This is a genomic window from Pseudomonas sp. LS2P72 (assembly GCF_054897865.1).
In genome coordinates this window covers 3029519-3141431 of the sequence record NZ_CM142708.1, presented here as the reverse complement: position 1 = coordinate 3141431, position 111913 = coordinate 3029519, and the positions used below count along the sequence as shown (strand labels likewise).

116 protein-coding genes and 2 pseudogenes (2 of these 118 cut by a window edge) are annotated in these 111913 nt (G+C 59.1%); 43 read left to right on the top strand and 75 right to left on the bottom strand.

Going from position 1 to position 111913, the window contains the following annotated elements; all coding sequences use genetic code 11:
• The 11 genes from ACYZUA_RS14515 to ACYZUA_RS14465 form a co-directional block, all read left to right on the top strand.
• A protein-coding gene (locus ACYZUA_RS14515; RefSeq protein ID WP_095129817.1) for an NAD/NADP-dependent octopine/nopaline dehydrogenase family protein crosses the window boundary here: on the top strand, nt 1-986 show its 3' portion. It extends 175 nt beyond the left edge of the window; 986 of the gene's 1161 nt are visible here — the last part of the coding sequence; the start codon falls outside the window, past its left edge; it ends in the stop codon at nt 984-986.
• A 36-nt stretch (nt 987-1022) separates the two neighbouring features.
• On the top strand, nt 1023-2873 hold the full coding sequence (locus ACYZUA_RS14510; protein ID WP_461963779.1) for an IucA/IucC family protein: 1851 nt from the start codon (nt 1023-1025) through the stop codon (nt 2871-2873).
• A 13-nt stretch (nt 2874-2886) separates the two neighbouring features.
• Entirely contained in the window at nt 2887-4131 is a 1245-nt protein-coding gene (locus ACYZUA_RS14505) for an MFS transporter (RefSeq protein ID WP_461963776.1), read from the top strand.
• 15 nt (nt 4132-4146) lie between these two features.
• Entirely contained in the window at nt 4147-5331 is a 1185-nt protein-coding gene (locus tag ACYZUA_RS14500; RefSeq protein ID WP_461963774.1) for an aminotransferase class V-fold PLP-dependent enzyme, read from the top strand.
• A gap of 85 nt (nt 5332-5416) precedes the next feature.
• Complete coding sequence (locus tag ACYZUA_RS14495) at nt 5417-5932, top strand: sigma-70 family RNA polymerase sigma factor (RefSeq protein ID WP_127926867.1); 516 nt, start codon at nt 5417-5419, stop codon at nt 5930-5932.
• The gene (locus ACYZUA_RS14490; RefSeq protein ID WP_461963772.1) at nt 5933-6910 is read left to right on the top strand and encodes a FecR domain-containing protein; all 978 of its coding nucleotides are present in this window, start codon (nt 5933-5935) and stop codon (nt 6908-6910) included.
• A gap of 97 nt (nt 6911-7007) precedes the next feature.
• On the top strand, nt 7008-9422 hold the full coding sequence (locus ACYZUA_RS14485; protein WP_461963770.1) for a TonB-dependent siderophore receptor: 2415 nt from the start codon (nt 7008-7010) through the stop codon (nt 9420-9422).
• A gap of 62 nt (nt 9423-9484) precedes the next feature.
• Nucleotides 9485-10666 carry an ABC transporter substrate-binding protein gene (locus ACYZUA_RS14480; protein WP_461963979.1) on the top strand — a complete coding sequence of 394 codons (1182 nt, stop codon included), beginning with the start codon at nt 9485-9487 and terminating at the stop codon, nt 10664-10666.
• Nucleotides 10663-11724 carry a FecCD family ABC transporter permease gene (locus ACYZUA_RS14475; RefSeq protein WP_095129830.1) on the top strand — a complete coding sequence of 354 codons (1062 nt, stop codon included), beginning with the start codon at nt 10663-10665 and terminating at the stop codon, nt 11722-11724. Before ACYZUA_RS14480 ends, ACYZUA_RS14475 begins: the two co-directional genes overlap by 4 nt.
• Complete coding sequence (locus tag ACYZUA_RS14470; protein WP_309677054.1) at nt 11718-12473, top strand: ABC transporter ATP-binding protein; 756 nt, start codon at nt 11718-11720, stop codon at nt 12471-12473. Before ACYZUA_RS14475 ends, ACYZUA_RS14470 begins: the two co-directional genes overlap by 7 nt.
• Nucleotides 12474-13095: 622 nt before the next feature.
• The gene (locus ACYZUA_RS14465) at nt 13096-13335 is read left to right on the top strand and encodes a hypothetical protein (RefSeq protein WP_461963767.1); all 240 of its coding nucleotides are present in this window, start codon (nt 13096-13098) and stop codon (nt 13333-13335) included.
• Between the two features lie 199 nt (nt 13336-13534).
• Here the strand turns inward: ACYZUA_RS14465 and ACYZUA_RS14460 are convergent, their stop codons facing one another.
• A complete protein-coding gene (locus ACYZUA_RS14460; protein WP_461963764.1) occupies nt 13535-13732 on the bottom strand; it encodes a hypothetical protein in 198 nt (65 codons plus the stop codon).
• Nucleotides 13733-13885: 153 nt separating this feature from the next.
• Complete coding sequence (locus ACYZUA_RS14455; RefSeq protein WP_461963762.1) at nt 13886-14797, bottom strand: LysR family transcriptional regulator; 912 nt, start codon at nt 14795-14797, stop codon at nt 13886-13888.
• A 116-nt stretch (nt 14798-14913) separates the two neighbouring features.
• Here ACYZUA_RS14455 and ACYZUA_RS14450 point away from each other — a divergent pair, with 116 nt between their 5' ends.
• The 3 genes from ACYZUA_RS14450 (at nt 14914) to ACYZUA_RS14440 (ending at nt 17018) form a co-directional block, all read left to right on the top strand.
• Complete coding sequence (locus tag ACYZUA_RS14450; protein ID WP_461963760.1) at nt 14914-15333, top strand: ester cyclase; 420 nt, start codon at nt 14914-14916, stop codon at nt 15331-15333.
• A gap of 3 nt (nt 15334-15336) precedes the next feature.
• Complete coding sequence (locus ACYZUA_RS14445) at nt 15337-16404, top strand: SDR family oxidoreductase (protein ID WP_461963758.1); 1068 nt, start codon at nt 15337-15339, stop codon at nt 16402-16404.
• A 71-nt stretch (nt 16405-16475) separates the two neighbouring features.
• The gene (locus tag ACYZUA_RS14440) at nt 16476-17018 is read left to right on the top strand and encodes a histidine phosphatase family protein (protein ID WP_461963755.1); all 543 of its coding nucleotides are present in this window, start codon (nt 16476-16478) and stop codon (nt 17016-17018) included.
• A gap of 130 nt (nt 17019-17148) precedes the next feature.
• On the opposite strand, the gene ACYZUA_RS14435 is transcribed toward ACYZUA_RS14440, so the two are convergent.
• From ACYZUA_RS14435 to ACYZUA_RS14400, 8 genes and pseudogenes are all read right to left on the bottom strand, one after another.
• Nucleotides 17149-18561: an aldehyde dehydrogenase family protein gene (locus ACYZUA_RS14435; RefSeq protein ID WP_461963753.1), complete on the bottom strand. Its 1413-nt coding sequence runs from the start codon at nt 18559-18561 to the stop codon at nt 17149-17151.
• Between the two features lie 4 nt (nt 18562-18565).
• Nucleotides 18566-19615, bottom strand: a complete 1050-nt coding sequence (locus ACYZUA_RS14430; RefSeq protein WP_461963751.1) for a homoserine dehydrogenase — start codon at nt 19613-19615, stop codon at nt 18566-18568.
• Nucleotides 19616-19790: 175 nt separating this feature from the next.
• Entirely contained in the window at nt 19791-20228 is a 438-nt protein-coding gene (locus tag ACYZUA_RS14425) for an Lrp/AsnC family transcriptional regulator (RefSeq protein WP_461963749.1), read from the bottom strand.
• 22 nt (nt 20229-20250) lie between these two features.
• Nucleotides 20251-21630: a threonine synthase gene (gene thrC, locus ACYZUA_RS14420; RefSeq protein ID WP_461963747.1), complete on the bottom strand. Its 1380-nt coding sequence runs from the start codon at nt 21628-21630 to the stop codon at nt 20251-20253.
• A gap of 16 nt (nt 21631-21646) precedes the next feature.
• Nucleotides 21647-22537 carry a LysR substrate-binding domain-containing protein gene (locus tag ACYZUA_RS14415; protein WP_461963745.1) on the bottom strand — a complete coding sequence of 297 codons (891 nt, stop codon included), beginning with the start codon at nt 22535-22537 and terminating at the stop codon, nt 21647-21649.
• Between the two features lie 60 nt (nt 22538-22597).
• Nucleotides 22598-24028, bottom strand: coding sequence for an amino acid permease (locus ACYZUA_RS14410; protein WP_461963743.1), 1431 nt, complete (start codon nt 24026-24028; stop codon nt 22598-22600).
• 149 nt (nt 24029-24177) lie between these two features.
• Nucleotides 24178-25455 (bottom strand): cystathionine gamma-synthase family protein, encoded by a 1278-nt coding sequence (locus ACYZUA_RS14405; RefSeq protein WP_461963741.1) that lies wholly within the window; start codon nt 25453-25455, stop codon nt 24178-24180.
• Nucleotides 25456-25888: 433 nt separating this feature from the next.
• A pseudogene (locus ACYZUA_RS14400) lies at nt 25889-26011 on the bottom strand (GlxA family transcriptional regulator); the annotation flags it as partial.
• Between the two features lie 2 nt (nt 26012-26013).
• On the opposite strand from ACYZUA_RS14400, the pseudogene ACYZUA_RS14395 reads away from it, so the two are divergent.
• Nucleotides 26014-26166 (top strand): annotated as a pseudogene (locus tag ACYZUA_RS14395) (GlxA family transcriptional regulator); the annotation flags it as partial.
• Between the two features lie 217 nt (nt 26167-26383).
• Here ACYZUA_RS14395 and ACYZUA_RS14390 read toward each other — a convergent pair.
• The 7 genes from ACYZUA_RS14390 to ACYZUA_RS14360 all read right to left on the bottom strand — a co-directional run bounded on the left by ACYZUA_RS14390 (nt 26384) and on the right by ACYZUA_RS14360 (nt 37685).
• A complete protein-coding gene (locus tag ACYZUA_RS14390) occupies nt 26384-28027 on the bottom strand; it encodes a fatty acid--CoA ligase (RefSeq protein ID WP_461963739.1) in 1644 nt (547 codons plus the stop codon).
• Between the two features lie 20 nt (nt 28028-28047).
• Nucleotides 28048-29826 carry an acyl-CoA dehydrogenase C-terminal domain-containing protein gene (locus ACYZUA_RS14385; RefSeq protein ID WP_461963737.1) on the bottom strand — a complete coding sequence of 593 codons (1779 nt, stop codon included), beginning with the start codon at nt 29824-29826 and terminating at the stop codon, nt 28048-28050.
• A 7-nt stretch (nt 29827-29833) separates the two neighbouring features.
• Nucleotides 29834-32350 (bottom strand): efflux RND transporter permease subunit, encoded by a 2517-nt coding sequence (locus tag ACYZUA_RS14380; RefSeq protein ID WP_461963735.1) that lies wholly within the window; start codon nt 32348-32350, stop codon nt 29834-29836.
• A 31-nt stretch (nt 32351-32381) separates the two neighbouring features.
• Nucleotides 32382-33455 (bottom strand): WD40/YVTN/BNR-like repeat-containing protein, encoded by a 1074-nt coding sequence (locus ACYZUA_RS14375; RefSeq protein ID WP_461963733.1) that lies wholly within the window; start codon nt 33453-33455, stop codon nt 32382-32384.
• A gap of 123 nt (nt 33456-33578) precedes the next feature.
• Nucleotides 33579-34937: a DUF1329 domain-containing protein gene (locus ACYZUA_RS14370; protein ID WP_461963730.1), complete on the bottom strand. Its 1359-nt coding sequence runs from the start codon at nt 34935-34937 to the stop codon at nt 33579-33581.
• Between the two features lie 41 nt (nt 34938-34978).
• Entirely contained in the window at nt 34979-36991 is a 2013-nt protein-coding gene (locus tag ACYZUA_RS14365; RefSeq protein ID WP_461963728.1) for a DUF1302 domain-containing protein, read from the bottom strand.
• 127 nt (nt 36992-37118) lie between these two features.
• Nucleotides 37119-37685 (bottom strand): RBBP9/YdeN family alpha/beta hydrolase, encoded by a 567-nt coding sequence (locus tag ACYZUA_RS14360; RefSeq protein ID WP_461963726.1) that lies wholly within the window; start codon nt 37683-37685, stop codon nt 37119-37121.
• A 354-nt stretch (nt 37686-38039) separates the two neighbouring features.
• Here ACYZUA_RS14360 and ACYZUA_RS14355 point away from each other — a divergent pair, with 354 nt between their 5' ends.
• Nucleotides 38040-39089: an AraC family transcriptional regulator gene (locus tag ACYZUA_RS14355; RefSeq protein WP_461963724.1), complete on the top strand. Its 1050-nt coding sequence runs from the start codon at nt 38040-38042 to the stop codon at nt 39087-39089.
• 284 nt (nt 39090-39373) lie between these two features.
• Here the strand turns inward: ACYZUA_RS14355 and ACYZUA_RS14350 are convergent, their stop codons facing one another.
• From ACYZUA_RS14350 to ACYZUA_RS14315, 8 genes are all read right to left on the bottom strand, one after another.
• Complete coding sequence (locus ACYZUA_RS14350; RefSeq protein WP_461963721.1) at nt 39374-40384, bottom strand: YeiH family protein; 1011 nt, start codon at nt 40382-40384, stop codon at nt 39374-39376.
• Nucleotides 40381-40707, bottom strand: a complete 327-nt coding sequence (locus ACYZUA_RS14345) for a Rieske (2Fe-2S) protein (protein ID WP_461963719.1) — start codon at nt 40705-40707, stop codon at nt 40381-40383. The genes ACYZUA_RS14350 and ACYZUA_RS14345 overlap by 4 nt, the downstream gene beginning before the upstream one ends.
• Nucleotides 40704-41366 carry a DsbA family oxidoreductase gene (locus ACYZUA_RS14340; RefSeq protein ID WP_461963717.1) on the bottom strand — a complete coding sequence of 221 codons (663 nt, stop codon included), beginning with the start codon at nt 41364-41366 and terminating at the stop codon, nt 40704-40706. Before ACYZUA_RS14340 ends, ACYZUA_RS14345 begins: the two co-directional genes overlap by 4 nt.
• On the bottom strand, nt 41363-42691 hold the full coding sequence (locus ACYZUA_RS14335) for an MFS transporter (protein ID WP_461963715.1): 1329 nt from the start codon (nt 42689-42691) through the stop codon (nt 41363-41365). The genes ACYZUA_RS14340 and ACYZUA_RS14335 overlap by 4 nt, the downstream gene beginning before the upstream one ends.
• A gap of 91 nt (nt 42692-42782) precedes the next feature.
• Nucleotides 42783-43835, bottom strand: a complete 1053-nt coding sequence (locus tag ACYZUA_RS14330) for a beta-keto acid cleavage family enzyme (RefSeq protein WP_461963713.1) — start codon at nt 43833-43835, stop codon at nt 42783-42785.
• Nucleotides 43836-43922: 87 nt separating this feature from the next.
• Nucleotides 43923-44771, bottom strand: coding sequence for a TauD/TfdA dioxygenase family protein (locus tag ACYZUA_RS14325; RefSeq protein ID WP_461963711.1), 849 nt, complete (start codon nt 44769-44771; stop codon nt 43923-43925).
• A gap of 14 nt (nt 44772-44785) precedes the next feature.
• Nucleotides 44786-45766 (bottom strand): quinone oxidoreductase family protein, encoded by a 981-nt coding sequence (locus ACYZUA_RS14320; RefSeq protein WP_046049434.1) that lies wholly within the window; start codon nt 45764-45766, stop codon nt 44786-44788.
• 877 nt (nt 45767-46643) lie between these two features.
• Entirely contained in the window at nt 46644-47045 is a 402-nt protein-coding gene (locus tag ACYZUA_RS14315; RefSeq protein WP_461963708.1) for a YfeK family protein, read from the bottom strand.
• Nucleotides 47046-47562: 517 nt separating this feature from the next.
• Between ACYZUA_RS14315 and ACYZUA_RS14310 the strand changes: the two genes are divergently transcribed.
• Entirely contained in the window at nt 47563-47766 is a 204-nt protein-coding gene (locus tag ACYZUA_RS14310; RefSeq protein ID WP_461963706.1) for a hypothetical protein, read from the top strand.
• Between the two features lie 129 nt (nt 47767-47895).
• Nucleotides 47896-48603 carry a metallophosphoesterase gene (locus ACYZUA_RS14305; RefSeq protein ID WP_461963704.1) on the top strand — a complete coding sequence of 236 codons (708 nt, stop codon included), beginning with the start codon at nt 47896-47898 and terminating at the stop codon, nt 48601-48603.
• Between the two features lie 96 nt (nt 48604-48699).
• On the opposite strand, the gene ACYZUA_RS14300 is transcribed toward ACYZUA_RS14305, so the two are convergent.
• The gene (locus tag ACYZUA_RS14300) at nt 48700-48897 is read right to left on the bottom strand and encodes a YbdD/YjiX family protein (RefSeq protein ID WP_007900300.1); all 198 of its coding nucleotides are present in this window, start codon (nt 48895-48897) and stop codon (nt 48700-48702) included.
• 14 nt (nt 48898-48911) lie between these two features.
• Nucleotides 48912-50969, bottom strand: coding sequence for a carbon starvation CstA family protein (locus tag ACYZUA_RS14295; protein WP_461963701.1), 2058 nt, complete (start codon nt 50967-50969; stop codon nt 48912-48914).
• 349 nt (nt 50970-51318) lie between these two features.
• On the opposite strand from ACYZUA_RS14295, the gene ACYZUA_RS14290 reads away from it, so the two are divergent.
• The 3 genes from ACYZUA_RS14290 to ACYZUA_RS14280 all read left to right on the top strand — a co-directional run bounded on the left by ACYZUA_RS14290 (nt 51319) and on the right by ACYZUA_RS14280 (nt 53770).
• Nucleotides 51319-52686, top strand: a complete 1368-nt coding sequence (locus ACYZUA_RS14290) for a cache domain-containing protein (RefSeq protein ID WP_461963699.1) — start codon at nt 51319-51321, stop codon at nt 52684-52686.
• 34 nt (nt 52687-52720) lie between these two features.
• Nucleotides 52721-53353 carry a response regulator gene (locus ACYZUA_RS14285; RefSeq protein WP_033057767.1) on the top strand — a complete coding sequence of 211 codons (633 nt, stop codon included), beginning with the start codon at nt 52721-52723 and terminating at the stop codon, nt 53351-53353.
• 153 nt (nt 53354-53506) lie between these two features.
• A complete protein-coding gene (locus ACYZUA_RS14280; RefSeq protein ID WP_461963977.1) occupies nt 53507-53770 on the top strand; it encodes a hypothetical protein in 264 nt (87 codons plus the stop codon).
• 217 nt (nt 53771-53987) lie between these two features.
• On the opposite strand, the gene ACYZUA_RS14275 is transcribed toward ACYZUA_RS14280, so the two are convergent.
• The 4 genes from ACYZUA_RS14275 to ACYZUA_RS14260 form a co-directional block, all read right to left on the bottom strand.
• Nucleotides 53988-55334, bottom strand: a complete 1347-nt coding sequence (locus ACYZUA_RS14275) for a glutamine synthetase family protein (protein ID WP_461963697.1) — start codon at nt 55332-55334, stop codon at nt 53988-53990.
• A 24-nt stretch (nt 55335-55358) separates the two neighbouring features.
• A complete protein-coding gene (locus tag ACYZUA_RS14270) occupies nt 55359-55913 on the bottom strand; it encodes a helix-turn-helix domain-containing protein (protein ID WP_008154577.1) in 555 nt (184 codons plus the stop codon).
• A gap of 25 nt (nt 55914-55938) precedes the next feature.
• A complete protein-coding gene (locus tag ACYZUA_RS14265; protein ID WP_461963694.1) occupies nt 55939-57228 on the bottom strand; it encodes an NAD(P)/FAD-dependent oxidoreductase in 1290 nt (429 codons plus the stop codon).
• Between the two features lie 158 nt (nt 57229-57386).
• Nucleotides 57387-58589: an NAD(P)/FAD-dependent oxidoreductase gene (locus ACYZUA_RS14260; protein WP_461963692.1), complete on the bottom strand. Its 1203-nt coding sequence runs from the start codon at nt 58587-58589 to the stop codon at nt 57387-57389.
• A 282-nt stretch (nt 58590-58871) separates the two neighbouring features.
• Here ACYZUA_RS14260 and ACYZUA_RS14255 point away from each other — a divergent pair, with 282 nt between their 5' ends.
• Entirely contained in the window at nt 58872-59441 is a 570-nt protein-coding gene (locus tag ACYZUA_RS14255; protein WP_461963690.1) for an RrF2 family transcriptional regulator, read from the top strand.
• Between the two features lie 3 nt (nt 59442-59444).
• Here the strand turns inward: ACYZUA_RS14255 and ACYZUA_RS14250 are convergent, their stop codons facing one another.
• Together ACYZUA_RS14250 and ACYZUA_RS14245 are read right to left on the bottom strand one after the other, a co-directional pair.
• Nucleotides 59445-59780, bottom strand: coding sequence for a hypothetical protein (locus ACYZUA_RS14250; protein WP_461963688.1), 336 nt, complete (start codon nt 59778-59780; stop codon nt 59445-59447).
• 70 nt (nt 59781-59850) lie between these two features.
• Nucleotides 59851-60069 (bottom strand): hypothetical protein, encoded by a 219-nt coding sequence (locus ACYZUA_RS14245; RefSeq protein ID WP_461963686.1) that lies wholly within the window; start codon nt 60067-60069, stop codon nt 59851-59853.
• A gap of 169 nt (nt 60070-60238) precedes the next feature.
• Here ACYZUA_RS14245 and ACYZUA_RS14240 point away from each other — a divergent pair, with 169 nt between their 5' ends.
• Nucleotides 60239-60478, top strand: a complete 240-nt coding sequence (locus ACYZUA_RS14240) for a hypothetical protein (protein WP_283184039.1) — start codon at nt 60239-60241, stop codon at nt 60476-60478.
• A 116-nt stretch (nt 60479-60594) separates the two neighbouring features.
• On the opposite strand, the gene ACYZUA_RS14235 is transcribed toward ACYZUA_RS14240, so the two are convergent.
• Nucleotides 60595-60798 (bottom strand): DUF2188 domain-containing protein, encoded by a 204-nt coding sequence (locus ACYZUA_RS14235; protein WP_461963684.1) that lies wholly within the window; start codon nt 60796-60798, stop codon nt 60595-60597.
• A gap of 211 nt (nt 60799-61009) precedes the next feature.
• Here ACYZUA_RS14235 and ACYZUA_RS14230 point away from each other — a divergent pair, with 211 nt between their 5' ends.
• Nucleotides 61010-61372: an NUDIX hydrolase gene (locus ACYZUA_RS14230; protein ID WP_461963682.1), complete on the top strand. Its 363-nt coding sequence runs from the start codon at nt 61010-61012 to the stop codon at nt 61370-61372.
• 5 nt (nt 61373-61377) lie between these two features.
• On the opposite strand, the gene ACYZUA_RS14225 is transcribed toward ACYZUA_RS14230, so the two are convergent.
• The 8 genes from ACYZUA_RS14225 to ACYZUA_RS14190 form a co-directional block, all read right to left on the bottom strand.
• Nucleotides 61378-62151, bottom strand: coding sequence for a 1,6-dihydroxycyclohexa-2,4-diene-1-carboxylate dehydrogenase (locus ACYZUA_RS14225; RefSeq protein ID WP_461963680.1), 774 nt, complete (start codon nt 62149-62151; stop codon nt 61378-61380).
• Nucleotides 62152-62334: 183 nt separating this feature from the next.
• Nucleotides 62335-63348, bottom strand: coding sequence for a benzoate 1,2-dioxygenase electron transfer component BenC (gene benC / locus ACYZUA_RS14220; protein ID WP_461963678.1), 1014 nt, complete (start codon nt 63346-63348; stop codon nt 62335-62337).
• A gap of 10 nt (nt 63349-63358) precedes the next feature.
• Nucleotides 63359-63847, bottom strand: a complete 489-nt coding sequence (gene benB, locus ACYZUA_RS14215; protein ID WP_461963676.1) for a benzoate 1,2-dioxygenase small subunit — start codon at nt 63845-63847, stop codon at nt 63359-63361.
• A complete protein-coding gene (gene benA / locus ACYZUA_RS14210) occupies nt 63844-65208 on the bottom strand; it encodes a benzoate 1,2-dioxygenase large subunit (protein WP_461963674.1) in 1365 nt (454 codons plus the stop codon). The genes benB and benA overlap by 4 nt, the downstream gene beginning before the upstream one ends.
• A gap of 272 nt (nt 65209-65480) precedes the next feature.
• Nucleotides 65481-66440, bottom strand: a complete 960-nt coding sequence (locus tag ACYZUA_RS14205; protein WP_461963672.1) for an AraC family transcriptional regulator — start codon at nt 66438-66440, stop codon at nt 65481-65483.
• Nucleotides 66441-66645: 205 nt separating this feature from the next.
• On the bottom strand, nt 66646-67575 hold the full coding sequence (gene catA, locus ACYZUA_RS14200) for a catechol 1,2-dioxygenase (protein WP_461963670.1): 930 nt from the start codon (nt 67573-67575) through the stop codon (nt 66646-66648).
• Nucleotides 67576-67630: 55 nt separating this feature from the next.
• Nucleotides 67631-67921, bottom strand: coding sequence for a muconolactone Delta-isomerase (catC, locus tag ACYZUA_RS14195; protein ID WP_046047438.1), 291 nt, complete (start codon nt 67919-67921; stop codon nt 67631-67633).
• A 10-nt stretch (nt 67922-67931) separates the two neighbouring features.
• Nucleotides 67932-69080: a muconate cycloisomerase family protein gene (locus tag ACYZUA_RS14190; protein WP_461963667.1), complete on the bottom strand. Its 1149-nt coding sequence runs from the start codon at nt 69078-69080 to the stop codon at nt 67932-67934.
• 127 nt (nt 69081-69207) lie between these two features.
• On the opposite strand from ACYZUA_RS14190, the gene ACYZUA_RS14185 reads away from it, so the two are divergent.
• Nucleotides 69208-70092 carry a LysR family transcriptional regulator gene (locus tag ACYZUA_RS14185; protein ID WP_461963665.1) on the top strand — a complete coding sequence of 295 codons (885 nt, stop codon included), beginning with the start codon at nt 69208-69210 and terminating at the stop codon, nt 70090-70092.
• A gap of 29 nt (nt 70093-70121) precedes the next feature.
• Here the strand turns inward: ACYZUA_RS14185 and ACYZUA_RS14180 are convergent, their stop codons facing one another.
• The 3 genes from ACYZUA_RS14180 to ACYZUA_RS14170 form a co-directional block, all read right to left on the bottom strand.
• Nucleotides 70122-70364: a DUF1652 domain-containing protein gene (locus tag ACYZUA_RS14180; protein ID WP_461963663.1), complete on the bottom strand. Its 243-nt coding sequence runs from the start codon at nt 70362-70364 to the stop codon at nt 70122-70124.
• A 102-nt stretch (nt 70365-70466) separates the two neighbouring features.
• Nucleotides 70467-71384: a polysaccharide deacetylase family protein gene (locus tag ACYZUA_RS14175; RefSeq protein ID WP_461963661.1), complete on the bottom strand. Its 918-nt coding sequence runs from the start codon at nt 71382-71384 to the stop codon at nt 70467-70469.
• Between the two features lie 99 nt (nt 71385-71483).
• On the bottom strand, nt 71484-72431 hold the full coding sequence (locus ACYZUA_RS14170) for an ABC transporter substrate-binding protein (protein ID WP_461963659.1): 948 nt from the start codon (nt 72429-72431) through the stop codon (nt 71484-71486).
• Between the two features lie 241 nt (nt 72432-72672).
• Here ACYZUA_RS14170 and ACYZUA_RS14165 point away from each other — a divergent pair, with 241 nt between their 5' ends.
• Nucleotides 72673-73353, top strand: a complete 681-nt coding sequence (locus ACYZUA_RS14165) for an SOS response-associated peptidase (protein ID WP_461963657.1) — start codon at nt 72673-72675, stop codon at nt 73351-73353.
• Between the two features lie 61 nt (nt 73354-73414).
• Here the strand turns inward: ACYZUA_RS14165 and ACYZUA_RS14160 are convergent, their stop codons facing one another.
• The 3 genes from ACYZUA_RS14160 to ACYZUA_RS14150 are packed head-to-tail and all read right to left on the bottom strand — an operon-like array spanning nt 73415 to nt 74645.
• Nucleotides 73415-73576: a hypothetical protein gene (locus tag ACYZUA_RS14160; RefSeq protein ID WP_461963655.1), complete on the bottom strand. Its 162-nt coding sequence runs from the start codon at nt 73574-73576 to the stop codon at nt 73415-73417.
• A 59-nt stretch (nt 73577-73635) separates the two neighbouring features.
• Entirely contained in the window at nt 73636-73947 is a 312-nt protein-coding gene (locus ACYZUA_RS14155) for an AzlD domain-containing protein (RefSeq protein ID WP_165353329.1), read from the bottom strand.
• The gene (locus tag ACYZUA_RS14150; protein ID WP_461963653.1) at nt 73947-74645 is read right to left on the bottom strand and encodes an AzlC family ABC transporter permease; all 699 of its coding nucleotides are present in this window, start codon (nt 74643-74645) and stop codon (nt 73947-73949) included. Before ACYZUA_RS14150 ends, ACYZUA_RS14155 begins: the two co-directional genes overlap by 1 nt.
• 183 nt (nt 74646-74828) lie before the next feature.
• Between ACYZUA_RS14150 and ACYZUA_RS14145 the strand changes: the two genes are divergently transcribed.
• Entirely contained in the window at nt 74829-75203 is a 375-nt protein-coding gene (locus tag ACYZUA_RS14145) for a DUF2784 domain-containing protein (RefSeq protein WP_461963651.1), read from the top strand.
• A gap of 116 nt (nt 75204-75319) precedes the next feature.
• Here ACYZUA_RS14145 and ACYZUA_RS14140 read toward each other — a convergent pair whose 3' ends face one another.
• Nucleotides 75320-76897, bottom strand: coding sequence for a sensor domain-containing diguanylate cyclase (locus ACYZUA_RS14140; RefSeq protein WP_461963649.1), 1578 nt, complete (start codon nt 76895-76897; stop codon nt 75320-75322).
• Nucleotides 76898-77126: 229 nt separating this feature from the next.
• Nucleotides 77127-77654 (bottom strand): DUF3087 domain-containing protein, encoded by a 528-nt coding sequence (locus ACYZUA_RS14135; RefSeq protein ID WP_461963647.1) that lies wholly within the window; start codon nt 77652-77654, stop codon nt 77127-77129.
• A 212-nt stretch (nt 77655-77866) separates the two neighbouring features.
• Between ACYZUA_RS14135 and ppnN the strand changes: the two genes are divergently transcribed.
• On the top strand, nt 77867-79240 hold the full coding sequence (gene ppnN / locus ACYZUA_RS14130; RefSeq protein WP_461963645.1) for a nucleotide 5'-monophosphate nucleosidase PpnN: 1374 nt from the start codon (nt 77867-77869) through the stop codon (nt 79238-79240).
• Between the two features lie 115 nt (nt 79241-79355).
• On the opposite strand, the gene ACYZUA_RS14125 is transcribed toward ppnN, so the two are convergent.
• The gene (locus tag ACYZUA_RS14125; RefSeq protein ID WP_461963643.1) at nt 79356-80417 is read right to left on the bottom strand and encodes an alpha/beta fold hydrolase; all 1062 of its coding nucleotides are present in this window, start codon (nt 80415-80417) and stop codon (nt 79356-79358) included.
• Between the two features lie 117 nt (nt 80418-80534).
• Nucleotides 80535-80798, bottom strand: coding sequence for a DUF2790 domain-containing protein (locus ACYZUA_RS14120; RefSeq protein ID WP_223432184.1), 264 nt, complete (start codon nt 80796-80798; stop codon nt 80535-80537).
• Nucleotides 80799-80982: 184 nt separating this feature from the next.
• On the opposite strand from ACYZUA_RS14120, the gene ACYZUA_RS14115 reads away from it, so the two are divergent.
• Complete coding sequence (locus ACYZUA_RS14115) at nt 80983-81723, top strand: response regulator (protein ID WP_461963640.1); 741 nt, start codon at nt 80983-80985, stop codon at nt 81721-81723.
• 197 nt (nt 81724-81920) lie between these two features.
• The gene (locus tag ACYZUA_RS14110; protein WP_461963638.1) at nt 81921-82223 is read left to right on the top strand and encodes a phage infection protein; all 303 of its coding nucleotides are present in this window, start codon (nt 81921-81923) and stop codon (nt 82221-82223) included.
• Between the two features lie 112 nt (nt 82224-82335).
• Here the strand turns inward: ACYZUA_RS14110 and ACYZUA_RS14105 are convergent, their stop codons facing one another.
• Nucleotides 82336-83592: an IS256 family transposase gene (locus ACYZUA_RS14105; protein ID WP_240890573.1), complete on the bottom strand. Its 1257-nt coding sequence runs from the start codon at nt 83590-83592 to the stop codon at nt 82336-82338.
• 268 nt (nt 83593-83860) lie between these two features.
• On the opposite strand from ACYZUA_RS14105, the gene ACYZUA_RS14100 reads away from it, so the two are divergent.
• Nucleotides 83861-84085: a hypothetical protein gene (locus tag ACYZUA_RS14100; protein ID WP_461963636.1), complete on the top strand. Its 225-nt coding sequence runs from the start codon at nt 83861-83863 to the stop codon at nt 84083-84085.
• Nucleotides 84086-84591: 506 nt separating this feature from the next.
• Here ACYZUA_RS14100 and ACYZUA_RS14095 read toward each other — a convergent pair.
• The 13 genes from ACYZUA_RS14095 to ACYZUA_RS14035 all read right to left on the bottom strand — a co-directional run bounded on the left by ACYZUA_RS14095 (nt 84592) and on the right by ACYZUA_RS14035 (nt 97535).
• Nucleotides 84592-85695 carry an IS110 family RNA-guided transposase gene (locus tag ACYZUA_RS14095; protein ID WP_461961983.1) on the bottom strand — a complete coding sequence of 368 codons (1104 nt, stop codon included), beginning with the start codon at nt 85693-85695 and terminating at the stop codon, nt 84592-84594.
• A gap of 79 nt (nt 85696-85774) precedes the next feature.
• Nucleotides 85775-87214 (bottom strand): FAD/NAD(P)-binding protein, encoded by a 1440-nt coding sequence (locus ACYZUA_RS14090; protein ID WP_461963634.1) that lies wholly within the window; start codon nt 87212-87214, stop codon nt 85775-85777.
• A 14-nt stretch (nt 87215-87228) separates the two neighbouring features.
• Entirely contained in the window at nt 87229-87996 is a 768-nt protein-coding gene (locus ACYZUA_RS14085; protein WP_461963632.1) for an ABC transporter ATP-binding protein, read from the bottom strand.
• Nucleotides 87997-87999: 3 nt separating this feature from the next.
• Nucleotides 88000-89340 carry an ABC transporter substrate-binding protein gene (locus tag ACYZUA_RS14080; protein WP_461963630.1) on the bottom strand — a complete coding sequence of 447 codons (1341 nt, stop codon included), beginning with the start codon at nt 89338-89340 and terminating at the stop codon, nt 88000-88002.
• Nucleotides 89341-89365: 25 nt separating this feature from the next.
• Nucleotides 89366-90415: a branched-chain amino acid ABC transporter permease gene (locus ACYZUA_RS14075; protein ID WP_076030611.1), complete on the bottom strand. Its 1050-nt coding sequence runs from the start codon at nt 90413-90415 to the stop codon at nt 89366-89368.
• 4 nt (nt 90416-90419) lie between these two features.
• Nucleotides 90420-91301 carry a branched-chain amino acid ABC transporter permease gene (locus tag ACYZUA_RS14070; RefSeq protein WP_111452137.1) on the bottom strand — a complete coding sequence of 294 codons (882 nt, stop codon included), beginning with the start codon at nt 91299-91301 and terminating at the stop codon, nt 90420-90422.
• Nucleotides 91301-92077 (bottom strand): ABC transporter ATP-binding protein, encoded by a 777-nt coding sequence (locus ACYZUA_RS14065; RefSeq protein ID WP_223526230.1) that lies wholly within the window; start codon nt 92075-92077, stop codon nt 91301-91303. The genes ACYZUA_RS14070 and ACYZUA_RS14065 overlap by 1 nt, the downstream gene beginning before the upstream one ends.
• On the bottom strand, nt 92074-92979 hold the full coding sequence (locus ACYZUA_RS14060; protein ID WP_461963626.1) for an AMP-binding protein: 906 nt from the start codon (nt 92977-92979) through the stop codon (nt 92074-92076). The genes ACYZUA_RS14065 and ACYZUA_RS14060 overlap by 4 nt, the downstream gene beginning before the upstream one ends.
• A 204-nt stretch (nt 92980-93183) precedes the next feature.
• Nucleotides 93184-94587 (bottom strand): LLM class flavin-dependent oxidoreductase, encoded by a 1404-nt coding sequence (locus tag ACYZUA_RS14055; protein WP_461963624.1) that lies wholly within the window; start codon nt 94585-94587, stop codon nt 93184-93186.
• Nucleotides 94587-95024, bottom strand: coding sequence for an acyl-CoA dehydrogenase (locus ACYZUA_RS14050; RefSeq protein WP_461963621.1), 438 nt, complete (start codon nt 95022-95024; stop codon nt 94587-94589). Before ACYZUA_RS14050 ends, ACYZUA_RS14055 begins: the two co-directional genes overlap by 1 nt.
• 10 nt (nt 95025-95034) lie before the next feature.
• On the bottom strand, nt 95035-96237 hold the full coding sequence (locus ACYZUA_RS14045; protein ID WP_461963619.1) for an SfnB family sulfur acquisition oxidoreductase: 1203 nt from the start codon (nt 96235-96237) through the stop codon (nt 95035-95037).
• 225 nt (nt 96238-96462) lie between these two features.
• Nucleotides 96463-96795, bottom strand: coding sequence for a hypothetical protein (locus ACYZUA_RS14040; RefSeq protein ID WP_461963617.1), 333 nt, complete (start codon nt 96793-96795; stop codon nt 96463-96465).
• A gap of 176 nt (nt 96796-96971) precedes the next feature.
• Nucleotides 96972-97535: a helix-turn-helix domain-containing protein gene (locus ACYZUA_RS14035; protein ID WP_461963615.1), complete on the bottom strand. Its 564-nt coding sequence runs from the start codon at nt 97533-97535 to the stop codon at nt 96972-96974.
• A 15-nt stretch (nt 97536-97550) separates the two neighbouring features.
• Between ACYZUA_RS14035 and ACYZUA_RS14030 the strand changes: the two genes are divergently transcribed.
• The gene (locus ACYZUA_RS14030) at nt 97551-98564 is read left to right on the top strand and encodes a DMT family transporter (protein ID WP_461963974.1); all 1014 of its coding nucleotides are present in this window, start codon (nt 97551-97553) and stop codon (nt 98562-98564) included.
• A gap of 59 nt (nt 98565-98623) precedes the next feature.
• Here the strand turns inward: ACYZUA_RS14030 and ACYZUA_RS14025 are convergent, their stop codons facing one another.
• From ACYZUA_RS14025 to ACYZUA_RS14015, 3 genes are all read right to left on the bottom strand, one after another.
• Nucleotides 98624-98983 carry a hypothetical protein gene (locus ACYZUA_RS14025; protein WP_461963613.1) on the bottom strand — a complete coding sequence of 120 codons (360 nt, stop codon included), beginning with the start codon at nt 98981-98983 and terminating at the stop codon, nt 98624-98626.
• Between the two features lie 91 nt (nt 98984-99074).
• Nucleotides 99075-99773: a hypothetical protein gene (locus ACYZUA_RS14020; RefSeq protein ID WP_461963611.1), complete on the bottom strand. Its 699-nt coding sequence runs from the start codon at nt 99771-99773 to the stop codon at nt 99075-99077.
• Nucleotides 99773-100279 carry a PAAR domain-containing protein gene (locus ACYZUA_RS14015; RefSeq protein WP_461963609.1) on the bottom strand — a complete coding sequence of 169 codons (507 nt, stop codon included), beginning with the start codon at nt 100277-100279 and terminating at the stop codon, nt 99773-99775. Before ACYZUA_RS14015 ends, ACYZUA_RS14020 begins: the two co-directional genes overlap by 1 nt.
• A gap of 58 nt (nt 100280-100337) precedes the next feature.
• On the opposite strand from ACYZUA_RS14015, the gene ACYZUA_RS14010 reads away from it, so the two are divergent.
• The 8 genes from ACYZUA_RS14010 (at nt 100338) to ACYZUA_RS13975 (ending at nt 107199) form a co-directional block, all read left to right on the top strand.
• On the top strand, nt 100338-100646 hold the full coding sequence (locus ACYZUA_RS14010) for a DUF3077 domain-containing protein (protein WP_461963607.1): 309 nt from the start codon (nt 100338-100340) through the stop codon (nt 100644-100646).
• The gene (locus ACYZUA_RS14005; RefSeq protein WP_461963605.1) at nt 100615-100842 is read left to right on the top strand and encodes a short-chain dehydrogenase; all 228 of its coding nucleotides are present in this window, start codon (nt 100615-100617) and stop codon (nt 100840-100842) included. Before ACYZUA_RS14010 ends, ACYZUA_RS14005 begins: the two co-directional genes overlap by 32 nt.
• A 296-nt stretch (nt 100843-101138) precedes the next feature.
• On the top strand, nt 101139-104057 hold the full coding sequence (locus ACYZUA_RS14000; protein ID WP_461963603.1) for a monovalent cation/H+ antiporter subunit A: 2919 nt from the start codon (nt 101139-101141) through the stop codon (nt 104055-104057).
• A complete protein-coding gene (locus ACYZUA_RS13995; RefSeq protein ID WP_007986256.1) occupies nt 104057-104401 on the top strand; it encodes a Na+/H+ antiporter subunit C in 345 nt (114 codons plus the stop codon). Before ACYZUA_RS14000 ends, ACYZUA_RS13995 begins: the two co-directional genes overlap by 1 nt.
• Nucleotides 104398-106080, top strand: coding sequence for a monovalent cation/H+ antiporter subunit D (locus ACYZUA_RS13990; protein ID WP_461963599.1), 1683 nt, complete (start codon nt 104398-104400; stop codon nt 106078-106080). The genes ACYZUA_RS13995 and ACYZUA_RS13990 overlap by 4 nt, the downstream gene beginning before the upstream one ends.
• On the top strand, nt 106077-106565 hold the full coding sequence (locus ACYZUA_RS13985; protein WP_461963597.1) for a Na+/H+ antiporter subunit E: 489 nt from the start codon (nt 106077-106079) through the stop codon (nt 106563-106565). The genes ACYZUA_RS13990 and ACYZUA_RS13985 overlap by 4 nt, the downstream gene beginning before the upstream one ends.
• Nucleotides 106562-106840 (top strand): K+/H+ antiporter subunit F, encoded by a 279-nt coding sequence (locus ACYZUA_RS13980; protein ID WP_095133435.1) that lies wholly within the window; start codon nt 106562-106564, stop codon nt 106838-106840. The genes ACYZUA_RS13985 and ACYZUA_RS13980 overlap by 4 nt, the downstream gene beginning before the upstream one ends.
• Nucleotides 106837-107199 (top strand): Na+/H+ antiporter subunit G, encoded by a 363-nt coding sequence (locus tag ACYZUA_RS13975; RefSeq protein WP_461963594.1) that lies wholly within the window; start codon nt 106837-106839, stop codon nt 107197-107199. The genes ACYZUA_RS13980 and ACYZUA_RS13975 overlap by 4 nt, the downstream gene beginning before the upstream one ends.
• 112 nt (nt 107200-107311) lie before the next feature.
• On the opposite strand, the gene ACYZUA_RS13970 is transcribed toward ACYZUA_RS13975, so the two are convergent.
• The 4 genes from ACYZUA_RS13970 to ACYZUA_RS13955 form a co-directional block, all read right to left on the bottom strand.
• Complete coding sequence (locus ACYZUA_RS13970) at nt 107312-107749, bottom strand: DUF3995 domain-containing protein (RefSeq protein WP_461963592.1); 438 nt, start codon at nt 107747-107749, stop codon at nt 107312-107314.
• 245 nt (nt 107750-107994) lie between these two features.
• On the bottom strand, nt 107995-109011 hold the full coding sequence (locus ACYZUA_RS13965) for an ABC transporter substrate-binding protein (protein ID WP_461963590.1): 1017 nt from the start codon (nt 109009-109011) through the stop codon (nt 107995-107997).
• A gap of 118 nt (nt 109012-109129) precedes the next feature.
• Nucleotides 109130-109333: a hypothetical protein gene (locus ACYZUA_RS13960; RefSeq protein ID WP_461963588.1), complete on the bottom strand. Its 204-nt coding sequence runs from the start codon at nt 109331-109333 to the stop codon at nt 109130-109132.
• On the bottom strand, nt 109333-109803 hold the full coding sequence (locus tag ACYZUA_RS13955; RefSeq protein ID WP_008151679.1) for a hypothetical protein: 471 nt from the start codon (nt 109801-109803) through the stop codon (nt 109333-109335). The genes ACYZUA_RS13960 and ACYZUA_RS13955 overlap by 1 nt, the downstream gene beginning before the upstream one ends.
• 413 nt (nt 109804-110216) lie before the next feature.
• On the opposite strand from ACYZUA_RS13955, the gene ACYZUA_RS13950 reads away from it, so the two are divergent.
• From ACYZUA_RS13950 to ACYZUA_RS13940, 3 genes are all read left to right on the top strand, one after another.
• Nucleotides 110217-110465 (top strand): hypothetical protein, encoded by a 249-nt coding sequence (locus ACYZUA_RS13950; protein WP_461963972.1) that lies wholly within the window; start codon nt 110217-110219, stop codon nt 110463-110465.
• Nucleotides 110466-110621: 156 nt separating this feature from the next.
• Nucleotides 110622-110852 (top strand): hypothetical protein, encoded by a 231-nt coding sequence (locus ACYZUA_RS13945; protein ID WP_461963585.1) that lies wholly within the window; start codon nt 110622-110624, stop codon nt 110850-110852.
• Nucleotides 110853-110983: 131 nt separating this feature from the next.
• Entirely contained in the window at nt 110984-111223 is a 240-nt protein-coding gene (locus tag ACYZUA_RS13940) for a DUF2789 domain-containing protein (protein WP_461963583.1), read from the top strand.
• Here ACYZUA_RS13940 and ACYZUA_RS13935 read toward each other — a convergent pair.
• A complete protein-coding gene (locus ACYZUA_RS13935; RefSeq protein WP_461963580.1) occupies nt 111220-111435 on the bottom strand; it encodes a hypothetical protein in 216 nt (71 codons plus the stop codon). The genes ACYZUA_RS13940 and ACYZUA_RS13935 overlap by 4 nt on opposite strands.
• Before the next feature lie 262 nt (nt 111436-111697).
• A protein-coding gene (locus ACYZUA_RS13930) for a methyl-accepting chemotaxis protein (RefSeq protein WP_461963577.1) crosses the window boundary here: on the bottom strand, nt 111698-111913 show its 3' end. The gene runs 1389 nt beyond the window's last position; the window shows 216 of its 1605 coding nt (coding positions 1390-1605); its start codon lies off the right edge, out of view — the gene reads right to left on this strand; the stop codon is at nt 111698-111700.

Genomic DNA, 111913 nt, shown 5'->3' with positions numbered 1-111913 from the left:
TGAGTGCCCGGCTGGATCGGGTAACCAGCGATGCAAAAGCGGCGGTGGAAGATGCCGACATCGTCATCATCACCGTGCCCGCCCATGCCCGACCGCAAACGCTGAAGGCCATTGCGCCGCATCTGAGCGCGAGCAAACCTGTTTACGTCGGCGCGATTCCGGGATTTTGTGGTTTCGACTGGCTGGCTGAAGCCACCCTGCCCGATCGGCCGAATGTAGTGATCTGGGGCATGAAGGATGTTCCGCATACTGCGTTCGAGCTGACACCGGGGCGCTCGATCAAAATGGGCGGCGGCAAAAGCCAGTTGTATGTGGCGACCCATGCCCGCGAGTCGCAGGCGTCCAGTCAGCAACTGGAGGAAATCCTGACGCGGTTGTACGGCCCGTGCGTGACGATGCTCGACCACTATCTGGAAATCACCCTGACGCCGGGGAACCCGATCATGCACAGCTCGGTGATCTACGGCCTCATCGGCCCGTACGGCCAGTGGCATCGCAAGATCTTCCCGCAACGCATGTGTTGGTGGACCGAGTGCCCGGAACTGGGCGCTTACTTCCTCGAACGCATGGATCAGGAAAGTCAGGACTTGTGCGCAGTGATCAGCCAGCGACTGGGCATCGACCTGTCCTCGGTGAAATCCCTGAAACAGGAAATCGTCGAGGCCTACGGCGAGCAGATCCGCGACCAGAGCAGCATGCTGTCGATCCTGCGCACCAATCAGGCCTACAACGACATCCTCGCGCCGATGGTGCCAGCCGCCGGCAACCGCGCCGGTTACGTGATCGAGCGCGAGAGCCGCGCCTTCAACGAAGACGTCGCCTACGGCCTGGTGCTGCTGGTGGAAATGGCCAAACGTTTCGACCTCAAGGTGCCGTATATCGAGGAAGTCCTTCAGTGGAGCGTGGCCTACATGCAAGGCCTGCGCGACTCGGCGCTCGATTACTTCCCGAGCCACTGGCCACACACGACAAACGCCGCCGCTTGATCTCTTTACTCAATTTACGACGAGCAGACCGCTGATATGAATGACTTCAAGACACTCATCGCCTACTCCCGCAAAAACGCCATGCGTCGCTTGGTTCGCTGCCTTTTTGCGGAAAACATCCTCGACCGTTCGGCCCTGAGCTTTTCCGTCGAGGGCAACCAGGCCACTTACCCGCTCAAGGGCGGCCGCGCCCACCTGGCTTTTTCCGACATCGCCAAAGGCCCGGCCGACACGGTGGTCAATGACGGTGACGTGGTGCTGGTGACCGACGAAGGTGTGCGCCAGGTCATCACCAGCCATCAGGACATGCTGGATGTGCTGCGCGACAGCTTCGACTTCGAACCTACTGACGAAGGCGTGGCCGGGCTCAAATCCGACATGGAAAACAGCCTGACCAACGACGCTCACGCCCGTCAGCATCGCCAGCAATGGAACGCCCGACTGCAACAGGCCGCCAAGGATCAAGGGCTCAACAGCTTCACTGACTACCTGCGCCAGCACGCCAAGACCAAGGACGCCGCGATTCTGCTCGACCAGTGGGGTTCACTGGAAGGCCATCCGTACTACCCGACGTGGAAAGCCCGGCCGGGCCTGACCGATGAGGAAGTCGAGCAACTGTCGCCCGAGTTCAACGCGCAGGTGCCGCTGCGCATCGCCGCGTTGCGCGCCGACAACGCAAAAAGTGAAAGCATGCCTCACGTGACCAGTTACCACGACTGGTTCGCTGGCAACTTTCCGGCGCAATGGGAACAATGGAAAGCCTCGCTCAACAGCAAGGGCCTGGACGAAACCGAGTGGCTGCCGCTGCCGATTCACGCCTGGCACTTGCAGGCCTATGTGCTGAAGACCTTCGCGGCGGAAATCGAAGAAGGCATCCTGATCACCGACGGCCCGGACATCCCAACCCTGCCGACCATGTCCTACCGCACGATGATGCCGGTGCTGGACGAATGTGCGCCGCTGATCAAATTGCCAATCGCCGTATGGATGACCAGCGAGCTGCGCAGCCTGCAAGCCAAATCGATTCACATGGGACCGCGCATCAGCACGCTGATCACCAAGATTCTGGAGGCCGAAAACGGCTTCGATCAGCGCCTGGAAATCTTCCCGGAAGAAATCGGTGTGCGTTACAAAAACGCGGTCACCCAGGACGATCATCCGGGCCGTCATTTGTCCGTGGTCTATCGCGCCAGTGCGCCAGCGTTCGAACGCAATGACGATTGCCTGCCGATTACCGTCGCCTCGCTGTTCACTCGTTTGCCCGGCAGCGGTCGGCCATTGTTCACCGATCTGATCGAGCGTGATGGCGTGCGGGCCAATGCAGCGCAGGTCGAGGGCTGGTTCCGCGAGTACGCCAAAGTGGTCACCCACCCGGTGGTAGCGATCTATTTGATGTACGGCATCGGCCTCGAAGCCCACCAGCAAAACACCATGGTGCTGTTCTCCCCCGACGGCAAAGCACGTAGTCTGCTGATCCGTGATTTCGGCGATGGCCGCACCTATGCGCCATTGCTGGAAGAACGTGGCTACAGCCTGCAACCGCATGTTCAGCCGGGTATTCTGCCGACGGTGTTCTGCGGTGATATCGAGCCGGTGCGCATGTTTGTGCTGGACGCGGCGTTCCTCACGCATCTGCACGAGATCGCCCTGTGGCTGACCAAGGAGTACGGTTTGAACAACACGCGGCTGTGGCAAGTCTTGCGCGAGGAAACCGACCTTGCCTTCGAGGCCGTGCGCGATCGTGTATCGTCGACAGTGTGGGAAACCGAGCATAAGGCATTCGTCGAAGATCCATGGCCGACCCGGTCGTTGTTGCGCATGCACTTGATGCAGTACAGCAACTATCGTTTGCAACACACCCTGACCAACCCGCTCGCTAGCGTTTAACCGAGGCTGACTCATGTCCCATGCAGGTGTCATCCAGGGTTCAAGAGTACGAATCCTGATTTATCTTCTATTTGCGATCCAGTTGGTGTCGATGGGGGCGATGGAAATGAGCGGGCCGTTCTGGCCTGTCCACCTGCGTGGGCTGACGACTTCGGAGTCGGTTTTCAGCTTCGCCAGCATCGCCGTGTACGTCGGGCCGATGCTGGGCATTATTCTGACCAGTGCATTCTGGGGCCGTATCGGTGATCGCTACGGCCACAAGTTGATGATGATCCGCGCCCTCGCCGGTTTGTCTTTGACCCAGCTTGGGCTGGCCCTCTTCACTGACATCTGGGTCATTCTGATCCTGCGTTTCCTGCAAGGCGCGTTCGCCGGATACATCGCTCCGGCGCAGGCGTATGGCGTCAGCATTGAAGCGCCTTCGCGACGGGCGCGGCTGTTCGCCATTCTGCAAATCTCGACCAACGTCGGCTCACTGCTGGGTGCGGTAGTTGGTGGTTTGATCCTCGATTACGCGACGTTCTTCTGGATCAACATCATCGCCTCGGCGTTGTGTGCGGTGTGCACCGTGATCGCCGCCGTGACCTTGCCGGATGTGCCGCCGGTGAAGAAAGCAGTGGTCGCGGACAAGCCCGCGCCGGCCAGCCGTTCCGACAGCCTCTGGCAAGGTTCGCCGTTGCTGTCGCTGCTCGGCGTGATGGGCATTCTGTTGCTGGCGCGGATGCTGCCGCAAACGTCGTTCTCGCTGTATGTCAGCTCGGTGTTCGAGGTCAGCAATTCAGTGGTCGGCCTGTGCTACGGCTTGCTGGCGCTGGGTTTCATTTTGTCGGCCACTGCGTGGTCGCGTTATTTCGAACACCGTGGCCAGCAAGACACTTTGCAGCGCATGACCTACGTCGTCATCGGCTGCATCGTCCTCACCGCCGTGGCGGGCGTCACCCGTAATCCGCTGGTGTTCGTCATCGCCTACTTTATCTGGGGCGTATTGCTGGGTGCGACCACGCCAGTGTTGATGGCGCTGATCTCGAAAACCGCCGACAGCTCGCAGCAGGGCCATGTGCTGGGAATCGCTCAGGGCACCGCGCAATTTGCCTCGATTGCAGGGATCTCAGCCGGTGGTCTGCTCAGTCAGGTCTACGGTTTGCAGTACACCTATCTGTTCGTTTGCCTGGCCTACGTCGTGGCGCTGATCCCGATTGTTGCGCTGCGTTACTGGCCTGCGGTGATGCAACCGAGTCCTGCCCCGCCCGGGGATTGATCAAGGAGTTAGCTTTTGAACATTGAACAACTGCGTGCCGACACACCCGCCGTCACGCAACTGATCCACTTCAACAACGCCGGCGCGGCGCTGATGCCCGCGCCGGTGATCGAAACCATGACCCGCCACATTCAGCTTGAAGCGAGTCTTGGCGGGTATGAAGCGGCCGGGCACCAATCGGCTGAAGTGGACAATGTCTATGGCGCCATCGCGCGCCTGATCAACGCGCAACCGGATGAAATCGCGGTGATCGAAAACGCGACGCGCGCCTGGGACATGGCGTTCTACTCATTGCCGCTGCAACCCGGCGATGTGGTACTGACGTCGACTACCGAGTACGCCGGCAACTACATTCCTTATCTGCAATTGAAGCAGCAGCGCGGCATCGAGATTCGCGTCATTCCCAACGATGAGCACGGCCAGGTCTCGTTATCGGCGCTCAAGGATATGCTCGACGATGATCGGGTTGCGCTGATCTCTCTGCCCGTGATCGCCACCAACGGCGGGCCGGTGCAACCCATCGAGCAGATCGGCGCCCTCGCCCGCGCGGCGGGTGTGCTGTTTTTGCTCGATGCTTGCCAGGGAGTTGGGCAGATGCCGATTGATGTGCAGAAAATCGGTTGCCACATGCTCGCTGCTACCAGCCGCAAATACTTGCGCGGACCGAGAGGGATGGGATTTTTGTATGTCGAAAGATCGCTGTGCCAGAACTTGGAGCCAGCGTTTCTCGACCTGCATGCAGCGTCTTTGCAAACCGCGGACGCGTTCAAAATCCGCCCCGATGCACGGCGTTTCGAAAACTGGGAGTGTAATGTCGCCGCCAAACTGGGCCTCGGGGCAGCGGTGGAATACGCACTGGCCCAAGGTATCGAACCGATGTGGCTGCGGATTCAACATCTGGCGGATTATCTGCGCCAGCGACTGGCAGATATCCCGGGCGTGACGCCGCGAGACCTGGGGGCGGTCAAATCCGGCATCGTTACCTTCACTCATTGCAATAGCAGCGCCGCGCAGGTTCAGCAGTGGCTGGCCAGTCAGGAAAAACGCATCAACGTCACCACCTCGACGTTCCGCTCAACCCTGCTCGACATGCAGCACAGGGACTTGCCGGAGGTCAGCCGCGCGTCACTGCATGCGTACAACACCGAGGCGGAAATCGACACGATGATTGCTGCGTTGCGCCGTCTGCCGCAAGTCTGAACAGGACAACAATCGGCGCTTGCGTCGCAGCGGGTTTGTAAACTAGCATTGGGAATACTTCTCAATTGCATGAAAATCTGCAGCCATGAGCGAAACCCTTCCCGCGAATAATGACAATCACCTGCGCGCGATCGAAGCCCTGTACAGCGGCCATCACGGCTGGCTGTACGCGACGCTGAGGAAAAAACTGGGTAACGCCATGGATGCGGCGGATCTGGCGCAGGACACTTTCACCCGCATCCTCGCGTCCCAGGTCACCGTCATCGAGCAACCTCGCGCGTACCTGAGCTGCGTGGCCAAAGGCATTCTGGTGAACTGGTATCAACGTAAGGCGCTGGAACGCGCCTACCTCGATGCCCTCGCTCATGTGCCTGCGCCGGAAGTGCCTTCGCCGGAACTGCGTTTCATGGTACTGGAGACCCTGCACGAAATCGACGCGATGCTCGACGCCCTGCCACCGCTGGTCAAACGCGCATTCCTGCTGTCGCAGATCAGCGGCCTGAAATACGACGACATCGCCGAGCAATTGGGCGTTTCGCTGATCACCGTCAAACGCTACATGAAGCAAGCCTTCGTGCAGTGCCTGTTGCTGGTGGAATGAATGCTCGCACGGCGCAGTGAACCGCACCTCGACCACCTGGCCCTTGAAGAAGCGGCCGACTGGTTGATCCGCATGAGTGAAAGCGAACTCAGTGACACCGAACGTGCCGAATGGGACTGCTGGAAAGTCAGCACGCCCGAACGCAGCAGAGCCTGGTCGCGCGCGCAGTTGTTGCAAACCAAACTCGGCGGCTTGCCACCGTCACTGGCCATGTCGGCACTCGATCGCCCAAGCAGCCCGGAACGGCGCGCGGCGCTGGGCAAACTGGCGATGATTCTGGCGATCCTGCCAGCCGGTTGGGGCAGCTGGAAACTGGCCGAATCGCAGCAGTGGTCCGCCGACTATCACACGGCCGTCGGTCAGCAGCGCGAACTGACTCTGGCCGATGGCTCGAAAATCACCCTGAACACCGACACCGCCATCGACGTGCTGTTCGACGCCAGTCAACGCCTCATCCACCTGCGCGAAGGCGAAATACTGGTGCAAACCGCACCGGACATTTCCCCGATGGCCCGCCCCTTTCTGGTCAGCACCCGTCAGGGCCGCATGCAGGCACTAGGGACACGGTTTACCGTTCGAGAACTGCAACCTCGCACTCACCTTGTCGTGCTGGAAGGCGCGGTGAAAGTCGAACTCGCGGAAAATCGCCAAAGCACACCGCTGATCGTCAATGCCGGTCAACGCACCGACTTTTCTTCCCATACGTTTGGCCAGCTCAGCGTCGCCGACCGCTACGTCGGCGCCTGGACCCAAGGCATGCTGATGGCGGACAAAATGCGCCTGGCCGATTTCGTCGCCGAACTGACGCGCTATCGCCGTGGCTTCGTGCGTCTCGATCCGGCACTTGCCGATCTGCGCATTTCCGGCGCCTACCCCATCAGCGACAGCCAGCGCACGTTGAACATGCTGGCGCAAACCTACCCGATTCTCGTCAGCGGCCATTTGAATGGCTACTGGGTCATGCTCTCCCCGGCCTGAGTCAAAAAATATTTACCGAACCGGTGATACTTTTTTTGATCTTGACTGGCTACAGGGGAGAAGCACTTTTTCGCCCTGTTCATAGGCTCATTCATCCATGCTTGCTGCACGCCTCCTGCGCCCGGATCGTCAGTTCAAACCAGTTGTTCGCAGTGCGTTGCTAAGCCTTGTCCTGATCGGTGCCGTTTGCCCGTTTGCCTTGGCCGTCGTGCCGGTGCAACTGGACGCTGTCGCGGTCCGCGCCTACAACATCCCCGCCGGGCCACTCGGTGCCACTCTGTCGAGCTTCGCGGTGGGCGCCGGCATTGCTCTGTCGTTCCAGCCATCGTTGACCGAAGGCCTGACCAGTCCTGCGCTGATCGGCAGTTTCTCTACCCAGGAGGCGGTCAATCGTTTGCTGGAAGGCAGTGGCCTGGACATGGTTTTACGCAGCGACGGCAGCTACACACTGGTCCCGCGCCGGGTGACACTGGATGAAACGGCCGTCATCGGCACTGAAAAGCGCGCCGATTCTTTGCCGCAGGTGTATGCCGGCGGCCAGGTGGCCAACGGCGGACGATTGGGCATTCTGGGCAATACCGATGTGATGGACGCGCCTTTCAGCGTCAGCACCTACACTTCGGCACTGATCAAGGATCAACAGGCAGTCACCGTCGGCGACGTGCTGGAGCGCGATTCATCGGTACGCTCCACTGGCCAGACCGGGGGGATTGTCGACTCGTTCTTCATCCGTGGCTTTCCCGTCGGCGAAGGCAATTTGGGGGAACTGGCATTCGACGGCGTGTACGGCGTGGCGCCCAACTACCGGGTGTTCACCGAATACGCCGAGCGTATCGAACTGATCAAAGGCCCCAGCGCCCTGCTCTATGGCATGTCACCGAACAACGCGGTCGGCGGCGTCATCAACGTGGTGCCCAAGCGCTCCCTCGATGAAGACCTGACCCGTTTCACCGCCAGTTACGCCATGGACTCGCAGCTCGGTGGTCACCTCGATGTCAGTCGGCGTTTCGGTGAAGAACGCCGCTTCGGTGTGCGCATCAACGGCAGCACACAGCTGGGAGATACGGTGATCGACGATCAATCGCGCCATGTCGATATCGGCGCCATTTCCCTCGATTATCAGGGCGAACGCCTGCGCACCACCTTTGATTGGCTCAACCAGAAAGAAAGCTTCGACGCTGCCTCACGACCGTTTCTGATCGCTTCGGGCGTGGACATTCCCTCGGCCGCCAACGGCCGAACCAATGTCAGTCAGGATTGGGGTTGGTCGACAACCCGTGACAAATCGGCGTTGCTCAGCGGCGAATACGACCTCAGCGACACCCTGACCGTGTTCGCCCACGCGGGCGGCGGCAAATCGGATGTTGCTCGGATGTCCGACCAGACCCCGACCATTATCAACGCCGCTGGCGACACCTCGTCGATCCCCGGTTACTACAAGTTCGAAGTCGAGCGTTACACCGTCGACGCCGGTGCGCGCCTGCGTTTCGACACCGGGCCGATCAGTCATCGCACGGCTTTGCAGGTCAGTCGTTACCGCGACGTGTTGTCTCGCGGGATCATTTCCGGCGCGCCGATCCTCTCCAATATTTACCACCCGGTGGATCGCCCGAAGCCTTCCATCCCTAAGCCGGACACGCCAAAAGTGTCCGAGAGCGAACTGACCGGCGTGGCGCTGGCTGACACGCTGTCGATTCTGGATGACCGTGCACAGATGACCCTCGGCATGCGCAAACAGAACATCAAATCCGACAACTACAATGCGTCCGGCGTCGTCACCACGTCCTACGATGACGGCCGAACCACACCGTTGTTCGGGACAGTGCTCAAGCCCTGGGATCACGTTTCGTTCTACTACAACTACATTGAAGGCCTGAGCAAAGGCGACATCGCGCCCTCCACCGCTTCCAATGCCGGCGAGATTTTCGCCCCTTACATTTCCCGTCAGCATGAACTCGGGGTCAAGGCCGACTACGGCACCTTCACCTCCACCCTCAGCCTGTTTCAGATCACCAAACCCAGCGGCGAACTGACCTCCGGGGTGTTTTCGGTCCAGGGCGAACAACGCAATCGCGGGCTGGAGCTGAATGTATTCGGCGAAGTCACTCCGGGCACTCGTGTGCTCGGTGGAGTGACCCTGCTCAATGCCGAACTGACCAAAACCGGCGTGGCCGCCAACCGTGGCAATAAACCGGTCGGCGTACCCGAAGTTCAGGCCAACCTCTGGGCCGAATGGGACACCTCGTGGGTCGAAGGTTTGACGCTGACCGGTGGCGCTATCCACACCGGCAGCCAGTACGTGAATCAGGCCAACACGCAAAAACTGGATGACTGGACCCGTTTCGATGTCGGCGCACGCTACACCACCCGCATCGATGAACGACCGACCACGTTCCGCGCCACCGTGCAGAACGTGTTCGACCACGAATACTGGTCGGGCGTCGCCTCTTATGGCGCGTTCTCCCAAGGTTCACCGCGCACCTTATTACTGTCGGCGACTGTCGACTTCTGAAACGTTCAGCCGGATGACGGTGTGAACCGTTGACCGAACTGACTTTTGCAAAGGCTTTGACCATGGTGATTTTTGATCGACGCAGCCTCGCTTTTGCTGCGCTGTTACTGGCAGGACTGCTGAGCCTGTATTCGCTGATGCCGCGCAATGCCCACGCCACCGAAGCAGACGCGGCGCGCACCGAAGTCACCGACCTCTTGGGGCGCAAGGTCAAGGTTCATTTGCCGGTCAGGCGGGTCATCCTCGGTGAAGGCCGGCAGTTGTATCTGGTCGCCGCCCTCGACACTCAAAACCCGATCGAGCGCATCGTCGGCTGGCGCAAGGATCTGATCCAGTCGGACCCGGACACGTACAACGCCTACCTGCGTAAATTCCCCGGCATCGCCAAGATCCCCACCTTCGGCGGGTTTGAGGAGGGCACTTTCGACATCGAGCAGGCCATCTCGCAGCGCCCGGACGTGATCATCCTCAACATCGAGGCGCAGCACGCCACCGAAGATGCGCGCTACATCGAAAAGCTCGACGCCCTGGGCATCCCGGTGGTGTACGTCGACTTTCGCAACAATCCGATCCAGAACACCGAACCGACCATGCGCCTGTTCGGCCAACTGTTCGGCAAGGAGCAACGAGCCGAAGCCTTCATCGATTTCCGTAACCAGCAGATTCATCGCGTCACCGACATCATCGAGAAACAACACCCGCCCCGCCCCAGCGTGTTCATTGAGCGCATCGGCGGCTACACCGATGATTGCTGCCTGAGTTTCGGCAACGAGAACTTTGGCCTGTTCGTCGATATGGCCGGTGGCGACAACATTGCCCGCCGCATCATTCCAACCACGTTCGGCCAGTTGAACCCCGAGCAAGTCGTCGTTGCCAATCCTGCGCACGTAGTGGTCACCACCGCCAACTGGGAAGCTTTTGCCCCCGGCGGCCACTGGGTCGGCGTCGGTCCGGGCGCGGACATGACAGAAGCCAGGAAAAAACTCGCGTGGTACACCCAGCGTCCGGCCTATGCCGGCATCAAGTCCCAGGACAATCAAGCCTTCCATGCCATCTGGCATCAGTTCTACAACAGTCCCTACCAATTCGTCGCCATTCAGCAAATGGCGAAATGGTTCCATCCGGAGCTGTTTGCCGATCTTGATCCGGACGCGTCATTCCGCGAACTGCATGAGCGCTTCCTGCCGGTACCGTATGAGTCAGGCTACTTTGTCAGCCTGCGCCAACCCGAGGTCAAGCCATGAGCTCATTGACCGACGCCGTGGTTGTGCAGCGCGAAACCTACCGTCGTCTGGTGCTGCGTAAACGCCTGATTCTTTCCGGGTTGGTAATTCTGTTGATGTGCAGCGTGCTGCTCGATCTGGCCCTGGGTCCGGCGAGCTACAGCCTCAGCGAAGTGCTCGGCGCACTGTTTTCGCCAGACAGCGCTTCACCGCAGGTGCGCGTGGTGATGTGGGATATCCGCTTGCCGGTGGCGTTAATGGCGGTTGCCGTTGGCGCGGCGTTGTCGCTGGCCGGCGCGCAGATGCAGACGATCCTCAACAACCCGTTGGCCAGCCCATTCACCCTGGGTATTTCCGCCGCCGCCAGCTTCGGCGCGGCGTTGGGTTTGGCATTCGGCGTCGCGCTGTTCCCGCTGGCGGCGCAATTCATGGTGCCGCTGAACGCGTTCATCATGGCCATGCTGTCGGCGCTGCTGATCCACTTTCTGAGCATGCGTCGCGGCGTCACCGCCGAAACCATCGTGTTGCTCGGTATAGCGCTGGTGTTCACCTTCAATGCGCTGTTGGCGCTGGTGCAGTTCTTCGCCACCGAACAAGCCGTGGCCGCCGTGGTGTTCTGGACCATGGGTAGCCTGACCAAAGCTACGTGGCCGAAACTCGGCATTATCTGTCTGGTGATCCTAATCACCCTGCCGATATTCGCCAAACGCGCCTGGGCCCTGACCGCCCTGCGCCTGGGCGACGACAAGGCCGCCAGTTTCGGCATCAACGTACGCAGCCTGCGCTTTCAGACGCTGATCATGGTCAGCCTGCTCGCCTCGTTTCCCGTGGCGTTTGTCGGCACAATCGGTTTCATCGGGCTAGTCGGTCCGCACATCGCCCGTATGCTGATCGGTGAGGACCAGCGGTTTTTCCTGCCAGCCTCCTTGTTGACCGGCTCGTTGATTCTGTCGGCCAGCTCCGTGGTCAGCAAAACCCTGATCCCCGGCGCGATATTCCCCATCGGCGTGGTCACGTCGCTGATCGGCGTACCGTTCTTCATATCTCTGATTCTCGGCGGGAAGAAAAACTCATGGTGAAGCTGCAGCTGGAGAATCTCGGTGCCCGCTACGGCCAGCGCGAGATCATTCGTGATGTCTCGACGGCGACGTTTTTCGGCGGTCAGGTGGTCGCCGTAGTCGGGCCCAACGCGGCGGGCAAATCGACGCTGTTCAAACGAATGGCCGGACTGATCGACGGCCCCGGACAGGTGATTTTGCAGGAGTCGAAAAAAGGGCTGACGGGCATCAGTTACATGCCGCAGGGTCTGAATGCCAGTGCGCGGTTGACAGTTTATGAATCCGTGTTGCTGGCGCGCAAGCAACTGACACCGGGGTGGGTCGTTCATGATGACGAACTGAAACTGGTCGACGAGATTCTCGCTGCGCTGGACATAACCGGATTGTCCTTTCGCAACCTCGGTGAGCTCAGCGGCGGTCAGCAACAGTTGGTGTCCATCGCGCAAACCCTGGTGCGCGAACCGGAAATACTGCTGATGGACGAACCGACTAGCGCCCTCGACATGCATCGGCAGGTTCAGGTACTGAACTTCATGCGCAGCCTGGCCCGAAAACGCGAGGTCATTGTGTTCATCGCCATCCACGATCTGAATCAGGCACTGCGTTTCGCCGATCAGGTTCTGGTAATTGCCGACGGCACCACGCAAGGTAGCGGCCCGAGTCACGAGGTGATTACCGAATTGATGCTGCGCAGCGTTTACAAGGTTGAGGCTCGGATTGAGCAGTGCAGTCGTGGACAACGGCATATCGTGATTGACGATATTGTTTGATGGCTTGCAATGATCGCCCCGGAGCACCCGGTTTTCGCCTGGTCCGGGCAATTCAATATGGAGCTACACTGAAAACCACCCAGTGCCATACTGGAATGGATTCAGCATACCCTGTCGCGATTGCCCGAGTACGTCTTGCAATCGGGGGGGCAAGTATGGAGGCAGTCGCAATAGTTTTCCGCCTGGAATCATTGATCTAGAGCCATGTCAAAATGTTCTTTGGTGAGCACGACCTTGACTGTATTTACAGGCTTCGGGCTCACCACGCTTTGTGCACGAAGCAAAAGCTTTGGCTGAACTTGCAGGCACAGATGATGACTCAATCTAGATCAGTCTCAGCCCATACTCCAGCCCATACCTTGGCCCCTGGCTTTCCGTGGTTGTACACGGAACACAAAAGACAAAAATCTTCATAACTGACTGTTTTTGAAGTTGTTTTACGCACCAAACAGAACATCAATGGACGTGAATGAACATCAAAATAAAAGACATCGCCTCCGCCATATTTGTACCGACAAAGCCCTGATTATTCAGGGCTTTGTCGTTTCTGGGGTTTATCCCGGCAGGCGCGTTCGATTGCCTACCAGTCGGGTTGCTTGGTTGTCACAGGGTTCTCTGATACTTGAAATGGTGGTGGGTTGCGGCTATCAGTGAGATTCAATCCTTCGAGGGCAACAACATGCCAACGACTGAAGAATCGATAGTTGCAGCAGCAAGGCTGCGCGCCGCATACCGGGGTGAAAACGAGGCGATGGCTGCAGCATCGGCGCTCGAAGCCCTGGCGGTGCTGAAAAAAACTATAAAGGGAGATAAATACCAAGAGGCTCTGGAGCGACTGTATCTCGAGTATTCAACTTCTTGATCTATCCAGTGCCGCACTTACCTGCGGCACACCTACCCTTCAGCCCTTCAACGTCTTTCAGAATAATTTCTATCCGCTTTTGCCGCCCAGCGAAAACAGCGCAAGCGACTGCGTCTGGCTGTACACGGATATATTGGGGAAGTTGAATTCCGCAAACTAAAACCTGGCTCAGTGGCCGGGCTCATCGACTTGGAAACAATTAGGGTTCGGGATGCTCGCTCGACACCGAATTGGTGGCGTCCACATCGACCATTTCTTCATCGACAGGCGCTTCGTCGTCCGGAGGCAGCGGAACCTCAGGTTCTTTCCCCTTCGGATCATGGCCTGTTTCGTTATCAGTGCCGCCCGTTACGCCCTGTTGAGATTTGTTTCCAGGGGCATTTTCGTCAATGTCCATGCTGCTCTCCGTTCTGATGCGCGGGATGTCCGTGCTTATACATATGAGATGACAAAGCATTGCAAGTGCCGAGCAGTGGACGAACGGCGGGAACAAAAAACCGGCATTTTGCCGGATCATGCATCTAAATTTTAATCCTTTGTAGCTCCAACACTACATTATGGGAGGTGGTCCCCCTAAGAGGTAATCTTCGACATTTTCCATGGATAGGGTTTCAAGCAGCACCTGCTCCAGGATGGCAAAAAAACATTTGATGTGGGCCTGCTTCAATGCCTGAGGCCGGGTCACCAGATAGACCTCCATATCTGGAAGGAGGAGATCCGGGAACAACCCGATCAGATCCTTCGCCAATATACGGGGCAGTACCGCCACCCCCATACCTCGCCTCACCGATTCGAGCTGCACGGTGAACGAGTTCACGCTGATCTGCGCGCGGTCCAGACCACCGGCCTTTGCCGCACGCATTTGCGGCAACATGTCCAATGGGGGAAGCAAGGCAATATTGACCGCAGTGGCCGGGGTCACCCCTGGAAACCGCTTCAGATAACCTGCATCAGCGAAGACACCGTAGGCGAGCCGGCCTATGGGTCGATAAATCAGCGACGGCTCACCCAGATGAGCTGTACGTACAGCAATGTCTGCCACGCCGCGGACGATCTTGTGAAAGTCGGCTGTTACCATCAGCTCCACCGAGCAACGCGAGTGCAGGGAAGTGAAGCGACTCGCGGCCTCCAGCACACAAGACGAGAACCCCTCCCCTGCACTGACCAGGACACTGCCAGATAACTCTGTGTGTAGCTCGGATAGGCCAGCGGCGGTTTGACGCCTCAAGCCAGCTTCCGCAGCCATGGCAACTTCCACGAGGGATTGGCCCCGCGAGGTCAACCAGCATCCTTCAACGCCCCGCTCGACGAGTGGCTCGCCCAGTGCGACCTCAAGTTGGGTCAGGCGGCGGGACACGGTAGACGCCGCGATACCCAGCAACTGGCCAGCTTGAAGAAAGCTGCCACGCCGCGAGACTGCCAACAGCAGACGAAGATCATCCCAATTTGCTTGCAACGCCATGCGTCCTGTCCTCCCTGGTCTGCATATGTGAAAAGCCATTATGCAGTAGTCGCTGTTTTTCGGCAGAGGCCTCAAAGGTATATCTACAGGCCCTCGAAACGAATGGAATGGACTGCATGACTACTGGACCCAACGACTATGCGGAACGCGCCGCCAGTGCCTTCAATCGCCGTGATGTGGAGGCGATGCTTGCGCTGGTTTGCGAAGACTTCATCTACCTCGATGGCACGGGGATACAAACCGGTCGCGAAGCCATGCGCAAACGAGAGATCGCATTGTTCGAAGCGCTCCCCGATGCCCAAGTGATTTTCAGCCCATTCGCCGTCGGCAACGATCGTTTGGCGCTGACTGCCTACCTGACCGGCACATTCGCCGCCCCCTTGGTGTTGCCAGGCCGGGTGATTCCACCTCATGGACGCCATATTACCGCGCACTACGCCGCACATTTCACCTTCAAAAACGGCCTGGCCATTCGTGAAGAAGTCTTCTTCGACAGTGCGGTGCTGATGCCGTTCGCCTATCCGGCCGAGGGTTGAGCCATGCACAGTGCATTCGTTACTGGCGCAACCGGTTTATTGGGCAACAACCTGGTGCGTGAATTGGTCGCTCGTGGCTATGCGGTCAAAGCCCTGGTCCGCTCAAGAGCCAAAGGTGAACAGCAGTTCAACAATCTGCCGGGTGTGGAACTGGTCGTTGGTGACATGGCCGAGGTCGACGCATTCGCGGCATCGCTACAAGGCTGCGATACGGTGTTTCACACCGCGGCGTTCTTTCGCGATAACTACAAGGGTGGCAGGCACTGGACGGAACTCGAAAAGATCAATGTCGCCGGTACGCGGGACCTGATTCACCAGGCCTACCGCGCCGGTATTCGACGGTTCATCCATACGTCTTCCATTGCCGTGCTCGACGGCGCACCTGGCATGTCCATCGATGAGACATGTCTGCGGGCCGACGCCGACGCGGATGACTATTACCGCAGCAAGATTCTCGCCGACCGCGTCATCTTGACGTTCCTGGAAGCACATCCCGAGATGCATGCCTGCATGGTCCTGCCCGGTTGGATGTGGGGTCCTGCCGACATTGGCCCGACCTCCTCGGGACAGTTGGTCAACGATGTCGTGAACGGCAAGTTGCCCGGGCTGATCCCTGGCAGCTTCTCCGTTGTCGATGCCCGTGATGTGGCATTGGCGCAGATTGCTGCCGCCAAGCAAGGCCGACGAGGTGAGCGCTATCTCGCGGCGGGCCGGCATATGACGATGCGTCAGCTGGTCCCTGTTCTAGGACGTATAGCGGGCGTCAAGACACCCGTTCGACAACTACCGCTCCCCTTTCTATACACCTTGGCGGCTGTGCAGGAGATCTATGCGCGCCTTACCGGCAAGCCCATTCTGCTGAGCATGGCCACGTTGCGTCTGTTGATACGAGAGAAGGACCGCACCTGTTTCAACCACCGCAAGAGCGAACAGGAGCTTGGCCTGAGTTTCCGGGCGTTAGAGCTGACAATCACTGACACCGTGGCGTGGTACCGTGATCACGGCTGGTTCGAAAACCACAGTGCGCGTGCCTCGAAGAAAAAAAGCTCATCCGTCATGGTCGACAACTGAAACCGCACCTTTTAGTCATTTACCACACACCAGAACAAGGACGTAAAACTGTGAACAGGGAAATAATCCTGATGCGTCACGGCCAGCCAAAACTGGCCGCAACCGACAAAATCTCAGTGCTCGAGATGAAAGACTGGATCAAGCAATACAACCAATCCGAAATTACCCACCACCCGGTCCCGCAAGCCAGTATGCAACTCGCCGCAACCGCCACGGTGATTGTTTCAAGCAGCGCGCCTCGTGCGCTGACCTCCGTCCAGGCGCTCGGCCTGAAGCCTGCATTGGTCGACGCACTTTTCTGCGAAGCACAACTACCTTGGGGTCATTGGAAACTGCCACGGCTATCGCCGTTTACCTGGGCATTTATTCTTCGGGTCTTATGGCTGAGCGGTTACTCACGCAATGTCGAATCCGCCGGCACTGCGAGGATCCGCGCCAGCACGGCAGCTAAACGATTGCAGTCCCTTGCCAGCGATGGACCGGTTCTGCTGCTCGGTCATGGCTTTATGAATCGAATGATCGCCAATCAACTGGTGGCCGACGGATGGGCTCGCCAAAAACGTAACGGCAGCCGGTATTGGAGTGCGACCGTGTATCAGTACGGCGGTGTGTAAGCGGCGCCAGCTGCTTTCTTGGCGATTATCAGCTCAGTGGCAACATTCAATCCCCATTCAGCAAAACGCATTGGGCCGGCGACCAAACCGACCCAATGCCATACGAGCTGATCCCTTTACCGCGAATCGACTAACCCAACGTGTTAAGGCACACCACCTTGGGTTGGGTCATTTCCTCGTAGGCAAAACGTACGCCTTCCCGGCCCAGGCTACCGTACTTGGAACCGCCAAACGGCATCGCATCGAAGCGGTAGTCGGAAGAGTCGTTGATCATCACTCCCCCGGCTTCGATTCTCCGTGCGGCGCTCATCGCGGTTGCCAGATCATTGGTGAAGATCCCCGCATGCAGGCTGTATTCGGGCTCATTGGCCAATGCGATGGCTTCATCGAAACTCTCGAAGCATTGCAGCACCACCACCGGAGCGAAGACTTCATTGCACCAGAGTCGACTGGCGTGATCGACATTCTCCAACACGGTGGCGGCGTAGCACGATCCTTCACGCCGATGGCCGCAGAGCAAGGTGGCGCCCTCTTGCAAGGCCTCGTTCACCACTTGCTCGGCATTCTGAGCGGCTTGCGCAGTAATCATCGGGCCGATATCGGTAACGGCCAGCAATGGATCGCCGACCACAAGCGCACGGGCCTGGCTGACGAATCGCTCTCGGAACGCTTCATAAATCGACGCCTGAATCAGCAAGCGCTGGGTGCCTACGCAGTTCTGCCCCGCAGCCCAAAAGGCTCCGGACACGCAACTCTCGACAGCGGCCTCAAGGTTGCAGTCGCCCATGACGATTACCGGCGCATTGCCCCCCAGGTCCATGGCCAGTTTCTTCAACCCGGCCGTGCGGGCGATCTGCTCTGCGGTGACGAAGCCGCCGGTGAAGGAAATCATCCGCACCTCACGGGCGGCGACCAACGCCTTGCCCAGTTCCGCGCCGCCGGTGGCGACTGTGACCACTGATTCAGGCAAGCCTGCTGCGACCAGATAAGACACCAGTTTAATCGCCGACAATGGCGCGAGCTCGGAGGGTTTGAGAATCACCGCGTTACCGCCCGCAATGGCGGGACCGAGCTTGTGCGCCACCAGGTTCAACGGATCGTTGTACGGCGTGATCGCAACGATCAGACCCAGCGGTTCACGGGAAAACCAGCCCTGACGCGATTCGGAACCTTCATAAGCGTCAAAAGGCACCACCTCCCCGGCATTGCGCCTGGCCTCCTCGGCCGACAGCTTGAGGGTATTGACGCAGCGCTTGACCTCCTTTTCCGCCTGTTTGAGGGTCTTTCCGGCCTCGTCGACGATCAGCCTGGCAAACACACCGGCATCACGTTCGATGTTGATTGCGGCTTGCTCAAGAATGCGAGCCCGACGATGACGCGCTAACGCGGCGCACGCTCGTACACCACTGCGCCCCGTCTCCAACAACTGCGGAACTTGCGACGCACAGACATTTGTTACGCTGCCGATGATGGAACCGTCATAGGCGTTAAAGACTTCAATGGGCGGCTCCACGATATCCAGAACCAGGCGCGATAATTTCACAGGCTTACTCCTGATTGCGTGCGATGGATTGATGGATGCTGATGATGTCCGAGAGCAGCGCAAACGCTGTTTCCGTGCGCCCGGCTCCCGGTCCCGAAACGGTTACCGCACCGAGCAGTTGCGAGGTAAACGACACCGCATTGGTCGCGCCGCCCACACTGGCCAGCGGATGGTCGTTGTTCAACAGCCGCGGTTCGACACTGGCACTGATCGAGCCGTCGGCATGACGCATCGCCGAGCCGATCAGCTTCCAGCGAGCGCCGTCCAGCCGGGCTTTTTCGATGTCGCCAAGGCTGAGGGACGAAATGCCGCTGCACGTGACGTCGCTGACCGTAAGCTTCGCGTCCAGCAGTTCATTCGCCAGGATCACCACCTTGAGGCGTACGTCATGACCCTCGACATCTGCCGTGGGGTCGGCTTCGGCGTAACCCAGCTCCTGAGCCTTGCTGACGGCCTCGGCAAACCCCAGGCCGCCCTCCATGCTGGTCAGCACGAAGTTGGACGTGCCGTTGAGAATTCCTTCAAAACCAATAATGGAGCTGCCGGCCAGCGCCTGCCTGGCCAGGCGAATCACCGGCGTGCCGCTCATGACCGAGCCTTCATATTCAAAGGCGACATGCTTGCGTCGAGCCAGTGCCTTGAGTTCGGCGCCGTGCAAGGCGATGGGGCCCTTGTTGGTGGTGACGACATGCTGGCCGCCCTCCAGCGCCCAACGGCAGAACGAAGTCGCCGGTTCACCGTCCACCGGGTTGGTAAACGTGGCTTCAACAATAATGTCCGCGCCGCAATCCTTGATCACCGCTTCATTGAGCGCTGTGACGTTGCCACCCGACAGTTGCGCCAATGCACCTTTGACGGCCGGCAATTGGGCGAGCACATTGGCGTCCAGCCCTTCGCGGCCAATCACCGAACCGAGAAACAAGTCAGTCACACCGACGATTTTCAGGGTGAAACCCAGTTCTGTTTTCCACTGCTCGTTACGTTCGGCAATCAGCTGAGCCAATGCCCGGTTAACGCCACCAAAGCCAACCAGCGCCAATTTGTATTCAGTCATTTTGTTATGCCCTTGATCCGGGTGATGGGTTGTTGGGCACTAGATTAGGGCTGAGCCGAGGGCAGTGAAATAGGCCAATTTGCTCTATTTTGTGGGCGTTTTGACCAGTGTCAGGACAAAGCTTCAGGCGTAAAAAAAGCCAACATTCGTTGGCTTTAGCGGTACAAAAAATGGGCTATACAACAGACGACAGCACGAAGGAGGTCACGGTGTTTTCCACCCCGGGCAACGCGGCAATTTCAGTCCAGACCTTGTGCACCCGCTGCGGGCTCGCAGCGCCCACTCGCAGCATCAGGTCGAACTCGCCGCTCATGACATCGCACTGGATGACTTCCGGAATTGCCCGCAGCGCTTGCAACACTTCCGCCCCCCGCATACGGTCGTAGCGGTAAACGAAAATCACCGCGTTGATGTTCGACGTGGCTTGTCGCCCCTCCCCCGTGCGTACCGTATATCCCTGTATTACACCGTCGCGTTCAAGTCTTTCTATCCGCTGGCGCACCGCATTGCGTGACAGATTGACCTTGGCCGCCAGCTCGGCGTGTGCAGCCCTGCCATTGAGCTGTAGTTGCGCGATGATGTGTTCATCGAGAGGGTCCAGAATTCGCTTCACGTGGCCTCCTGTTGCCGCGCCTTCACAGCGCGCCGAGCAGCTCATGGATGGTGTCGAGATCGTCCGGTTGAATCCGGTAAACCTGCGCCTGCCCTTGCGTCGCGACCTCAGGTTGCAGCCCCGCCACACTGATGCCCAACTCGCCAAGCAGTACCGCCGACTTGACCGGTGAGATTTCCCCCAGGGTCACCATTGGCGCCACCAGGCTTCGCCGATACAACCTGGCGGCCAGCACGCCAGTGGCCGTATGCGGATCGATGACGTAACCGGTGTCGCGATACAACGAGGTGATTTCCGTCAGCGTCTGCTCATCACTGACTGCGTAGGAGTCGATGATCATCCGCGCCTGCAACCAGAACTCGTTGGCGATGACCATCTCACCGCTGGACTCGAACCCCTCCATCAGGGCACACACCGCCTGGTCGTCATGCCCGTAGAGTTCCCAAAGGAATCGTTCCAGATTGGAAAAGATCGACAGGTCCATGGCAGGCGAAAGCGTCTTGTTGGCTCGTGACCTGCTGTAGTGGTTCTTCTGAAACAACTGGTGCAACGCGTCATTCTGGTTGGTCGCAACAATCATCTGGGTGATCGGCAGGCCCATTTTTTGCGCGATGTAACCTGCATACACTTCGGCAAAACTCGCCGCCGGTACGCTGAAACCGATCGGGCGCTGGCCGCCTCCCAGTTGCAACACGGCGTGGAAGTAAAACACCAGTTGCGCCAACACACTGACCCAGTTGCTGGAGTTGAAACTGATCACCTCGTACTGCGCATACGGCCATTGTCGGAACAGCCGGGTGACGATGGTCTGGCACTCGTCGAAGCTGCCGTTGACTGCAAACTGATGAACCCTTGGGTGCGCCGCTGCTTGCAGATGCTGGAGTTGGTCCCGGGGCACGCCCGCCTCCGGGTAAAACACCACCACGAGCGTTTCCTCGCAGTGCTTGAACGCCTCGATGGCCGCCAGCCCGGTATCGCCGTTGGTGGCGCCGATCACCACCCCGCGACGCCCGCGCTTGCGCAGAAAATACGGCACCAGCCGTGCCTGCAACTGCGCGGCAAAATCCTTCGAGGAACGAGTCGGCCCGTGGAACAGCTCCAGCACCCACTCGTTACGATCGACCTGATGTAAAGGCGCCAGGGAGCGATGGCTGAATTGACTGCCGGCCTCTTTGAGCAGGCGCTTGAGGTCTGTCTCGGGGATCGCCTCTCCCACAAACGGACTGATCACCCTGTAGGCCAGTTCGTCATAGGGCAAGGTCGACCAGTTGGCGATGTCCTGCGGTTCAAACAGTGGCAGTTCGAGCGGTACGAACAGCCCACCGTCCTCGGCAATGCCAGACAATACGACCTGTTCGAAGTCGACCTGCACGGCCGAATTTCGGGTACTCACATAACGCATGGTTGGCTCCGGCCATTCATTTGAAACGATGTGCCTGCTCGACCAGCCAGGTGGAAAACATCACCGCGTCGGGGTGCTGCTCGGCCCCGGAACCGCGTACAAGGTAAAAAGACTCGCTGGCTTCGATACGCTGGGTAAAGGGCTCGACCAATCGTCCATCCTGAAGCATCTCCTCCACCATCGAGGACCGCGCCAGGGCGATCCCCTGCCCTAACTCGGCCATGCGCAACGTCGAGATCAATGTGTCGAACTGCATGCCGGTCGAGAAGTCGACGGTGTCCGCACCGACCATATTCAACCAGTACCCCCAACCCTCTTCGTAACCCAGAACATGCAACAGCGGATGCTGCGACACATCCGCAGGGGCCGTCAGCGGCGACCTTGCCATCAGGTCCGGCGAGCAGACCGGAAACAGCGTGTCCCAGGTCAGGCGCTGCGACACCAGGCCGGGCCATTGACCGTGGCCCCAGCGAATCTCCATGTCATCCTCACCGTCCAGCTCCTTGACCCAGATATTGCTGATGTAGCGGATATCGACATGCGGATGCGCCTGGCTAAACCCCGCCAGCTTGGGCGCCAGCCAATGCACGAAGAACGCCAGGCTGCCACGCACCTTGATTGGCCGATGTTTGTGCTGGCCAAAAATCTCGTTGGTCCCCACGGCCAGTCGCGTGATCGCATCCTGCACCACCGGCAGATAAGCCTGGCCTTCCTCGGTCAGTCCCAGGCCTCGGGGCAAGCGTTTGAACAATGCCACCCCAAGATGGCTCTCAAGTTGGCGGATCTGTTGACTGACCGCGCCCTGGGTCAAAAACAGTTCTTCGGCAGCATGGGTGAAGTTCAAACAGCGGGCAGACACCTCGAATGCCCGCAGCCAGTTCAATGGGGGTAGCGTCTTTTGCTTCATGGCTTGAACCTCTTGGACGCCCCCTCCACCGAGCACACTTGCCCATCCCGTCGACGCTGACTAGAACGCGTCGGACGGTTGTGCCAAGGGGGCAACCGACAAGCGTCGCTCGCGGCTTTTGCGGGTAATGTAATACACGAAATAACACCAGGCGATGAAGGGCAGACCGAAGTACAACGCCACGCGCTGCTCCGGATCGAACGCAATCCCGACACACGCCAGACTGCAGCAGGCCAGCGCTCCCAACGGCACCCACGGATAACCCCGGACACGGAATTTCAAGTCACGGATGTCACCGCCGTTGGCCACATAATGACGGCGGAAAGCAATCTGGCTCGCAGCGATGCTCATCCAGACCACTACGACCGCCAATCCAGAGATCGACACCAGCGCCAGATAGATAGTGCCGGCGGCAAACACACTGCTGAGCAACGAGGCCGCCCCACCCGCCATGCTGACAATAATCGCGTTGAGCGGCGTGCCCATACGCGTCAGTGCCGAGAACCGCTTGGGCAGGTGACCTTGGTCACTCAGGGTCCAGAGCATCCGTGACGCGGCATACAAACCTGAGTTGGCGGCCGACAGCAAGGCACTGATGATCACGAAGTTCATGATGTCGGCCGAATATGGAATCCCGATGTAGGTGAACACCGTCACGAATGGACTCTCTACCAGGCCGGCCTGCTCACGGGGTAACAAGGTGGCCAGGACGAAAATGGTCCCCACGAAAAAGATCGCCAGGCGCAGCACGGTCGTGCGAATGGCACGCGGCACGTTGCGCTGTGGATCCTTGGTTTCACCTGCGGCGATTCCGATCAGTTCAGTGCCAGAGAACGCAAAGGAGACCGCCAGTAACGTCATGGCAATCGGCATAAACCCGGTAGGAAAAAGCCCCTCGCGAGTGAAGTTGCTCAGCCCGATACTGTGAGCCTGATCAATATGCAGCAGGCCGAGAATCGCGCCACCACCGATTAGCAGAAACACCACCACGGTGACCACTTTGACCAGAGACAACCAGAATTCGGTCTCGGCGAACAATCGCACCGAAACCACGTTGGTCAGAAACACCAAGCCTGCGAACAGCGCACTCCAGATCCATACCGGTGTGTCTGGAAACCAACGCGCCATCAGAATCCCGGCGGCGGTAAATTCAGAACCGATTGCCACCGTCCAGGTCAGCCAATACAACCACGCCACGGTGTAGCCGGTACCGGGGCCGAGAAAACGCGTGGCGTAGGTGCTGAACGAACCCGTTTCCGGCATCTGCACCGCCAATTCGCCCAAGCACATCATCACCATGTAAACCATGAGGGCGCCGATGATGTAAGCGATGACCGCACCCAACGGACCGGCCTGATTGACCGTGTACCCGGACGTGAGAAACAGCCCGGTACCGATGACGCCGCCCAATGCCAACATGACAATATGCCGTGTTTGCATTTCCTGTTTAAAACCGGAATGCGAATGAAGTTGTTGTTCTTTTATGGACATGGTTGTTCTCATGAAAGTTGTTAGGGCACGAATTAACGTCTGCGATGAGTTACGGCAGAGTAAAAACAGATCGCCACTAAGTTTTATTATTATTCCACTTCATGAACGCCCCACTCACATCCTTGCAGTGAGGTACTGACGTCAAAACTTCAGTTTGCTGCCTCGATGCACGCTTTGTTGTTTGAGTGCTGTGTGTTTGCCTGTGCCAGCTCATCGCGCCAACACCTGACAAAAGCGAACGCCTGCTTCAAATCGTCGAGCAGATCTTCAGTGTCTTCAATGCCGACCGAGACCCGCACCAGTCCTTCGGAGATACCCAGGGCCAAGCGTTCCTCCAGCGTGTTCTCGACATGGCTGGTGGTTCGCGCCGGACCGTAGATGGTTTCCACCGCACCGAGATTACCCGCGCAGTGGGCGAATCGCAGGCGTGGCAAGAGCACCTTGACCGTGTCCATGCCGCCCGCCACTACAAAGCTGACGATTGCACCGAAGCCGCGCATTTGCGCGCACGCCACCGCATGATTTGGATGGCCGGGCAAACCGGGATAATTGACCGACTCAACCAACGGTTCGACACAGAGGTACTCGGCCAGTGCGCGGGCACTGCGTTGCTGCTGACGCATGCGCAGCACCAACGTTTTCATGCCACGAATGATCATGTAGGCGGAGAACGGGTCGAGCGTCGCACCGTTGATTTCCCGGTAATGACGCACCTTGGCCATCAGTGATTCACTACCGCACACCAGGCCGCCAAGCACGTCGCCGTGGCCGCTGAGAAACTTGGTGGCACTGTGAACGACCACGTCCACACCCAACGCCAGCGGGTTCTGATTCAATGGCGTGGCGAAGGTGTTATCCGCCACCACAATGGCACCGACGCGCTTGGCCGCAGCCACCAGACGCTCGATATCGAGTATTTTCAGGGTCGGGTTGGTCGGTGTTTCCAGATACACCAACTGGCAACCTTTGGCGATTTCGCGTTCGATTTCTTCGTGATCGAACGTTTCGCACAACGTCACGTTCACACCGGTGCGCGGCAGGAACTCTTCGAAAATCTTGTTGGTGCCGCCATAGCTGTCCTTGGTCGACACCACCCGATCGCCATGGGCCAGGAAGGTGTAAAGCACACTGCTGATCGCCGCCATCCCGCTGCTGAACGCCACGCCGGATTCGGCCAGCTCCAGCTCGCAAATCTTTGCCTCGAGGGTCTCGACCGTCGGGTTGCTCATGCGGCTGTAAATAAAACCTGGGGCCTTGCCCAACGCTACGTCGTACCAGACGTCGATGTCGTCATAACCATAGGCGGCGCTGACCACGATAGGCGTTTGAGTAGCATTGTAGGGATGCCTGACTTGCTCCCCGCCCCACACTGCCCGGGTTCCCAAACCTGCATTAACAAGCCCTGCGTCGTCTGGTTTTTTATTCATAAAGACTACTCGCACTGAGGGCGGTGAATGTTGAGTCACTCACCGGATCTGGCGGCCAATATAGTGAAAAGCAGCACCGCCGAGAAACGATGTTATCGGTGCCAAAGGGCCGCTTTTTTTAATGGCTGTGATTGCTCGGAGCCTGGTTGATTGCTTGATCGCGCGCGACGGCCAAAACCCCGGCATCATCTGCGAGTGCAAAGTTTTCCGTGTCGATATCGGGCACGGAGGTGGCGCGATCAGGCAACTGGATTGTCGGACAATCCGGGTAAGGTGGCGCAACTTTTCACTGCGGTGGCCACATCGCGATGACAGAGTTGATAAGAACAGTTGATAAGAACAGTAGCGTTGAAGACTGCCGCTTTCAGGAGGGGCAACAGGAGCTCCCCTTGATCGCCTACCCCCTCAGTCAGGACGCTTGAATGTCGATCGCCAAAGAGAAGAGACTCACGCTGATGCTGACTCGGGGGAAAGCTTCCTGCATGGCAGCCAAAAATCCCCAATGCACGCTGCACTCGTAGCCGTCGAGCAGCCCGGCTTTGGCGAGCGCCCAGCTATTCCGGCTCTGAAATGAGTCGCAAACCGGCAACGCTTGCGACGACCCGGCACTCATCGACCAGACCACTGACAGCGCTCGACCAGGCACGAAACGAATCGACGTTTGCCAGTGTTCGAATGATTGATCGTACCGATTTGGCGCAATCGTGCTGAGCGGCCGTCCCTGCCGCCCCCATTCATCCGCAGTGCCTGGGTTTACTCAATAAGATCACGCAGGAGATTTGACGTGCACATTGGTGTTCCTCTCGAAACCCAGACCGGTGAAACACGGGTTGCTGCAACCCGCCTCGCACCTCCCGCGCTCAGAGTCTGGAGGTGCTGTCCTCGCAAGCCAACATCGCTGCTGACGTAGCATCCCCCCGCACCTTTTTCAGCCCAATTCGCTTTCCCGGATGAGCTTCTTGTTAATCTTCCCGACGCTGGTTTTAGGGATCTCGGCGACGAACTTGAACTGCTTGGGAATCGCCCATTTATTGATGCGGCCACGCTCGACAAACCCTTGAAGGTGCGTCTCCAGGATCTTGCGGTCGAGATACTGTCCAGGCTCGCACACCACCAGCGCCATCGGCCGTTCGCCCCATTGCTCATCGGCGATGCCCACCACCGCGACCGACATGACGGCCGGGTGTTCGCTGATCAGGCTTTCCAGTTCCAGGGAGCTGATCCACTCCCCGCCTGTCTTGATCACATCCTTGATGCGATCCTTGATTTCCACGCCACCCAACGCATCGATAGAGGCCATGTCGCCGGTGTGCAGCCAGCCGTTGTGCCACAACTCGGCGCCCTTTTCGGGCTCCTTCAAATAGCCTTGGGTCAGCCAGGGCGCGCGCACCACGATCTCGCCCAGGGACTCGCCGTCATGGGCAACGTCATTGCCATTGGCATCGATGATTTTCAGGTCGACCATCGGCACCGGTGTGCCAGTCTTGATGCGGGTGGCCAGTTGGGCTTGCGTGGATTGATCGAGGTCTTCGTCACGCAGGTATGTCAGGCACAGCAACGGACAGGTTTCCGACATGCCGTAACCGCTGTGCACCTGAATACCTTTGGCGCTCGCTTCGCTGGCAATTCCCAGCGTCAGTGCGCTGCCACCCAAGAGCATTTTCCAGCCATCGAAACGGGTCTGTGCCGCTTCCTCACAGCTCAGGATCATTTGCAGAATGGTCGGCACACAGTGGGAGAACGTGACCTTCTCCTCTCGATATAACCTGACCAGGCTGTTGGGTTCGTAGCGGCCGGGGTACACCTGCTTGATCCCCATCAGGGTGGCGACATAAGGAACACCCCAGGCATGCACGTGAAACATCGGCGTGATCGGCATGTAGACATCATCGGAGCGCAGCAGCGGCAACCCCTGATAGACGCCCAAAGTGCCGACGGCATTCAAAGTGTGCAAGACCAATTGGCGGTGGGTGAAATACACGCCTTTAGGGTCGCCCGTGGTGCCCGTGGTGTAGAAAAGGGTCGCGACGGAGTTTTCATCGAAGTCGGGAAAGTCGTACTGGCCGGCCGCCCCGGCCAACAGGTTTTCATATTCCCCCAGCACCGGTAGCGACGTGTGGTTTGCTGTGTCATCCGTAAGCTGCAGGTAACCTTTGACGGTTTTGAGCTGCCCCTGAATCTGTTCAACCAGAGGCAGGAAATCATCATGTACCAGCACCAGGTCGTCTTCGGCATGGTTCATGGTGTAGAGCACCTGATCCGGCGAAAGACGGATGTTCACGGTGTGCAGCACCGCACCGATCATCGGTACGGCAAAGAAGCATTCCAGGTAACGATGGCTGTCCCAGTCGAGCAGGGCCACGGTATCACCGGCCTTGACGCCGGCAGCGGTCAAGGCATTGGCCAGCCGGCGGATCCGCTGGTTGAGGGTCTGGTAGCTGTAGCGCAGTTTGTCGGCATACACGATTTCCCGACCCGGCTCGTAGCGCACGCCGGACAGCAACAATTGCTTGATCAGCAAGGGATAGGCATAGGCGCCGTCAGCGGGCGGAATTATTTTTGTCGCCATCATGGTTGTGGTTCCTTGTCCTTTCAGAACTGATCGGCTTGCAATGCGAAGAGGCATTCGCTGCCAGCCTTGGCCGACGCGCTCAACGAGTGGATACGTGGCAGCAGACGGGCGAAGTAGAAGCGCGCGGTGGCCAGTTTGCTGACGTAGAAATCGTCTTTGGAATGCGTGCTCATGGCAGCCTTGGCCATTCGTGCCCACATGTAGGCGTAAGCGGTGTAGCCGAACACGTGCAGGTACTCGACCGAGGCCGCACCGATTTCATTCGGGTTGTTCCGGGCTCGGTCCAGCAGCCATGCAGTCAGTTCGTCAAGGGTGTCCATGGCGGCGTTCAACGGTTTAGTGAACTCGCCGAGGTCAGCGCAGGCATTGGCGGTAAAGTTGCGGATTTCCGAAGCGAACAGCCGGTACAGCGCCCCGCCGCTGCCGACGATTTTGCGCCCGGCCAGGTCCAGTGACTGGATACCGTTGGTGCCTTCGTAAATCTGGGTGATGCGCACGTCGCGAATCAATTGCTCCTGGCCCCACTCTCGGATGTAACCATGGCCGCCGAAGATCTGCTGACCATGCACCGTGGTTTCCAGCCCCATGTCGGTGAGAAACGCCTTGGCCACCGGGGTCAGCAGCGACACCAGTTCCTGGGCGCGGGTGCGGGTTGCCGCGTCATCGCTGTACTTGGCGGTGTCCAGTTGCAGGGCGACGTAGCTGGAGAACGCCCGCCCGCCTTCGTTCAAGGCCTTCATGGTCAACAGCATCCGCCGTACATCCGGGTGAACGATGATCGGATCGGCGGCTTTGTCCTTGTTCTGCGCGCCCGCCGGCGAACGGCTTTGCAGACGGTCACGGGCGTATTCGACGGCGTTCTGGTACGAACGCTCACCCAACGCCAGGCCCTGGATGCCCACGCCCAGACGTTCGTAATTCATCATGGTGAACATCGCCGCCAAGCCCTTGTTTGGCGCATCGATGATCCTGCCGATCGCCCCGTCGAAGTTCATCACGCACGTGGCGGAGGCCTTGATGCCCATCTTGTGCTCGATGGAACCGCAGGACAGCGCGTTGCGCTCGCCCAGCGAGCCATCGTCATTGACCAATACCTTCGGCACCAGAAACAGCGAAATGCCTTTAGGACCGGCGGGTGCATCCGGTAACCGCGCCAGTACCAGATGGATAATGTTTTCGGTCAGGTCGTGCTCGCCGCCGGTGATGAAAATCTTGCTGCCGCTGATCTTGAAACTGCCGTCGGCTTGAGGCTCGGCGCGGGTGCGAATCAGGCCCAGGTCTGTGCCGGCATGCGCCTCGGTCAGGCACATCGAACCGGTCCAGGTGCCGGCGTACATGTTCGGCAGATAGCGTTCCTTGAGTTCCTGACTGGCGTGGGCATTGATCGACAGGCACGCACCGGCGGTCAGCATCGGGTACAGACCGAACGACAGACTGGCCGAGTTGACCATCTCCTCGACCTGAGCCGAAATGGCTTTGGGCATGCCCATGCCACCGAACTGCGGATCACCGCCAACACCCACCCAACCGCCTTTGGCGAATGCCTGATAAGCCGCGACAAAACCGTCCGGAGCCGTGACCGTGCCATTGCTCCAGGTGCAGCCTTGTTCATCACTGCTGCGGTTCAACGGTGCGATAACTTCGCCACTGATCTTGCCGGCCTCTTCAAGGATCGCGGCGGCCGTTTCTTCATCGATCACTTCGGCCAGGCCAGGCAATTGGGCCCATAGCCGGGACACCTGGAAGACTTCGTTGAGTACGAAGCGCATATCGCGCAAAGGAGCTTTGTAATCAGACATCGTTGGCTTACTCGGAAGTGGTCAGGGCATGCGGCATGCCCTGGCGTTGGGATGTACCGGTTGCACCGGCTTGTGCCACTTGGGCTTGCGGAACGGGATGACGCAGCAGGAAGTAAGACAGGGCAGGAATCAGGATCAGCGCGCCCAGCATGTTCCACAGGAACATGAAGGTCAGCAGGATGCCCATGTCGGCCTGGAACTTGATCGGCGACCAGACCCAGCACACCACGCCAGCCGCCAGGGTGATGCCCACCAGGCCCACCACCCGGCCGGTAAACGACACGGCGTTGCGGTAAGCCTGAGACAGCGGCAGGCCCTGGCGCTGGTAATGCAGCTGCACGCTGAGCAGGTACAACGCGTAGTCCACGCCGATACCCACGCCTAATGCGATCACCGGCAAGGTCGCGACCTTCACGCCAATGCCCATGACCACCATCAACGCTTCGCAGAGGATCGAAGTCAGCACCAGTGGCAGCAGGGCGACCAGCGTCGCGCGCCAACTGCGGAAGGTGATCAGGCAGAACAGCGTCACCGCCGCATAGACGTACAACAGCATCGTGCGATTGGCCTCGCGTACCACAATGTTGGTCGCCGCCTCAATCCCGGCCGACCCGGCCGCCAGCAGAAACTGGCGATCTTCGCTGTTGTTCTCCCGGGCGAATTTCTCGGCGATGCCCACCACCGCATCCAGCGTCTCGGCCTTGTGGTCCTTGAGGAAGGTGATCACCGGCATCAGCGAGCAATCGGTGTTGAACAACTCCGGGGAGTTGACCGAGGCTTGCTGCGCGGCGTAGTTCAGCACGTCCTGATTGCGCTGGATGCTGTTGAGCTTGGGGTTGCCTTCATAAGTACCGGCGGTGATTTGGCGCACCGCGTTGACCAGCGAAGCCGTCGCCTGCACGCCCGGATACTGCTGCAGTTCCCAGGCCAGACGGTCGGCGAGGACCAGCGTCTTGTAGTTCAAGCAGCCTTCCGGCGCAGTCTTGATCATCACCGCGAACAGGTCGCTGGACAGCGCGTAGTGGCTGGTGATGTAGGCGTTGTCACGGTTATAGCGAGAATCGGCACGCAACTCCGGCGCGCCACTTTCCAGGTCGCCGATCTTCAACTGCAGGCTGACCATGAAGCCGCCGATGCCCATCAGCACCGCGACCAATACCGCCCCCGTGGCCCACTTGCGCGTGGTGAAACGGTCGAGCAAGTCCCACAGTTTGCCGAAGCCTTTGTGCCCTTCGGCGCGCGTGTCGATTTTCAGCGCACGCTCGGCAGCCTTGGCGCCGACGCCAACATATGAAAGCGCCACCGGCATCAGTAATAGCGAGGTGAAAATCAGCACCGCCACACCGATGCTGGCGGTGATCGCCAGATCCCGGATCACCGGAATATCAATCAGCATCAGCACCGCGAATCCGACGGCGTCGGCCAGCAGCGCCGTGACACCAGCAATGAATAAACGGCGGAAGGTGTAGCGTGCGGCGATCAGCTTGTGGGTGCCACGGGCGATGTCCTGCATGATCCCGTTCATCTTCTGCGCCGCATGGGACACACCGATGGCGAAAATCAGAAAAGGCACCAGCACAGAGTACGGGTCGATGGCATAGCCGAGCCAGGCGACGATGCCGAGTTGCCAGACCACCGCTATCAACGAGCAGCCGACCACCAGCAAGGTGCTGCGAACGCATCGGGTGTAGGCGTAAATGATGATCAGCGAAGTGACCACGGCCAGGCCGAAGAACATCATCACCTGAATCAACCCGTCGATCAGGTCGCCCATCAGCTTGGCGAAACCGATCACCCGGACTTTGTACTGGCCCTTGCCCTCCTCCCCGGCCTTGCGTGCAGCACTGTCACCGGCGAATTCGATCTTGTCGCGCAACTGCTCTTCGAGCATCTGCGAAAAGGCGTGGTAGTCGATGCGTTGACCGCTGGCCGTGGACTTGTCCAACAGCGGTACGATCAACATGCTCGACTTGTAGTCGCTGGCCACCAGACTGCCGACGATACCGGCACGGGAAATGTTCTGGCGCAGCTGTTCTATTTGCTCAGGCTTGCCCTCATAGGTATCGGGCATCACCGGGCCACCCTGGAAACCTTCCTCGGTGACTTCGGTCCAGCGCACCGCTGGGCTCCACAGCGACTTCATCCAGGCGCGGTCGACGCCTTCGGTGAGGAACAATTTGTCATTGACCTGCTTGAGCACGTCCAGGTAACCGGGGTCGAAAATATCGCCCTGGGTGTTCTCCACCACCACTCGTACCGAGTTACCCAAACCGCGCAGCGACTGACGGTTTTCCAGGAAATTCTGAATGTACGGCTGACTCTGCGGAATCATTTTCTCGAAGCTTGGGCGCAGCTCCAGGCGAGTCGCGGCCATGTAGCCCAGCACCACGGTGGCCAGCGCCATCAGCAGCATGAACAGCGGACGGTAGTTGAACACCAGCCGCTCCAGCCGATTGCCGGATTGGCGGTCGAAGTCCCGCAGATCGCGGATCACCGGCATGGTTTCTTGTTTGATATGGCCCATGTCTGGGTTCTCGCTCTAAGGGTTCGAGGGCTTATTCAACGGCCAGCGTCCGTACACCACGGCTGCCAACTACCACCAGTGCACCGTCGGCGGACTGAGTGGCGCCGGTCACCGGTGTCGGTGCCCGTTGCGGAACCAGATGCAATTGCGCGCCTGCGCCCTGGCTGACCAGCATCTGCCCGCCCTGGGTGAACAAGCGGTAATCGCCCTGCGCATCGACAATGCCGGCGGTGATGCTGACGTGCAGGCCATTCTTCAGTGGGGTCCAACTGAAACCGCCATCGGTGCTGCGCAGCACATTGCCGCGCAAGCCGTAGACGAGCGCTTCGCCAGGCTTGCCGAGCACACCGAAAAAACTGCCTTGATAGGGTGTCTGCACAGCGGCGAAGCGCTGTTGGGCGTCATCCCATTTCAGCAACAGGCCCTGCTCGCCAGCGATGTACAGCGCATCGCCGGTGGAGGCGATAGCGTTGAGGTGAAAGCCCTGCGGGTTGTCGGTGCGGTCCTGAAACGGGATCCAGCTCTGGCCGCCATCCTCGGTGCGCAGGATCAGGTTAAACACCCCGATCACATAGCCGAGGTGCTCGTTGGCGAACCAGACATCGAGCAAGGGTTTGTCGGCGCCCTGCGCCACCAGGCGCTCACCTTCGGCGACCAGCAGCGGCCATTGTTCGTTGCCAGGTTCTGCATGGGCCAACGCCTGGTAATGTTTGACCAGCAAGGCCCCGATCTCGCGGCCGTCCAGTTGCTTGCGCCAGGTCGCACCCGCATCGTTGCTGTGCAACACCACACCGTCGCCGCCCACCGCCCAGCCTTGGGTGGCGGAAGGAAAACTCACGGCATTGAGGTCGGCACTGACTGGCACCGCGGCCTGCTGCCAGTGCTTGCCGGAATCATCGGAAAACAGAATATGGCCTCGCTGGCCGACGGCGATCACACGCTCACCGGCGCGGGCCATGCCGGACAACGGACTGTTGATGGCCAAGGCGCTGACCTTGGCGGGCAGGTCCAGCACATCGACGTAATCGGCCGCGTGGGTGACGCCCTGCAACAGGCCGAGCACAACGCCAAACGCCACCTGCAAATAATTCTTGTACGAACACATACCGCGTCCTCTTCGGAAAACCGCGCCGGGACACACATCCGTGTGTCTGACGTTGAAACCTGACGCCCGCTCGCTCCCACCGCCTCGTGAGCAGTGAGTCGAGCGGGCGTTGTTGCGGTTGGCTCAGCGAATACCGGCGCCGGCCAGGGATTCCGACGACCATTGCGCCTTGGAAAGCGGATCGATGTACTTGATGCCGCCGTAAGGCCCGACCACGCCGTTGATGTTGTAGGAACCACCCACCAGGTCGTAGATCATGAAGGGCGTGGAATCCGGGATCTGCTTGTCGTAGCTCTGGCTGAGGAACGCGAAGGAACCGCGATAGAGCTGACCACGGGCGTCGTATTGGTCAGAGGCCAGAGCGGTCCAGCTGTCTTCATCGAGGTAGAAGCGGCGCTTCTGATAGATGTGTCGAGCGCCGGCCTTGAGGTTGCCTTCCACCACCCAGACACGGTGTTTTTCCCAACGCACGTAGTCGGGAGCCAGGTGATTAGCGGTGGTCAGCGACTTGGGGTCCTGGGCGTAAGTCAGCTTGTAGGTGTTGTAGGGCACGATCATTTCCTGCTTGCCCACCAGCTTCCAGTCGTAGCGATCCAGTGCACCGTTGAACACGAAAACATCGTCGTAGGTGCCCGCACCGGCGGTGCCGGGGTTAGGCGTGTCGTACGCCAGGTTCGGTGCCAGCTTGACCCGCCGCTGGCCCGGCAGGTATTGCCAGGCGCGGCGCGGTTGCTGCAGCGGGTTGGCGGCGTCCTTGAGCATCACCGCTTCACCGGCCCGGCGCGCAGGGCCGGTATAGGACAGCTTCATTTGGTAGTACACGTCGGCGCTGCTGATCGGCTGCGCGAGGTTTTCGTAGATCGGATAGGAAATGAACGCCTGGCCGGTGGTCGCCAGGCTCGGCACGCCGGCGGAGTCGACGTTCCAGGAGTCATACTTGGAATTGATGCTCACGCCTTGATAGCGCAGCAGGAAGTTCCACATCGCTTCGTTGCCCGACTGCGGGATCGGGAATGGCACGCCCGGCAGCACGTTATCGATGGCCAAACCGCCTTCGAGGGACTTGGCGCCGCTGGCATTTTTCACGCCGTTATCGAGGATGGCTTTTGGCAGCGAAACGGTGCGGTGGGTCGGGTAGACATTGACGTGGAAGCTCGGGAAACGTTTGGCCAGTTCCGCCGTGGTTGCACTGAGCAAACCCTTGTACTGATCGACGTTTTTGCCGTCGATCACCAGCAATGGTTTTTCGTTGACGAAGGGATCCGGACGCATGCTGTCACCGGATTTGAAACTGGCCGGCGGCGTCGTCAGGCCACCGTCATAAGCGGGGATGGAGCCATCAGCGTTCCCGGCCTTTTCGGCGCCCACCAGGGTCAGGCTGCTGCCCAATTTGGCAGCGTCCTGGGTTGAAACAGCGGCCTGTGCCTGGGCGGCAAGGACCATGGCCAGCGAAGCGGCCAACACGGTTTTGGCGAATTTCATCTTGTTATTCTCCTGCTTGCATTGAGCAAATCAGTGGTGAATCAAAAAGTGGTTTTCATCGTCAGGTATACGGCGCCACGGTCCTCAGTCGTAGCGCCACCACCGGAGAAGGCTGAGTAGCCACCGGCGTAACAGGCGTAGTTTTCATTGCCGCTAAAGGCATTGGGTGTGGAGCCGTCGCCGCTGCCGGCATTGGCCGCGCCGGTGCTCAGACCGCTGGCGTCGCACTTGTCGGTCTTGCCGAAGGAGTCCACGTACTTCAGATCAACGAAGTATTTGTTGTACACAACGACGCCGAGGCCGATGGCGTAGTTACCGGTGTCTTTGGCACCGCCACCGGACACCGGTGAGACGCCGTCGAGACCGACGTTGATGGACATCGGTGCGTTGAGGTCGACACCGGGAAACACCTGGTACCAGGTCGGCGTGAAATTGACCGCGATGCCCCAGTTGTCCCGGGTCGGCTGGTCGATGCCGCGATAGGTGTCCTTGCCCTTGTAGAGCGCCTCGTTCTTGCTATCGAGCTTGAGCAGATTGCTGTAATACAGCTCGCCCAGCAGGGTTGCCGAATCGAACACAGGCGTTTTAGCAATGGTCATCAGACCGTTGAGCGTCCAGTGCAAGGTGTCGCCGGTGGCGGCCATGCTGTCGCCCTTCTCCGGGGTGTCATAAACCACACCGGTGGCAGCCGTACGCGCCGGCAACAGGCCAAGACCCGCGCCCAGACCCAGCGGACTGTTCGTGCTGACAACCGCCGGAATACTGGCCAGCGGCATGTTGTGACGAATGTTGAGGTCCGAACCCACGCTGATCCCGCCCACATCCTTGGACAGGCTCAGGCCAACGATCTTGATGTTGTCGGCATAGGCCATCTGATAGGTGGCGGTGCTCAGCGAGTTGAGCGTGTTGACCACCGCAGGCACTTGCCCTGCCGGCCGGGTGCCGTTGGGGTTGGCCGAACTCAGGCCTCTGGCATCCAGCCACGCTTGCGGCAGGATTTCCGAAGTTTCGCGGTAGTACACGCCGAGGGTGCCATCCAGCCAGGCCGGCGACCACTTGGCCATAACACCCCAGTCACCGCGGTTGTCCGGTGTCAGGTCATGACCGCGACGCACATTGGTCAAGCCATTGCAGGGCGCCAGACCACAACCCAGCGGACTGCCCGGCACCACGCCATTGGTGTTGCCCAGCAGGAACGACTGCGCACCGAAACCGACCAGGTCGGAACCACCGTAATAAGTGCCTGCTTCCGGCAGGCGCGCGGCGTCCCAATCGAGAAAATACTGAGCACCCACGGTCAGTTCGGGATTGACCGTGAATGACATCGACAACTGATTACGCGGAACGAACAGTTCCTTCGCTTCAGTGCCCGGCGAGGCGGCCAGTTTGGCCAGGTCCAGGCCGGATTGGCCGTAACTGTTCGAGTGCACCGGGTTGAGAATGGTCTCGCCCCAGAACACGTTGTGCTGTCCGGCCTTGACGCTCAGCAGCGACTCCTCGCCCACTTCGGTGCTGTAGAACACGAAGGCATCGAGGATTTCGCCGGACGGACCGGTGTAGTAACGCTGGGCGTAGTTGCTCAGGTGCGGACTGCCGTTGCCGACATTGTCGCCGGTGACCCCGGCCAGGCGCGGATCGTTGGCGACCAGACCCGACCTTGCGTCGTTGCCGTTGACGAACGGGTTGGAATTGGAACCGGTGTTCTCGTAGGCCTTGTCGTACCAACTGGCGGCGCTGACACGAAAACCCATGTGGTTCTGGTAGACCACATCCATCTCGGTCAACAGGTCGACACGGTTGGTGATGTTGGTTCCGGCCTTGCGGAAGTTGTAGTCGCCGTCGTTGTTGTTCGGCGTTGCCAGCATGCGTTTGTCGGCGCTTTCGGTGCGTACGCCGTAGTTGTACTTCACGGTGTTATCAAGGCGCACGGTCCAGTCCGGGTTACCTGTGTCGAGCTCGACCGCCTGTGCGACCGGCACGACCGCTGCCAGTATGGCCGAGGCCAGCAAGGTGTAACGCGAGGGTGCGAACCCGTGACTCTTATTGTTGTGCATTGCGTTGTCTCCGCCTTTTTGTATTTGTTTTAAGCGCAGCCGCCCTCGCGCAACCCCTTGTTCCAGGGGTTTACGTTTTCAGGAGTAAGGGCAATAGCCGGATGGCGCGGGCCAACCGGCGCCTGAACTAGCGGTCCAGCTCGAGGATGAGTGCTTCGGCGTGTGGCCAGCGCCCATACCCGGCAGCAGGATTGAGATGACCGACGTCGCCGAGATTGAGCAGTTCGCTGCCCCAGCCTTCGGCCATGCGCGTGGCGGCATCCAGGCTGGCGAGGTGGTCGTTGGTACTGGCGGCCACCAGACTGCGGAACGGCAACCGGCCTTTGGGTAGAGGGTCCCAACCCTGGGTACGCAAGGTTTCAGCGGAGGGGTAGCCCTGCGGCCATTGGGCATCAAGGTCCGGCGGAGCGGCCAGCAGCGCGCCTTTGATCGGCCGACTGTGCCGCGCAGCCCAGTGCGCAACCATCAGCACACCGGCGCTGTGAGCGACCAGAATCACCGGCCCGTCGATCTGTTCCAATTCATGCTGAATCGCTTCGACCCGCTTGGCGCAATCGAGTTTGTCGGTGTCCAGCGGCGGCACACTGCGCACCTTGCACAGCCGGGCTTCAAGCAACGTTTGCCAATGCTCGGCAACGTGCTCGCGCAGGCCCGGTACGATCAGAACGGTTGCGGCAGTTTGCAGTTTGTCCACTTCAACACCTTCGCTTTCTCGATGACTCGACTGGCTCTATCGCCAGGGGCTTTTTGTAGGACTGACATTAAAGAGCGCTCGCCCGAGGTGCTTTTCATTGGACGTCAGGCACTTTTCTTTTCATGACAAATTTCCAAGTGTTGGCGCACAGCGACCACTGGTCGAATATCCCTGCAGGTTCTCTACAGCTCACTGTAATCAATGGGTGAACGTCGATTGCTCCACAACAGCGGTGTGATTTTGGACAGCATTGGGCGAACGCCCTCGACAACGTCACAACTGTTCAATTGTTGATGTGCTGGATATAGTCGCCACGCAAATTTGAATCGCAACCGGCCCAGGAAAGACCTTCGCATGCCCAAGCTTGTTCGCGCCGCCGTCTTGACCAACTACCTGGAGGTCACTCAGTACCTGGGGTTCAACCCGCACGATGTACTGGCCGGCGTCGGCTTGAGCAAAGCCAAGCTGCAAGCCCCTGAACACCGCATTCCCATCGATGCCGCCGTGCGTCTGCTGGAGGACTCTGCCGCCGCCAGTGGCTGCCAGAGCTTCGGCCTGAGCATGGCCGAGTCGCGCCAGCTCTCGGACTTCGGCGTGGTCAGTTTGCTGCTCAGCCACCAGCGTACGTTGCGTGATACGTTGCAAGTATTGGTGCACTACCGTCATCTGATGAACGATTCGCTGGCCCTGTTCATCGAGGAGGCAGGCAAGATGGTGATCATTCGCGAAGAGGTGGTCACCGAATCGCCGATGCCCTGCCGACAAGCCAATGAACTGGCCATCGGCGTGATGTTCCGCCTGTGCGCCGCCCTGCTCGGCGCACACTGGCATCCCTACAGTGTCAACTTCACGCACCAGCCTCCCGACAACCTGCAACTGCATCGCCGTCTGTTCGGCTGCAAACTGGAGTTCGGCAGCGAGTTCAATGGCATTGTCTGTCCCAATGCCAGCCTCGACATGACCAACCCCCATGCCGACCCGGCCATGGCGCGCTACGCCCAGAGCTACCTCGACTCGCTGCTCAACCACGAAGGCCCTTCGATACTGTTCGAGGTGCGCAAAGCCATCTACCTGTTGTTGCCGATGGGACGCGCCACCATCGAGCAGATCGCCCAGACCCAGGGCATGAACGTTCGGACCCTGCAACGACGCCTCAAAGACGACGGCTGCGCCTTCAACGACCTGATCAACGACGTCCGCCGTGACCTGGTGTTGCGCTACCTGGAAAACCCGAATTACTCGTTAGGCCGGATCGCTGACATGCTCGGCTACTCCATGGCGAGCTCCTTCACACGCTGGTTCATCACCCAATTCGGCATGCCGCCGGCGGCTTGGCGCAGCGCGCAAAAACAACCCAAGGCGCCCAGCGAGCCGAGCACCCTGCCCGGCTCCTCGACCCCCTGAATCAACTGAAAGGGACGCAAAAAAAACGGCGACTGCTGGTACAGTCGCCGCAAAAAAACCGGTGTCTGTGACACCGGCCGAGGAGTCAACGCAGTGCGGCCCTTAGTAGCAGCTGTCGAGCCTGCGAGGCTGCGTTCGGCTGCGAAGCAGTCGTGAATCCGGCTGACGCGGTTTGTCTGATGCACCGCAGGTTCTGATTTTACGACTGCTTCGCAGCCGGACGCAGCCTCGCAGGCTCGACAGCTGCTACAGCGTTACGTCGCAGCCAGTATTCGTGACCGGGCTTAGAGACCCCAATGCAGCAACAACAGCACCAGCACGACGAGGAACACCGTCTCCCCCACCATCAGCAGGATCGGCTTGATGCCCACCGCGGCCAACTCCTTGAGCTGGGTCTTCATGCCCAGGGCGCTGATGGAAACCACCAGGCACCAGCGCGACAATTCATTGACCGATCCCTGCACCACCGGGGCTACCCAGCCCGTGCTGTTGATACAGGCCAGAATCAGAAACCCGACGGCGAACCAAGGCAGCAGCGGCGGTCGTTTACCGGTCGGGTCGGCGCCCTGCATGCGGGTAATCATGGCAGCGCAGACGATCACCGGCAGCAGCATGGCGACCCGCATCAGCTTGACCACCGTGGCCGTATCGCCGGTCTCGGTCGACATGCTGTAACCGGCACCGACGACCTGGGCGACATCGTGGATGGTCGCCCCCAGGAACACGCCCGCCACTTGTGGTGACAACGACAGCCAGTTGGCAATCATCGGGTACACGATCATCGCCAGGGTCGACAGCGCCGACACCCCGATCACCGTGAATAACGTTGCGCGCTCTTTCTGCGGATGATTGGGCAATGCCGCCGCCAGCGCCAACGCCGCCGACGCACCACAAATCGCGGTGGCGCCACCGGTGAGCATGCCGAACAAACGCTGGAATCCCATGGCCTTGGCCGCGATCACCGAGACACCGATGGTCACCACCACCACAATCACCACCAGCGCCACAGGCTTCCAGCCCAGCGCCACCATCTGTTCAAGGGTGATACGCATACCCAGCAGCGCCACACCAATACGCAACACGGTGCGTGCGGTGAACTCGATGCCGGCCTTGCAGGCGCCGTCACCGGCCAGGAAGTTCAGCGCCATTCCCAGCAACAAAGCGAACAGCATCACCGGCGCACCGTAGTGTTCGGACAGAAACGACGCAGCGGCTGCAACGATCAGACTGACGACAAAACCCGGCGCCAATTCGCGCGTTCGGCTGTGGATACGGGTGAGAGCGATGGCGCTCATGGCGCGGCCTCCTCGGGAACGATGACGATGAACGCCTGGCCGTCGATGATCTCGACCGGGTAGTTGGCGACTTTGACAGCAGTGGAATTGAGCAAGTAGCCGCTACGCAGATCGAAGCGCAGGCCATGGGCACAACACTGAATCACCCGCCCCTCAAGGCGCCCGCCACACAGCGAGGCGCCCTGGTGCGGGCAACTGTCGTCGATGGCAAACACGTCACCTTCGACGTTGAATAACGCCAGGCTTTTGTCATCGAATTCGAACAGTGCACGACCGCCCGCCTGCGGGAGTTTTCCGGCAGGCACGGGGATACGCCGGCTCATGCCGGTTGCCGCTCGTTATCACTTTCTTTCAGTGCCTGGCTCATGGCCCCGAGCAGCGCCTGAGCTGGTTGCGCACCGATCACCGTCATGCGGCGGTCGAACTGAAAGCTCGGCACGCCACTGGTCGCACCGGGGAAGCCTTCAAATGGCGTGGCGTCGCCCTTCAGGCAATCGAGCACCACGTCCGTATCGACGCCGCAGGAGCGGGCAATGGTGAGCAAAGTCTCGCGGCACCCCAGGTTTTCGCGTTTGCGGAAATAAGCGGCAAACAGCCGTTCGAGCAACATTTCACGCTGAGTAGCATTGCCCAGTTCGCTGACTCGTTCGAACAAACGGTGGGCGTCCGCGGTGTTGGGCATCGTCTCGATGTGGCTGAGGTCGATGGTCAGTCCAACCGCCGCGGCTGCCTGCTGTACCTTAGCCTGGCGCATGGTCATAGCATCGGCATTGCCCAGACGTTTGCGGTAGAAATCGGCGAAGGGCTCACCTTGTACCGGCAACTGAGGCAGCAACTGCACGCCATGCCACACCGTGGTGATCTGCACATCCGGGTGGCGACTGCGAAACTGTACCTGCGCATGCTCCAGTTGACGCTTGCCGATCAGGCACCAAGGGCAGATGAAATCGAAGAACACATCAATACGTAAACGACCACTCACAACTTCACCTCTAACACCGCTTTGCTCATCGAATCGTGGACTTGCTCGCCCTTAAGCCGAGCAATGTCCTTGTGGTAATGACACTTGGCATAAAAGAACACGACCGCTGCCGCGATGCTGACCAGCGGCACCCACTGAAAGGCGGCCTGCAAGCCAATGAGGTCAGACACCTTGCCGGTGATGAATGGCCCCGGCGCCAGCCCCAGCATGTTGTTGGCCAAGGTCAGCGTGGCGAAAGCCGTGCCGTGGACCGAGTAATGGGTCAGGTTGGCAACCATCGCGCCGCAAGGGCCGGTCGTGCCGGCGGCAATCAACATGCCGAGACAGATCAGCAGCAATTGCACAGGCCCTGCCGGCAGGGCGAATGCCGCCGACAACAGCAGGCAACTGCCCAGGCAATAGGCGATGGCCAAAGCGACTTTGCGCTCCGGCGAATGGCGCGACAGTCGATCGCTGAGCATGCCGCACAGGATCATTCCCGCACCGCTGCACAGCACGATGATCGCAGCGACGCCGCCTGCCTTGTCCGTGGCCATGTCGTAATAACGATTGAGGTAACTGGGCATCCATACGATCACGGTGCCGACGACGAACAGTTGCAAGCCACTGCCGATGTAGGCAGCGATCACCGAGCGGCTGGAAAACAGCGTACGCAACGGGCGCTTGACCGCTGCCGCAGTTTTGTTCGCAATCTGAGCGGCACGTTGCGGCGCAATGCGCGCTTCCTTGACGATGAGCGGATACAACACCGCCAGCACCAGGCCAAACAGCGCCATGCCGGCGAACGACCAGCGCCAGCCAAGCTTGGCGGCGATTGCACCGCCCAGCGCCATCCCCAATACCGAACCGAACATGCCCCCCGCCATGAAGGCACTCGCCAGCGTTGCACGCAGGTGTTTGGGAAACACCGAAATCACCACCGCGATGCCGACGCTGCCGTACGCCGCTTCGCCGACGCCGACCATGAATCGTGCGATGAACATCTGCTGATAGTCCTGCGCCAACGCGCAGCCCAGCGTTGCCAGACTCCACAGCAAGGCCATCAGCGCCAGGCTCTTGACCCGGCCGAAGCGATCCGCCAGCAATGACAGGGGAATTGTCAGCAGCCCCACCATCAGGGCGACAATGCCACTGAGCAGGCCGAGCTGGCCGTCGCTCAAGGCCCATTCGCCCTTGAGCATCGGGAACACTGCGTTCAGCACCTGGCGCGACATGTAATCGGAAATCAACAACCCGAACGTCAGTGCGAAGACGATCCAGGCATACGGGCGCGCAACACCGACAGCACAGTCGTCATCGTCTGCGGCGATTGGGTGAAAGGCCATGCAGCCTCCTCAAAGCTTTGTTTTATTGTTGTTATCAAGCGTGTTGCAGTGCAGCGAGCGGGCGGTCATTGACCCCCGCATCGTCTGCCGATCAGCCGCGTTGCGGCACACCTTTCTGCCCCGCCTTGCGATTGGGGGCCATACCGTTGGCCAGCAGCGTTTCTTCGATGCTCTGGTACTGCACGCCGATGCGGTAGATCTCACGCGCTTCTTTGCCGTTGGCGATTTCGCGACCCAGTTCATGAGCGATGCGCACGGTCTGCTTGATCTGCGCAACCGAGCCGAAACGATCGCCCTTGTGATCAATGATAGTGTCTTCATTGCCCACACGCGGGTGCATACCCATGGCCATCGACATGGTGTTGAACGGCATGACGTTCTTGAGCAGCGACTCGGAGGTCAGGGTGCAACCGTCTGGCGCGCGGTGGATGAAATTGAAGAAGTTGAACGGATTGGGGCCATCGAAACCGCCACCGATACCGATCCAGGTCAGGTTCAACGGGCCCTTGTAGACGCCCCTGCGCACCAGACGCTCGAGGGTTTCCATCGCGTGCATGCCAGTCAGCTGGAAGTGCGGCTGGATGCCGTTGTCCATCAGACGCTTGAGGTGTTCGGCGACCCAGGCCGGGCCCGCCGGTACGGTCATTTCGCTGTAGGCGGCCTGATACAGGGGATTGGCCAGGGACGTGCCTTCCAGGTATTGCGGATACAGCAGTTCCATGATGTTCATCTGGGTGGTGTTGATCGCCACCGTGACCTGATCCGGTTTTGGCGTCAGCTCGGCCAGCATGTGGCGCGTATCGTCAGAGAGCCACTTGGCGGCTTCGCCATCGCTTTCCGGCGCGAAAGAAATCGAGCCACCGACCTGGATGATCATGTCCGGCACCGCTTCACGCACGCCGGCGATCAATTCGTTGAACTTGGACAGGCGCTTGGAGCCCTTGCCGTCCAGTTCACGCACATGCAGGTGCAGAACCGTGGCACCGGCCTCATAACACTCGACCGCTTTTTGCACCTGTTCGTCCATGGTCAGCGGGATGTCTTCGGGAAAGTCTTCCGGCATCCATTCCGGGCCGTACGGGGCCACGGTGATGACCACCTTTTCCATGTTTTCCGGGTGCAGGGAATCGTCGAAGAATTGCATGAGTTACTCCTGTTTTTATGATTGTCGCGCCCACCCGGGATCGTGCCGGGCAGACGTCTTTACGAGTGCGAATGCAGAAGGGGTCGATCAGTAAGTCTTGTCGCCGATGATTCCGGCACGGTCCATCTTGCGATGGCACGGCGGGTAATCCATGACGGCGTAATGCTGGGTGCTGCGGTTGTCCCAGATGGCGATGCTGTTGGGCTTCCAGCGCCAGCGCACTTGATACTCGGGGATGTAGGCCTGGCTGATCAGGTAGCGCAGCAACTCGCTCGCGCCCGGGTTGGCGTCCTGGCCGAAGCGTACCCGCTCGGGGGTGTGGTAATTGCTCAAGTGCGTCGTGAAGGCGTTGACGAACAGCACCTTTTCCCCGGTTTCCGGGTGGGTACGCACCACCGGGTGCTCGGCATCCGGGAATCTCTCCCTGAGTGCCAGGCGTTTTTCGATCGGCATGGCCGCACCGAAGCTGGCCTCGATACTGTGGCGGGCGCGCAGGTCGGCAATCTTCACCTTCACGTCTTCCGGCAAGCGCGCGTAGGCCTCGACCATGTTGGCCCACATGGTGTCGCCGCCCACCGGCGGGCACTCCACGCAGCGCAGCACGCAGCCCATCGGCGGCGCCTCGCGCCAGGTCGCGTCGGTGTGCCACGCATTCTCGTAGCGGTCCATCGGTTGGTCCGGGTTCTTGTAGATGCGCACCAGCCCTGGATGATCCGGATCACTGCCGGCCACCGGATGATCTTCCAACTCACCAAAGCGGCGAGCGAAGGCCACGTGCTCGGCGCGAGTGATGTCCTGATCACGCAGGAACACCACCCGATGCGTGAGCAGCTGAGCACGAATCTCGGCAAAAAGACCGTCGTCATGCACCGCATCGGCGAGGTTGACGCCGATCAGTTCGGCGCCAATGCTGCAGGTCAATTGTTCGACTTTCATGGCAGACGACTCCCTTAAATGACGAAAATCGACGAGCCCGTGGTCTTGCGTGATTCCAGGTCGCGATGGGCCTGCACGGCATCCTGCAAAGCGTAGTGCTGGTTAATCTCGATCTTGATCCGACCGCTGCCGACATGGTCGAACAACTCGCCCGCCAACGCGGCTTTTTCCGCCGGGTCGGCGATGTAATCGGCCAGGGCCGGACGGGTCATGAACAGCGAGCCTTTCATCGCCAGCATCACCGGGTCAAAGGCCGGGATCGGACCGGATGCCGTCCCGACGCACACCATCAGGCCACGGCGCTTGAGCGAATCCAGCGAACCCATGAAGGTGTTTTTGCCGACGCTGTCGAACACCACGTTGACACCGACGCCGTCCGTCAACTCGCGAACGCGCTGGGCGACGTCTTCATGGCTGTAGTTGATGACATGCTCGCAGCCATGGGCACGAGCGATTTCACCCTTGGCCTCGGTGGACACGGTGCCGATGACGTTCAGCCCGAGCAGTTTGGCCCACTGCGAAACGATCAGGCCCACACCACCCGCGGCGGCGTGCAGCAAAATGCTGTCGCCGGCCTTGAAATCGTAAATGCGCCGCATCAGGTACGACGACGTCAGGCCACGCATGGTCATGGCTGCGGCGGTCTCGAAACTGATGGTTTCCGGCAGTTTGATCAGCGGCGCGGCCGGGATCAGGCGTTCGGTGCTGTAGGCGCCCAGAGTGTTGAGAAAACCGGTGTAGGTGACGCGATCACCCACGCGGACATTGGTAACTCCCTCGCCGATGGCCTGGACCACACCGGAGGCTTCAACCCCCATGCCATTGGGCATCGGGATCGGGTAAGTGCCATTGCGAAAGTAGGTGTCGGCATAGTTCAGGCCGACCGCCACATGACGAAGTCGAACCTGGCCTGGACCGGGATCGCCAACTTCGACCTCCTCATAACGAAGGACTTCGGGACCACCGGTTTCGTAGAAGCGTACGGCTTTAGCCATTTTTTCTTATTCTCCAATCTGCAAGATGGGCGTGCTGCGTCGAATTGCGCTGATTGGACTGTAGGACGCCGTCTAGAGAGTCGCTTCTCATCAGACGACAATGGCTTTTCATTTCATGACAATTAGCTGTCTGTATGAATCCCGGAAATGAGAAAGCCCGGCGAGTTGGGCCTGATGCTGTTCCTTAAGGTTGGGGGACATATCCGTTTTTGCGGTCACGGCGGCTATCGGTTTCGCTTTTACAGCGAGTCACTTTGGAAAAGCCCCAAAGTAACCAAAGGGCTCTTGCCCCTGTCGTTCGGTGCCTCGCTTAGGCTCGGCATGCCCTCGCTCCGGTCCTGCTCCGTGGGCCCGCCGCCATCGGCCATCCATGGCCGGGGGCGGCTAACCCGGCATCCATGCCGGGTTGCCCACTGCGCAGAACCTCCACTCGGCCTCTCGAGGGCGCGGTGCATCAAGATCAAAAGCTGCAGGCGAGCTAACGCTCGGCCTGTTGAGTGGTGAGGAGCGTGCGTACACCCCCCCCCCCGGTAGGAGCTGTCGAGTGAAACGAGGCTGCGATCTTTTGATCTGCTGTGGCTGTGGCTTTTGATTTTGATCTACTGCCCCGTTCCCAGAGGCCGAACGCAGGTATTGCGCAGGGGGCACCGCGGCAAGGATGCCGCGGTAGCCGCCCCCGGCCATGGATGGCCGATGGCGGCGGGCCCCCGGAGCAATGCCGGAGTGAGGGCATGCCGAGCCTAAGCGAGGCACCGAATGGAGGGGCAAAGCGTTTTGCTTCCTTTTGGGCGTCTGCAAAAGGGAGTCGCTGTAAAAGCGAAACCGCCAGTCGCCATCACCACAGAAACGGATATGAACCCTGGTTTCGGGGATAGGCTCAATGCCGCTGGCGTTGCCTCTGTAGCTCTGTCTTCAGCCAAGTGCTAGTCGGCTGGACGCCCGCGGAGCAACGCACTTCATAGGCTTTGCCATTCATGCTGCTTTTAGTGGCAGCGAGATCGATGAAGTCTTCTGCGCTGCTCACCAGGTTCTTGCCTTCGAGATAATTCAGCTTCTTTTCGAGATGTGCCCGAGCCTGGGGCCCAGGGTACTCACTGCCGTTGCGCACGAACTTGCACTCACTGCGCTCCACAAAATCCAGCAAGCCCTTTATCTCCTGATTCGCTTGTGGCGAAGTTTGAGCCAGAGCACCGCCCGCCACTGCAAAAAGGCCGATAGAAGCAGTGATCAGCCATTGGCGGAAAATGGGCCGAGTCACCGCTACTTTCAAAATCCTCATGGTTCTTCCTTGTCCAAAAAAGGGTAACTGTAGCGTGGCGTCACCCGAGCAACCAGCAGAACGCTGTGCGAGGTGGTTCGTTCGAAAGGTCTGTAGAAGAGAAAGGGGATCAATGAGCCCAATGCCTCTGTGCGCGAGCAGTTGGCCAAAGTCGCAGTTACTTATCCCTGTATCGGCATCAGACTCATTGATCATTGCCCAGCTCAATGTTGGGCGATTTCCATCTAACAGAATGGAGATGCATTGGCGCGTCATTTAGCGGCCATGCACTATTTTTTTAACAAAACAACTTCTGCACGTCTAATCACCTTTTTCCCCGGCCTTATAGGCTCCGGAAATATCGGCACCACCATTCGTCGCATCAAAAACGCTGCGCGATTTTTTTGACTATTACTGGCTTAAGGTTTGCAGAAGACGCTCGTAGCAGTCCCAGAACGACGTAATTCTGACGCGACTGCACTTTAATTAACGCTTAGGACGCCAGCGATGCGCTTGGTCAGTCACCGGGAGATGTAACGTGTCAACTCTCAACGAAATCGCAGCGAACCACGCGAGAATGGCTAAGGCTCTTGTCGAAGAGTCGACCGGGCTGAGTGAGCGCCACACCCAGATTGTGGATAGTTTCGAAGTTCCATCGATGGATGCGCAACACATGCCTCTGCACCTTATCGCCGGAGTGCAGGACAACCATTTCGGGCAAACAACGGCCTACTTGCTCTGACGGTGTTGGATCCGGGCAGCCGTTGGGCAGGCGGAAAAGATCTGCCTGCCGGCGCGGCAAGGTCGAATACCACTTATTGGCCTAAACTCAGCTGACTAGCCCGTTGGGGAGCTGCGGAGTGGCATTCCCATGCTCGAAAATTTAGAGATGTCGCGCGTCAAGCGCTTCGCCGCAAACGTTGCCGGCCGAGATTTCGCAGTCGGTGACATTCATGGCCATTTCACTCGGTTGCAGGATGCTCTGGATGCAGTCGGGTTCAACCACTTGGTAGATCGCCTGTTCAGTGTTGGCGATCTGATTGACCGTGGGCCCGAGTGCCTTGATGCGCTCGATTGGCTGGACAAGCCATGGTTTCACCCGGTGCGAGGCAACCATGACGACTACGTGGTGTGCTTCGATACCTGCGATGTCGACAGCTGGATCGACAACGGCGGCTCATGGTTCGTGGACCTGCCGCTGTTCGAAAAGCAAGCATTCGCGGCGCAGTTCGCCAAGCTCCCTATCGCAATCGAAGTCGAAACAGCCTACGGCTTGATTGGCATCGTGCACGCCGATTGTCCGTTTCCATCATGGCAGCAACTGCGAAAGGAACTCGAGTCGCCGGAAAGCAACAGGCGTCTGCAGGAGGTGCAGCACTACTGCATGTGGTCACGAAGGCGGATCGATCAGCAGGAGACACATGGCGTTGAAGGCCTGCGCGCACTGGTCGTAGGGCATACGCCGCTTTATATGCCCGTCAGCCTTGGCAATGTGATTCACATCGATACGGGTGGCTGGAGGCCGGACCGTGGTTATTTCACCCTGCTGGATCTCGAAACGCTCGAAACCATCCCCTGACTCAACACGGATTAGCCAACGCCATGCACAAAGAAACCCGGCCTCATCAGCCGGGTTCTTTATTAGCTATTCAGGTGGCATCACTGCCGCCGACCATCAACAGCACTTCGGCCCAGCCTTGCTTCCGTAACGAGCTTCCTGGCGTTCCCGGAAGAACACCTCATAACTCATTACCGGTTTGTCCGGATGCTTGGTTTGCATGTGCTCGACGTAGGTGTCGTAGTCGGGCATGCCGACCATCAGGCGCGCGGCCTGACCGAGGTATTTACCGAGGCGACTCAGGTCATTGAACATGCTGCACTCCTCGATCAAGCGTCCGGCAGTGCCTGGAATGGCGCTTCTTTATCCGTACGTTCCTTGGTGCCCCAGGCGGCGATACCGACCTTGAGTGCAAAGAACAGGATGCTGAAGACCACCAGCAAGAACAGCGCGGTCAGCGTTGCGTTGGTGTACGCGTTGTAGATCACGTGCTGCATCTGATCGATGCTCTTTGCCGGGGCGAGGATCTGACCGTTGGCCAAGGCATCGCTGTACTTCTTGGCCAGGGCCAGGAAACCGATCGCCGGGTTGGCATCGAACAGCTTGATGAAGCCTGCGGTGGTGGTGCAGATCAGCAGCCACACGGCGGGCAGCATGGTGACCCAGACGTAGCGCTGGCGTTTCATTTTGATCAGCACAACGGTCGCCAGCATCAGCGCGATACCGGCCAGCATCTGGTTGGAGATACCGAACAGCGGCCACAAGGTGTTGATACCGCCCAGCGGATCGATCACGCCCTGGTACAGCAGATAACCCCACATCGCCACGCAACCGGCGGTTGCGATCAGGTTGGCGGTCCAGGATTCGGTGCGTTTCAGCGCCGGCACGAAGGAACCGAGCAAGTCCTGCAACATGAAGCGTCCGGCACGGGTACCGGCATCGACCGCGGTCAGGATGAACAGCGCTTCGAACAGGATCGCGAAGTGGTACCAGAACGCCATGGTGTTTTCACCCGGCATAAGCTGGTGCAGGATCTGCGCGATACCGACTGCCAGAGTCGGCGCACCGCCGGCACGGGCCAGGATGGTGGTTTCACCGATGTCCTTGGCCACCGCTTGCAGCGCTTCCGGGGTAATCGCAAAGCCCCAACTGCTGACGGTCTGAGCCACCGAAACAGCGTCAGAGCCGACAAGCGCCGCCGGGCTGTTCATGGCGAAGTAAACGCCTGGCTCGATCACCGACGCAGCAACCATCGCCATGATGGCGACGAAGGATTCCATCAGCATGCCGCCGTAACCGATGTAACGGGCATGGCCTTCACTGGCCAACAACTTCGGCGTAGTACCGGAAGCAATCAGCGCGTGGAAACCGGAGACCGCGCCACAGGCGATGGTGATGAACAGGAACGGGAACAGACCGCCCTTCCACACCGGCCCGGTGCCGTCGATAAACTGGGTCAGCGCCGGCATTTTCAGCTCAGGCATGGTGATCAGGATGCCGATCGCCAAGGCCACGATGGTGCCGATTTTCAGGAACGTCGACAGGTAATCCCGCGGCGCCAGAATCAGCCACACCGGCAATACAGCGGCGACAAAACCATAGCCGATCAACATCCAGGTGATCTGGACCCCGGTGAAGGTAAAGGCCTTGGCCCAGACCGGATCAGCGGCAATCTGCCCACCCAACCAGATCGAACCCAGCAGCAACGCCACGCCGATCACCGAGATTTCACCGATGCGACCCGGGCGGATGTAGCGCATGTAAATGCCCATGAACATCGCGATCGGGATGGTCGCCATCACCGTGAACATACCCCACGGGCTTTCGGCCAGGGCTTTTACCACGATCAGCGCCAGCACCGCGAGGATGATGATCATGATCAGGAAGCAGCCAAACAGCGCGATGGTCCCGGGGATACGGCCCATTTCTTCACGAACCATGTCGCCGAGGGAACGGCCGTTGCGGCGGGTGGACATGAACAGGACCATGAAGTCCTGAACGGCACCGGCCAGCACCACGCCGGCAATCAGCCACAGCGTGCCGGGCAAATAACCCATCTGCGCCGCCAGAACCGGACCGACCAGCGGCCCCGCGCCAGCAATGGCTGCGAAGTGGTGACCGAAAAGTACGTGTTTGTTGGTCGGCACGTAGTCCAGACCATCGTTGTTAACGACAGCTGGCGTGGCACGATTGGGGTCGAGTTGCATCACCTTGGTGGCGATGAACAGGCTGTAGTAGCGGTATGCGACGAGATAGATAGCGACTGCTGCGACTACGATCCAGAGTGCGTTGATCGCTTCGCCGCGGCGCAGGGCCACGACACTTAGCGCAAACGCTCCCAGGACAGCCACGGCAAACCAGGCGAGGTGTTTAGCCAGACGGGGCATAGCGTGTCTCCTGCCGACAGCCAGTGGACTGCGGCGGTAATTTTTATAATTGTGTCCGCTGTGCGGAGCTGGCCCAATATCCCCGCATGCCGTCTACAAATAAATCCGCGTTACTACGTACGTCGCGCCTACGTAGTTCTACGTAGATGACGCCGCTCCCACAGGGGAATGGTGTACACCTACGAGTAATTGGTCGGCTGTCAGGCCGCCTTCGCGAGCAAGCTCAGCTCCTACAGACTGACTGACAAGCCAGCCACAGGTCATTCCGTCCAGCACCGCTACTGGACGCGCGTATCTTTGGCATATGATGCCGGGCCTTAGCCTCCCCTCGGTCCGGTCAGGAGCCAAGATGCAGCTCAAACACAAAATCGTCGCGCTCGGGATTCTGCCGCTGGTATTGGCCATCGCCGTCATCTGCGCGCTGGTGATTTCCATGAACCGGCAACTGGGTGAACAACAGGCGCAACTGATCGAAGACAGCATTCTGGCGAGCAAGCGCGCAGAGCTTAAGAACTACGTCGAAATGGCGCAAAGCCTGATCGAGCCGCTGTACGACGACGGCCACGGTGACGAACACGCACAGCAAAAAGTGCTGGAAGAACTGCGCAAGCTCAGCTTTGGCATCAATGGCTACTTCTTCGTCTACGACCACGAGGGTCGCAGCCTGATGCACGCGCGCCAGTCCGAGCTGGTGGGCAAATACCTGTGGGACATGAAGGACCCTCACGGTTTGCCGGTGATCCAGGCGTTGCTCAAAAGTGCGCAATCGGGCGAGGGTTTTCAACGCTACGCCTGGAACAAACCCTCTTCCGGCCAAGTGACGGACAAGCTTGCCTATGTGGTAATGCTGGATCGTTGGGGCTGGATGCTCGGCACTGGTATCTACCTTGAAGACGTTGAGCGCGCAACCCAACAGGCGCGTGATGAAGTGGCTCAAGGCATTCGTAAAACCATGCTGGCGATTGCCGCGGTGGCCCTCGTGGCGGTGCTGTTTGTCTTCGCCAGCGGCATGACGCTGAACGTCAGCGAGCATCGTCTGGCCGACAAAAAACTTCAGCGCCTGACTCAGCGTATCGTCAGCTTGCAAGAAGAAGAGCGATCACGGGTTTCCCGTGAACTGCACGACGGCATCAGCCAGCTACTGGTCTCCATCAAGTTTCAGTTCGAACTGGCCAGCCATCTGCTCGAGAATGGGCAAGCACACGACAAGGGTTTAAGCACGCTGAGAGACGCCACGGAACGCCTGGGGGAAGCGATTGGCGAGGTTCGCAGCCTCTCCCACGACCTGCGTTCCTCGCTGCTCGACACCTTGGGGCTGCCCGCTGCGATCGGTCAACTCGCCGCAGAATTCGAGCAACGCAGCGGCCTGGTGGTGACCTATAACGACAACGAATTCGGTTGTCACTTGGTCGATGGCGCAGCGGTCTCGCTGTTTCGCATCGTGCAAGAAGGCCTGACTAATATTGAACGACATGCCCAGGCTAAAAACGTCTCCATTACCCTGCATGGGTCCGAAGATTCCATACGGTTGACGGTGGTCGATGACGGTATCGGTTTCAACGTCGCCCAGGTCGAACGTCGTCATGCGGGCATTGGCTTGCGTAATATCCGTGAGCGTGTCGAGCATTTTGGTGGACGATTCGACCTGATCTCGATGCCGGGACGAAGTGAGCTGGACGTTTGGCTGCCAATGAAAATGCCCGCTACAACACGCTGACTCGCACCCCTGACAACAAGAGTGAATACCCGCGATGAACCTGCCCTACCCGATCCGCGTCGCCTTGGTCGACGATCACGCCCTGGTCCGCGACGGGATCAAAGCGCTGCTGGCGGTCATGGCCCCCCTGGAAGTGGTGGGCGAAGCCGAGAGTGGCGCGGATGCCATTGAAATGGTCGGCCGCTGCCAGCCAGACCTGTTATTGGTCGACATCAGCCTGCGGGACATGAACGGGCTCGAGCTGACCCGGGTGTTGCGCAGCCAGTACCCGTCGCTCAAGGTGCTGGTGCTCAGCATGTACGACAACAATGAATACGTGAGTGAGTCCGTTCGCGCGGGGGCCAGCGGCTATGTACTGAAGAACTCACCGTCGCGGGAAATCATCGCAGCGATCGAAGCCATCGCCAGTGGCGGTACGTTCTACAGTGCCGAGATCGCCCAGCGGCTCATCGCCGATAAAAATACCGACAACGAGCTGACACCGCGCGAGAGCCAGGTGTTGTACAAGATGGCCCAAGGGTTGAACAACAAGGAGATGGCCCGCGAACTGGACATCAGCGTTCGCACGGTAGAAACCCATCGCCTGAGCATCCGTCGCAAACTCAACATCGACAAACCGGCGGCCCTGGTCAAATACGCGATCGATCACGGGATCATCTCGCGGTAGCAGGCATTAACACTCAGTGGAAAACCCGGTCAAGGCCGGCGCTGTGCCTTGCCGTTCATCGGTAAAACTCAACTATCAAAAATGCTTGCCGATAGTCCGGACAATGCCCCATCGTCTGGGGATTCTGGAATGTGTAGCAGCGGGTTAAAGCTGATGAAAGATATCTATCTGTTGATCGAGCACGGCATCGATCAGGGCGAAGTGTATGTACTGGGCTATTTCGATGATGAACGCAGGGCTAAGGAAGTCGCCGAGGAGAAGGAGTGGGAGGCGTATCGCGCCAGTTTGAAAGCCGAGCATGTATGGTCCAGCCACAAGCCGTTGGCCCCGGATAAAACAGCTTATCGGCGTTACTGGATCAAAGCGGTTTCAGGATTCGAGCACGTACCTGTCCCGAGATCCTCAGCGGTCCACTGAAATTGAGCAAGTGCCGAATCTCAGGCAAAAAAAATCCCAGGCAGCTGATGGACGCCTGGGACTCAAAATGCATAAACCGTGGTGGTGAACGCGGGGCGAATATTACTTAATATTTCTGCCTGTAACAAGATATTTTGATTCACTATCCAGTTACTAAATCTTCTAACTCATTAAATATCCACACATTTTTTATGGGCGAGCACCGACAAGGACAGATTTAGAGGTACCAGCGATACTCCCGCGCACTGATGTCCTGCAGGAATGCCAAATGGTCCTGGCGCTTGTTTTCGCAGTAGACATCTACAAACTCCGCGCCCAAACCCTCGCGCAGCTGCGCGTTGTTTTGCATCGAACGAACAGCCTCCAGCATCTCCAACGGGAAGTCGATTCCGCTGCCACGATCTTCGTTGAGGGGTGCAATCGGTTCACGCCCCACTTCCAGCCCTTGCTCCAGCCCGACCAGAATCGCCGCCAACACGAGATAAGGATTGGCATCCGCGCCCGCCAGGCGATGTTCGATGCGCAGATTCTTAGCGTCCGACTCAGGCACCCGCAGGCAGGCGTCACGATCTTCAAAGCCCCAACTGGCGCGCGTCGCGACATTCACCGTGCCGCTCAAGCGCCGCATGGCGTTGTGATTCGGCGCAAAGATCGGCATGCAATGCGGCAGTAATTCAAGGCAACCGGCCACTGCATGGCGTAGCGCCTGCTGATTGTTAGCCGCCAACAGGTTGGTTCCCGCCTCGTCGTAAAGACTCACATGCACGTGCATGCCGCTGCCGGGGTGCTGCAAGTAGGGTTTGGCCATGAAGCTGGCGCGGTGGTTGTGCTTGAGGGCCACCCCCCGGGTGCTGCGGCAGAACAGGGCCGCCCAGTCGGCCGCACGCAGGCCGTCGTCAAGGTGACCGAAATTGATTTCGAACTGGCCTGGGCCCAGCTCCGCAGTGATTACCGTGGCATCGATGCCTTGCGCCCGCGCCGTCTCGACCATGTCATCGAGTACCGGTGAAAATCTCGACAGCCGTTCGATGTGCATATTCGGCTGATCATCGGCATCGTCGGTCAGTTGATCACGAGGGAACTGTGGCAAGCCGTCACGTAGCTGACGATCGAACAGATAGAACTCCAGTTCGAACGCCACCACAGGGAAAATCCCTTTTCGGCCGAGGCGCTCGAGCACCTGCGCCAATACTTCACGCGGCTCGAAGACGATTGGCTTTTCAGTACCGCTTGAGGTAATCAGCATCTGCCCCAGCAGTTGTTTTTCCCAACTAACTGGCTTGAGCGTACCGGGCACCAGGCGGCGTGGAGCATCCGGATCGCCGTCGTTGAAACAGTAATCGCCGATTTTGAACAGACCACCCTGCGTACCCAGCAACACACAGTTTTGCGGCAGCTTGAGCGCGCTGCCTGCAGCGACTTTCTCGAGCATGTCTATCGGGTAACGCTTACCGTAAAAATGCCCGGGAATATCCAGGGAAATCAGGTCAACGTAACGCACCTGCGGGAAGCGCTGGCGAAACGCGCGAACCTCAGCAACCAGATCAGAGCAGACAGCATCCATCGTTAGTGTTCCTTGTTGTTTTTATCAGGTGTAAACCCAAAGCACCCGGGCGAGCTGATCCGAGAGGTTGCCGTAGCGACAATGCGTATGACTGGCCAGCTGAAAACTGTCGCCGGTGCGCAATGTCACCGGCTTATCATCATCCAGCCACAGCGTCAGCTCACCCTCGAGGACATAGCCGCCCTGCTCCGAGCTGTCGTTCATGTGCCGATCACCACTGCTGGCGCCGGGCTCCAGTTGGCTTTCAAGCATTGAAAAGGACGCCCTCATCTTTGGAGAGACGAGGATGTCGGTAATCCCGTCGGCGTAGTACAGCGTGCGTCGCTCATCCGGGCGGGTCACCCAAGGCAATGCCATGGGCTTGGGCAAGCTATAGAAATAGGTGGTCGGCACGCCGAGGGTTTCGCTGATGGCGGTCAAGTCCGCCACCGTGGGACGTGACAACCCCCGCTCGACTTGCGAGAGAAAGCCGACCGAACGACCGATTTTGTCTGCCAGCTCTTTCAGCGTGTACTTTTTGTGTTTGCGCAGGTCCTGGATCAGGATCGCCAGCGCCGAGATTTCTTCTTGCATGTCCATCTAAAGGCTTCCAGAAATTGATGTTTCAAAGGCTGTCGCGCAGTCGATACCAGGCCTTGCCGATGGCTTCCAGCGGTGCGGCCAAATACTTTCCACCGGGAAAGCTGCCGTTGATCAAACCCTGGTACAACGCCAGCTCATCTGGCTGGCCAAGTATCGCGTCGGACACGGCACGCGCCCCGGCCAATGTCGGCAGCACGCCATGCCCTGAGTAACCCTGTAGCCAGTAGAGATCGCCACGTCGACCGATGTCAGGCGTGCGCTTGAGGGTCAGATCGATGTGTCCTCCCCAGGCAAAGTCCAGTTCGACACCCTTGAGCTGAGGAAATACGCGTTCCAGATAAGGCCGTGTCGCGGCGGCGATGTCCGTCGGCATGCCGCCCAGGTAAGTGCAACCACCACCGAACAGCAGACGGTTGTCCGGCGTACGGCGGAAATAATCGAGGACAAACTGGTTGTCGGTGACGCACACATTGCTGGGTAGCAACGCGGTCGCCTGTTGCGCTGAAAGTGGCGCGGTGGCCACCTGATAAGTGCCAACCGGTAACACGCAACTCGAAAGCTTCGGATCAAGCCGATCAAGGTAGGCATTGCACGCCAGCACCAGCACGTCAGCACGAATGCGACCGCGCTCAGTGGTGACCACGTAACGATCACCTTCTTCGCGATAACTCAACGCCTTGCTCTGCTCATGAATGCGTCCACCGGCCTGTTCAATCGCAGCGGCCAGACCGAGCGCCAGTTTCAGCGGATTCAAATGCCCGCCTTCAGGATCGAACAGGCCTGCCTGGTAGCGCTCACTGGCGACCCAATCAGGCAACCCCTCGCGCGAAATAAACTGCAAACCATCGTGGCCCCACTTGTGACTGGCCTCGTGCTGCCATTCTGTCAGCAGACTCACCCGACGCGGCATCACCGACGTCCAGAGGTGGCCGGGCCGATAGTCACAATCGAAATCATGGCGCGCGGGCAAATCTCGCAACTCCCGGGCAGCCCAGCGCATGCTGTCCCATAACCGGCGCGCGCGCTCATAACCCAGCGCCACCTCCAACGGCGGCATGTCACACGACCATCCGAGAATGGCCTGACCGCCATTGCGGCCCGAGGCGGCCCAGGCCACCCGACTGGCTTCGAGCAACGTCACGCGCTTACCGGCCAGGGCCAGGCGCAACGCCGTATGCAATCCACTGAAGCCGGCTCCGATGATCAACACTTCGGTGTCCTGCTCGCCCTCCAATGCGGCTCGATCGAACAGACGATCGGCGCAGGTGTGGGCGTAATAGCTGGCGACGTGCTGGGTAGATTGCTGAAACATGCAGGCCTCGTGAATTTTTATACTTATATTTTCATGAAAAAGTACACATTAAATTTCACGACCGCAACCTCTCAAGACACAAAAAAAATCCCGCCCAAGAGAACCCGGGCGGGATTTTTTCTAACAGACAGCGTTATCGAAGCAACGCTGCTGACGTTTCAGGCCACAGGAATCATCGGATCCGCTGAAGCCAGCGCGGTGACACGGTCAGCCGCGGGCGGGTAGATCCACATCGTGTTGATCTGGGTCTTCAGCGCCTTGCCTTCCTCCTTGATCAACTTCACCTGGCGGTCCCAACCCTCAGTGTAGACCGCGCCCCAGGCACCCAGATCCAGACAGGTCACGTATTTAGGCTGGCTGTAAGGGGTCGGGTCCACGCCCAGGATCTGCGCGGCAACATTGTTGCCGGCATGACGACCCAGCGAGATGGCGTGCTGACAGGTCATCAATGCAAAGTTGCCGATGTCATCGCTGGCGGCGTAGGCGACGTCGCCGGTGGCGAAGATGTCTTGCTGACCAATGACTTTCAAGTGCGCGTCGACGTGCAGACGTCCCAGGTGATCGCGTTCGGCCGGAATCTGTTCGGTCAACGAGCTGGCGCGCACACCGGTAGTCCAGACCACGGTTTTGGCATCGATACGCTGACCATCGGTCAGTGTCACGCCATTTTCATCGACGGCGACGACCGACGATTTCAAGCGCCATTTCACACCCGTTTCAATGCTGGCTTCAGCGATCGACTTGGCGATCTCGGCGCCCATGGACCCGCCAACTATCTCGCCACGGTCAACGATGATCACTTGGATGTCGGTGCGATCACCCAGGATGGCACGCAGACGCGCAGGCATTTCAGTCGCGGTTTCGATCCCGGTGAATCCACCGCCAGCCACCACTACGGTGTTGCGGGCGTTGCTTTCTGGCAGGTTGACCAGGGACTTGAGGTGATTTTCCAGGCGTACGGCCTGTTCGATCTGGTCCACGTCGAAGGCGTGTTCCGCCACACCTGGCGTGTTCGGCAGTGCCAGACGGCTGCCGGTCGCCAGAACGAGTTTGTCGTAGCTGCACACTTGCTGGTTGCCCGACGCATCGATGTAGCCGACACGTTTTTGCTCAACGTCGATGGTTTCGGCAGAGCCCTTGATGAAATGGACGCCGACCGCATCGAACAGTTCGCCGATCGGTGCGGCCAGCCGGTGAGCATTCGGTTCGTAGAAGCGCGGACGGACTCGCAGCTCGGCCTGAGGGGCCAGAACGGTCACTTCAACGTCGTTGTGACCATGGATGTCGAACAGACGCGTGGCGCTCAAAGCCGTCCACATGCCACCGAAACCTGCGCCGATAACCAGAATGTGCTGTTTCATTTTTAACTCCGGGGAGAAGATCAAGTGACGAGTTCGTTAAAGGTCACGCGCTTCGGTAGCGACTGCTTACCACTGCCGACCTGACAACGGCGACTATATTGATCCTAGTTACTTAGCACAAACGAAATTACTGATGGTTAGTATCGAAAGTTTTGATTTGTCCAAAAAAGGCTGATTAACAGCCAAATACGACGCACAACGAGTAGTGAATGCGCGATCGGATGCGTTGCCACGCTCGCTTTACGCTGTTAATATTTGCGACAATTTTAGTCGGAGATTGATATGTCTCTTTACAGCGCAGGCGTTGAGTACGGCATTCATTGCCTGCTTTTTTTGGTGGGCAATAGCGGCGACACCCGTGAGGCGAGCGTGCGTGATCTTGCGGAGCTGCAAGGCGTACCTCAGGACTATCTGGCAAAAATTTTCACCAAACTGGCCAAGGCAAAACTGGTGGTCGCCACTGAAGGCGTGCGGGGCGGGTTCAAGCTGGCCCGGCCTTCTGACGAAATCAGCATTCTGGATATCGTCAATGCCATCGACGGCCAGAAGCTCATCTTCGATTGCCGGGAGATCCGAGGGCGTTGCGCCTTGTTCGAAGGTTCCGCGCCGGCGTGGGCGCTGGCAGGCCCCTGCGCAGTTCATGCCGCCATGATGACCGCGCAGAAACGCATGGAAGACGCCCTCGCCCAGCAGACCATTCTCGATCTCGCCAGGAAGGTCGGACGAAAAGCGCCGGCGCAATTCAATGCTCAGGTGGACAACTGGATGAACGATCGTCGGGAAAAGAAAACCAGTGCAAGCACTCAGGCAAACGACGACCCGATCATCCAGGTGACCGACATCACTGACTAAACCTTACAGACAATCACGTACGGCCTGACGTAACGCCCCGGATTTCGCCCAGGGCGGCCCCTGATAAAGCGATACGTGACTGCCATCCTTCGATTTCACGATATCCACAATCTCGTCGGCCGTGATGATGCTCGGCGCCGTGACCCTGTAGCCATTGGAAATCGCCGATTGGCTCGTGTTGGGTATCTCCCGCTGCCACGCCGGCAGAACGCACGCGGCATAGACTTTCGGTGCCTTGTCGCTGTACTTGCTGACATTGGGCTCGCCTGGCACCAGGGACGCTGGCAACGAACAGCCCGCCAGCAACGCCAGCCCTACTCCCCCAATCAATTTGCGCATGACGCTTCCTTAACCCAAAAAAAGCGAATGTAGCGCGTCGCTGTCCAGACATCCATCCGCTGAACAGAACTCAGCAAGGGGCGTTTTGATCGCCGGGACCCGGATACGACCTCTCGTTCAGATAAGTCATCCATCTTTCGTACGCTTCATGCTGCCATTGAGTGACCCGCTCCCATTCCGGGCCGCTCATCTGATGTGCAGAAATCAGCTTCATCATTTCCGTGGTGGCCGCGTCCAGATCAACGATCAGCTCATGGGCATGAAATCTAAAGTCATCAGTAGCCGTCATTTGAAGTTGCCTCGTCCTAGCAAAAATTCACTACCTCACTACGACATCAGATCTGCGTGTCTCGTTTATTTTCCCGACAAAAGGTTGCACCCACGGTCCAGACGAACAAGACGCCCTGACCCGGAAAATGGGACTAAAATTTCGTAGCAGAGATTGGCAGGAGGTCATCATGTGGCTTAACGAATCTGAAAACGAACTTCGGCGTGACCTGCAAGGCGTTGCGTCGGATTTGAGATGGTCAGCGGTAGAGCTTTTGCGCATCGCAGAGCAGCTACGCCTGGCCGGCAATGATGTGGATGCGCAAGCAACCCTGAAGCTGTGCGAGTTGTTTCAGGGAGATGAAGACCGACTGAAGGGTTATGCCGAGGAAGTGAAAGCCAAGATTATCACTCGAACAAAAGCTCAATAGCAGCAGCACGGCCATGCACAAGCCTTATGCGCGCTGGTTGTCGTACTGGCCGCGTCGGGTGGCTGCAGCAAGCGCCAGCCAAAGAAAAGCCCCGGCGAACCGGGGCTGCAAGTGCGCTATTTATCTGATTTCTGGCTGCGTGCAGGCCGACTGGCACTGGCCTTGTAGCCAGGAAGAGCGGCCGCAAAGGCCAGTGCTTCCTCTTTACTGCCAAAGGCTCCAAGCCGGTCACCTTTGGTGCACACTCGCCATGGGCCGTTGTTCACGCTGAGTACGTCATAACCGTTCATGTGCATTTTGGTCAGCATCGGAACGCTCATAGTCACCTCCATTTCGGCAGTGATGATCCTGGATTCACTCGAATACCTTACACCCGACCTTCCATGAAGTGCCAACCAGACGTCGCGCCAGGATTTCGGCACCCGGTTGCACTTTCAGCCTCGTCCATCACTCCAACCCTTGAGACAGACGCCTCGGCTCGAATATTGCATTTTTATGACTGATTTATGACAACCCGTAATCAGGTAACACATGAAAGTACGCGCGACCGTCATTTGCGAACAGGACCGGCATATTCTCCTGGTGCGCAAGCCAAGGAGTCGCTGGATGCTGCCCGGCGGAAAGGTTGAACGCGGCGAAACCATTGCTGACGCCGCCATGCGAGAGCTTCAGGAAGAGACAGGGCTTGGGGTCGACGGGTTGCTGTATCTGATGGAGTTGCAAACGGTCAGCACCCGACACCATGTGTACGAGGCCTCAGTGGCGAATGCGGATGAGGCCCGCCCGCAAAACGAAATTTTCGATTGCATCTGGTATCCGCTGGACGCGGTTCAGAACCTCAACACAAGCGACGCCACGCTCAGAATAATCAAAGCGTTTCAGCGTCGCCTGTAAGTCGGTCAACCCTGGTCGCCGCCACCGACCGGCATGATCATGCCGGTGATATAGGACGCTTCGTCGCTGGCCAGAAACAGAATAGCGCTTGCCTGTTCATCCAGCGTTCCATAGCGCTTCATCAAACTGCTGTCGAGCGTCTGGTCGACAATCTGCTGATACCAGACCTTCTCTTGCGCGCTCTGATCGGCGCTGTTGCGCGGAATGACCCGCGGCGGCGCTTCGGTGCCACCGGGCGCGGTGGCATTGACCCGAATCCCGCGACCGGCGGTCTCGAAGGCCAGGCAAGCGGTCAGCGCGTTGACCCCACCCTTCGCCGCACCGTACGGCACGCGATTGACACTGCGCGTGGCGATGGACGAAACGTTGACGATGGCGCCGCTCCCCTGCTCAAGCATGAACGGCAGCGCGGCATGACAGCACCACAGCGTCGGGAACAGCGAACGGCGCACTTCGGCCTCGATCTGCGACGTTTCGTAATGCTCAAAAGGCTTGGTCCAGATCGTCCCGCCCACGTTATTGACCAGCACATCCAGACGTCCGAAACGCTCGACGGCGGTTTGCATGACGCGGCTGCATTCGCTGTATTGCTCAAGATCGGCGGTCAGCGCGAGCACCTGACTGCCCTGCCCCAATTGCTGCTGAACCTCGAACACCCGCTCGGAGCGATCGACCAGAATCAACCGCGCACCTTCCGCCGCCATGCGCTCGGCAACACGCCGACCGATGCCTTGGGCAGCGCCGGTGATCAGCGCAACTTTTTCTTTGAATCTGTTCATGTGTACCTCGTGACGACGAATGCCTGGTCAATGAAAACCACCGGACGAAACTTTGTCCTGTGGGAGCGAGCCTGCTCGCGAAAGCAACTTCACAGGCGACATCCAGTGTTGAATGTTCCAACCTCTTCGCGAGCAGGCTCGCTCCCACACTGGATTTATGTCTGGCTCGGTATCAGCGCGGGCTCAGGCCGCGCTGGCGGCAAATTTCTCGTAGTAAAAGTTTGCCGGCGCGATGCCTTTTTCACGGATGAACTGGCTGACGGCCTCGACCATCGGCGGCGGGCCGCACAGGTAGACATCGACGTCGCCTTCGTTCAAATGCTGCGGCTCGATGTGTTGGGTCACGTAGCCCTTGAGCGGGTGCTGGCTGTCCGGGTTGGCGACGCAGGCACTGAAGCTGAAGTTCGGGATTCGCGCGGCAAACGCTTCAAGTCGATCCATTTCCACCAGATCGAAATCGTTGGTCACGCCGTAGATCAAATGCAGCGGATGCTCACTGCCTTGCTCGGCGATTTTTTCCAGCATCGCCGTGAATGGCGCCAGGCCCGTACCGCCGGCCAGCAGCAACAACGGACGGCGAATGTCGCGCAGGTAGAAACTGCCCAACGGCCCGGCCAGGCTCATGCTGTCGCCCGCCTTGGCCATGCCGGTGAGGAAGCTGCTCATCAAGCCACCGGGCACGTTGCGGATCAGGAAACTGACTTCGCCGTCGCGCTGCAACGAGCTGAACGAATAGGCGCGGGTCTGCTCGCTGCCCGGAATCCCGAGGTTCACGTATTGCCCCGGCAGGAACGCCAGTTTGCTCAGGGCTTCGCCCTTGATCGACAGCGCGATGGTGCTGTCGGACAACTGGCGCACGGCGCTGATGGTGGCGTCATAGCTGCCCTGACGGGTGCGGCACACTTCGGAAGAGGTCGGCACGCGCACCACGCAATCGCTCTGGGCGCGCATCTGGCAGGTCAGGACAAAACCTTGCTCGGCCTCTTCCGCGCTGAGTGCGTCTTCAATGTACTCCTCGCCCAAATCATAACGGCCGGCCTCGGCGAAGCATTTGCAGGTACCGCAAGCGCCGTCGCGGCAATCCAGTGGAATATTGATGCCCTGGCGATACGCGGCATCGGCCACGGTTTCGCCGACATTGGCGTCGATGAATCGAGTGACGCCGTCTTCAAAATTGAATGCAATGGAATGAGTCATGACCGCTGCCTCACAGGTGGTAGACATCGATGACCTGGCGAACGTAGTCGTTCTTCAGGATCACTTTCTTGGCCTTGATCAGCGGGTTCTCACCACGTACATCGAGGGTGTAGAAACTGCTGCCGAAATAGCTGTCGACGGTCTTGTAGCGAAAGCTCAGGGTGTGCCAGTTGAAGCGCACTTTGCAGATTCCGTCGGCCTGTTCGAGCAGCTCGATGTTGCTGATGTTGTGCGAGGTGCGGGTGTCCGGCATGGTGGCGCTGGAACGCTCGGTCTTGATGCGGAAAACGCGGTCTTCCAGGCCGGTGCGGTTGCCGTACCAGATCAGCGAAATTTCCCGCTGCGGGTCTTCGGTCAGCTCGTCGTTGTCGTCCCAGGACGGCATCCAGAACGTCGCGTCCGGGGCGTACAGCTCCAGCCATTCGTCCCATTGCCGATCATCGAGGTAGCGCGCTTCGCGGTAGAGAAAATCACGCACGGTGTCATAGCTGATGGTCATTGCACAGCCTCCACAGGAATCAGGTCGGACTGCTCGGCGGCCAGGGCCTTGAGCATGGTCTGCTGCCAATACTTGTGTTGCAGCACGAACAGGCCTTCGTCTTCGGTCCGCACGCCGCTGAGCAGCGGATGCAGGTCGATTTCCTTGGCCGCCTCATCGGCGCCTTCGATCCAGTGTTCGGCGCCACGGGACATGTCATTCCAGGCGGTCACGCTGCCCTGATAACTGGTCTGGCAGGAACGAAACTCTTCCAGATCATCCGGGGTGGCCATGCCGCTGACGTTGAAAAAGTCTTCGTACTGACGAATCCGGCTCGAACGGGCGTGGTCGCTTTCGCCTTTGGGGGCGATGCAGTAAATGGTGATTTCCGTGCGGTCGACCGAGATCGGCCGGGCGATACGAATCTGCGAGCTGAACTGGTCCATCAGGTACACGTTCGGGTACAGGCACAGGTTGCGCGAGTTCTCGATCATCCAGTCGGCGCGAGCCTTGCCGAAGTCCTGGGCCAGCTCATCGCGACGCTCGTACAGCGGACGGTCTTCGGGGTTGGACCAACGGGTCCAGAGCAGCATGTGGCCCTTGTCGAAGGAATAGAAACCACCGCCCTGCTTGGCCCAACTGCCGGCACTCATGGTCGGGTTGCAATCGCCAGCCTCGCGCTGCTTGCGCTGGTTCTGGGTGGCGGCGTAGTTCCAGTGCACGGAACTGACGTGATAGCCATCGGCACCGTTTTCGGCGGTGAGTTTCCAGTTGCCTTCGTAAATGTAGCTGGAGGAACCGCGCAGCACTTCCAGGCCATCGGTGGACTGATCGACGATCATGTCGATGATCTTTGCCGACTCGCCCAGGTGTTCAACCAGCGGCACGACATCGGCCTTGAGGCTGCCAAACAGGAAGCCGCGATAAGACTCGAAACGCGCGACTTTGGTCAGGTCGTGGGAGCCTTCGCAGTTGAAGCTCGCCGGGTAGCCCGCTTCGGCCGGGTCCTTGACCTTGAGCAGTTTGCCGGAGTTGTTGAAGGTCCAGCCGTGGAATGGGCAGGTGTACGAACTCTTGTTGCCAGACTTGTGCCGGCACAGCGTCGCGCCACGATGGCTGCAGGCGTTGAGGAACGCATTGAGCTCACCGTCCTTGTTGCGCGCGATGAAGATCGACTGGCGCCCCATGGTGGTGGTGTAGAAGTCGTTTTTGTTGGGGATCTGGCTTTCGTGGGCCAGGTACAGCCAGTTCCCTTCGAAGATGTGCTGCATCTCGAGATCGAACAGCCGCGGGTCGGTGAACATCTCGCGCTTGCAGCGATAGATGCCCTGTTCTTTGTCATCTTCGAGCAGGGAGTGAAGGTATTCGGGTCGCAGGGACATGGCCGCCGCCTCCATTGTTTTTATTCAGGCAGGGCCATGCTAGGACGGGGGGATGGGGCGGACTATCCGCTGGGTGCAGACCTGTATCCGTTTTGTGCAATGGGATTTTTTATGGGGGCGGGTGGCGTTTGCGGGAATACAGTCCACCGCTGATCCGGTGTAGGAGCAAAGCTTGCTCGCGATGGCGTCGTGTCAGGCGACATCAATCGTGAACCTGCCGGCCTCATCGCGGGCAAGCCATGCTCCCACAGGGATGGGCGGCGTTTGCGAGATCAGTGGCGGCGCTTGAGGGTGTCGGAAGGCAATTCGCCGAACTGTTTGCGGTAGTTTTCGGAGAACCGCCCCAAGTGCAGGAAGCCGTAATCCATCGCCACTTCCGTGACGTTGCGCACGTTGCAGGTCGGGTCGCTCAGGCAGGCGTTGATGCGTTCGAGGCGTTTTTGCCGGATGTAGTTTTTCGGCGTGGTGCCGGCGTTGCGCTCAAACAATCCGTACAACGAGCGCAGACTCATCCGCGCCTGGCGCGCCAGTTCTTCGCTGTCGATGTCTTGTTTGAGATGGCCCGCGATGTAGTCGGCAATCACCTCGAACGTGGCCGTCTGTGAACCGAGACTGATCCGGCTGACATTGGTCTTCATCAGGCTGAGCATCTTGCTGACGATGATCTGTGCGTAGTGCTCCTGCACTTTGGGAATCTGCTCGGTGGCCTCGGCTTCCTGGCAAATCATCGCCAGCAGACCGACAAAGCCTTCCAGTTCATCGAGCTGATAACGGTTCTCCAGAAACCGCACGCCCTGCCCCGGATAGCGCCAGCGCTGCTCATCGCACACGGATTCCAGCAACGGAGTGGGGACTTTGAGGATGAATTTTTCGCAATCGTCGGAATACGTCAGGTCCACCGGATCATCGGGATTGATCAGCAGCAACTCGCCGGGTGCGAAGTAGTGTTCCTGGCCGTGACCGCGCCACAGGCAGTTGCCGCGCAGCAGCACTTGCAGGTGATAGATGCTTTCCAGCGCACCGGAAGTGACCCGTACGCTGCCGCCATAGCTGATGCGGCACAGGTCGAGGCTGGCAAACTTGCGGTGATTGAGGCTGGCCAGCGGTCGCCCGGCCCGGGGCATCAGAATGCAATGGTTACCGACATGCTGATTGACGTAGCCCGACACCGCGTAAGGGTCGGCGTGGTCGAATACGGTGCTGCGCTGACTCAACAGTTGCGCTTGCATCATCGGGTCACTCTCATTGTTGTTATAGGTAACGTCGGGCCATTCTAGAACAGAGTGTCAGGAGCTTGAGATATTTCCGGCGAGCTGCACAAACCCCTTGTGGGAGCGAGCCTGCTCGCGAAAGCGGAGTGTCAGTCAACGTAGATGTTGAAGCTGATGGCCCCTTCGCGAGCAGGCTCGCTCCCACATAGTGGATCCTGTCGCGCTGTCAGTCCTCGAGTGCGCGGACCCGCTCGTGGCGTTGCTGCTCGTCGGGCTGTGCGGAGGCCTGCAAGGTGAAATCGAAGTCGATTTCAGCAAAGCGACCGCTGACACCATGGGCCGCTGCACGCTGTTGATCGTCGCTGAAGGTGATTTTGGCAATCAGCTCGTCACGGGTGGCATAGGCGAAATCGTCATGCAGGTATTGGTCACCATCGAGGTTGATCTGGGTGGTCAGGTGACGATGATCCGGCGCGGAGATGAAGAAGTGAATGTGCGCTGGCCGTTGCCCATGACGGCCCAGTTGATCGAGCAGTTGCTGGGTCGGGCCGTCCGGCGGGCAGCCATAGCCCGACGGCACGATGCTGCGAAAGCGATAGCGACCTTCGGCATCGGTGACGATGCGGCGACGCAGGTTGAACTCCGATTGAGTGGTATCGAAGTAGGAGTAGGTTCCGCCGGTGTTGGCGTGCCAGACATCCACCACCGCGCCGGCCAATGGTTCGCCGGCGGTGTTCTTGACCTGGCCCTGCATGAACAGCACCACACCCGGATCGACGCCGTCATCCAGTCGCGCTTCGCCTTCCGACAGCGGCGCACCCGCCACGTACAGCGGGCCTTCAATGGTCCGCGGCGTGCCGCCGGCCTTGCCAGCCTGCTTGTCTTCGGCGTCCATCAGCAGGTCGAGGTAATGCTCCAGACCGAGCCCGGCCACCACCAAACCGGCTTCTTGACGCGCACCCAGCACGTTGAGGTAGTTGACGGCTTTCCAGAACTCTTCCGGCGTCACGGCCAGGTCTTCGATGATGTTCACCGAATCACGCAGGATGCGGTAAACCAAGGCCTTGACCCGCGGGTCGCCGGCGTCATTGAGCAGACCGCTGGCCTCTTCGAGAAACTTCTGGACAGGGGCAGTGTGGGAAATCTTGACGTTCATTTTGGTGGGTTCCTCATCTTGTAATTATTAGCGTAGCGAACTGAACAGGCTGGGTTCAGCGGTCATCCTCGCGAATGGACGAAGGATGCCGGCACATCGCGTCGACCTCGATCGCCATGTACGGGAACAGCGGCAATTGCATGAGCAGGTCGTGCAGTTCCTGCACGCTGTCGACGTCGAAAACGCTGTAATTGGCATAGTGCCCGGCGATGCGCCACAGGTGACGCCACTTACCTTGCTCTTGCAGGCGCTGGGCCAGGGCTTTTTCGTCAGCCTTCAGCTTCGCGGCTGCTTCGGGATTCATGTCGACCGGCAGGTTCACGGTCATTTTTACGTGGAACAGCATAATGCTCTCCTCAGGCGTGATGAATGGCAGCAGACGTTTTGTCACGGCGGAAGAACGCCAGACGTTCTTCATCGAGGCTCAGGCCAAGGCCGGGTGTTTTGGGCACGTGCAACTCGAAATCGCGATAGACCAGCGGCTCACTGAGAATGTCTTCGGTCAGCAGCAATGGGCCAAACAGCTCGGTGTCCCACGCCAGCTTGTTCAGCGTGATAAAGGCATGGGCCGAGGCCAGGGTGCCGATGCCGCCTTCGAGCATGGTGCCGCCATACAGGCCGATACCGGCCGCTTCGGCAATCGCTGCGGTTCGCAACACGGAGCGCGGGCCGCCGTTCTTGGCGATTTTCAGAGCGAACACCGAGGCCGCGCCCTCCCGTGCCAGATTGAAGGCATCTTCCACGCACTCGATGGATTCATCGGCCATGATCGGCGCCGGGCTCATGGCATTCAGGCGCGCCATGCCGGCGCGATTGTTGCGTGAAATCGGCTGTTCGATCAGGTCGATGCCGTTGGTTCCCAGGATCCGGCAGGCGCGCAACGCGACCGCTTCATCCCAGGCCTGATTGACATCCACCCGCACGCTGGCGCGATCACCCAGGGCTTTTTTGATCGCGATGACGTGGGCCAGGTCGCGGTTGACCTCACCAGCCCCGATTTTCAGTTTGAAGATCCGATGGCGGCGCAGGTCGAGCATTTTTTCCGCTTCGGCGATGTCCTTGTTGGTGTCGCCACTGGCCAGGGTCCACGCCACTGGCAGGGCATCGCGAACACGACCGCCCAGCAGTTCGCTGACCGGAAGCCCAAGGCGTTTGCCCTGAGCGTCGAGCAAGGCGGTTTCGATACCTGATTTAGCAAAGGTGTTGCCACGGATGCTGCGCTCCAGACGCAACATCGCGGCGTTCACGTTGGCGCTGTCCTGACCCAGCAGCAGCGGCGCGAAGTGTTTGTCGATGTTGGTCTTGATGCTGTCAGGGCTTTCGTTGCCGTAGGCCAGGCCACCGATGGTGGTGGATTCGCCAATACCTTCAATGCCGTCGGCGCAGCGCACGCGAATGATCACCAGGGTCTGGTTCTGCATGGTGTGCATCGCCAGCTTGTGCGGGCGGATGGTCGGCAGATCGACGATGATCGTCTCGATCGATTCAATGGCTGTTGCAAGCATGTCGATACCCGTCAGGTTCTTAAAGTTCTGGAACCGATTCTGGTACGACTTTTTTTGGGAAGCCAATATAGAATTGGTCTGACTTGATACCTTTAAGGTATGCAACCGACTTGTGTCTGGAGGCTCCATGGAACTGCGTCACCTGCGGTATTTTCAGGTGTTGGCTCAAACCCTCAATTTCACCCGTGCCGCCGAACTGCTGCACATTGCCCAACCACCGCTGAGCCGGCAAATGCAGCAACTGGAGGACGAGCTCGGGGTGTTGTTGCTGGAACGCGGGCGGCCGCTGAAGCTGACCGACGCCGGGAGGTTTTTCCATGAACACTCCACCGCCCTTCTCGAGCAACTGGGCAAGGTGTGCGACAACACGCGACGGATCGGCCTGGGCGAAAAGACCTGGCTGGGCATCGGTTTCGCCCCGTCGACGCTCTACGGCGTGCTGCCGGAACTGATTCGCCGTTTGCGCAGCGGCGAGCCCCTGGAGCTTGAATTGGGGCTTTCGGAAATGACCACGCTGCAACAGGTGCAGGCGCTCAAGGCCGGGCGCATCGATATCGGTTTCGGGCGAATTCGCATCGACGACTCGGCGATCATCCAGACTGTGTTGACCGAAGATCGGCTGGTCGCCGCCCTGCCCGCCGGTCACCCATTACTGGCCGGGCCGATCAGCCTTCGTGAACTGGCAAAAGAACCGTTCGTGCTGTACCCCGGCAACCCGCGCCCAGGCTACGCCGATCATGTGATCGCGTTGTTCGAATCCTATGGCGTGAGCATTCATGTGGCGCAATGGACCAATGAGCTGCAAACAGCCATCGGCCTGGTGGGAGCGGGAATCGGCGTCACCCTGGTGCCGGCCTCGGTGCAATTGCTGCACCGCGACGACATCGGTTTCACGCCGTTGCTGGAAGACAACGCAACCTCGCCGATTATTCTCAGCAGGCGAGTGGGCGACGTATCGCCGGGATTGAATCATTGTTTGCAGATGATTGATGAACTGCAGCCGCGGGAGTAATTGCAGCTGTAACGCGATCCGTAGCAGCTTCAGCCGGCAAACGCCCGACGACCGGCGCGCATCTCGATGCGCAACTCGCCAATCAGGTTGGAGATATCGCGAACGGTGGTCAGCCGTGCTGGCGATACTCTGGTGATCAACAAAAGAGTTCGCCCGGAGGCGGGTTCGTAGACTTTGATCCGTAACGTTCCGTCCGGATTCACCGTACAGGCACAGGAACGCGGTTGAAAACCGGATTCAACAATGCGGCAAAGCTCAGGAACTGAAACCATGACTGACGCCTCCGTGGCCATTAATCGGATCCAACTTTCACAGCATAGATGCGCTTTTCCCATCCTGCGCCTGCCAATGGTGAAAAAAATGTTAGCTGTTTCTCACTTTGGCGATTTTTTTAGTGAGAAATCCCCACCCCAGATCCAATTCCAGAGCCCCGGTAACTTAACCGGCTGTGAACTGTCGCGAACAGTACGCGCCATGGCGGCCCGTTGCAGCGCTGCCGTGTCGTCGTAAAACGGCTTCTCTGCCAGTTTCACCCCAGTGGCGCGGGCACTGTCGAGGAGGATTTGCAGGTACTCGCGAGCATGCCCGGCTGTGTAGCGATTGAGATCGTGGAAGGTCACCACCACCGGAATCACCCCATCTACCACCGGTAACTCGCCGAGGGCGATGCGCTCGCGCACTTCGGACATTGTGCGCAAGAAATGGGCCCGCCGCTGGGGGCTGGCGTTGAAGCCCCAGATTTTGCCGTCATTGGCGCTCAGGTCGGTGAGCAATACGTGCATGCCGTGCTGCTGATAGGCGGCGAAGACCCGTTTGTCATAGTTCCAGAATGGCGGGCGCACCAGGGTCGGCGGCGCGCCGGTGATCGCGGCGATGTCGGCGCTGCCTTTGCTCAGCGACTGCTCCAGTTCTTGCGGACTCAGGGAGCGATGATTGGTGTGCCCATGGGTGGCCGTGTGGAAACCCAGAATATGCCCTTCTGCGTGTTCACGGCGCATGACCTCGCGACCGATGTCGCTGTTGCCGGCACGTGGCGCACCGGTCTGCACGAAGAACACCGCTTTGAGGTTCGGCTGCACCGGGTTTGTGGCCAGACTGTCGAGCACCGTCATCGTCGGATTCCAGAAACTCGAGGCGCTGGGACCGTCGTCGAAGGTCAGCAGAAAACGGATCGGTGGTTGCGCGCTCAGACGCTGTTCGGTCTGCGGCGTCATTTCAATGGGAGAAGCGATGCACCCAACCAGCCCTGTGGCGATGATGAGTGCAGAGAGAACCTTGAACAGCTGTTTCATGTTTTGCCCATTTATCCTTCATCGGCCCGCAGGTCGCTGCGGGCCGAGGTTGGATAAGGGTACACAGTGTTTGGTTCCAGTGCTGCCCGGCATCGTGGATTACTGGGCAAACGCCTGCTGAAACGAGTTGTCGATAATCGGCGCAGTCGCCAGCGCTGCCGGCAGCGCTTTTACCTTGAACAGGAAGTCCGCCGTGCTTTGCAGATCCTTTGCTGCCTGCGCATCCACCGGGCCGACGGTCATGTGGGCCTGGCGCAACCAGTGGCGCGAGACGTTCTGGTCAAGGTTGGCTTTCTTCGCCCAGAGATCGGCGTACTCGTCGGTGTGGTTGTCGACCCAGGCCCGGGCCTTTTTCAGGCGCACCAGAAAATCGGCAATGGCTTCGCGTTTGCTGTCGATCGACGGCGTCGAGGCTGCGATGGCGCTCAGGCCGGGCATCAGGTTCTTGGCGGTGAGGATCGGCCGGGCGCCGGAGAACAGAATCTGCTGCGAGATGTACGGTTCCCAGACCGGGAACGCGTCGATGCTGCCCTGAGGCAACGCGGCGGCGGCATCGATCGGCATCAGTTTGATGAAGTCGACGTAGTCTTCCGGCAAGTCGGCTTTTTCCAGGGCGCGCAAGGTCAGTTGCTGGCTCCAGGCACCGGGCCAGTAAGCGACTTTCTTACCCTTCAGATCGGCGATGGTTTTCACTGGCGAATCCTTGGGCACCAGCAAGGCGATGGTGTCGGGGTTCTGCCGCGACACGCCGATCAGTTTCACCGGTGCCTGCTTGGCGGCGAGGAACAGAAAACCCGAATCGCCAAGAAAACCCAAATCCAGTGCGCCCGTATTCAGCGCTTCGGCCAGTGGCGCGGCGGCCTGGAAGTGTTTCCAGTCGACGGTATACGGCGCATCTTTGAGTACGCCCGACGCCTCCACCGAAGCGCGAACGTTGTAGTAGTTCTGATCGCCGACGTGCAGGACGACGGGCTCGGCGGCGTAAGCCAGTGGTGCGGCGAACAGTGCGCTGGTCAACAGACTGCGCACGAATCGGGACAGGTTCATCGGGGGCTCCTTGAGGGTTATTGCGATAGACCATATCGCTCTTATAAGCAGCATATTAAATACGATTTATGCATAAGCTAATGACCCGCGACAAACAGTGTCTGCGCAGCAACAGCGTTTCAACAGACTGTTTTCCATTGAACATTTCTCTGCCCCGACGCGCCCCTGTGATCGAAGCAACTAAGCTGAAAACACCAGTCAGCGCGTTTCAGTCAGAGTTCTTCGATCGGAGTATCAACCTATGTGTGGACGCCTGTCGCAGTACCGTGGCATTCACGATTTTGTCGCGGTATTGAGCATTCCCGACGCGTTGATCAACCACGTCGGTGATGAACCGCTGGCCCGTTACAACGCTGCGCCCACCACGCAACTCGCCCTCCTGCATCTGGAAAGCAACGGCCTGCACGCCGATTTTCAGCGCTGGGGATGGCGGCCGCACTGGGCGAAAGATCGGGCGGCACCGATCAATGCGCGGATCGAAAAAGTCGCCCACGGCGCATTCTTCCGGGCGATCTGGCCGCACCGCGCGATCGTGCCGATCGACAACTGGTTCGAATGGGTTGATGCCGGGGATTCGACGAGGCAACCGTGGCTCATTCGTCGACGGGACCGGGCGCCGATTTTATGCGCGGCGATCGGACAGTTTCCCGGCGCGAGTGGTGAACCGCGGGTCGACGACGGTTTTGTGATCATCACCGCCGACAGCGCGGGCGGCATGCTCGACATTCATGACCGGCGTCCCGTGGTCTTGTCAGCGCCACTTGCGCGGGAATGGCTTGACCCAGCCACCCCCAAAGATCGCGCGGAACAGATGGCGCTGTTGCAGGGCGAAGCCAGCGAGGTTTTCGAGTGGTACAAGGTGGACAAAGCGGTGGGCAATTCAAGAAATCAAGGCGCAGCATTGATTGATGAAATGCCATAAACAATCGCCCAATGAAAAGCCCCGCTTTGATAGCCGGGGCTTTTTTGTATATGCAGATCGGTCAAGGCTTCAGCGGACGCTCCTGGTCGCGGTCTGACAGTTCTTTACCGTCGTCGGGGTGCTTCCAGTGCGGCGTCGAACGCCTCTGCCGCTCAATCTCTTCTTCCGTGGGTTCGTCATCCACATCTTCATCCGGGTATGGACGCTTTGGATCATTAGCCATGCTCACCTCTCTTCCTGTAGGGGTCCCCTTTAAGCGTAGAGCAATTTGACGGGAACGACTTAGAGCCACCAACGCAACAAAAAGAAGAACCCCATGCTCAACAACATGCTGAGCAAGGTATTGCGGGTGTAAAGCACCAGCCCCACCGCCACCAGCGAACTGATCAGGTACGGGTTGTCCCACTGCAGATTCAGCTGCTTGTCCGGCATGAACACGATCGGCCCGCAGATCGCCGTCAGCATGCCCGGCACCGCAAAACCCAGGAACTGCCGCGCATTGCTGCTCAAGCGCACGGGCAGCCGCGGCTCCAGAAATACATAACGGTTAAGGAATACCAATAGCCCCATGCCGAAAATCACCGCCCAGACCATCATGTGCGTCCACCGTAGAATTTGTTGCAGATAAAGCCCGCGGTCATGCCCGCCAACCCCGACAGCACCAGCGCCGAGCCCCATTGCCAGTAGCTGAACAACACCGAGCAGAACAGCGACACCGCCACGCACACCACGGTCGGCACGCTCCGCACCACCGGGGTGATCAGAGCGATAAAAGTCGCCGCGATGGAGAAGTCCAGTCCAAGATGTTCCAGCCCCGGGATGCTGCTGCCGAGCACGATGCCGGCCAGGGTGAAGAGGTTCCAGGCGATGTAAAACGTCAGGCCGACACCCAACGCGTACCAGCGGTTGAACTGTTGTTTGTCATGCGCACTGGTCAGGGCAAACAGCTCATCGGTGAGCAAAAAACCCAGTCCCACACGCCAGCGACCCGGCAACGGCGAAATCACCGAACGCATGCTCATCCCGTAGAGCAAATGCTGGGACGTCAGCAGCAGCGTGGTCAGCAGAATCGAAAAGATCCCGGCACCGCCCTTGAGCATGCCGATCGCCACCAGTTGCGCCGCCCCGGCAAACACGATGCTCGACAACCCCTGACCTTGCAGCGGCGTGAGATTGGCCTCGATGGCCATGGAACCGGCCAGCAATCCCCAGGGCGCGGTGGCCAGGGACAACGGCATGATGGCCGCAGCGCCGCGAAGAAAGGCACTTCGCGGCATGAGTGAATTGGACATAACGCTCTTCAACCAGAGAAAGACCTCAGACTGTGCCAGCAACTGCAGCCGCTGGCTTGAACAATCTTGCGCACTTGTGCCGCGCACTTGTGCCGCACCGCTGAACCGCAAACAATTCGATGGAGCGCCAGCAACCCGCCCGAGTACCATGGAGCCATTCGCATAACGCGTCAGGGAGTCGACATGCTTTACCGAATCGCCGCCGACGGGCTGGTCCTGTTTCATCTGTTGTTCATTCTGTTCGTGCTGTTCGGCGGGTTGCTGGTGCTCAAATGGCGCCCCCTGATCTGGTGGCACCTGCCTGCGGCTGTGTGGGGCGTGTCGGTGGAGGTCTTCCACCTGATCTGCCCGCTGACCGAGTGGGAAAACCTCATGCGCGACGCGGCCGGGCAAACCGGTTATAGCGGCGGTTTCATCGAACATTACGTGTGGCCGGTCATTTATCCGGCGGGCCTGACACCGGCAATTCAGCTGGGACTGGGCAGCGTGGTGCTGTTGGTCAACGTGCTGGTCTACCTTCGATTGATCCGGCTGTGGAAATTACGCCGGGCAACCTGAAACCCAGATCAAAAGATCGCAGCCTGCGGCAGCTCCACTGGGATATGCGTTTCCCGGAGCTGCCGCAGGCTGCGATCTTTTGATCCTGTCCGTTCAAGTGACCGGTTTGTTTGAATTCAGTTAGCGATGACGCTCATGTTCCGACCGCTGGCCTTGGCCACGTAGAGCGCCTTGTCGGCGGCGCCCACCAGGTCGTTGGGCTGGGTTTGTGCCGCCGGATCATAAGCGGCGACCCCCAGGCTGACCGTCACCGTGCCTTCACCCCCCCCACTGTGCTGGATGCCGGCCTGCTGAACCGCGCGGCGGATTTTTTCCGCCACCATAAACGCCCCCACGTAGTCGGTCCCGGGCAGTACCACCGCAAACTCTTCGCCGCCATAGCGGGCAGCCAGGTCGCCGGGGCGCTTGATGTTGTCCCTGATGATCGTGCTGATGTTGCGCAAACACTCATCACCGGCCACATGGCCGTAAAGATCATTGAAGCTTTTGAAGTGATCGACATCAATCATCAGCAGCGCGAGGTGGGTCTGGTTGCGCCTGGCGCGGCCCATTTCGGCGAGGATGAACAAATCGAACTGACGCCGGTTGGACAGCCCGGTCAGTGCGTCCTCCAGCGCCAGCAACTCAAGGCTGCGATTGACCTCGATGAGTTTTTCCTGCGCATCCAGCAATACGCCCTGCACGTGATTCTGCTGCTTCATGAGGCGGATGAGGCGATAACCGAGGACGCCCAGAAACCCCAGGAATAACGAGACGATCCCGGCACTCAGCAGTACCTCCTTACGCCAGGCGGCCAGGACTTCATCTTTATTCAGAGCCGCATAGATGATCAGCGGATACCCGTCGACCCTGCGAAATCCGACCACCCGCTCGACACCATCCACATAGGACGGGACCATCGCCGTGCCTGAATTGCCCTTGGGCAACAGTTGCGTAAACAGCGGTCCCTTGGCGACGTTGATGCCGATTTCAGTTTCTTTGAACGGTCGGCGAACGACGATGGTGGCGTCATCGGCTATCAGGTTGATCACGCCGTTATGGCCCATGTCGATGCTGTCGTAGAGCGTAAGGAAGTGGCTGAGATAGAGGCTTGCCAGCGCCACGCCGGCAAAGCTGCCATCCGGATGATTGATCCGGCGGGAAACCGTCATGACCCATTCACCGCTCGAGCGGCTCTTGATCGACGGGCCAATATGAGGCCCGCGATCAGGATGATCACGATGAAAAATGAAATATTCGCGGTCGGAATTGTTGGCATTGGGCAGGGCGGCGTGGTTGGAATTGGCAATCCAGCGCCCTTTTTCGTCATAAACAAACAACCCATGGAGTTGGCTCAGCTCACTGCGCTGGGTACTGAGCAAACGCTCCAACCGGGGTATCCGGGCCTGGTCGATGCCATCGTTTTCCAGGCGATCCACCAGGGTCAACAGCAACGTATCGGCTTGCTTGATCGACGCTTGCGCTTGTGAGGCCAGGGTCTGGGCAAGGTTGGACATCGCCACTTCTTTGTCATGCAGATGGTACTGGCGCGAGTTCCAGGCTTCCCAAATCACGATAGCCGTCATGGACAGGCACACCGCGACCAGCAGAATCACCGCAGAGCGTACCTTGAGTGTGGCCACGGCTTGCTCGGCGACCCAAGGCACGCCATGGCGGGATTGTTCAATTCGATTGTTAACGGATGGATGACCCATGACGCTCCCTGAATCCTGACCACAGGGCGAATCTTCCCGCTCGCCCTTTTTATGAACCCCTGGCGGGTATGAGCCGCCTGCTGGGAGGCGACTATGCCTCATCAAACACCCGATAGGTGATTTGCGCGAGAATTATTCTCACCATTGATTCGCCAGGAATAAAGTTCAGTGTTTGTTTAACTGATCGGCATTAGACCCAACGGGGCGGTTTCTGCCCGCACCAGCGATCCTACCGAGGCGTCTGTTTCACGGCCTCGATCCAGGCGGGATTCAATTGCGTCTGATCAGTCTCGATGCCCAGCGCTTCCATCCGCGCCTTGTGCTGATCCACCTCGCGGGTCAATTGGCTGTGATCACTGGAATTGCCGTCCAGCTCGTGCATCTGGCTCAAGCCCAGATGGTAGAAACGCAGCAGCTTCATGGCCGTTGGATCCTCCTTCTCCACCGCCGCCGTCACCTGATGCATGACGTTAGTGATGCTCATCAGGCTGCGTTTGAGCTGCCAGCCGTAAACCGCCGGGGCCATCCAAGGCTGGGTCCAGAACATGCCGCGCATCAGCGCGGCCATCAGCAGCACCGCCACAAACACGCCACCGACGTTGAATCGCAGATTGTCGCCGCCGGGTTCACCGAACAGCGCCACCGCCGTGGTGGACAACACCATCGCCAGGGCTAGGAAAATCAAGGCTATGATTATCGTGCTGCGTCGCGTCTGGCTTCGATAGCGTTCGGGGTTCTGCGGCTGGATTTCGAACATCGCGACGGGGTTCCTTGAGGGCATGGGTAAAAAGGTTGCGGGGCATTATCGCCTCTGCAGGGGATTTAGCTATGCTGGGGCTCCTTTTCATCTTTTCATCGTCAAACGGGGACATGGCGATACAGCGCAGTTCGTGCCATCTTCTTTCATGGATACATACTATTCGGATGCCATTTGCCTGTATGAAATGGCATCGTTTTAAGGATCATTGAATGACCCAACGACAAGTAATCAACGCCTCGGTCAGCCCAAAAGGCAGCCTGGAAACCCTTTCTCAACGTGAAGTACAGCAACTGAGCGAAGCCGGATCCGGCAGCACCTACACCTTGTTCCGCCAGTGCGCCCTGGCCATCCTCAATACCGGCGCCCATGTCGATAACGCCAAAACCATCCTCGAAGCCTACAAGGACTTCGAAATCCGCATTCACCAGCAGGACCGCGGCGTACGCCTGGAACTGCTGAACGCCCCGGCCGACGCCTTCGTCGATGGCGAAATGATCGCCAGCACCCGGGAAATGCTCTTCAGCGCCCTGCGCGACATCGTCTACACCGAAAACGAACTCGACGCCCAACGCATCGACCTGAGCACCTCCCAGGGCATCAGCGACTACGTGTTCCACCTGCTGCGCAACGCCCGCACCCTGCGCCCCGGCGTCGAGCCGAAGATCGTGGTGTGCTGGGGCGGCCACTCGATCAACACCGAAGAATACAAATACACCAAGAAAGTCGGCCACGAACTGGGCCTGCGCAGCCTCGACATCTGCACCGGTTGCGGTCCGGGCGTGATGAAAGGCCCGATGAAAGGCGCGACCATCGCCCACGCCAAGCAGCGTATCCAGGGCGGCCGCTACCTCGGATTGACCGAGCCGGGCATCATCGCAGCCGAAGCGCCGAACCCGATCGTCAACGAGTTGGTGATCCTGCCGGACATCGAAAAACGTCTGGAAGCCTTCGTCCGCGTCGGCCACGGCATCATCATTTTCCCGGGCGGCGCCGGCACGGCCGAAGAGTTCCTGTACCTGCTCGGCATCCTGATGCACCCGGACAACGCAGGCCTGCCCTTCCCCGTGGTCCTCACCGGACCGAAACATGCCGCACCGTATCTGGAACAACTGGATGCGTTTGTCGGCGCCACACTGGGTGAAGCCGCCAAGCAACACTACGAGATCATCATCGATGACCCGGCCGAAGTCGCGCGTCAAATGACTCAAGGCCTCAAGGCAGTCAAACAGTTCCGCCGCGAGCGCAATGACGCGTTCCATTTCAACTGGCTGCTGAAGATCGACGAAGGCTTCCAGCGCCCGTTCGATCCAACTCACGAAAACATGGCCAACCTGAAACTGAGCCGTAACCTGCCGGCCCACGAACTGGCCGCCAACCTGCGTCGCGCGTTCTCCGGCATCGTCGCCGGCAACGTCAAGGACAAGGGCATCCGCCTGATCGAAGAGCACGGGCCGTACCAGATCCGTGGCGATGCGGCGGTGATGCAACCGCTGGATCAACTGCTCAAAGCCTTCGTCGCCCAGCACCGGATGAAACTGCCGGGTGGCGCGGCGTATGTGCCGTGTTATCAAGTGGTTGCGTAACAGGCACCATCAAACAACCCTGTGGGAGCGAGCCTGCTCGCGATAGCTGTGTGTCATTCAACCTGATGTTGACTAACACACCGCCATTCGCGAGCAGGCTCGCTCCCACAGTGGTTTATAGGTGATCCGCATCAATGATCGCCTTGGCAAAGGCCTGCGGATCTTCCTGCGGCAAGTTGTGGCCGATGCCCCCGCTGATGAGTCGGTACTCATATTTGCCGGTGAAGCGCTTGGCATAATCTTCGGCAGCCGGATGTGGCGCCCCATTGGCGTCACCTTCCATCGTGATGGTCGGCACTGTAATGACCGGGGCCTTGGCCAGCCGCTGCTCCAGCGCTTCATATTGAGGTTCGCCCTGAATCATTCCCAACCGCCAGCGGTAGTTGAAGATCGTAATAGCCACATGATCGGGGTTGTCCAGGGCCACCGCGCTGCGGTCGAAAGTCGCGTCGTCGAACGTCCATTTCGGGGAGGCCAGCTCCCAGATCAACTTGGCGAAGTCGTGGCGATTTTTTTCGTAACCGGCCTGGCCGCGTTCGGTAGCAAAGTAGAACTGGTACCACCATTGCAGCTCGGCCTTGGGCGGCAACGGATTCTTGCCGGCGGCCTGATTGCCGATGAGGTAGCCGCTCACCGAGACCAGTGCCTCCACCCGTTCCGGCCAGAGCGCCGAAACGATGCCCGCCGAGCGCGCGCCCCAGTCGTAGCCACCGAGCACGGCCTTCTTGATCTTGAGCGCATCCATAAAGTCGATGACGTCACTGGCCAGCGCGGCAGGCTGGCCGTTGCGAACAGTCTTGTCGGACAGGAAATGTGTGTCGCCATAGCCCCGTGCATACGGTATCAGCACCCGGTAACCCTTGGCCGCCAACAAGGGCGCCACTTCGCTATAGCTGTGAATGTCGTAGGGCCAACCATGCAGAAGAATCACCACCGGACCATCGGCGGGACCGACTTCGGCGTAAGCCACATTCAGCAACCCGGCGTTGACATGCTTCAGCGGGCCGAACGAGTTCGCGTTGAGGGTGCCGGTGCTGGCCACCACAGGCTCTGGCGTCGCGGCTTGCGCATTAGCAGCACCAAGAGCACCTAAGTGCATCAGCGCGAAAGCGAGGACCGATGGGCCAAAGAAACGACGACGTGAGTCGTTTTTTTTGCTCAACACATTCATCTTCATGGCGATTTCCCTGGAAGTCATTGACCTGGTGTTCTGGACGACGTGAGTCAGCCATCACGGGTTGGTGAGCAGGCTGCGCGTTCATCGGTTTCGACAGCGATAAGCGTAGTGGAACGATCAGCCGCCCTGATTGCCGCACTCTGCGAATTTGCTGTAATCGAGGACTTTCTGCGTGCCGCTGGAATCGAGGTAGGTCAGGCGGGCATCGACAATGCCGCAATTGCCGCCGCCATTGTCGACGACCGAAACCACTTTCTTGATATCCAGGTGGGTGCCGTGAGAAGTTGTCTGCGACGGCGCTTGAACATCGGCATGGGCCGAAAATGCTGCAACGTTCAGGACCGCGAAGAAGCTGGCGGCAATCAGTGTGTTCCAGTTCATGGTGATTTCCTCAGGGTTGCAATGGGCGGTGGTTGTGAGGCAAGTCGTCTTGCCTCGATGGGACCCATTTGATCTTCGCGAGGTATCTGCCATGTGTCGTAAAACCGGAATTAATAAGGCGTAAGGTGTCTGCGGGAGCATCCGATACAGTGCGATACACAGCGAACAACAAGAGGCTTGAGCGATGGAACATGTGAACCACATCCTGATCGTCGACGACGACCGGGAGATTCGCGAGCTGGTCGGCAATTACTTGAAGAAGAACGGCCTGCGCACCACCGTCGTCGCCGATGGCCGGCAGATGCGCAGCTTTCTGGAAACCAATCAGGTGGACCTGATCGTGCTGGACATCATGATGCCCGGCGATGACGGCCTGCTGCTGTGCCGCGAATTGCGCTCGGGCAAGCACAAAGCCACGCCGATCCTGATGCTCACCGCACGCAACGACGAAACCGATCGCATCCTCGGCCTGGAAATGGGTGCCGACGACTACCTGACCAAACCCTTCGCCGCCCGCGAACTGCTGGCGCGGATCAATGCCGTGTTGCGCCGCACCCGAATGCTGCCGCCCAACCTGCTGATCACCGAAAGCGGCCGCCTGCTGGGCTTCGGCCGCTGGCGCCTGGACACCACCGCCCGGCACTTGCTCGACGAAGACGGCACGATGGTGGCCCTCAGTGGCGCCGAATACCGTCTGCTGCGGGTGTTCCTCGATCACCCGCAACGGGTGCTCAGCCGTGACCAGCTGCTCAACCTGACCCAGGGTCGCGACGCCGACCTGTTCGACCGCTCGATTGATTTGCTGGTGAGCCGTCTGCGCCAGCGATTGATGGATGACTCACGGGAATCGACTTATATCAAAACCGTGCGCAACGAAGGCTATGTGTTCTCCTACCCGGTGGAAATGCTCGGCGCAGAATCATGAAGCGCTCCCCCCGCAGAACTTGAGGAGACTTTTTCATAGGGTTTTGTATCCGTATGTATAAGAACCCGCGACAGATACGCAGACACCGATTTCGGCTTGTTCGAGTACACATCACCGATACACCCGAGCGTTTAACTGTGATCACCGGATAGCAGCCGCTACCGACCCACTCACACTAAACGCACGGAGAATCCCCCATGATCAACTTCTCGAAAGTCTCGTCCCTGGCACTCGGTCTGGCACTGGTTGGTGGTCTCGGCCTGTCGAGCCTGGCGTCGGCCCACATCGGCAATGCGGCGTCCCCTGGCCAGGTTCAACAACTGCTGGTGGAAGGCGGTTCCGATCGTCTGATCGAGAATCGCGTGGCCGAAGGCGGTGCCGACCGTCTGCAAGAACTGCGCGAACGTGTGGCATCGGTCAGCCCAAGCAACGCCCTGCGCGGTGGTGTGGTTGTGGCGGAAAACCGCGCCGAGTTCGGTTCGAAGTATCAGCGGTATTGATCAAGATCTACACAGCGACAAAGGTCAAATGTGGCAGCGAGCTTGCTTCCACATTTGACTGCGTTTCCGTCAGTTAGAGGGTGTCCTAGATTTTGTGTAAACGGGATTTTTATTAAACCGTTAACAGCCGATCTTCGAACTGGATACTGAAGCGATTCAAGGCCGCTTTCCAGTCCCGGATCGGCATCGTCCACTTCTTGCTGATGTTGTTCAGCGCCAGATAAAACAGTTTCATCACCGCGTCATCGGTCGGAAATGAGGCGCGCGTTTTGATCACTTTGCGCAGGCTCATGTTGATCGATTCGATGGCATTGGTGGTGTAAATCACCTTGCGAATTTCGGCTGGATAGTCAAAAAACGGGATCACCCGAGCCCAGTTTCGCCGCCATGACAGGCTGATCGACTGGTACTCGGCATCCCATTTGGCTTCAAATTCGCAGAGTCGTTGTTCGGCCAATTCGGCGGTTGCCGAGGTGTAAATCAGTTTGAGATCAGCCGCCACCTCTCGCTGCTTTTTCCACGACACGAAGTTCAAGCTGTTGCGCACCATGTGCACGATGCACAGCTGAACGACGGCTTTTGGGTAGACGGCTTCAATGGCTTCAGGGAAACCTTTGAGACCGTCCACGCAGGCGATGAAGATGTCCTGCACGCCCCGATTCTTGAGTTCGGTCACCACTTGCAGCCAGAACTTCGCGCCTTCGGTTTGAGCGATCCACAGACCCAGCACTTCCTTGTGACCGGCCATATTGACGCCGATAGCCAGGTAAACCGCCTTGTTGCGCACGGCGCCAGCGTCACGCACTTTGACGTGAATGCAGTCCAGATAGAGGATCGGGTACAGCGCGTCCAGTGGTCTGGCTTGCCACAGCTTGACCTCGTCACTCACCGCGTCGGTAATCGCCGAGATCAGGCTGGGAGAGACCTCTGTGCCGTACATTTCCTGTAAGTGAGCCTGGATTTCTCTGACACTCAAACCGCGAGCGTAGAGAGAGATGACTTTGTCATCGAAGCCCGTCCAGCGGGTTTGATGCTTGGCCACCAACTGCGGCTCGAAGGACGCCTGCCGGTCGCGAGGGATGTCGAGCGGCAGTTCGCCGAAGTCGCCCTTCAGGGTTTTACCGCTGTGACCGTTGCGCGCATTGGCGGCGGTGTTGGTGATCGCTGCGCTTTTGTCGTGCCCCAAGTGTTCGGTCATCTCGGTTTCAAGGGCCCGCTCCACCAGCATCTTGGTGAGCTGTTTGAGCAGGCCGTTTTCGCCGATCAGATCTTCGGGCTTTTTGTAGTTGGCCAGCAGACTGTCGGCCAGTTTAACCAGTTCAGGATCAGGCTTGACTCGTTTGGCGCGCTTGGGTTTTGGCTCGGTCATTGGATTTCCTTGGGGTAGGCAGTCTCCTGCCAAATGACCGTTTACACAAAACTAATTACACCCTCGTCAGTTAAAAGCCTTCTGCCTATCCCTCCACGCATCACACTCATAAGTCCTTCAACTCAAGCAGCGCTGGCTCAGCGACAGCACACCCCGCTGACGATGGATCAACGCTCTCGATAACAACTATGCCTCAGGGTGTTTTTTCATCACGACGCTCCAGCACTACAGTGGCCCCCATCTTCTCCCCACGCTCTGGAGCTCCATCATGAAAAGCATCATCGGTCTTGGATTCACCCTTTCGGTTCTTGGCGCTACCTCCGCCATCGCGGCCCCACACGCCACCTCGCCAGTCGTTGCCGCGGCCAAAGTCAGCCAACCGGCCACACTGAACGTGAACACCGTCGGCGTTGATCGCAAAGACAGCCAGGCGAGCACACTCTACGTCGCTGAAAACCGCCCTGAGTTCGGTTCGAAGTATCAGCGTTATTGATCAACGGCCTTGTGCCGCTTGAAACAAGAAACCCCGGGGAGATGCGATCTCCCCGGGGTTTCTTGTATTTAATGTTGAAATACAGGCTCGAGATATCTGTAGCAGCTGCCGAGCCTGCGAGGTGTGGTGAGGGGATTTATCCCCGTTGGGCAGCGAAGCGGCCCCTGTTTTTCCAGCCACACTGCGTCCAATGGATTACGACTGCTTCGCAGCCGAACGGGGATAAATCCCCTCGCCACAACGCAGCTGCTATGTATGGACTCGCCCCCACTGTCTACCCGCTTTTAAAAAAACTGCCGCCCCGTTGCATCTATGTATTAGGCCTGTTCGAGGAAGCCGTCGTCGGCTTCTGGCCAAAATTGGAAGAGCTCGTGGCATGCCGATTACAGTCAGGCCTCGAAGGCCACTAGCAGCTTAGGCATCACTCCACGCCGGTCTTACCAGGGGTCAATGTTTTTTCAGCAACAGGTTGGTCAGTAGGTACCTCGGTGGCAGAACTCGGTGGATCAGTGGCTCATCGTCGCTTGCTGGCCGTCGGCGGGCTGGCGACGATAAGTCTGGTCATTCTGTAAAAGCACCCAGACGATGCGCAGGTTGCGATTGGCCAACCTGACCGCTGCGTCCTTGCGGCCCAATCGGCTCATCCAGCGCAACAAACGGCGGTCGTCGGGCTGTTGGGAATCAGGTCGCAACTGCTGCAATACCGCGTGGGCACCCTGGATCATCAGGCTGCGCAAATAGCTATCGCCTCGCTTGGTCATGTCCCCCAGTTGAATCGTCTTCCCGCTGCTGTGCTGATCAGGGACCATGCCGAAGTACGCGGCGAACATGCGAGCATTGAGAAAACGCTCAGGCTTGGTTTCCTTGGCCACCAGCGCCGTAGCGGTGATTGGGCCGATACCGCGCACCGTCATCAACCGTTTGGCTGTCTTGTCGGCGTTCGCGGCCACTTCCAAACGTCCCGTCAGGACGTTGATGCGCTCGCCCAAATGGCGCCACTCGGCCAACAGTTCGTCGATCAGCTCGCGCAACAGGGCAGGCACCGGCTGGGTGGCATCCTCCAATATCCGCGGGATTCTCTGGCTGATCGCGACGTCGCCCTGTGCCAGCGCAATCCCGTGCTCAAGCAGCAGGCCGCGCATCTGATTACTCACGGCGGTGCGGCGACGCACGTAACCTTGACGAGCGCGATGCAGTGCCTGCATGGCCAGCGCTGCGACACTTTTGACCGGCACTGCGCAGATCTTTTCGTCGCGACCGGCACGCAGGATGGCCAGCGCATCGTTACGATCATTTTTAGGGCCGCTGCGATGCTTGGCCACCAGACCGGCAGGCAGAATCCGCGCCAGGTTGCCTTGATCCTGCAGCTGCCGGGCCCAAGCTTGAGCGCCTGGGCCGGTCTCCATCAGGACCACGACATGAGGCGGCAGCTGGCGGAGAAACTCGTAGAACGCCTCGCGCGACTTGATCCGCTGCTCATAATGCACCTTGCCGAGGGCGTCTTCGCCGGCGAGCTGGAACACATGCTTGGCCAGGTCGACCGCCACGGTAGTGCAGGCCGATAAATCGGCAGAAGACAAGGATTGATCAATCGAAGTATGCTTTTTCATGGACTCGCCCTCGCTGTCGTTGGCTGTTTAGACTGCCACCGTGGCGCATTGACGCCTCGGCGTGGGCGAGTCCATTCAATTACAGAAGCGGTGTGGTTGTCAGGCGAGCGGCGAGGGCCTTGGCCTGGCTTGCGACGTCAGTCACCGCCGTGCTTTCCCACCACACGCCGCGCAACGGTGGGCCCATGGCGAACAGACGGCTGGCGACGTGTTCATCGGCGCCCGACACCGCGCCATCGACTGCCGCCGCAATCCCCAGCGCCAACGGCCCCGGCCGGACAAGTCCGCGCGCCAGCAGTTGTCGTGGCAGCGGTCGGGCCACTCGTCGCCAGTCATATTCGATACCGCTGGAATTGATCAACGCCGCGCCGCTGACAACAGTAGTTTCTGATTCACCACGACGCCGAATACGGATGCTCACTGCGCCGTCCGCTGAAGGCTCCAGCCCTTTGAACGACGCCGCCTGAATCCGCAACCGCCCTTCCTTGTGCAACCGCTCCACCAGTTCGGCACTCAACGGCGGCGAGCGGTGGTGATGGCTTTCCCACCACGGCCGCACATGCCGCACAAACTGCCGACGCTGCACGTCCGTCGCCTGATTCCACAAGCGGCCAATGTGCGCCCGTACGGTGTCGAGCGGCGCCTGCCAGTCGATGCCTTGAGCGATGGCGTCCCGGCAATGCCGACGCAGTTCGCGCACCAGCTGTCGCGGTGTGCGAATGCTCTGATCCTCGGCAAGAAAATCCACCCAGGCCGGAGGCTGACGACGCACATGAGGCAGCAAGCCATGCCGGGAAAACACTTCGATCGGCCCGCGATGCCCGGCCTGTTCCAGCGACACCACGGCATCGACCATGGTCAGGCCCGAACCGATGATCAGCACGGTCGACTGCGGATCAAGTTGTCGCATGGCGGCGACGTCCCATGGATCAAGCGCCGCCGCGTTCAAGCCGCTGGACTCGGTCTGTGGCGTACGCGCAGCAGCAAACATCCCCGTGGCCAACACCGCATAAGCGCCCTGCAAGTGTTGCCCGTCGCTCAACGTCAGCAACACAGAATCATCCACCGTTTGCAGGTCAACCACCTCGGCCCGAACATGCTCGACCGTTGACCCGTTCACCGCCCCCGCTGCTTGCGCTTCGGCCAGGCGCTGCTGCACGTACAGGCCGAAAATCCCCCGAGGCGGAAACAATTCGCTGACCGGCACATGCTGCTCGTCAGACTCCGGCCAGCCACCGGCAGCGATGTACTCGGTCAACCATTGGGTCAGGTCGTCGGCGCTGTCCGGGTCGACGCTCATCCGCGCCGCATTGCCGTTAAGCGTATGGCCCAATTCGACCGCGCTGTACGCCTCGCCCCGTCCCAGTTCGGCGCGGGGTTCGATCACCAGGACCTGGCGTTTGCCCGGCAGGCGCAGCAACTGCGCCGCCAGCATTGCGCCGCTGAGGCCGCCGCCGACGATCAGGATGTCCGCGTGGCGGATGGCGTCGGTGGCCTGTCCGCTTTGGGTTTCAGTCATGGCGTTCTCACTGATCAGTGTTTACCTAAATAGAAGTCATGCAGATCACCCCGAGCCAGCAGCGCCTCGCTACTCCCGGACAGCACCACTCGGCCGGTGTTGAGGACGTAGGCCGTCGATGCGTACTTGAGCGCCACATTAATGTTTTGCTCGGCAATCAGGAAGCTCACCTGCTCCTCGCGATTGAGCTGGGCGACGATCTCGAAAATCTCCTGGACGATAATAGGCGCCAAACCCATGGAAGGCTCATCAAGCAGTACCAAAGTAGGACGCGTCATTAAGGCCCGGCCTATGGCGACCATCTGCTGCTCGCCCCCGGACGTCAGCCCGGCCTGGGTTTTGCGCTTGGTTTTCAGGCGTGGGAACCAGGCATAGATTCGCTCCAGATCACGGGCCATGTCCTGACGACTCAAGCGCCGGACAAACCCGCCGCTGCGCAGGTTGTCCTCGACCGTCAATTGCGGGAACACATGCCGACCTTCCAGCACATGCACCATCCCTTGGCGCACTCGCAGGCTCGGATCGACGCCAGCCGTGTCATGACCGAGAAACTCGATCGTCCCGCGACTGACCTCCGCCCGCTCGGCCCGAACCAACCCGGAAATCGCCTTGAGCGTGGTGCTTTTGCCCGCGCCGTTGGCGCCGAGCAACGCGACGATGCCGCCCTTGGGCACCGACAGCGTCACTCCAGCGACGGCCAGGATCGCACCGTCGTAGATCACTTCGATGTCGCTGACTTGCAACAGGTCATTGGCAGCAATGTCGCTGGCGGCTTGGCTCATGGGTTATTCATCCCCGTTGCAGGTACGTGGCGTCAGGCCTTTTTCCTTGGCGAAGGCCGCAGATTTTTCATCGATCAAGGGACGCAGCAAGGCGCGATCCGCCGCAATCCAGTCGCTGATCAGCGTCCAGTTGGCGCCGTCCCATTGCTGCACTCGCGCTGAACCGCCACCTTCGTGGTCACGGCAGGACAGCTTGAGGTTCTGCATCAGGCCGAGGTAGCCCATGTCCTTGAGGCGCGTGTCGTCGATATTCAGATGTTCCAGACCCCAGCGTCCCTCTTCGCCATTCAAAGGACGCTTGCCGAATTTACCTTGGGCCGTGCGAATCGCTTCCACCATCACTGCCGCATTCACCAGCCCGGAGTTGTAGTAGACGCTGCCAAAATTCTTCAGGTCCTTGAGGTCGCTTTTGCCCTTGTCGAGGATGGACTGCTTGAGGCGTTTGTGGATCTCGAAATCGGTGCCGGCCGGATACGGCGTCAGCGCCAGATAACCTTTGGCAGCGGCGCCTGCGGGCAATACGTCTTCGCTGGAACTGGCCCAGATGTCGCCGACGATATGGTCCACCGGGAAGCCGAAACGCGCGGCCGTCTTGACCGCCACCGGCGTCGACACGCCCCAGGTGCGCAGGAACACCCAGTCCGGGTTGACCTGGCGAATCTGTCGCCATTGCGCCGATTGTTCGTTGCCCGGATCGGCCACCGGAATCTGGATGTTCTCGAAGCCGTACTTCTCGGCCAGCAGCTTCAGCGGGCCGAGGGTTTCACGCCCATACGCCGAGTCGTGATAGACCGTGGCGATCTTCTTGCCCTTGAGTTTGTCGAAGCCGCCCTCGCGCTGCGCGATGTAGTTGATCAGGCTGGAGGCCTCGCTGTAGAAGGTCAGCATCACCGGGAAGTTGTACGGGAACACCGTGCCGTCAGTGGCTTCGGTGCGGCCGTAACCGAGGGTAATCAGCGGGATTTTGTCGACTTCCGCCCGCTCGCTCAGCGCATAGGCTGCTGGCGCGCCGTTGGGTGAATAGATCGCCACCGGGGCGCCATCCAAACCTTTTTTGAAGCGCTCGTAGCACTCGATGCCCTTCTCCGCCGTCCACTCGGTTTCGCATTCCTGCCAGACCAGTTTCACGCCGTTGATCCCGCCTTCCACATCGTTGATGTAGTTCAGGTAATCGAGCATGCCGGCCCACACTTGCACACCGCTGGAGGCGTAAGCGCCGACACGGTAAGTGGCCAACGGGAAGAATTGCTGGTCCGGCGAAGCCTCAACCATCGGCACCGCACTGCCGAAAGCCGCCAACGTCAGGGCGGCGCCGGCCAGGGAACGTTTCAAGGATGCACGCATGTTGTCTCTCTAATCGTTGGGGAATTCAGAAGCGCAGCGGCCAGTGGCTCAGCCGTTCACGAAGGTTGCTCAGCAGGCGGATCAGGCCTTCCGGTTCCTTGATCAGGAACAGGATGATCAGCACGCCGAAAATGATTTTTTGCAGGTTCTGCAATTGGCCGGCGTCCACCGAACCGCCGAACAACGCTTGCCCGGCGTGGCTGAGCAGGATCGGCAGCAGGCTGATAAACGCCGCACCCACGAAGTTGCCGGCGATGCTGCCCATGCCACCGATAATGATGATGAAGAGGATCTGGAACGATCGATTGATATCGAAGCTACTGGCGCTGGCGGTGCCCAGATAGGCGAAGGCCCACAGTGCCCCGGCGATGCCGAGGTAAAACGAGCTGACGGCGAACGCCAGGTGCTTGTAGCGCACCACCGGAATGCCGATCACAGCGGCGGCGGTGTCCATGTCGCGGATCGCCATCCAGTTGCGACCGATCTGGCTTTTCACCAGGTTCACCGCGACCCAGGTCAACAGCAGAACAGTGGTCAGGGTCAGCAGATAACGCCCCAACGGCGTGTTCAGGTCATGGCCGAACAGCGCCAGTTTGGGTGCGGAAATGGTCCCGGACGATCCGTAGTTGTAAAACCAGGGGAATTTGACGAACAACCACTCCAGAAAGAACTGTGCGGCCAGCGTGGTGACCATCAAGTAGAAGCCTTTGATCCGTGAACTCGGCAGGCCGAAGACAAAGCCCACCACGGCGCTGATCAGCCCGCCACCGAGCAAGGCGACCGGCAGGCCCAGTTCAGGCAATCGGAGCAAAAATCCATAGGTGGCAAACGCCCCGACCGCCATGAAACCGGCCGCACCGACCGAGGTCTGGCCGGTGTAACCCGTGAGCAAATTCAGGCCGAGCCCGGCCAGGGACAGCACCAGAAACGGGATCAGGATCGCGTTCAGCCAGTAGTCGTTACCGGTCAGCGGCACGACGACGAAAGCGATCAACAACAGGCCGAGCAGTCCAAGTGGCACACGGCGCTGGATCAACACCGACGGCGCGGTTTCGCGGGTAAGGGAAATTGACATGGTTTCAGACTCGCTCGATGGCGCGTTCGCCGAACAGGCCGGCGGGACGGATGTACAAGAAGGCCAAAGCCAGGACGTAAGCGAACCACGGGGTGATGCCGCCGCCGATCAGCGGGCCGATGTAAACCTCGGCGAGGTTCTCCGCCGCGCCGACAATCAGGCCGCCGACAATCGCCCCGCCAATCGAGGTGAAACCGCCAATGATCAACACCGGCAAGGCCTTGAGCACCACCAGCGACAAGGAAAACTGCACACCTTGCCGCGCGCCCCAGAGCAATCCCGCCACCAACCCGACTACACCGGCCACCGCCCAGACGATCTGCCAGATGCGGTTGAGGTTGATACCGATCGACAACGCAGCCGTGGTGTCATCGGCCACGGCGCGCAGGGACACACCGATGCGGGTTTTGTTGAACAGCAGCGCCAATACCGTCACCAACACGATGGCCGCGGCGGCGGCGATCAGGTCGAACTGGCTGACCATCAGCCCGCCGATAAACAGCGGCACGTCGTCGATGCCCAGGTCCAGCGCCCGCACCTGCGAGCCCATCAAACCCTGAGCCAGGCCTTCGATGATGAACGACAGCCCGAGGGTGGCCATGAACAACGTGATCTGCGAACGATTGACCAAGGGCCGCAGCACCAGCCGTTCGATCAGCAACGCGCCGATGATCATCACCGCCACCGTCAGCAGCAACGCCAGAGCAAACGGCACGCCCTGATCGTGCAGGCTGACGAAGGTCAACGCGGCGAACAGCAACATCGCGCCCTGGGCGAAATTGAACACACCGCTGGCCTTGTAGATCAGCACGAAGCCAATCGCGACCAGCGAATACATGGTCCCGGCGAGCAGGCCGCCGAGCAGGGTTTCCAAGAAGAATGTCATCAGTGCACCACTCCCAGATACGCCGCGATTACGTCGGGATTGGCCTGCACTTCGGCCGGTGTGCCGTCGCCGACTTTGCGTCCGTAATCGAGCACGACCACGTGGTCGGACAGGCCCATCACCACGCTCATGTCGTGCTCGATCAACACCACCGTGGTGCCGAGGTCGCGGTTGACGTCGGCGATGAAGCGCGCCATTTCCTGTTTTTCTTCGGCGTTCATCCCGGCCATCGGCTCGTCCAGCAGCAACAGGCGCGGACCCGCGATCAAGGCACGACCGAGCTCTACGCGCTTTTGCAGGCCGTAAGACAGATTGCCCACCGGCACATCGCGGTGAGCCTGAAGTTCGAGGAACTCGAGAATGCCCTGAGCCTGTTGGCGAAAGTCTTCAGCCTCACGGCGGGCTCTCGGCAAGCCCAGCGCCTGTTCGATGAAACTGCTGCGCAGGTGCCGGGACAGGCCCGTGAGGATGTTGTCGATCACACTCATCTTCTTGAACAGCGCGTTGTTCTGGAAGGTGCGGCCGATGCCGCGTCGTGCGGCGGTCAGCGGATCGATGCGTTTAAACGGTTGCTGCTCAAAGACAATCGAGCCGGCATCGAAGCGGTACACGCCGTTCAGCACATTGAGCAGCGAACTCTTACCCGCGCCGTTGGGGCCGATCAGTGCGCAGATCTCGCCACGGCGTACGTCGAACGAGAGTTCGTTGATCGCCTTTACGCCTTTAAAGGACAGGGAAATACCGCTGACTTGCAGGATGGAATCAGTCGAGCTCATGCGATGTCCCGTTTGAATTCGGATAGCCAGGCAGGCGCAGGTTGAGCGTCGGGAGCGCGCGTGGCTTGCCAGATGAAATGCAGGTTGTGAAAGCCCAGCAGTCGGCGAACGCGGTTTTTGATCAGGCGTTGCAGGCCTTTTTCCGGGTGGGCGATGGCCCAGTCGCAGAGGCGTCGGCGCCAGGTGCCTTGGGGGGCGAGACGACTTTCGATTTCTGCGGCCAGTAGATGCAGGCGCTCACCGGATAACAGCAATCCCGAGGGAGCCACTTCACGACGGTCGCGGCTGGCGCTGCCAGGACTTTCCGGGAAGGCCAGCGCGTGGCCGCTGGTCAGCCAGTGTTCGAGCAAAACGCTGAGACCGGCCTGCCATTGGGTGCCCTCTTCGTTCCACAGTTGCGGACCTTGCCACCAACGATTGAGGCGTTGCGGAGGTTCGACCGGGCCGAGCAGTTCAGGGAAATTCAGCAGCGATTGGCCTTGGCTGAGCCAGAGCTGTTGCGTCTGTCGTGCCTGGGCGAACACATGAGTAGGACGACTGCGCCATAGGACTTTGTGCAGAGCTTCAGCATCGAGGTTGTCCGGTAGCGTCAGCAGTTCACCGCCTATGTGCTGCGCAGCCAGTGCCAGCAGCAATAGATTCGGCTCGAAGGCGCCGCTCAACGCCAGACGCGATGCTTCGGTGAATCCTTGCTGACGCAAGCCGTCGGCTAAACGCTCAACATCGCGCAAGGCATCGATCCAGCGCCAGACGAACCACTGGCCATGGCGCTTGTGCCGCAAGGCCGGTTGCAAGGGGCTGACCTGAGCCCAGTGGCGCAATTGCTCCAAAGCCTTGGGCAGATCGACCCGCCACTCGGTGGTGTCCGCGATTGGCGGACGTTTGAGTTCGTGCACGCTCATGGGATTGACCTCCTGTTCATGGGCAAAAGCGTGCGGTGGTCCGCTGGGCTGAAATCTGTAAAACACCACCCCCCTGTGGGAGCGAGCCTGCTCGCGTAAGCGATGGATCAGGCAACATCCATGTTGAATGTGCCGGCCTCTTCGTCGGAACGCCGCCCGGAGCCGGCTCGCTCCCACAGGGGATTTGTGTGGTGTTCGAGTGTTCTATGCAGACGCGACTTTCTTCTCCTGCTGCCGCAACGCCGCCAGGTCTCGATAACCCGCCCCCGGATGAATCTCCGGCAATCGCGGCCCTTCCCCAAACAATTTCTCGCGCAAGGTCCCCGGCGCGTATTCGGTTTTGTAGACCCCGCGTTTCTGCAACTCCGGCACCAGCAACTCCACGGCGTCGATGAAGGTCTCGTGAGTCAATGCATAGGCCAGGTTAAAGCCGTCCACATCGGTCTCCTCGACCCACTCCTGCAACAAGTCGGCGACGGTCTCGGGGCTACCGACAAACAACGGGCCAAAACCGCCAATGCCCACCCAGTCGGCCAATTCGTCAGGCGTCCAGACCTTGTTCGGGTCCGCCGTGGAGAACGCTTCCACTGCCGATTGAATCGCGTTGGTGTGCACATGCTTGAGCGGTTCATCGGGTTTGAACTGGCTGAAATCGATCCCGGTCCAGCCAGAGATCAACGCCATCGCGCCTTCATAACTGACCCAGGTTTTGTATTCCTCGAACTTGGCTTTGGCCTTGGCGTCGGTCTCGCCGAGGATCACGGTTTGCAGGTTGAAGATCAGAATTTTCGACGGATCGCGTCCGGCTTCGGCAGCACGACGGCGGATGTCGGCAACGGTTTTCTTCAGCAGCACTTTCGACGGTGCAGCAACGAACACACACTCGGCATGCTCGGCGGCAAACTGCTTGCCGCGACTGGATGCGCCAGCCTGATAGAGAACCGGCGTGCGTTGCAGCGAGGGTTCGCAAAGATGAATGCCCGGCACCTGGAAGTGTTTACCGACGTGCTGGATTTCGTGGATTTTGCTTGGGTCGCTGAAGATCCGCCGCTCGCGATCCCGCAGAATCGCGCCCTCTTCCCAACTGCCTTCCCACAGTTTGTAGCAAACCTCCAGGTACTCTTCGGCGAAGTCGTAACGGGCGTCGTGTTCGGTCTGGTTTTTCTGACCGAGGTTCTTCGCACCGCTTTCCAGATAAGAGGTGACGATGTTCCAGCCGGCGCGGCCCTTGGTCAGATGGTCGAGCGTCGACAGGCGTCGGGCGAACGGATACGGGTGTTCGAACGACAGCGAGGCGGTCAGGCCGAATCCCAAATGCTCGGTGACCAGCGCCATCGGCGGAATCAATTGCAGCGGATCGTTGACCGGCACCTGCGCCGCCTGACGGATCGCCGCGTCACCGTTGCCGTTGTAAACGTCGTAGATGCCCAGCACATCGGCAATGAACAAACCGTCGAACTTGCCGCGCTCGAGGATTTTCGCCAGATCGGTCCAGTACTCCAGATCCTTGTATTGCCAGGAGCGATCCCGCGGATGCGCCCACAAGCCCGGCGACTGGTGGCCGACGCAGTTCATGTCAAACGCGTTGAGACGAATTTCGCGACCCATCAAACAGCACTCCTGAAGCTTGGGGGATGGATGCCGTTGAGGCGGAAGTTGCCGATGAGGTGGAGTTTCCGGTGCAACGGGTCGTGCAGTGATCCCGGCAACACGGTGCGTTGGCCGGTGAGTTCGAATTCCGCGTTGCTGACGGCATTTAACGCGTCGGCGCTGGCCAGGTGCGACTCGGCGATGGCGACGCTGATTTCCGTGTCGTCATCAACGCGGTTCAGGAAGTCTTCGGCGCGTTCGAGCAGCGCGGCGGCGACTTCAATGCGAATGTGCAAATCGCCGAAGCGGCTGATGACGTAAGGATCATCCGTGGTTTGGGTCTGTTGACGGACGAAACGCAACGTCGCATCGAGCAAGCTGCGAGCGTTGTGCAGATCGTGCTGACTTTTGGCCAGGGGTTGCCCGGCAACAATCGTTTGGGTCAAAGCGTTCATGGTGGGCTCCTCAGTTCCAGGCGTGGCGCGCAGGCTTCACGCCGTTGAGCAGGTAGTTGCCGATCAGGTGGTATTTCCAGCGCGCCGGATCGTGCAGGGTATGCGTCCGGGCGTTGCGCCAGTGGCGGTCGAGGTTGTACTTGCCGAGCACCGAGCGAGTGCCGGCCAGTTCGAAGAGTTTGCTGCTGGCGAGCAAGGCGATCTCGGCGGACAGCACTTTGGCTTGGGCAACCACCACCGAAGCACGGGCCACTGTTTCTTCGTTGGGGTTGAGCAAGGCATGGTCAATGGCGCGACCGGCCTTTTTGAGGATCGCTTCGGTGCCGTGGACCCGCCATTCGAGGTCGCCGATGGCGGCGATGCTGAACGGGTCCTGCCAGCCGTGATCCTGACCGCTGTCGATCCATGGCCGGGCTTCGCGGGCGTAGCGTTTGGTTTCTTCCAGGGCGCCGACGGCGATGCCGGTGTCCACGGCGGCCTGGATGATTTGTGAAATCGGGCCGTCGGCCGTGGGTTCATCGAAGGCCTTGTGGGCCGGGATTACCGCGTTCAAAGGCACTTTCACAGCGTCGAGTGTCACGCCGCCGCTGGCCGTGGTGCGCTGGCCGAAACCGTCCCAACTGTCGATAACAGTCAAGCCGGGAGCGTCGCGTTCTATGAAGGCGATGAAGGCTTTGTTCTCTTCATCAACCGCCACCGCTGGCACGATGTGCGCGAACAAGGCGCCGGTGCAGTAGAACTTTTCGCCGTCGATCTGCGCGGTGTCTTTATCGAAGCGGATACGGGTTTCAAAGGCACCGGCATTTTTGCTTTTGGATTCGGAGAAGGCATTGCCGAAACGGTACCCTTGGAGGACTTTGCCGAAGTAGTAACGCTTTTGCTCTTCGGTAGCGGTTTGCAGCAGGATGTCGAGCACGCCGAGATGGTTTTGCGGAATCTGACCGAGGGATGAATCGGCGGCGGAAATGATCTTGATCACTTCGGCGACGGTCACGTAGGACACACCAGCGCCGCCGTATTCCTTGGGAATGGTGATGCCCCAGAGGCCGCTGGCGGAAAACTCGTCGAGCTCGGCGACCGGCAAGCGTCGCTCGCGATCCCGCACGCTTGCCTCAATGACAAAGCGTGCAGCGAGCTTGTGGGCGACGGCAATCGCCTCGGCGTCCGAGCGGATCACATGGGCGGTGCGAGGGGGTTGGGCAGAGGCTGTCATGGGCCGACTCCTGGGTTCCGGGTGAGTACCCAGGTACCCGTTACACAAGTCGTGCCAATAGTTTTACTTGTTTTTATTCAAGCAGTTAGGGTTATTAAGTAAATCAGCTTAAAAAGAAAAGTTCAGCAAATTGTCGGTTCACTGTTGCTTGAGCTACAGCTTGAATAGGAAATGCTCAACCCCCTTGAGTAGAACGTTGAGCATTCACGCAATCAACCCGATCAGTTAAGGGATGAGGCGGTAGTAGACAGAATTGGATTGATTTTCATAACCCACATCGTCGACCCAAAGATAGTAAAACTGGGCCGTCTCGCCTTCGTAATGCTCCAACTTTGATTTTTCCACTGAGACTTCGAACATCCCCTTGAAAGGCTCGCCGACGGGGTCTTTACGACCAACAAGAACGGTATGACCACCCACTACTATGTACACATAGACTTTATCGTTATTATTGTATGTCTCTGGTGCCAAAATAAAAGCAGTAGCCCCTGCTTCTGGAACGTCTGTCAGTTTAATTTGGTCTTCTACAGCTTCTTTTATGCTAAGCGACCTAAACATTTCTAATTCCTTTCAGTTGACTTTCGAGTGGGCGCTGACTCCGCGCGGAGTGTGCAGCGCTAAACTTTTGTCGGGATTTGCAGCGTGCTGAACTCTATTTAAAGGTCAGCCCACGCCCAACGTCTACTGTCAGAAATAACAGGTACTTCAGGTTTCCGACGAGCGGAAGTGCGTGATCAAATCACCACATTTCTCACAAACCGCGCCGCCACCGGACCATCATTGCGATAGGTATGGGGCTGGTTGCTGGCAAACATGAAGAACTCGCCGGCGGCAATTTCCTGCGGCTCGTCACCCAGCATCAGAGTCAAGCAGCCTTCAAACACGTAGATCTGCTCACTCCAACCCTCGGCATCCGGTTGCGACGGGTAAAACTCCCCCGGTTGCAGGCACCACTCCCATTGCTCCACCTCACGGGTCGCCGTGGCTTTGGACAATAAAACGGCTTTGCTGCCAGGAATCTTCCCGGCCCAGGCCACTTCGTTGATGCGGCTCGGGTCGCGTGCATCCGGGGCCTGGATCAGGTCGCTGAACGCTACGTTCAGCGCTTCGGCCACGCGGTCGAGGGTGGTCAGGCTGACGTTCTTCTCGCCGGCCTCGATGGCTACCAGCATCCGGCGGCTGACCCCGGATTTTTCCGCCAGCGTCGCCTGGCTCATGTCGGCGGCGTGGCGCAAACGCCGAACGTTCTGGCTGACGTGCTGAAGGACCGAAGCCCGCTGCGTGGAATCTTTGTGCACTATATTGCTCACTTGATGGGGTTGGGCAGTATACTGCGCAACATTCGGCGCATTGTGCGTCGCCCTCAGGTAGCGCGCAAGGTCATGACGTCGGTGAATACCCCTCACACTTCCTCCCGTTTCTCGCGGTTCAGCAAGGCCGAGTGCGTGCTGGTGCTGATCACCATGGTCTGGGGCGGCACCTTCCTGCTGGTGCAGCATGCGATGACCGTCAGCGGGCCGATGTTTTTCGTCGGTCTGCGCTTTGCCGCGGCGGCGATCATTGTTGCGCTGTTTTCCTGGCGTCAGCTGCGGGAGCTGACGCTGTTCGAACTCAAGGCCGGGGCCTTTATCGGCGTGGCGATCATGCTCGGTTATGGTTTGCAGACCGTTGGGTTGCAGAGCATTCCCAGCAGTCAGTCGGCGTTTATTACTGCGTTGTACGTGCCCTTCGTGCCGTTGCTGCAATGGCTGGTGCTGGGGCGGCGTCCGGGGTTAATGCCAAGCATCGGGATCATGTTGGCGTTTACCGGGTTGATGTTGCTGTCGGGACCGGCCGGCGCTTCATTCAATTTCAGCCCGGGTGAAATCGCCACGTTGATCAGCGCCGTGGCGATTGCGGCGGAGATCATTCTGATCAGCACGTATGCCGGCCAGGTCGATGTACGACGGGTGACGGTGGTGCAATTGGCGGTCACCTCGGCGCTGGCGTTCTTGATGGTGGTGCCGACTCAGGAAAGAATTCCGGACTTCTCCTGGCTGCTGTTATGCAGCGCGTTGGGCTTGGGCGCGGCCAGTGCGGCGATACAAGTGGCGATGAACTGGGCGCAGAAGAGCGTTTCGCCGACGCGGGCGACGTTGATTTATGCCGGTGAGCCGGTGTGGGCCGGGATTGTCGGAAGGATCGCCGGGGAGCGGTTGCCAGCGATTGCACTGGTGGGTGCGGGCTTGATTGTGGTGGCGGTGATTGTCAGTGAGTTGAAGACCAAGGGTAAAGATCGCGAGACAATTGAGGAGGAGTTGGAAAGCGAGCCCGTCGACTCAAAATAAATGAGCATCACAACCGGCGTTCAAGCTTCCAACTTTCCAGGATCAGTTTGATCCCCCACTTACTCTGGTAATGACCGGATAATGTCGGCGAGATCATCTCTGGTGAAGCCGTTAGACTTTATGGCCGCGGCCACATCTTCCTTGGAAAGCGGGAAGCGCTTGAAGATTTCCTTCAGCGTATCGGCATCGATATTTGACATCCAAAGCGGATCGATAAACGAGCCTCCATATTCCGGCTTCATCGGCACTTCTTCGTGTGCTATTGCACCCTTATGATTCAAGTAAACGACATAACGGTCATGCCCTTCAGAAAAGCTCTTGTCATGATAAAGTGTGGTGCCGAGAGGCAGCACATAATAGTTTTCATCGCCATTCGGCCCCTCAATAAGCAACGGCTCTTTAGTCTTAATCATTTTCATATCGTGCGACCTCGTAACGTTATTAATCACAACAAATGCCAAAACGACCGCATTGATCAAAATCAACCCGGCTAGCCAAAAAGGAAACTTGCTATTTGTAAACATTCTTTTTGTCATAACGCGCCTCGGTATTCCCTTCGAGCATAGCGTGCAAATCTGCTGGCATAAAAATGCCATCCTGTGTCCATTTCTGCGTGCGCGCCGCCTGCCTCTCTGTCCAGGAAAGCCCTCTCATCTCTCGATACTCGGCAGGGTTCTGCACGATCGCCTTGCCTGAAACCTTGGCTCCATCAATTGTCACCGTCGTGCAATTATTGGTGGTTGGATGATAATTCGCTGGTAAAACGTAACGTGTCGCGATGGCTGTCTTTTTTCTTAGCTCTTTATTCTGTGCCACGACCCCATCAAAGTGAGCAATCACCGCTTCAGCCTTGGTGTTTTCCAAAAAATAGACGAAACCGGTCGTTGTCCGCCCGAGACTGTTTTCTCCAGAAATGTAAGCCTTGAAAGAGGTCCAGACATTTAATACACCCTCGCCTTCACTATCAAAGGTTCCCCAGGTTTTCCCATATCGTCCGAAATCGTACGTAATGTCTTTGCTACCCACGACAACATGAAGCGCCGCGTGCCCAAAAAGGTGCTCTTCCTTGTCACGAGTGTAAGGACCGCCAACCAGTAATTCCATGTAGGCACCGGAAACCACCAACTGATTAGTTTTGGTCGTTTTGCCTGGTGCCCCTACAGTTTTTGCAGTCTGCGTCGTACCCGACGCCTTAGTAGAATCAACCATTAAAGATGTTCCGTATCTTCAAGTTTTGGAAACTTTATGCTGCAGCTTCCTCTGGGGACATTTGGCACATGAACAAATCCATTTTCATCGAGAACGCCGGTGATCACCGCGCCATCTGGCAGTGTCAATTCATACAACTCGTTGGGAATTGGCTCTTCCCTGTCATTGAGCAATTGAAATTCGACGAAAGTCTTTTCCTGCAAAAGCTTGCGGAAAATATTACTGACACCGCTGGGCCCAGCATCGCCGACAAATGTATCTGGAGAACCTGCTGTGATTGTGGCGCCGCAAGCCGTTAACGATCCGACATGTGCCACATCTTTACCGAGTCCAAAAACATGTGGGGCACCCGTTGTTATTGGATTGCTGCCGTGAACGGGGCAGGAATAGATGTCTCCCACCAAGGCTATCGGGAGAGTGTTAACAAAAATAGGGCTTGAGCCGGTCGTGATATTTCCGCCGTGACTTCCTGGGTCTCCAAGTCGCGCAATTGGCTTTCCTGCCATGATTTCACTCCTTTGAACATCAAGAATCGCGAATAGTACATGATCCGCACAATGGATTTTGCGTTGGTGTCAGTCCCGGAACATACCTACACCACCCCCCTTCACCCGCTGCGATCACCACCTCTTCGCCGTACAACCCGACATCCCGTTACTCGACGCCCTCGAATACGCCGCGGTCTACCTCAGCTGCGCCGAAGCCCTCAAGCCCCCACCGCCACCCGCCCTGAACACAAAGCTTCATCGCGCGGGGCCAGCCAGCAAATGCTTGGTACTGCGCGCTCGTTGGTTCACGCATCCATTGACGGGATGCACGCGACCCAAGCTGGAGGTGACGCATGAACCCGCACATGCCGATGACCAACAATGACTGCGACATCCCGGTGTCGCTGATCGCCACTCAAGCGCCGCTGGATGTGTTGCACAGCAACGCGTCCACACGGTTTCTGGCCGTGACGCAGATGATGGAAAGTCTGGCCAGTCTTGATATCACTCAAGCCAAGGGACCGATGTGCAGCAACTTGCGCATGCGGCGGCAATGTTGCTGCGTGATGGGTGTGATTTGATGGATATGCTGGGACGGCAAATTCGGGCGCAGGTCTGACGATAGCGGTTTGATCGCCAAGTTCTATGGTGGCTGTCAGGGCCTCATCGCGGGCAGGCCCGCTCCCACAGGGTTCAACGTTTTCTTGTAGGAGCGGGCTTGCCCGCGATGGCGTCCGAGAGACCAAACCTATCTCTTGGAAACAATGTGAATCAGGAATTTTCCGTCTACCTTGTAGGATTCTGCGACAGCTTGGCGTTTGGCGATCCGGGAGCTGGCACGTATGATGCTTCACAAACTTCCGCAGATTAGAAGCCTATGCCCCTGATAGTTCTACTGCTTCTGCCTTTTATCGGCAGCTGTCTGGCAGCCTTGCTGCCGCACAACGCGCGTAACACCGAATCTTTGTTGGCGGGTCTGGTTGCCTTGATAGGCACTGTTCAGGTCGCCTTCCTGTACCCGCAAGTCGCCGATGGCGGCGTGATCCGCGAAGAATTTTTCTGGTTGCCCAGCCTGGGCCTGAACTTCGTGCTGCGCATGGACGGTTTCGCCTGGCTGTTCTCGATGCTGGTGCTGGGCATCGGCACGCTGGTTTCGTTGTACGCCCGCTACTACATGTCGCCGGACGATCCGGTGCCACGGTTCTTCGCGTTTTTCCTGGCGTTCATGGGCGCCATGCTCGGGCTGGTGATCTCCGGCAACCTGATCCAGATCGTGTTTTTCTGGGAGCTGACCAGCCTCTTTTCATTCCTGTTGATCGGTTACTGGCACCACCGCGCCGATGCGCGACGCGGTGCTTATATGGCGCTGATGGTCACCGGCGCAGGCGGTTTGTGTTTGCTGGCGGGGGTCATGCTGCTCGGCCATGTGGTCGGCAGCTATGACCTGGACAAGGTCCTGGCCGCCGGCGATCTGATTCGCGCACACGCCCTCTACCCTATTCTGCTACCCCTGATCCTGATCGGCGCCCTGAGCAAAAGCGCGCAATTCCCCTTCCACTTCTGGCTGCCCCACGCCATGGCGGCGCCGACACCGGTTTCGGCCTATCTGCACTCGGCGACCATGGTCAAGGCCGGGGTGTTTCTCCTCGCACGGCTTTGGCCGTCGCTGTCCGGCAGTGAGGAATGGTTCTACATCGTCAGCGGCGCCGGCGCCTGCACCCTGTTGCTCGGCGCGTATTGCGCGATGTTTCAGAACGACCTCAAGGGGTTGCTGGCCTACTCGACCATCAGCCACCTGGGCCTGATCACCCTGCTGCTGGGCCTGAACAGTCCGCTGGCCGCCGTGGCCGCGGTGTTTCACATTCTCAACCACGCCACGTTCAAGGCTTCGCTGTTCATGGCCGCCGGGATCATCGACCACGAAAGCGGCACCCGGGACATTCGCAAGCTCAGCGGCCTGATCAAGTTGATCCCGTTCACCGCCACCCTGGCCATGGTCGCCAGCGCTTCCATGGCCGGCGTGCCGCTGCTCAACGGCTTCCTCTCCAAAGAGATGTTCTTCGCCGAAACCGTGTTCATCAATGCCACCGCCTGGATCGAGATGACGCTGCCCATCGTCGCGACCATCGCCGGGACTTTCAGCGTCGCCTACTCGCTGCGCTTTACCGCCGATGTGTTCTTCGGCCCGACCGCCACCGACCTGCCGCACACCCCACACGAGCCACCACGCTGGATGCGCGCGCCGGTGGAATTGTTGGTGTTCGCCTGCCTGGTCGTGGGGATTTTCCCGGCGCAGGTAGTTGGCCCGTTGCTGGCCGCGGCTGCCCGGCCGGTGGTGGGCGGCACCTTGCCTGAATACAGCCTGGCGATCTGGCATGGCTGGAACGCGCCGATGATCATGAGCCTGATCGCCATGTCCTGCGGCATCGTGCTTTATCTGCTGTTGCGCAATCAGCTCAAACACGGGCGCTTCAAGTACCCGCCGATCATTGGCCGGTTCAATGGCAAGCGCCTGTTCGAACGCAGCCTGGTGATCATGATGCGCCTGGCCCGTCGTCTCGAGCGGCGAATCAGCACCAAGCGCCTGCAAACCCAATTGTTTCTTGTTGTACTCGCGGCCGTGTTGGCCGGGTTGATCCCGATGCTCCACAGCAGCCTGAGCTGGGGCGACCGGCCGAAGATTCCGGGTTCGATCGTGTTCGTGACCCTCTGGCTACTGGCGATTGCCTGCGCCCTCGGCGCGGCATGGCAGGCCAAGTATCACCGGCTCGCGGCCCTGACCATGGTCAGCGTCTGCGGCCTGATGACCTGCGTGACCTTCGTCTGGTTCTCGGCACCGGACCTGGCGCTGACGCAATTAGCCGTGGAAGTGGTGACGACAGTGTTGATCCTCCTCGGTCTGCGCTGGTTGCCGCGTCGGATTGAAGAGGTGTCGCCACTGCCGAGCAGCCTGCGCAAGGCGCGTATCCGCCGTATCCGCGACTTGCTGCTGTCGACCGTGGTCGGTGGCGGCATGGCGTTGCTGGCCTACGCGATGCTGACGCGCCAGACACCGAATCACATTTCTTCGTTCTACCTCAGCCATGCCCTGCCCGAAGGCGGCGGCAGCAACGTGGTCAACGTGATGCTGGTGGACTTCCGCGGCTTCGACACCCTCGGTGAAATTACCGTGCTGGTGGCCGTGGCCTTGACGGTATTCGCCCTGCTGCGACGCTTCCGCCCTCCGAAAGAAAGCCTGCAGTTGCCCGCCCAGCAGCGTTTGCTTGCACCGGACGTGGTCACCGATCTGGTCAACCCGCGTCACGCCAGCGACACCGCGCTCGGTTTCATGATGGTGCCGGCGGTGCTGGTTCGCCTGCTGCTGCCGATCGCCTTTGTGGTGTCGGTCTACCTGTTCATGCGCGGCCACAATCAACCGGGCGGCGGTTTTGTCGCAGGCCTGGTGATGTCCGTAGCGTTCATCCTGCAATACATGGTCGCCGGCACCCAGTGGGTTGAAGCGCAGATGAGCCTGCGACCGCTGCGCTGGATGGGCACCGGCCTGCTGTTCGCCACGGTCACCGGGCTTGGCGCAATGGCCGTCGGGTATCCGTTCCTGACCACCCACACCTGGCATTTCGGACTGCCGGTGTTCGGTGACATTCACATTGCCAGTGCGCTGTTCTTCGACATTGGCGTGTACGCCGTGGTGGTCGGTTCGACCCTGTTGATTCTTACCGCCCTCGCTCACCAATCGGTACGGGGTCACAAAACCGCCGCCCTGCCCAGATCCGTCGCCATGCAAGGAACCGTCTGATGGAAGAAGTCATCGCAATCGCCATCGGCGTGCTGGCCGCGTCCGGCGTCTGGCTGATCCTGCGGCCACGGACGTTTCAGGTGGTGATGGGCCTGTGCCTGCTGTCCTATGGCGTCAATCTGTTCATCTTCAGCATGGGCAGCCTGTTTATCGGCAAGGAGCCGATCATCAAGGACGGCGTGCCGCAGGACCTGTTGCACTACACCGACCCGCTGCCGCAAGCGCTGGTGCTGACCGCCATCGTGATCAGCTTCGCCATGACCGCGCTGTTTCTGGTGGTGCTGCTGGCCTCCCGGGGCCTGACCGGCACCGACCACGTGGATGGTCGGGAGCCTAAAGAATGAATCTGATGCCGCACCTGATCGCTGCACCGATTCTGCTGCCGCTGCTGACCGCCGCCGTAATGCTGATGCTGGGGGAGAAACACCGTCCGCTGAAGGGCAAGATCAACCTGTTCTCCAGTCTGGTGGGGTTGGGCATTGCCGTGCTGTTGCTGCAATGGACTCAGGAGACGGGCGTCCCCGGCTCCATCGGCGTGTACTTGCCAGGCAACTGGCAGGTGCCGTTCGGGATCGTGCTGGTGGTCGATCGACTGTCGGCGCTGATGCTGGTGCTGACCGGAATTATCGGCGTCAGTGCCTTGCTGTTCGCCATGGCCCGTTGGGACGGCGCCGGTTCGAGTTTCCACGCGCTGTTCCAGATTCAGATGATGGGCCTGTACGGCGCGTTCCTGACGGCGGACCTGTTCAACCTGTTTGTGTTTTTTGAAGTGTTGCTGGCGGCCTCTTATGGCCTGATGCTCCATGGTTCGGGTCGGTCGCGGGTGTCGGCGGGGCTGCATTACATCTCGATCAACCTGCTGGCCTCGTCGCTGTTTCTGATCGGCGCGGCGTTGATCTACGGCGTCACCGGCACCCTGAACATGGCCGATCTGGCGCTGAAAATTCCGCTGGTGCCGGAAGCCGATCGCGGCCTGTTGCATGCCGGCGCGGGAATTCTCGCAGTAGCGTTCCTGGCCAAGGCCGGGATGTGGCCGCTGAATTTCTGGCTGGTGCCGGCCTATTCCGCGGCGAGCGCGCCGGTGGCGGCGATGTTCGCGATCATGACCAAGGTCGGTGTCTACACCTTGCTGCGCTTGTGGACCTTGCTGTTCTCGGGTCAGGCCGGCGCCTCGGCGTACTTCGGCGGCGATTGGCTGATCTACGGCGGCATGGCGACCATCGTCTGCGCGGCGGTGGCGATCCTCGCCGCACAACGTCTGGAACGCCTGGCCAGCCTGAGCATTCTGGTGTCGGCCGGGATTCTGCTGTCGGCCATCGGTTTCGCCCAGCCCAACCTGATCGGCGCGGCACTGTTCTATCTGGTCAGCTCGACCCTGGCGTTGAGCGCGTTGTTCCTGTTGGCCGAGTTGATCGAGCGTTCGCGTTCGGCCAATGAAATGCCGTTGTTCGATGACGGCGATCTGCCGCGACCGATGGAATCCTTGCAGCCGCCCAAAGGCATCAACCTCGATGACGAACAGAAAGCCGTGGTCGGCCAGGTGATTCCCTGGACCATGGCGTTCCTCGGGTTGAGCTTCATTGCCTGCTCGCTGCTGATCATCGGCATGCCGCCGCTTTCGGGATTCATTGGCAAACTCGGCTTGCTCAGCGCCCTGCTCAATCCGTTGGGCCTGGGCAATGGCAGCGATGAGCCGATTTCCAATGCCGCGTGGGGCTTGCTGGCGTTGTTGATCCTGTCCGGACTGGCGTCGTTGACTGCCTTCTCGCGCTTGGGCATCCAGCGGTTCTGGACGCCTGAGGAGCGGCCGTCGCCGTTGCTGCGACGTTTCGAATGTGTGCCGATCATCGCGCTGCTGGGGTTGAGCATTGCGCTGACCTTCAAGGCCGAACCGCTGCTGCGCTACACCCAGGCGGCCGCCCAAGCCTTGAACAACCCGCAGCAATACGTGATGGCGGTGCTCGGTACCCGTGCGATTCCGAGTCCGCAAGCCAAAGCCGCGGTAGCGGAGGTTACACCATGAAGCGTCTGTTTCCTGCTCCCTGGTTGTCGCTGGCGCTGTGGCTGCTGTGGCTGGTGCTGAACCTGTCGATGAGTCCCGGCAATCTGCTGCTGGGCGCGGTGCTGGGGTTTTGCGCACCGCTGATGATGCGCAAGCTGCGACCGCTGCCGATCCGCATTCGTCGGCCGGGCGTAATTGTGCGTTTGTTCTTTCTTATCGGTCGCGATGTGGTGGTGTCCAACCTCGCCGTGGCCTGGGGCGTGCTCAACGCCGGTCGCCGTCCACCGCGCTCGCGCTTCATCAAGGTGCCGCTGGACTTGCGTGACGCCAACGGCCTGGCCGCGTTGTCGATGATCTGCACGGTGATTCCTGGCACCGTGTGGTCGGAACTGGCGCTGGACCGCAGCATTCTGTTGCTGCACGTCTTCGATCTGGATGACGAAACGCTGTTCATCCAGCACTTCAAGGCGACCTACGAGCGCCCCTTGATGGAGATCTTCGAATGAGCGCCTTGCTGTCGAACGCAATCCTGCTGAGCCTGTTCCTCTTTTCGCTGGCGATGATTCTGACCCTGATCCGGCTGTTCAAGGGGCCGTCGGCCCAGGACCGGGTTCTGGCGCTGGATTACCTGTACATCATCGCGATGCTGATGATGCTGGCGCTGGGCATTCGTTATGCCAGTGACACCTACTTCGAGGCGGCGCTGCTGATTGCGCTGTTCGGTTTCGTCGGCTCGTTTGCCCTGGCGAAATTCCTGCTGCGTGGGGAGGTGATCGAATGAGCACGGAACTGTCTCTGTGGGTTGAAATTCCGGTGGCGATCCTGCTGGTGCTCAGCAGTCTGTTTGCGCTGATCGGCGCCATTGGCCTGGTGCGGATGAAGGACTACTTCCAGCGCATGCACCCGCCGGCGCTGGCGTCGACCTTGGGTGCCTGGTGCGTGGCACTGGCTTCGATCATTTATTTTTCGGCACTCAAGTCCGGGCCAGTGCTGCATGCCTGGCTGATTCCGATTCTGTTGTCGATTACGGTGCCGGTGACCACGCTGCTGCTGGCGCGGGCGGCGCTGTTTCGCAAGCGCATGGCGGGGGATGATGTGCCGGCTGAGGTGAGTAGTCGGCGCACGGAAAGCGGGAGTTAAGTTTCAGTTTTTGTGTTGATTGGTAGGGCCTCATCGCGGGCAAGCCTTGCTCCTACAGGTTTTGCGCGATCCTGTAGGAGCAAGGCTTGCCCGCGATGCTTTTAGCAGCAACTCAGATCCAGGCAACGGCCAACAACCCCGCCCCCAACACCAGGCACAACGGCGAATACGCCCAGGTGTCGAGCCGGGCAAACTTCGAATCCTTCACTTGTTTGAAGAACCCTATCAAATTCGAATCGCCGACCGCCCTGGCGAACATCAGCATCGCAATCGCGCTGATCACCCATTGCAGCGACCAGTGATGCACCGTCGGCAGATACAGGCCGACTCGCAAGCACACCAGCATCGCTATCAGCAGCAATCCGACCGCCACCAGCAACGTGGCAAAGCCTGAAGGCTTGAAGGCCGGCCTGGGTTCTGCGCCGCCCTCTGCGGATACTCGGGGGACCGCCGCCTCGCTACCCAACTTGCCACCTGCCGCCCAGTACAGGTGAATCAGGCTGATCAACAGGAAGATGGCTGCCATCCATTGCGCGATCAATAGGCTCATGTTCGGAGTTCCAGCGTGAAATGTCGCTGCAGAATGAACTTCCTTGAACGATTTTGTAAGGGTATTCGTATCGGCGATGAAAAAGTGCCGCCCCACGAAACTCCCCCGGGCTGATCGGTTTTAATCCTCGAACTATCGGATGTAACCGCTTCATGTAGGAGCTGGCGAAGCCTGCGATCTTTTGATTTTTTAGTTACAAACAAAGTCAAAAAATCGCAGCCTGCGGCAGCTCAGGGATTATCGATTTATTTCAGTTCGGCGGAGACTTTATCCGCCACATCCTTGGGCACCCAGGCCTGCCACACGTCCGGGTGCGCCTTCATGAACGCCTGCGCCGCCTGCCGTGGCGGCGTGTGTTTTTCGCTCATCTCGGCCAGCGCCCTGTTCAATGGATCAATCGGAAAGTCGACCTTGCTGAAGAACTCGGCAATCTGCGGATACTGTTTCTGGAATGGCGTGGACACGCCAATGGACAGCTTCGAGGGCAGTGAGCGCGTTGGTTTCGGATTCGGGTGATCGGCGTCGGTCAGGGTTTTCCAGGCCTCGGCGTCGAACGGCGGTTCCTCGAGCTGAATCAGTTTGAAGCGGCCGAGCAACGGCGTAGGCGACCAGTAATAGAACAGCACCGGTTTGCCGCGCCGAATCGAAGAGCTGATCTCCGCATCCAGCGCTGCGCCGGAACCGCTGCGAAAATTCACATAGCTGTCGTCCAGCCCATACGCCTTGAGTTTCTGTTTGTTGACCACTTCCGACGTCCAGCCGATCGGGCTGTTGAGGAAGCGCCCCTTGCCCGGTGTTTCCGGATCGCTGAACACATTCTTGTATTTCGGCAGGTCGCTGACACTGCGCAGGCCCGGCGCCAGCGGCTTGATGCCTTTCGCCGGGTCGCCCTTGATCACATACTCGGGCACCCACCAACCTTCGGTAGCACCTTTGACCGTATCGCCGAGACTCGCGACTTTGCCTTCGGCCTCAGCCTTGACCCAGACCGGACTGCGACCGGCCCATTCTTCGCCAATGACCTGAATGTCATTGTTGGCCAGCGCGGTCTCCAGGGTGATGGTTGTCCCCGGCAAGGTATCGGTCGGCAGCCCGTAGCCCTTCTCGACAATGATCCGCAGGATATCGGTAATCAGGCTGCCGCTTTCCCAGTTCAGGTCGGCGAAGTGGATCGGCGCCTGGGCAGCGAACACCGGAACGGGTGAAGCCAACAATCCGAAAGTGGCCAGGGTAGCGGCCAGCAACCGTCGAAATCCGTTCATGCTTTTGCACCTCGTGCTGTTCACAGCAATAGCAGGATGGCCTGGCAGAAGACCGCAAAGCCTCTGAATACTCAGTCCACTGACTGTAGTAGAGGTTCTTGCTTTCGAGGGAGGTCAATCAATTTTCGGAAGGTTCCTGCAAGCGCGCCAGCGCTCTTCGTACCATGCTGGCGTACTCCGCCGGACGCAACGTATAGATCTGTGACGCCACCCAACCCAGCCATGCACCTTGCAAAACAGCCTTCTGATCGAACAGCCGATGGGCTTCGGCTTGCGCACTGGCCTGGTTCTGTTCGTGGAAGTCGGCGCGGGTCAGGGGCATTATTCGCTGGCCTTGAAGGTGACCAGTTCACCTTTGCGCCACTTGGCAGCCTTGGCGGTCACGGCTTTCAGGGTTTTGGTCAGGCCTTCCTGCAATTGTTGGTGAGCGGCGAACACCATCACCACGCTATGCCCTTCCTTGAACACAATCCCGTGGCCATCAGCGGTGGTGACGAACGCGTAATCACCCAGGCCGTAAACCGTCAGTTTGATTTCGCGGAACTTGATGTCCAGCTTGCCGCCTTCGCGACTGGGCAAAACAGAGGCGCTGAAATGATCGCCGACCTTGAGTTTAAGCCCTGGTTTGTCATCAACCACCAGCGCCTCTTCGGTGTCGATTTCGGCAATGTAAATGCCTTCAGCGTTCTGTTCGGTGATGTAAACAAAACGTGACTGGAACTGTTTAACCAGCTTTGCGCGCAAATCACCCAGCACGAACAAAGCATGCATATCGAGATTACTTACTGCCAAGGAAACATCCCCACATCTGAAAATGATGCTGCACGCAGGAAAATAGCGCACAGCAGAAAAAAGCGGCAATGCCGAAGGTGTAGCCAAATGACCCGGGTTGAAATCCTGAAACGAGCAGAGCGCTCATTCATCGCGAGGTTTGAGAAGACTACTGGAACAACACTCACGTCGTCTTGCCTGGCGTTCGTCAGAGGCTGAAGGAAAAAGCCCTTCCGACGGCCAGAAAAACGGGACTACCAACTTTAGGGAAAATACTCTTTAAAAAAAGCACTTTTCCGACATATCGCCAGCAAAAAATTGCTTTAGATGAACATTGATCGCCAAACACTGACGGTGATTCTAGAGCAGCGATGCTCATCGAGACTACCCAAAACCACGTACGCACGTCGGTAAAACAACGAAAAGGACTTCATATGTGCACGCTGACACATTTTGCTCACCCTCAGGCGCCCAATACGAACAGCTCGAGGACACTGCCCCCAGGGATGTTTCAACCGCATGAATACTACCCTGAAGCGCTCGCCCGGCCACGCTTTCAAGTCATTTTGGCCGGCAATGCCTTTTTTCATATCAAGGAAATTTCCACCGGCCGCGTCAGAGGTTTCCGCGGCAATCATAACGAAGCCTGCGCCCTTGCCCGCTCGCTCGAGTTACACGGTTGACGGTCCCGCCCGTTCATTTCCATAGACACTTCGTCATGCCGGCGACTTAACTCAGCCGCCAGCAGGCAACTACTGCCATACTGCCCGACCAATGAAACCCGTCCCCAGGGTGGGCGGCGTTCAAAACAACAGAATATTTCAAAGGAAGGCTGCTACGTGACGGAATTTGATATCGGTGAATTTTTTATCCGGGGCGAAGCCAGAGAAGTCGAAGGCGAATTCCAGGCGGTCATCATCATGCGTGCCAAACCACCGCTGACCACCGTGACCTATCACCAGGTCGAGAAGGATCGCTGGTTCAAGACCTCGGACGTTGCCGCCGTTGCCGCCCAGGAGGCCGCCAAGGCGCTGAAGGTTGCCGTCGATGAAGGTGCATTGAAAGCCTGATAGTCGGTTTGCCGTCTATGCTCTCTTCTGCTTTTGAACATCGCCATCGAACTCCTGAAGCGCGGCTCTCTCAGATGTATGGAAGCCGCCCCTCAGATCTCGCACTCGACGCGACCCGCAAGGAGATGAACATGGATTCACCGACACATGACTTGAAAGGCTTGTTCGATCAACTCGGTCTGGACTCCAGCGAGAAGGCCATCGACGATTTCATTGCCCGTCATTCACCCTTGGCCGACGACAAGAAACTCATCGATGCCGAGTTCTGGACCCCGCAGCAAGCCGGCTTCCTGAAGGAACAATTGCGTGAAGACGCCGATTGGGCGCGGGTGGTCGACGATCTGAACCTGCGCATGCATCAGATTCACTAGCCTCTGATTCCATGCAGGCTGTCGGGTGTTTCGGCGTTCAGTTGCGCCAACCAGGCAGCCCTGCACTCCTGTGCCTCTTCGCGACTTGAGAATGCCGTTCCGCGGCGCTCGCCATTGAGCAGCACCACCCAACAGACGCACTTCCCCAGCGAACGCAAACTGGCAGGTACACCGCTGCCTATCATGACGGCGACATCGACTTTACTTTGCATGCTGACCTCTCGAACTTCATTAGCAACCTAACTATGTAGGCATGGTAATGAGTTCATTCGCTTGGAAACAGCAACGCAATTGCACAGCTTTGTTGTTGGACCGGTAACAATGTACACATTCGTAGCGAGGTTTTTTTGGATCAAGAGCGAGGCGGTCGAGCTGTGTTTTGTTTATGTGTGCATATCTGTTTCTGCGGTTACGCCATCAATGCAGAAACGGATATGTACCCCAACACCCCTAAGTGAACAGCATCACGGACTATCAACGAGGGTTTTCCGGCTTGTAACCCAACCGCAAACCACCCCAATGCCGGCCCTTGAGCATAATCGGCACCGAAAGGTCGTGCATCAGCTCACCGGTGTCGCGGGTGTAGGTTTGCAGCAGTACGGCCTGCTGATGACTGCCACAGCGGATCCCGGTGCGGTCGGCGAATTTGCGTTTGGTGCGGTTCTGCAAGGTATCGACCTGCGCATCACC

Bases quoted from the DNA above. Each gene is read 5' to 3' on its own strand.
- ACYZUA_RS14510 (WP_461963779.1), top strand. From the start codon at position 1,023: ATGAATGACTTCAAGACACTCATCGCCTACTCCCGCAAAAACGCCATG.
- ACYZUA_RS14505 (WP_461963776.1), top strand. From the start codon at position 2,887: ATGTCCCATGCAGGTGTCATCCAGGGTTCAAGAGTACGAATCCTGATT.
- ACYZUA_RS14495 (WP_127926867.1), top strand. From the start codon at position 5,417: ATGAGCGAAACCCTTCCCGCGAATAATGACAATCACCTGCGCGCGATC.
- ACYZUA_RS14490 (WP_461963772.1), top strand. From the start codon at position 5,933: ATGCTCGCACGGCGCAGTGAACCGCACCTCGACCACCTGGCCCTTGAA.
- ACYZUA_RS14485 (WP_461963770.1), top strand. From the start codon at position 7,008: ATGCTTGCTGCACGCCTCCTGCGCCCGGATCGTCAGTTCAAACCAGTT.
- ACYZUA_RS14480 (WP_461963979.1), top strand. From the start codon at position 9,485: ATGGTGATTTTTGATCGACGCAGCCTCGCTTTTGCTGCGCTGTTACTG.
- ACYZUA_RS14475 (WP_095129830.1), top strand. From the start codon at position 10,663: ATGAGCTCATTGACCGACGCCGTGGTTGTGCAGCGCGAAACCTACCGT.
- ACYZUA_RS14470 (WP_309677054.1), top strand. From the start codon at position 11,718: ATGGTGAAGCTGCAGCTGGAGAATCTCGGTGCCCGCTACGGCCAGCGC.
- ACYZUA_RS14460 (WP_461963764.1), bottom strand. From the start codon at position 13,732: ATGGACATTGACGAAAATGCCCCTGGAAACAAATCTCAACAGGGCGTA.
- ACYZUA_RS14455 (WP_461963762.1), bottom strand. From the start codon at position 14,797: ATGGCGTTGCAAGCAAATTGGGATGATCTTCGTCTGCTGTTGGCAGTC.
- ACYZUA_RS14450 (WP_461963760.1), top strand. From the start codon at position 14,914: ATGACTACTGGACCCAACGACTATGCGGAACGCGCCGCCAGTGCCTTC.
- ACYZUA_RS14445 (WP_461963758.1), top strand. From the start codon at position 15,337: ATGCACAGTGCATTCGTTACTGGCGCAACCGGTTTATTGGGCAACAAC.
- ACYZUA_RS14440 (WP_461963755.1), top strand. From the start codon at position 16,476: ATGCGTCACGGCCAGCCAAAACTGGCCGCAACCGACAAAATCTCAGTG.
- ACYZUA_RS14430 (WP_461963751.1), bottom strand. From the start codon at position 19,615: ATGACTGAATACAAATTGGCGCTGGTTGGCTTTGGTGGCGTTAACCGG.
- thrC (WP_461963747.1), bottom strand. From the start codon at position 21,630: ATGCGTTATGTGAGTACCCGAAATTCGGCCGTGCAGGTCGACTTCGAA.
- ACYZUA_RS14415 (WP_461963745.1), bottom strand. From the start codon at position 22,537: ATGAAGCAAAAGACGCTACCCCCATTGAACTGGCTGCGGGCATTCGAG.
- ACYZUA_RS14410 (WP_461963743.1), bottom strand. From the start codon at position 24,028: ATGTCCATAAAAGAACAACAACTTCATTCGCATTCCGGTTTTAAACAG.
- ACYZUA_RS14405 (WP_461963741.1), bottom strand. From the start codon at position 25,455: ATGAATAAAAAACCAGACGACGCAGGGCTTGTTAATGCAGGTTTGGGA.
- ACYZUA_RS14390 (WP_461963739.1), bottom strand. From the start codon at position 28,027: ATGATGGCGACAAAAATAATTCCGCCCGCTGACGGCGCCTATGCCTAT.
- ACYZUA_RS14385 (WP_461963737.1), bottom strand. From the start codon at position 29,826: ATGTCTGATTACAAAGCTCCTTTGCGCGATATGCGCTTCGTACTCAAC.
- ACYZUA_RS14380 (WP_461963735.1), bottom strand. From the start codon at position 32,350: ATGGGCCATATCAAACAAGAAACCATGCCGGTGATCCGCGATCTGCGG.
- ACYZUA_RS14375 (WP_461963733.1), bottom strand. From the start codon at position 33,455: ATGTGTTCGTACAAGAATTATTTGCAGGTGGCGTTTGGCGTTGTGCTC.
- ACYZUA_RS14370 (WP_461963730.1), bottom strand. From the start codon at position 34,937: ATGAAATTCGCCAAAACCGTGTTGGCCGCTTCGCTGGCCATGGTCCTT.
- ACYZUA_RS14365 (WP_461963728.1), bottom strand. From the start codon at position 36,991: ATGCACAACAATAAGAGTCACGGGTTCGCACCCTCGCGTTACACCTTG.
- ACYZUA_RS14355 (WP_461963724.1), top strand. From the start codon at position 38,040: ATGCCCAAGCTTGTTCGCGCCGCCGTCTTGACCAACTACCTGGAGGTC.
- ACYZUA_RS14350 (WP_461963721.1), bottom strand. From the start codon at position 40,384: ATGAGCGCCATCGCTCTCACCCGTATCCACAGCCGAACGCGCGAATTG.
- ACYZUA_RS14345 (WP_461963719.1), bottom strand. From the start codon at position 40,707: ATGAGCCGGCGTATCCCCGTGCCTGCCGGAAAACTCCCGCAGGCGGGC.
- ACYZUA_RS14335 (WP_461963715.1), bottom strand. From the start codon at position 42,691: ATGGCCTTTCACCCAATCGCCGCAGACGATGACGACTGTGCTGTCGGT.
- ACYZUA_RS14330 (WP_461963713.1), bottom strand. From the start codon at position 43,835: ATGCAATTCTTCGACGATTCCCTGCACCCGGAAAACATGGAAAAGGTG.
- ACYZUA_RS14325 (WP_461963711.1), bottom strand. From the start codon at position 44,771: ATGAAAGTCGAACAATTGACCTGCAGCATTGGCGCCGAACTGATCGGC.
- ACYZUA_RS14320 (WP_046049434.1), bottom strand. From the start codon at position 45,766: ATGGCTAAAGCCGTACGCTTCTACGAAACCGGTGGTCCCGAAGTCCTT.
- ACYZUA_RS14315 (WP_461963708.1), bottom strand. From the start codon at position 47,045: ATGAGGATTTTGAAAGTAGCGGTGACTCGGCCCATTTTCCGCCAATGG.
- ACYZUA_RS14305 (WP_461963704.1), top strand. From the start codon at position 47,896: ATGCTCGAAAATTTAGAGATGTCGCGCGTCAAGCGCTTCGCCGCAAAC.
- ACYZUA_RS14300 (WP_007900300.1), bottom strand. From the start codon at position 48,897: ATGTTCAATGACCTGAGTCGCCTCGGTAAATACCTCGGTCAGGCCGCG.
- ACYZUA_RS14295 (WP_461963701.1), bottom strand. From the start codon at position 50,969: ATGCCCCGTCTGGCTAAACACCTCGCCTGGTTTGCCGTGGCTGTCCTG.
- ACYZUA_RS14290 (WP_461963699.1), top strand. From the start codon at position 51,319: ATGCAGCTCAAACACAAAATCGTCGCGCTCGGGATTCTGCCGCTGGTA.
- ACYZUA_RS14285 (WP_033057767.1), top strand. From the start codon at position 52,721: ATGAACCTGCCCTACCCGATCCGCGTCGCCTTGGTCGACGATCACGCC.
- ACYZUA_RS14280 (WP_461963977.1), top strand. From the start codon at position 53,507: ATGAAAGATATCTATCTGTTGATCGAGCACGGCATCGATCAGGGCGAA.
- ACYZUA_RS14275 (WP_461963697.1), bottom strand. From the start codon at position 55,334: ATGGATGCTGTCTGCTCTGATCTGGTTGCTGAGGTTCGCGCGTTTCGC.
- ACYZUA_RS14270 (WP_008154577.1), bottom strand. From the start codon at position 55,913: ATGGACATGCAAGAAGAAATCTCGGCGCTGGCGATCCTGATCCAGGAC.
- ACYZUA_RS14265 (WP_461963694.1), bottom strand. From the start codon at position 57,228: ATGTTTCAGCAATCTACCCAGCACGTCGCCAGCTATTACGCCCACACC.
- ACYZUA_RS14260 (WP_461963692.1), bottom strand. From the start codon at position 58,589: ATGAAACAGCACATTCTGGTTATCGGCGCAGGTTTCGGTGGCATGTGG.
- ACYZUA_RS14255 (WP_461963690.1), top strand. From the start codon at position 58,872: ATGTCTCTTTACAGCGCAGGCGTTGAGTACGGCATTCATTGCCTGCTT.
- ACYZUA_RS14250 (WP_461963688.1), bottom strand. From the start codon at position 59,780: ATGCGCAAATTGATTGGGGGAGTAGGGCTGGCGTTGCTGGCGGGCTGT.
- ACYZUA_RS14245 (WP_461963686.1), bottom strand. From the start codon at position 60,069: ATGACGGCTACTGATGACTTTAGATTTCATGCCCATGAGCTGATCGTT.
- ACYZUA_RS14240 (WP_283184039.1), top strand. From the start codon at position 60,239: ATGTGGCTTAACGAATCTGAAAACGAACTTCGGCGTGACCTGCAAGGC.
- ACYZUA_RS14235 (WP_461963684.1), bottom strand. From the start codon at position 60,798: ATGAGCGTTCCGATGCTGACCAAAATGCACATGAACGGTTATGACGTA.
- ACYZUA_RS14230 (WP_461963682.1), top strand. From the start codon at position 61,010: ATGAAAGTACGCGCGACCGTCATTTGCGAACAGGACCGGCATATTCTC.
- ACYZUA_RS14225 (WP_461963680.1), bottom strand. From the start codon at position 62,151: ATGAACAGATTCAAAGAAAAAGTTGCGCTGATCACCGGCGCTGCCCAA.
- benC (WP_461963678.1), bottom strand. From the start codon at position 63,348: ATGACTCATTCCATTGCATTCAATTTTGAAGACGGCGTCACTCGATTC.
- benB (WP_461963676.1), bottom strand. From the start codon at position 63,847: ATGACCATCAGCTATGACACCGTGCGTGATTTTCTCTACCGCGAAGCG.
- benA (WP_461963674.1), bottom strand. From the start codon at position 65,208: ATGTCCCTGCGACCCGAATACCTTCACTCCCTGCTCGAAGATGACAAA.
- ACYZUA_RS14205 (WP_461963672.1), bottom strand. From the start codon at position 66,440: ATGATGCAAGCGCAACTGTTGAGTCAGCGCAGCACCGTATTCGACCAC.
- catA (WP_461963670.1), bottom strand. From the start codon at position 67,575: ATGAACGTCAAGATTTCCCACACTGCCCCTGTCCAGAAGTTTCTCGAA.
- catC (WP_046047438.1), bottom strand. From the start codon at position 67,921: ATGCTGTTCCACGTAAAAATGACCGTGAACCTGCCGGTCGACATGAAT.
- ACYZUA_RS14190 (WP_461963667.1), bottom strand. From the start codon at position 69,080: ATGCTTGCAACAGCCATTGAATCGATCGAGACGATCATCGTCGATCTG.
- ACYZUA_RS14185 (WP_461963665.1), top strand. From the start codon at position 69,208: ATGGAACTGCGTCACCTGCGGTATTTTCAGGTGTTGGCTCAAACCCTC.
- ACYZUA_RS14180 (WP_461963663.1), bottom strand. From the start codon at position 70,364: ATGGTTTCAGTTCCTGAGCTTTGCCGCATTGTTGAATCCGGTTTTCAA.
- ACYZUA_RS14175 (WP_461963661.1), bottom strand. From the start codon at position 71,384: ATGAAACAGCTGTTCAAGGTTCTCTCTGCACTCATCATCGCCACAGGG.
- ACYZUA_RS14170 (WP_461963659.1), bottom strand. From the start codon at position 72,431: ATGAACCTGTCCCGATTCGTGCGCAGTCTGTTGACCAGCGCACTGTTC.
- ACYZUA_RS14165 (WP_461963657.1), top strand. From the start codon at position 72,673: ATGTGTGGACGCCTGTCGCAGTACCGTGGCATTCACGATTTTGTCGCG.
- ACYZUA_RS14160 (WP_461963655.1), bottom strand. From the start codon at position 73,576: ATGGCTAATGATCCAAAGCGTCCATACCCGGATGAAGATGTGGATGAC.
- ACYZUA_RS14155 (WP_165353329.1), bottom strand. From the start codon at position 73,947: ATGGTCTGGGCGGTGATTTTCGGCATGGGGCTATTGGTATTCCTTAAC.
- ACYZUA_RS14150 (WP_461963653.1), bottom strand. From the start codon at position 74,645: ATGTCCAATTCACTCATGCCGCGAAGTGCCTTTCTTCGCGGCGCTGCG.
- ACYZUA_RS14145 (WP_461963651.1), top strand. From the start codon at position 74,829: ATGCTTTACCGAATCGCCGCCGACGGGCTGGTCCTGTTTCATCTGTTG.
- ACYZUA_RS14140 (WP_461963649.1), bottom strand. From the start codon at position 76,897: ATGGGTCATCCATCCGTTAACAATCGAATTGAACAATCCCGCCATGGC.
- ACYZUA_RS14135 (WP_461963647.1), bottom strand. From the start codon at position 77,654: ATGTTCGAAATCCAGCCGCAGAACCCCGAACGCTATCGAAGCCAGACG.
- ppnN (WP_461963645.1), top strand. From the start codon at position 77,867: ATGACCCAACGACAAGTAATCAACGCCTCGGTCAGCCCAAAAGGCAGC.
- ACYZUA_RS14125 (WP_461963643.1), bottom strand. From the start codon at position 80,417: ATGAAGATGAATGTGTTGAGCAAAAAAAACGACTCACGTCGTCGTTTC.
- ACYZUA_RS14120 (WP_223432184.1), bottom strand. From the start codon at position 80,798: ATGAACTGGAACACACTGATTGCCGCCAGCTTCTTCGCGGTCCTGAAC.
- ACYZUA_RS14115 (WP_461963640.1), top strand. From the start codon at position 80,983: ATGGAACATGTGAACCACATCCTGATCGTCGACGACGACCGGGAGATT.
- ACYZUA_RS14110 (WP_461963638.1), top strand. From the start codon at position 81,921: ATGATCAACTTCTCGAAAGTCTCGTCCCTGGCACTCGGTCTGGCACTG.
- ACYZUA_RS14105 (WP_240890573.1), bottom strand. From the start codon at position 83,592: ATGACCGAGCCAAAACCCAAGCGCGCCAAACGAGTCAAGCCTGATCCT.
- ACYZUA_RS14100 (WP_461963636.1), top strand. From the start codon at position 83,861: ATGAAAAGCATCATCGGTCTTGGATTCACCCTTTCGGTTCTTGGCGCT.
- ACYZUA_RS14095 (WP_461961983.1), bottom strand. From the start codon at position 85,695: ATGAAAAAGCATACTTCGATTGATCAATCCTTGTCTTCTGCCGATTTA.
- ACYZUA_RS14090 (WP_461963634.1), bottom strand. From the start codon at position 87,214: ATGACTGAAACCCAAAGCGGACAGGCCACCGACGCCATCCGCCACGCG.
- ACYZUA_RS14085 (WP_461963632.1), bottom strand. From the start codon at position 87,996: ATGAGCCAAGCCGCCAGCGACATTGCTGCCAATGACCTGTTGCAAGTC.
- ACYZUA_RS14080 (WP_461963630.1), bottom strand. From the start codon at position 89,340: ATGCGTGCATCCTTGAAACGTTCCCTGGCCGGCGCCGCCCTGACGTTG.
- ACYZUA_RS14075 (WP_076030611.1), bottom strand. From the start codon at position 90,415: ATGTCAATTTCCCTTACCCGCGAAACCGCGCCGTCGGTGTTGATCCAG.
- ACYZUA_RS14070 (WP_111452137.1), bottom strand. From the start codon at position 91,301: ATGACATTCTTCTTGGAAACCCTGCTCGGCGGCCTGCTCGCCGGGACC.
- ACYZUA_RS14065 (WP_223526230.1), bottom strand. From the start codon at position 92,077: ATGAGCTCGACTGATTCCATCCTGCAAGTCAGCGGTATTTCCCTGTCC.
- ACYZUA_RS14060 (WP_461963626.1), bottom strand. From the start codon at position 92,979: ATGAGCGTGCACGAACTCAAACGTCCGCCAATCGCGGACACCACCGAG.
- ACYZUA_RS14055 (WP_461963624.1), bottom strand. From the start codon at position 94,587: ATGGGTCGCGAAATTCGTCTCAACGCGTTTGACATGAACTGCGTCGGC.
- ACYZUA_RS14050 (WP_461963621.1), bottom strand. From the start codon at position 95,024: ATGAACGCTTTGACCCAAACGATTGTTGCCGGGCAACCCCTGGCCAAA.
- ACYZUA_RS14045 (WP_461963619.1), bottom strand. From the start codon at position 96,237: ATGACAGCCTCTGCCCAACCCCCTCGCACCGCCCATGTGATCCGCTCG.
- ACYZUA_RS14040 (WP_461963617.1), bottom strand. From the start codon at position 96,795: ATGTTTAGGTCGCTTAGCATAAAAGAAGCTGTAGAAGACCAAATTAAA.
- ACYZUA_RS14030 (WP_461963974.1), top strand. From the start codon at position 97,551: ATGGGGTTGGGCAGTATACTGCGCAACATTCGGCGCATTGTGCGTCGC.
- ACYZUA_RS14025 (WP_461963613.1), bottom strand. From the start codon at position 98,983: ATGAAAATGATTAAGACTAAAGAGCCGTTGCTTATTGAGGGGCCGAAT.
- ACYZUA_RS14020 (WP_461963611.1), bottom strand. From the start codon at position 99,773: ATGGTTGATTCTACTAAGGCGTCGGGTACGACGCAGACTGCAAAAACT.
- ACYZUA_RS14015 (WP_461963609.1), bottom strand. From the start codon at position 100,279: ATGGCAGGAAAGCCAATTGCGCGACTTGGAGACCCAGGAAGTCACGGC.
- ACYZUA_RS14005 (WP_461963605.1), top strand. From the start codon at position 100,615: ATGAACCCGCACATGCCGATGACCAACAATGACTGCGACATCCCGGTG.
- ACYZUA_RS14000 (WP_461963603.1), top strand. From the start codon at position 101,139: ATGCCCCTGATAGTTCTACTGCTTCTGCCTTTTATCGGCAGCTGTCTG.
- ACYZUA_RS13995 (WP_007986256.1), top strand. From the start codon at position 104,057: ATGGAAGAAGTCATCGCAATCGCCATCGGCGTGCTGGCCGCGTCCGGC.
- ACYZUA_RS13990 (WP_461963599.1), top strand. From the start codon at position 104,398: ATGAATCTGATGCCGCACCTGATCGCTGCACCGATTCTGCTGCCGCTG.
- ACYZUA_RS13985 (WP_461963597.1), top strand. From the start codon at position 106,077: ATGAAGCGTCTGTTTCCTGCTCCCTGGTTGTCGCTGGCGCTGTGGCTG.
- ACYZUA_RS13980 (WP_095133435.1), top strand. From the start codon at position 106,562: ATGAGCGCCTTGCTGTCGAACGCAATCCTGCTGAGCCTGTTCCTCTTT.
- ACYZUA_RS13975 (WP_461963594.1), top strand. From the start codon at position 106,837: ATGAGCACGGAACTGTCTCTGTGGGTTGAAATTCCGGTGGCGATCCTG.
- ACYZUA_RS13970 (WP_461963592.1), bottom strand. From the start codon at position 107,749: ATGAGCCTATTGATCGCGCAATGGATGGCAGCCATCTTCCTGTTGATC.
- ACYZUA_RS13965 (WP_461963590.1), bottom strand. From the start codon at position 109,011: ATGAACGGATTTCGACGGTTGCTGGCCGCTACCCTGGCCACTTTCGGA.
- ACYZUA_RS13960 (WP_461963588.1), bottom strand. From the start codon at position 109,333: ATGCCCCTGACCCGCGCCGACTTCCACGAACAGAACCAGGCCAGTGCG.
- ACYZUA_RS13950 (WP_461963972.1), top strand. From the start codon at position 110,217: ATGTGCACGCTGACACATTTTGCTCACCCTCAGGCGCCCAATACGAAC.
- ACYZUA_RS13940 (WP_461963583.1), top strand. From the start codon at position 110,984: ATGGATTCACCGACACATGACTTGAAAGGCTTGTTCGATCAACTCGGT.
- ACYZUA_RS13935 (WP_461963580.1), bottom strand. From the start codon at position 111,435: ATGCAAAGTAAAGTCGATGTCGCCGTCATGATAGGCAGCGGTGTACCT.